This is a genomic window from Bacillus sp. REN3, from assembly GCF_017912555.1.
In the GTDB taxonomy this organism is placed as follows: Bacteria; Bacillota; Bacilli; order Bacillales; family Cytobacillaceae; genus Mesobacillus.
Genome location: NZ_JAERSD010000011.1, coordinates 1 through 115,343, shown reverse-complemented (window position 1 = coordinate 115,343; position 115,343 = coordinate 1). Strand labels below are relative to the sequence as shown.

Genomic DNA, 115,343 nt, shown 5'->3' with positions numbered 1-115,343 from the left:
GCAAACTATTTTTTCTATTATAAGAAAAACCCCCAAAAGGAGGTTTTAAATAGGATCATTCAGGGTATTGCTTAAAAAGTTGTCTTTGCGCCAAGGAATCGAGGACTCCAATAAGAATTGGTCAGATCGCTGATTTCAACGCCTCTGGAAGTGCCTGCGTGAATAAATTTATTATGGCCAAGGTATATACCTGCATGCGATGGACCAGGCTTGTACGTCTCAAAGAATACCAGGTCGCCGACTCGCGGTGAAGAGACGGTTTTTGTTGCTTTCCAGATTGAAGCTACGGTACGTGGAATGGAAATGCCTTTTTTTCCGAATACATAGTTCAAGTACCCGCTGCAGTCAAAGCCGGACGGAGTGCTTCCAGCCCAGACATATGGGGTTCCAATGTATTTCTTTGCTTCTGAAACCAGTGCTCTTGAAGTTGAAGCTGCTGGGGTCTGCGAGCTCGATGTCTTTGTTACAGAGCGTAAAGGCCCGGATATATTCATTGATAAAATTAATTTCTGTCCAGGATAAATAACATCAGATTTCAGTTTATTGATAGATTTTAAGGCGGAAAGCGATAAATTATGGCGAACCGCGATAGTGGAAAGGTTGTCTCCCCTTCTGACAGTATAACTGCCCGAAGATTTCACTGCTGATTTTACGGTTTTAGGTAAGGTTCCAGAAACCTTCAGTTTTTGTCCCGGCCGAATAACATCTGATCGGAGTCCGTTCAATGACTTCAATGAACCGATTGAAGTGCGATATTTTTTTGAAATCTCCCATAAAGTATCTCCGGGTCTAACGGTATAGACAGATTTTGCTATCATCTCAGCCTCTGCCTCAATTTGGTTGTGTGGAGGGGTAATGGATAATGTTTGATTCACGTAAATGACTGAGCTTGAAAGTTTGTTCCAAGATTTCAATTGATTGATAGTAACATTGTAGGTACGAGAAACCTTCCAAAGAGAATCACCAGGTTTCACTGTATGCACATTGCTATGTGCGCTAGCAGTACCATTAAAAGATGTAAACAAAATTCCTGCCGTAGCAGCCACCGTCAAAAGCTGTTTCTTCATGTTGTTAGCAACTCCTTCTATTTCTTTTACAAATTTATACTAGAGTTTCCTAAACTAGATTGGTATTAATAAAACCTGGATTAGAAGGGATATTTTCCCATTACTGAATTCATCCCTCTCTGCATGACACGTACATAGAACCCTTATAATTACAACAACAATGAAGGTTATGACTGTAACAAACGCATTTTTTTGTAATGTTTTTGAAACATAATCTTAATATCAATGTAAAAGCTTTCTTATATGTCATAATGACCAAATGAAAAGATCATCAAGTGAGCAACACCCTAAAATATTCACGAATTCATGACAAATATAATCATCCTTTTTCCATGAAAAAGCCCGCTCATTAAAGCGGGTTTTATGGTTCCTTTTAATTTCCCTATTGTTTTATCTTAGTTTTTTGTTCCCTCAGTCCCGACTAGGGATTCAGTTGTTTGCTTCATGAATTTACTGCCAGCAAAATCGAGATCATTGGTGGCTTGGCCTTTTTCCCCTTGAGTATCCTGGTTTTTACTGTTTATTCCAGGGGAAAGTTCCTTTGCGAATTCAGCCAGGTTCGCAGCAGAAGCCTGTTGGAAGGCAGACTTCATGCCACCAGCTATATTGGTATTTTGAAAAAACCTTCGCATTCCCCCCATCCTGTTCCTCAGAGCGTAAGCCGCAGCTGCGCTGGCAGCTATTCCAAATAATGAATAGGTCATGGAACGATTTTTTCGTCTTTTGTAACCAAACTTTTTCAAAACATTTTGAGGAATATTCGAATTCATGAGCAATTTCATCCAAGCATTTCTCAAATTACCAACACCCCTTCCTTAAGGATTCTCGCAAGAATCCCTTATTGGATATTATCTGAATGGCTCTGCCCGTTTATACCGGAAATTGTATACAGGCAGAAGCCTTTTTATTATGTTTGAGACAACAGTGTCAATTTTTAAGATAGCGCTTAGTTTTTTCAATTGCTAATAGCAGTCTTTCTGCATTCTTGTTGTACATTTCCTTCGCTTCAAGAGACTCTGTTTCCAATGCAAAAAGCTCGAGATCAGCCTGGCATTTTTTCATCATTGCCAGGAGCTGCTGTTTTGGCTGTGGGGTCGGAATAGTGATTTTATCGTCATATGTATCGACAATTAGCTGTCCTGCTGAATCCACCTGCCCCATGAAGACATTTTCAATTGTAACTCCTAACTTTGCGAGTTCATTATCAAGCCAGCCTCGGTTTTTCCCTGCTTCTGACAAAGGGTCGTTCATTATCTTACCGTCCATGATGATTGTTTTAGTCTCTTTTTCGGGAGCAACCTGGATTCCAAGGTCAGAAGGGGTAACTGGCTGCTTGTCCCTTTTCAAAAGAACACTTAAGTCACCCTTTGGTTCAAGCACCGCAAACTCCACATCTGACACTTTGAATACATCTTTTTGCCTTAACAGTGAATTAAGCTCATCGATTGTGTACTTTTCCTTTTTCATATTTTCCTCAAGAATTTTACCATCCTGGATCAATACACTTGCTTTTCCATCGATGAGGTTCCTGAAAGATTTGCTTTTCATTCCAAGTACATCAACCAGGTAAGTAAAACCGCCAAAAATCAAAACCGCTAAAACACCGTGGAATATATTAGCTTCAAGCCCCATGATGACTTCACCCGCAATGCTTCCGACCGTAATACCAGAAACATATTCAAAAAAAGAGAGTTCTGCCAGCTGCTTTTTCCCGCCCAGCTTGGTGATCGCAAATAAGGTGATCACGAATAAGATTGACCGTATGATGATTTGTGTCCATTCAGTCATATGTTTACCTCCAGAACCTAACCTTTGTATTGTGGCTCTTCTGCTTCAAGCTGTTTTTCCCGTTTTTGGATATCTGTCCTAATTTCACTGAGGACAAGCATTGTTTCGTGAAAAGCTCTGCTTGCTTCCGTCACATTGGAATTAAGCGCCAGGATGGATAGTTGGGCTTCTATAGTTTTAAGCGTTGAAACACATTGTTTAACATTTGCTGCCACCGTCATGCAATTCACCCCACTAGCTAAATAAAAAAGGGGGGTTACCCCTCCCCATGCTTCTCATGCTTTATACTGCGGTTCTTCCTGTTCTATTTCCTGTAATCGAGGCTGAATGCTATCGATAATCGCCTGCGTCTGTTGAGCAGCTGCTTGATAGAGCTGTTTAGCCTGCTGGTTTTCAGTTCCTAACGCGAATGTTTCGAAGCTCGCCTGTGCACTTTTCAAACCAGCGAGTGTCTGTTTAATCTGAGTCCCTACGGTCATGGGTATTCCCCCTTTTCATTTGAGTTTGTCATAATTAACTTGAGCTATTTTGAGTAATTTATGCATAAAAAAAACCATCTTGCCTGCATAGCAGCAAATGATGGTTCAATTATCCGTTTCTATTGATATCCTCGCGTGATAAAAGACATATCCGCTTTCCCATGTTGCTCGAACTTCGAGCGCGTATTCCCCCTGTGGAACATTTGTATCCATGAGTTTAAGCTGTTTCTTTTCGAATCCTTTGCATTCAAGCTTGCCAGTGGCCATTTCCCAGAGATAATATTTTACCGACTGCGGCTCTTCATCGAATTTGAAAGAAAGATGGTTTAAATTAGAAACTACGATAGAATTGTATTCCCTGACAATCGCTGCAGGATCAGAGGGGGTGTCAGATATAGCGGCCCTTCCCCACTTCTCGAGTGAATAGGTACCCGGCTTCATCTTCACAGGGTGGTCATCAATAAAGAGCATTAATGACGGGGGTTCAGGTTCAAATTGGCTGTAGGCGGCCAGGCCAGAAATGAGAAGAGTGAAGAAAACAGCGCAAGTACACAAAATTGTTGATTTCTTCAAAACATCATCCCCCTCTTTCCAAAAATCACCTGACTATCCATATATTTAGACGTTACTAAGGGGATGAAAGTTTCATAAAGCATAATATTTTTCTTAATTAAGAACAGAAAGATAGCCTAAACTTCAATGATTGCTGAAGGTCTACATGAATTTAAGGGAACATATATAATCCTATTCAAAAATAATAAACCTTCCGATTGTAGAATATTTGTAACAATACATCCGTTCATCCTGGCATCTGAATTTTATAATATAGGTAAAATAATAAAAAGTATGGTGATGAATGATGCATGGACATGGACAGGAGTCTGGGCAGATGGCAGGACATCCAGGGATGATTGATTTTAACGAAAATCCTTATATCGTAATTTGGGAAGTGACGAGGGCATGCCAGCTCAAATGCGTACACTGCCGCGCCGATGCCCAGAATAAACCGGATCCTCGTGAATTGAGTCCCGAGGAAGGAATCAAGCTGATTGATCAGATTTATGAAATGAACAATCCTATGCTTGTTTTTACAGGTGGAGACTGCATGATGCGGGAAGATTTGTTTGACCTTGCAGAGTATGCGATCAAAAAAGGGATGCGGGTTTCAATGACTCCAAGTGCCACGGATAATGTGACTAAGGAAAAAATGGAGCGCGCAAAAGAAGTAGGCCTCTCCCGATGGGCTTTCAGCCTTGATGGGCCGACACCGGAAATCCATGATTACTTTCGCGGTACTCCTGGATCCTTCGACTTGACGATTGAGAAAGTCAAGTACCTGAACGAATTGAATATGCCCCTTCAGCTAAATACGGTAATTTCTAAGTATAATTATGACCATCTTGAACAAATGGCCGAACTGATGAAAGAACTGAAAGTCGTCATGTGGTACATTTTCCTGCTTGTTCCGACTGGACGCGGACAGTTAGATGCATGCCTGTCACCTGCTGAGCATGAAAAGGTCTTCCGCTGGCTTTATGAACTTAGCAAGACCGCTCCATATGATATAAAAACAACAGCAGCCCAGCATTATCGACGTGTGGTATTCCAGCAAAAAGCACGCGAGCACATCGTAGACAAGAGTGAAATCCGCTATGAAGATACACTAACGAAGGATATGGCATCGGTTATCGATGGATTGAAACGTGCTCCAAAAGGAGTGAATGATGGAAACGGGTTCGTTTTTGTCTCGCATACAGGTGATGTCATGCCATCGGGGTTGCTTCCGCTGGTTGGCGGGAACGTACGTGAAAGACCTTTGGCGGAAATTTATCGGGAGTCCCGAATTTTCAAAGATCTTCGCAGCCCTGACAACTACAAAGGAAAGTGCGGGGTTTGTGAATTCCGGTACGTCTGCGGCGGATCCCGCTCCAGGACATACGCAGTGACAGGCGATTACATGGAGAGTGAGCCATTCTGTGTATACATCCCTGAAGCTATGCGGGTGAAGGAAGAAAGAGTCTGATTATAGCTGTTGTCGTCCCCCTGTACTCTGACAGGGGGATTTTCAAATGGCGATATATTATTCCCGGAACCGATTTACACTAAATAGATGACGATATCCATCACTGCTGAACTAGGTTCACGAAGTTGGCAATACACAGCTTCAACAAATTTGACACTTTGATGACAACCGATTTTGCTGTGACAAAAAGCACCGACTCTATCTGCGATGGCCATTAAAATGAAAGTAACGAAAGGATGGTGTAAACATGACAATTTCGATTGATCAAAAAGCATACAAATGGTTTGAGAATGAATTTGATACACCAAAGCCGTTTTTTATCCGCCTATTCCCTCAATACGCCGGGTTTGGCGATAAGAACAAAGGATACAGTTTAGCTTTTTCACTTGAAACACCGGCCGTTGCAGCTGAACAGCAAGAAATTGACGGAATCACCTTTTATGTTGAATCAAATGATACATGGTTCTTTAATGAAACCGATGTTGAAATCAAATACAATGATACCTCAGAAGAAATTTTCGCATGCTATACAGCCCAGCATTAATAAGCAGATCCTCTGGCTAAATGCAGAGGATCTGTTTTTTTATCCAATTTTGCAGCTTCTCACTGGCATCCCTTAATCTTCACGGTTTGGATAGGAAAACTCATAAGTTAATTGCTTTCCATCCAAGGTTAGCTTTACTATTTGATTTCCATCCTGGGATTCAAACGTGTGGCTCCCAGTTCCCTTATTGATCTCTATTCTGCCAGTTTCTTCTATTTTTTCAATATAGAGGGTAAATGCCTTTTGGCTTGCTTCCTCCCACAGGTATTCAACATTTTCCCCATCTTGTCGTTCCACTTTCAAGCCAACTGGATACGGCAGATCGTCATAGCCATGAGTAACGAAAAGCGGCTCATGATGAATATAAGGTTTCTGTTCCGAATACACCAAGGTTGCCATCATACTGAAAATATCCGAATGATCAAGCTTGGGATAATCAAGGCTAAAATGAAAAGTCTTATTTGCCGCTACAACAAAAAAGTGATATCGGAGAACAACGTCGGCCATTTTTACATGCTCGATGTACATATGGGTTGGATAAGGAAAATGTTGATATTCCTTTTCAAAGCTAATTGGTTTTGAATATACAATCTTTTGTTGTTCATTTTCGGAAACCTCTGTAATCTTCCCCACCTGGACGCTGGCGTCATTATGGTAAATTGCGTACCCATCCTTGATTTTCTTGCTCGTCACACTTCCTGGCTCCCAGGAAAAACTGCCTTTGTGGACGAACCCAGAACCCACAGTAGCGTTAGTCTTGGAACCTGGTTCCAATTCTTTTGGAACAGAATCCGGCAGCTGGGATAGGATACCTCCTGAAATAAGCAAGAATAAACAGGTCAGAACAAGGTTTTTCCAATCGAGCCGTTTCTTTCGAGAAGTTTCTATATTTTGATTCCTTAAGGAAAGCCTGATCTTATGCTTTAATGTATTTTTATCTTCAGCGGAGGTTCGAAATTGTTGCAGGGACTTCCAATCTTCATGAAATGGATTGCTCAATTTGTTCGCCCCCTTCCGATTCTTCCAATTTTTTCAATGCTGCAATACCTCTTGATAATGTCTTTCGAACCTTTGCTTCAGTCCATCCAAGAATCTCACTGATTTCCTTTGTGGAACAATCGTCAATTTTTTTCAAGGTAATGACAAGGCGATAATTTGGCTTCAGCTTCTGGATCGCAACCATCACCCGCTGTACAGTATCTCTATTTTCTACATATTCTTCAAGATCGAGAGCAGATGGGATATCTTTGCCATGTATCAGAGACAACATCCTCCTCCTCTTTCGTCTGCGAATCTCATCAAGGACCAGATGCTTCGCAATACTGAACAGCCATGTTTTTACGGTCGACGTTTCGCGGAACCGCTCGGCAGCCGAATAGGCACGGACAAAGGTATCGTGTACCAAATCCTCACAGCACTGCCGGTCACCCATCATAAAGAAAATGAATCGGTAAATGTCATCATAATACTGTTCATACCAATCCATTACCTGTTGTTCCCTGATATGGTCCAACTGTTTCCACCTCATTCCTGCTTTCTAACTAATAAGTCGTATCAGAGAGCATAGTGTGACACTTTTTTGGAAAATTCCAATAAAATATCTGGTCATTCCCTCTTATCCGGAATTATTTTTGGGCAGGATGCGTGGAATTCTTCACTTATATGGATGATTGGACGATCCCTTCAATATAGGCACAAGACTCATCCTGGTTTCTTTTTTGAGTTGCCGGGCAGGTGCTGCTTTTTAATTGTCATGGGTTCTCTTTCTAATCTCATTGAAGATTTGTTTAGTTATGCCCATCTTAGTCAGCTTAAAACTGACACACTGTGTGCCACAGCATCCTTTTAGGGTGCCCATCCATTCAATAGCAATTTTTATTCCAATAGGCAAAAAGTCTTTAATCAATCGCGAATCCTTTTTCCAAAGTGCACATGCCAATGCATATGTTTATTGGATTGATACTCGCCAATATTGGTAGATACGGTGCATGCCCCATATTTTTCATTCATCTCGGCTGCTGCCTCCTTTATCACTCCGCACAAATCTTTCATGACTTCAAGATCTTCTTCCTTGATGGTAATCAATAAGATATGCTTCTTTGGAATGACGGCAATGTGAACCTCATAGTATGGCCTTGTATGATAAAAAGCAAGGCTATGCTTCGTTTCTAAAACGATTTCAACAGGTGTGCTGCCTGATAAAACCTCTTTACAGTAAAAATCTTCCCAGTCATTTTGCATGAATTCCACTCCCCCCTCAGAAGCTCCTATTTAAAATTAAGGCTCTGTTAAACTTGGGTGTTGATTTCCACTCCAGAGACACGCTTTCCGCGGGGCGTCAGTGGAGCTGGTCCAGCTTCAGCGACTAGCCCGTCCGAGTCGCTTCGATCCTGCCAATGAAGTCAAAGAGCGACTTCACTGACAGGTCCTTCGACGGACAGGACGTCCTAGTGTCGACGTTGCCGCAGGACGCGGCGGTCTTAGTCGGCCAGCGTTTGTCGGGGCTGACCAAAGCGCTTCAGCTTCCCTATCTCCTCGGCGCTAAGGGCGCCTGCGGGGTCTCCACCTTGCCGCTGCATCCCGCAGGACACTGAAAGGCTCCGGCGAATTCGCCCACGCACGAAGGAAATGCATTAGCATTTTCGAGGAGTCAGTCCCTTCCGTTCCAATCAACTCTTTAAAAAACAACATTCAGCTTTAACACAGCCAAAATTAAATATACGTTGGTGACTAAAAACTTGACTAAGTTTTGAAACCTTTTGTTCCCAATGCTCTTACTGGCGAAAAGACATGTATGCGGTCATGGGTTCCAAGACGCTGGATAAGTACCGGATGTGTAGATTCAGAAAAAAGGAATCTGAATAATCCCCATTCAGGCATATGTCTATTGCATGTGATAAGTGTCAAGCCATCCTCAATGGCAATTCATTTTATTCCTTGAAACTGCGAATCTGCAACCCTGCTGACTGCGGCGTTTCCTTCGAATAAGTAATACTGCTTTATCCTCAAATCCATAGCCAACCCTCTCTATTTTCCACCGATTAACTATTCGACAAAATTTCGGAAATTCCTCGCAAAAAAAAACGATCCTCAATCGAGGATCGATTCGGTGTATCATTAAAACATTTCTTTTTTTACGATTGCTTGGATGACATGTCCAATTCCAGTATGGCCGGTTCCTTCTGACCTTTCCTTTTCACCATAGAAGAAATGGATTACTTTATACTCCTGTAACCATTCGAGCACGTTCGCTGGGTTATAAAGCAGATCAGCCGTTTTCGGTCCGCCGGTTTTATAGTTGATTTGTTGCTCAGAATAAACTTCCAGCATGATGGTTCCGCCAGGTTTCACTGTTTTTATCAGCTTATCGATGACTGATTTTTGATGTTCTTTCGCAAAGTGACCGAACACCATAATGCCGCCGTCAAAGGCTTCCTCCGGCACCGGGTCGGTTATTAGGTCTTTTCGTTCCGTTTTAATGGCGACATTGGATTTTGCAGCTAATGTCATTGTTTTCTCTAAACCAACTTCAGAATAATCCCATGCAGTGATATCATGGCCCAGCCTGGCAAGATAGACCGCATTTCTCCCCTCTCCTTCAGCGAATGCTACGATAGTCTGATCATTCTTTAGATAAGTTGCATATTCTTCAATGAATTTGTTCGGTCCTTCGCCATATACATATTCACTTATGCCGAATCTTTCATCCCATTGGTTTTTCATTTTACCACTCCCTGAAGAAAAGTCTTTTTCATTATACCCTATACCCTTTCAAAAGTATGATAAAATAGTCTCGATAATGGGTATCATCTTGAAGAGGAGGTTTTAGAAATATGCGGGAATTAACATCGCTCGATGAAGTGAAAAGTTTTATAAATGATCATGAGCTTAGCTTCATCTATGTTTTGACTGATGGCTGAAGTGTGTGTCATGGTTTGCTTCCTCAGGTTGAGGAGGTCATGAAAGACTATCCGAAGATTGAAATGGCTTTGGTAAATGCAGAAAAAGTCGAGGAGATTGCAGGCTATTTAATGGCTTTTACAGTTCCTGTTCTCGTCCTTTACCTTGATGGAAAAGAATACCTGCGGGAAGCTCGTATAGTACAGGTCGAAAAATTGCGAGCTGATATTGGAAAGATTTACGATGGAGTCTATGGAGACTGATGAACAGTCCGGGGAGCACCCGGACTTTCCATCACCAATTTCGAGCTCCCTTCCCCCCATGGGGTTCCTTAATATGATTGAAAAAGGGATGCATTATCGGTCAAAAACATGTTTACTGCCTACACAGCATAAAAACGCAAAAAATGAACACCTTTAGTTTACATAACAAAATTATGATGAATCGATATAAAAACAGCAGGATTGCTATCCTGCTGCATTCTATTACTTAAGCCATACTCTTTTATTTTCGACCCGCTTTGTATATCCCAGAGTGTCTAGTCGTTCAAGGAAGGGAATCATATACTTCCTTGATAAATCAACGGCTTCTTTTGCCTGCGGAACCTCGAACTCTGAGCCTGTATGTTCTCTCAGCTTATTAACCGCTTCTGTAAAATGCTCCCCATACCAGGCATACTGGTCATCCAGAGAAACAATCCTTTCCTGGTCTTCAAGGAAGCGTTTCAACTCTACTGCCAGAGAATCCGGAATGCCCGCATTCTTAATATAATCGTTCAGGTACGCAACCTTCAGGCCATCGCTCTCAAGTGCCTGAAGCATGTTCTCCGTCCGTCTTTCCCAGTTCTTCGGTACATGCGGCTCAAATTCAGACAGCCTGATAAATTGGCCTTTTCTTCCGAACAAGCCTTTGTTGATTCCATCCTCAATAATATATTCAAGCAAGGATTTAGGCGCGATATTCTGCATCGCTTGGAGCAACTCTGCTTTGTTCATTCCTGGCCGCATTGGATTTGAGTCATGATACTCGCTCAGCCGGTCTATCATCTCTTCACCAAGGTTTTCGATCAGGGAGGCAAGTGTGTACTCCCTGGCTGAATATTTAATGAATTGCCCGTCTTCAAGAGTCTCTTTTAACGTCTCTTCGCCCAGAGCGGTCCTTTTGATCAACTCAGCAATATCCAGGCTTTTTGCTTCGTAGAGAGCAGCCCGGATTCTCTCGCTGGGCGTACCCACCTTCTTTTTCTCCAGTTCTTCAATCGTTTCAAAGCCAAACCTATATTTGTTGCCGCGCGGGTCGATGACCCATCCACCGCCTATCGTCTCCTGGGGGCTTGGCCGGCGGATAATAAAACGGTCTCCCCGCTTCGTGACGATTTTTTCATCGAGCCGCAGTTGGCAAAGTATTTCCCCGTTTTCTTCCTTAAGTTCATTCCGGTCAAAGAACACAATCCTTCCCATCACTTCTGTGGTTCCAATGTGACATTTTATAGGGGTCCTCTGTTTGACTAAGTGCTCCAGATCTTCAACCACTCTTATGGCTACATCAATTGTGTTTGTCACGATAAAATGATCAGATGAGACAAGAACTTCCCCACGCTCAAGATCCTCTCTTGAAACCCCGGAAAGGTTAATAGCGACTCGCTGTCCGGCAAAAGCGGACTTTGCTGGCTTATGATGGACCTGAAGCTGGCGCGCGCGGACATCAAGACCATCAGGAAGCACCTTAAGGAGCTGCCCTTCATCCACAGTCCCTTCGTAAACTGTCCCTCTTACGACCGTTCCCTGGCCTTTAACCGTGAAAACTTGGTCGATCGGCAGGCGGAACGCTCCTTTCGCATCCCGCATTTCCTGCTTCTTAAGCGTATCGATGATCAGACCCTTTAGCTCTTGAATCCCTTTATTCGAAAGGCTGTCCACCATCATGAATGGGGAATTTTCAAATACTGTCCCTTCAAGCTCACTCAAAATATCATCTTTCACCAGCTCGATGAATTCTTCCTCGACTCGGTCAATCTTAGTGATGGCAATGATGCCGGCACGGATGCCGAGGAAACCAAGTATATCCAGATGTTCCCTCGTCTGCGGCATGACGCCTTCATCAGCAGCGACAACCAGGACGACCAGATCGATTCCTGCAACACCAGCGATCATCTGTCGGATGAACCGTTCATGGCCAGGTACATCGACAACCGATATTTGGAGTTCATCATCCTCATATAATGGGGCGAACCCAAGTTCTATTGAAATCTGTCGTTCCTTTTCTTCCTTCAGGCGGTCAGTGTCCACGTTTGTCAGTGCTTTGGTCAGCGACGTTTTCCCGTGGTCAATATGTCCGGCCATCCCGATGGTGAAATACCTTTTGCTCAAATGCTGACACCTTCTTTTTTTATCATCACTCTTACTCTAACTTTTAAGCCAGAATAGTTCAAGAGACGGAAATTAGAACATTTTCGCTCCGATTGCACCGCTGAACTCGCCGTCTGGGAGAAAAACAGGTTCAATTCCTGACATTCCAAGATAGGTTTTAAGACTTTCCTGAAGCGGATTGTTGCCTGCGATGGTGCTCCCAATGAAAACAGCTGAGGATGTTTGCTGCAATGCGGCGGCCTGTACTGTCAACAGCGTTAAGGTTTCCGCAATCAAATTGGATACCGCAGCAATTCGGTCTGCTGCTGTAGCTTCATTAGCAGTTTTCGCAAAATTACTTGCTGTCAATTCCCCTGGAATCGGCGGCTGGTCAGGATGATAGATATCTTTGACCAGCAAATCGACATTTCCCCTAGTCCCTTTTCCGGATAGCTCTACTAGGTCTGTGAATTCTTTGTTTCCGCCAAGCAGCTTGCCCAATCCCATGAATGTTCCTCCTCCAACTCCGCTTCCTAGTATCCGTTCCTGTTTATCACCATCTATCGTAAACCATGATGTACCTGTTCCTACATTGACAAGCAGAAATTTTTTCTGAGGCAAAAGGTTTTTTTGCTCTAAAAGGAAACTGGCCCCTTCACACGAAGCTGTAAATTCATCTGCAATCCTTGCAGCAGGAAAATGGTTTGTCTTAAGGATTCCTGCCTTACCGCCAGTCAGGATAATTTTTCTGTCTGCAGAAAATATCTTCAGCCACTCCATAGCTTCTTCCATCTGAGCAATCGGATATTTTTTGAAATGCAGAACTCTATTTTCTTCAAAGGCCATCTTTATAAGAGATCCGCCTGCATCTATGCCAATCGATCTTGTACCCATCCCTTTCCTCCTCATCATTTTTTATTAGGTTGTTTTCATGAATTTTGTTGGTTTTTACAAAATGGTGGATTTGCATTCCATGTTGCTCGATTGCTACTGGGGGTGAGTGAGCCTCCCTGGCGTAAAAGCGCCAGCAGTGTCCTAATTTTCCCGCTGATCCCGACCGGAGCCACGCAACCTCAGGTTCCAATTAATCTTCTAAAACTATTCGTTTCTCTTAAAGTGATTCAGAAAACAACAAGCCTTTAGAAAACAATCTTTAGTAATACATTTAATGATTCGGCCAAACTTCTTCTAGTGTTTCCCGGAAAAGGGTATCAAGGTTTGGAGTCAAATCAGGCTGTTGATGCCCCCGGGATTTTCCTCCTTCCCGGAGACATCTCATTTCCTTTTCCAGAAATTCATTTATAACATGGATTTGCGGTTCCACATCCAGTTCATCCCCAGCCAGCTTTCTATTTAAAAGTGTGGTTATTTGTTCTTTTAACTGCCCGCGCGGAATCAACTCTTCTAGCAGCACCGGAAATTCCAAAGGAGGGAATTCATTATGCTTTTGAATCCACACCGCAGCCAGAACCGGTCTGAGAACGTAAAAGTATTTTTTTATCTTAACCTCTTCCCCTTGCAAAAACTCCCTGTAATTGCCTGCTGCCATATTCAGATAGTGGTGGATACAGGAGTGAGGCGCAAATGCGTCCCTGCTAAGCTTCTGCATTCTCTCAATAGTTGAAAAGACTTGGTAGTAAACTATTGAAGAACGCATCCATTCCAGCAAGGGAGGATTGGATTTTCTGAACAATCTTAACGTTTTTGTCAGTTCCCACCCCGAAACATCGAGCAGCTCGTCTATAGGGAGCTCGATCACATCCCGTTTTGAGCCAATGCCGATTGGATCGATTGATAAATAGTCCCGTTTTCTATACACATAAATGAACCTGACATCATAGTCACTATCCTTAGAAGGAAATCCCCATGCCCTGCTCCCGGATTCACAAGCATAAAGAATTTTCACACGATATTCTTCTTCGATGTTTTTCAGTGTCTCTATAATTCTTGCATTCATCTGTTTCCTCCTGATCTACTTAAAGTACTAAAAACATTGCTTTCTTTTATTCTATTATGATCCTTCTTTTCCCTCCTTTTTTATTGATTATGTTGAAAATCCAACGGAGATGATTGCCGTTGCCGGATCGCATCAATACTAAGATTCAGATAAGCAAAGCGGGGACGGACGGGGCTATTGTGCCATATTAGTTTTCGAAAAAAGCAAAACGGGCACGATCCGAAGCAGATCGTGCCCAAACAGCCAGTCAGATTCGCAAAACGGGAACAATCTTAGCCAGATCGTTCCCATATAGGCTCTCGAAAAAGAAAAATGGGAACAATCCGACGCAAATCGTCCCCATACGAGTGCGCCAAAAAGCAAAACGGCGCGATCCGAAACACCTTGTGTCCAATTTAACATTTCCATTTTTCACTCTAACTTCACTTGTGATCTAAATGGGTGTTTTGATTCCGAAGAACGGGATCCATCCATATTAAAAGGGCCCAATGAGTTAGAATTCAGGTAAGTTATCGAGGTTGTTTTCCTTGATTCCATCAGGCTCGCTTCGAAGTATATCTCTCCCGTATTTATGGAATACATCTACTTGAGCGAGGTTTCCTGCTTTTGCTTCTGTCAGTGCCTCGATATAATCCAGTTCCCTTCCTGTTTCAGTCCGGAAAGCAATTAAGTCGCCATCATCGTTCTTACGGACGGCGACAATCCTATCCTTCCCGGTATCTTCTGAAGCTGATGGAGTTTGTATAATGCTTTTCTTTTTGTAATCTTCGAAAATTTGGTTATAATCTTTATTTCCCATCTTCTCACCTCCGATTATAGGATTTGTATCCTGCCTGGCATTTATGTGCGTATAAAAAAAGCATATAATAGATGTGTGAGTCTAACGGAGAGGAGTTTTACCATGGGATATCCAAATACAGATGAGACGATAAGATTATTGGAACAGCTCGTCAGCATTCCCAGTCCATCGGGAAATACGAATGAGGTAATTTCGTTCGTTGAAAAATTCCTGGGGGAAATAAAGGTAAATACAAGGAGGAATCGCAAAGGCGGTTTGATTGCAACGCTTCCTGGCAAGGATGATCGAAATCACCGTATGCTGACTGCGCACGTTGATACACTTGGGGCAATCGTGAAAGAAATCAAACCTAGCGGCAGGCTGAAACTCGATTTGATTGGGGGGTTCAAATATAACTCGATTGAAGGCGAATATTGTGAAATCGAGACAAGTTCAGGCAAAAAGGTTACTGGGACAATCCTGATGCATCAAACCTCTGTCCATGTATACAAGGATGCTGGCAAGGCTGAACGGAATCAAGACAACATGGAAGTCCGCCTGGATGAAAAGGTACATAGTGAAGCTGAAGTCCGTGAATTGGGGATTGAAGTTGGGGATTTTGTTTCTTTCGATCCCAGGGTGCAAATCACACCCTCAGGTTATATCAAATCCCGCCATCTCGATGATAAGGCGAGTGTCGCGATCCTGCTCCAGCTTATCAAACAGATCGTACTGGATGAGATTGAACTTCCCTATACAACACACTTTTTAATTTCAAACAACGAAGAAATCGGCTATGGAGGGAACTCGAATATCACGCCTGAAACAGTCGAATACCTCGCTGTTGATATGGGGGCAATGGGTGACGGCCAGTCGACTGATGAGTACACCGTTTCCATTTGTGTAAAGGATGCCAGCGGACCTTATCATTATGAACTTCGAAAGAAGCTTGTCCAGCTTGCGAAAGACAATGGAGTCGATTATAAACTGGATATTTACCCATTTTATGGGTCGGATGCTTCGGCAGCCATCCGCTCTGGGCATGATATCATCCATGGACTTATTGGACCTGGGATTGACTCATCGCATGCATTCGAACGTACACACAAGGAGTCCATCGAAAATACAGCCAAGCTTCTTTATCACTACATAAAGTCCGCGATGATTTTATAGGAATCCTAAAGAAAGTGTTCAATGATTATTGGGAAAATTCATGTATCCAGCAATGAGAATATGTTCAGGAAAAAGGGGACCTTTGCCCAGCTATCACGAAAAAAGGAAAAAAGGGGGATTTTGCATGCAAAATCCCCCTTTCGTTTTTGTTGTAGCCTTTATCCTTTCTGCCTGATTCGTTCGACTACCGTTGCCACTTCGACTGGTTTCACGAACTCCACCGGCGAGAATCCTTTTTCAAAAGTAATCGTATCCGCTTCGATCATCAGGACATATTTATCATTCAGTTTCGCTAGATGGACCGTGTTTCCAAAATCGGCAAGCAGCCCTTTAACCGAAACATGGTCGAGCTTCATTTTCAGTTCTAATTCTGGTGTATGTTCAACGAGCTGAGCGGCTGCTTCAATAATTTGCTCCTGTTCAAAGCGCTCCTGCAGTTCTCGCTTTTCGCTGGCAGCCCAGATTTCCATGGCGTTTTCCAGCTGCTCCCTTTCCTCGCTTTCCGATTCAAACGTTTCTTCCATATGTACTTTTACCATCTCGATAACCTGGTTCTTCACAATTTCCGGCATTGATTGTCCGTACTCGACATATTTAAGGAAATCCTCGAAATAACGAGCGTGTGAAGACTGGTTGATCTTCAATTCATTGGCCTGGATCATTCCTTCTTCCGGCATGTATGGGTATTGGATCGACTTCATATTTTTCGTGGTGATTGCCATCTCAACCTGGCGAATAAGCGTGGATTCATCAGAAATCGAGGCAACCTTAGGCTCGAAATCGCATTTCAAAATAAAGACAAATGAGTCATCAAAATATTTGCTAAGCTTCGCCCTTGCCACAATGAATACACCGCCTCGGACTGCACTCGTATCAACATATGCCCGCGTGAATTTTTCGCTTTCTTCCTGGAAGGCTTCCTTGGATTCAGCGAACCTGACGCGATGAAAAAGATTGTAGTTCGGATTCGAAGTCAAATCATGCCCTTCTTCTACGATGAAATAGCCAATCTTTGTCGGCACATCCTCTGTTTTCGGATGGCGGTCAACTTTGCGTTTGACAATCTTTGTGAATTCTCCATCAAGGAAATCCTTAAGCGAACTATTGTCATAATCTTCTTCATTCAGAGTCTGGTAATGCTTGTATTTCTTATCGGCCTGGTCCCCTTTTCCCTCGACCTGAACGACATAGAACGATAAATATTGCACATCAAAATCCATAATCAATCTCCTTGCATTTGACTATAACATAACAGCATAGACGGACAGTTGATGCTGAAAGGGTCGTCAATTCATTAAATAGAACTCTGTCTTGCTTCCTGTCTGGGTGGCAATGACCTCAAGCCTTGCGTCAATCCTTTCCTTCAATTCAGGAACGTGGGAGATAATACCGACTAGACGGCCGCTGCCCTGGATGTCAATCAGTGCCTCAATTGCCTGATCCAGCGACTCGGGATCAAGCGTGCCAAAGCCTTCATCAATGAACATTGTTTCCAGTGAAACACCGCCTGCATAGTTTTGAACGACATCAGCGAGCCCGAGCGCTAGGGATAGCGCTGCCTTGAAACCTTCACCTCCAGATAGGGTTTTGACATGGCGTTCCTGGCCGGTATATGCGTCAAGGACGAGCAGTTCAAGCCCGCTTTGGACGTTGCCTTTTGAGCGGTCTGTTTTCCGAAGGAGCCTGTATCTTCCGCTTGTCATCTTGGTCAGTCTTACATTTGCTTCAGTTAGGATATCATCAAGGAACGCAGCTAGTACAAAACGTTCGAAGGTGATGCGATAGGTGTTTTGCCCTTTTGAAATTTCGTATAAATGCCCAATTAACTTGTAGCGTTCTTCAAGCACTTTCATTTGCTCATTCAAAGTTTCTACATTTTGCAGGATCGCTTCGTTATCCCGTTTTTTAAAATGGAGATCTTGATAGGCTTCTTCTGCCTTCTTGATCTTTTCACTAAGTACCTCGAACTCCTCCTTCAGGATGCCGATATCAGGTTTCCGCACATCCTTCAGCAATTCTGAGAGTTCCACGAACCTGTCTGTGATGGATCTTATTTCTTCACGGTAACTGCGAATCTCTGCTTCGAGCGTCTGGATTTCCCGTTCTGACTTTTTTGCTTTTGCGTAGAACTGATAATTATCAAATCCTTGTGCAGCCATTTTTGCCCTGAATGATTCCCGCTCAGTCGCGAGCGTATCCTCGGTTTCTTTTAACCGTTTTTCTGCCTCTTCCCCGCGAGCCTTTTCTGAACCAAGTAGTTCCCTTGCTTCCTGGAAATTTTTCCTGGAGTCTTCGAACTGCTGTTCCAAGCGGTCTTTAATTTGAATGGCAGCTTTCAGTTTCGATTGATAAGCCGATATCGACCTCAGTTCTTCAGGAATTCTGTCGGTCATCCCCTCAAGCATGGTTTTCTTTTCTGTATAACGGACCACGGATGATTGATAGCTGTCATCAAGCGTCCTTAGCTGTTGCTGAAGTTTCTCCCTTCCTTCTTCGGCAGTCTTTATTTCAGACTTTATGTGATCGAGAGCGGCCAATTGGCTCGAAAGTGTTTTTTTCTGATCTTTCAAATCGTCCTCTTTGCTTTGGATCAGCAAAACAGTTTCATTAAGCTTGTCCAACTGAAAATCGTTATTGAATTCCAGGATTTCAGCCACAAGTTCTTCCTGCACGCCAGCCAATGACCTGACATTGGCATCCGCTTCAATAAACACTTTTTCCGCCTGAGCTTTTTCCTTTTCCAATTCTGCCGCCTGCTCTCTCGCTGCCTTCAGATCACTTTCATCTGGAATGAAACCATCTTTAGCGATGGCGGGATTGGGATGATGCTCCGAACCGCAGACAGGACAGGCTTCACCGGAAACCAACGATGAAGCAAGGACTGCAGCCTGGGAATGAAGCCAGCTGTGCTCCAGCTCCATGACGGTTGCTTTCGCATCCTCAAGGCGTCCCACGGCATTTTTGAATACCTGCTGGCTGTTTGAAAAGACTTGCCGGGCATTCCGCAGTTTTTGATGGTGCTTCCCCAGTTTATTCAGCTTATCTTTTTCAAAGTTCAGCTTTTCAAGGGCATGCCCGTTTTCAATAAAAGCCAGCTGTGCTTTCTCTCCCTCTTCTCTTTCGGCTTGTAAGGCCTTCAATCGTTTCTCTGCCTTCCTCAACGCTTCTTCCCCATGTTCGCGTTGCCGCCTGATCGAGTCCCGGCTAGCGCCGAGCTCCTGCACCGTTTTGGCAATGATTGAATAAGCATCGACATCTTCTTTCAGATGCTCAAGCTTGCCTAAATGCTCAGCAGCTGCTTTTCGCTCAGCTTCCCGCTCTATCTGTCGCTTGTATTCTTCCTCGCTCCTCTCTAGTTTCTCAGTATACACGCCAATCCGTTCTTTTATTTTTCGGACTTGTACAGACAGACTGTCTACATCTGCTTTAAGCCTGTGGCAGAGCTGTTCCTGTGTTGCAAGCAAAGCCGCTTTCTTGGCAAGCTCAGCTTCGGATTCCTTTTCTTTGAAGGAAAGCTGCTGACCTTCAAGTTTTTCTTTTTTCAGGCGAAGATCCTCAAGAGCTGCAAGCTGTTTCAGTGTTGACTCTGCTTCAAACAGGCGTTGCTGCAATTTGTCCCGTTGGTCCTGGAGTGTATCCCGTTCTTTGTTCAACAATTCCAATCTTCCTGTCATCGCAGCAATTTCCTGTTGTAACAGTGGCAGGAGCAGAAGATCATTCACACTGCCAGCTTCGACATACTCTTTCAGCTCATCGCTTACAACTGCCTTTATGCTGCGAAGGAATGTATCCCGCTTTTCAAGCTGGTCCTCAACCGATTTTTTCAGGACAGTAGCCTCTTCTTTCAATTTCTCCTCAATTCGTTTATAGATTTCCGTGTGGAACAATCTTTGGAGGATTACTTCCTTTTCTTTACTATCAGATGTAAGCAGCTTACGGAATTCCCCTTGCGGAATCATCAGGATCTGACGGAACTGATTGCTGTCAATGATCATGATTTCCTTGATTTTCTCATCTACGTCGCGGACATTCGATGCAAGTAACTGGGCTTGACCATTCCCAACGATCAAATACAATTCGGCCTTTGCGCCGACTAAGGTTGTGCCGCCGCCACGCTCTTTTTTCTTTTCCTGCTGGGGGGACCGTTTAATCCTGTATGTTTTTTGTCTAAGTGAGAATTCCAGGCAGACTTCAGTCATAAGATCCTCACTTGCGAATTGGCTGCGCAAATCAGGGCCATTGCGGTCCTCACCGCTTGCCTTTCCGTAGATGGCATAACTGATGCCATCAAATATCGTCGTCTTTCCAGCACCGGTTTTTCCGGATATCACAAACATCGTCCGATTCCCAAGCTGTGTAAAATCAACCGTTTCCGTACCCGCATAAGGGCCAAAAGCCTGCATGGTCAATTTAAGAGGTTTCATTTCATTCTCTCCTCCTTCATCACCTTGCCGATAATATCAGCCATCACTCCTCGCTTATCGTCTGTGAAATCGGAGGTGGTCATTTCCCGGTAAAATTGTTCGAATAACTCGAGTTCGGTTTTTTTCTCCTCGCGTATTGAGGTAAAATACTGCTTTTGCTTTTGATCGGTCGCTTCAATTTTCCGTTCAAGGTGCAGCACATTAGGAAAGACCTGCCGGAGCTTCCCCATTGGATCAATCAATGCCCCATCATCAAGCAGGGTCACTTTCAAATAGTCATCCGTATTTTCTTTTTCATAAAAAGACGGATCCAACAGTTCTTCTAAATGGCCTGTGATTTCACGCATGTCCTGCTTTGGTGTCAGACTGCGGCAGCGAATGTCAAAATTGCCCTTCTCATCCATTTCAATGATCGAGACACTTTTCCGCTGCTTTGCTTCTGAAAATGAATATTTTAACAGAGAACCAGAATATTTGATCCTGTCATGCTTGATTGCATCGGGGCTGTGAAGGTGGCCAAGTGCCGTTAAGGAAAATGGCGCGAACAGGTCTTGTGTTACACAGCCTGATCCTCCAACAGATAAGGTTCTTTCAGAATCACATGAATCGCCTCCAAGGACAAAAGCATGTCCGACAAATACGTTCGCTTCATTTGGATTCAGATTTTCTTCGATTTTCCCAATGATCGCTTTCATTGCGTCCTGGTGAGAATGAATAGAGGCATCATCCAGCAGATGGCGGACAAGTCCTGGTTCCGCAAAAGGTACCTGATAGAAATTCACTCCATTGATATGTATTGGTTTGAAATCAGCGATAAGCTTGCCAGCAAGGTAGAAATGGTTCTGTCGATACCAGGAACTGCCAAATGATAGCCTTTCGGCACTATCATGGTTACCTGAAATAGCTACAACCGGCGTATTAAGTTCCACATTAATCCTGAATAGAACTTCATCCAGAAGCTCAACTGCTTCTGTTGGAGGAACAGAGCGATCATAAAGGTCGCCCGCGATTACAACAGCATCTGGCTGTTCTTCAGCAACGAGGCCGATGAACTGATTCAGCACCTCCCGCTGATCGTTTGTCATATAGACTCCGTGGACCAGCTTGCCGAGATGCCAGTCCCCTGTATGGATAAATTTCATTTCAATCCCCCTAAAAATCAGGCATTCTTCAAAAATGGCATTTTTTCAATGCTACTATTATAGCAGATGGACTATCTTGTGGGTTTTCCATAAAACAAAAAAGAACGTTTGTTCCAATTTTATCAAAGAACAGGATAAAGGGATATATCAATTTTTGCCTGCCTGGCAAAATGAAAAAGCCGGCCGTTTTATTCCTCTTTTAAAGACCAAGATTGACTTTTTCCCGCGACTCTTTGAAAATGAAGGTAATAAATAGTAGGGAAACAAGGAGAAAATATGGATAACAAAGCGGAGGTTTATATCATTTCCTCGTCGAATTCGCGAGTATGTTTAAAATTCAAGGAAATGAAAGAGCAAACTAAAAAAGCCCAGCCGATGTGGCTGAGCATGTATTTTGGAATTATAGTGTTGTAACGTTGGCAGCTTGTGGTCCACGAGCGCCTTCAACGATTTCGAAGGATACTTCCTGGCCTTCTTCTAGCGTTTTGAAGCCTTCTGACTGGATTGCAGAGTAATGAACGAAAACGTCGTTTCCATCTTCAGTTTCGATGAATCCGAAACCTTTTTCTGCATTGAACCACTTAACCTTACCGTTTTTCATGTAAAAAAATCCTCCTAGATCGGCCGAAAAAGCCATGAAAATTTAGCGAATCACAACGTTTAGTTCTTCATTGCTTGACTCATTTAATTCTAAAGATTAGAACAAGCAAATTGCGTGATGCCTAACACGTGCAATTGGCTGATTTAACTATAGCAATCCATGATATCATTGTCAAGATAAGCCAATTACGAGGCAGCCTTCACAACGTCCATCCGCGGATTACCCTAACCTGAGATCCTTCTTTATGAAATCACGATTCCCGTGATTGGGCAATTGGAAAACGGACATGGAAGGTCGTTCCCTTCCCTACCTGACTTTTAATTTCTACTTTTCCTCTCATAGCCTGAATGATGCTGAATGTCACCATCATGCCAAGTCCGGTGCCTTGCTGGCCCTTGGTCGTGTAATACGGTTCCCCCAGGCGGGCAAGTTGTTCCTCTGTCATCCCGATACCTGTATCACTCACCATGATATGTATTGAATTGTCTCTGGCAAAAGTATTGACTGTAAGCTCGCCCCCATCAGGCATGGCTTCGAATCCATTTTTGACTAAGTTGATGAATCCCTGCTGGAACTTGGAACGGTCTCCGGATATGTAAAGCTTAGGAGTATAAACTCTTTTGATTTGAATACTGTTCAGGTTCGCCAGCGGTTCAAGTATTTTCAAAACATGGTCGAGTTCCTTTTCAATTTCAATCTCTTCCACTTTTTCAAAAGCTGGTCTTGCAAAGGTCAGATAATCATTGATGACCTGTTCGGCACGATCGAGCTCCTCTACTGCAATTTTTATGAACTCTTCCTTTTTTTCCTGATTGTATGATTGGTCCCTTAAAAGTTGAAGGAAACCCCTGACAGTGGTCAGCGGATTTCGGACTTCATGGGATATTGCGGCGCTTAAATGGCTGACCGCCTCGATTTTATCTGCTTTTGCAAGCTTCTGCCGGATGATCAGCGTTTGCCGGATTGTTTCTAATGAATAACTGATAAGACCTGATGTAATACCTGGTATCACAATAAAACTGATCCAGGCTTCTGCATGATAAATCGGTTTATTGATGAATGCGATTGCCTCCATTAAAACAAACGAAGTGATTACAGTGAGAAGAATGGATACGCCAACACGCTGATTCAGGGACAATCGTAAAAACCATCGATGGATCCAAGTCAGAAAAAAAGCCAAAGTGGCAAAGACAATCGAAGAAGCCCAAAACCCATCGTCGACTCCCATCAGGCCGCGCATCAAGATTGCTGCACCTGTAAGCAGGAAGCTATATCCCGTATACAAGCTCCCAAGAATCATTGGAACCTGCCGGAGGTCAAAGCGGATTCCCTCCTGGACCTCAATTGTAAAAATGAAACAAAGGACGATTGAAATAACAAAATATAATAACTGGAACCATCTGCGGTTGAACTCTTTCGATTGCCTTTCAATCACCAATTGAGTGAAAAAAAGCAAAACAATCAAAAGAGATAAATTAAGAAGTAAATGTTTAGTGATTTCCACGGCAACACCACCATTAGTATTCAATAGAAATAGTAATATAATCCAGCTGACATAGCAATGAAAATACCCTGATTGTCCCATGATTTCCTAAGGATGTCTGCTATTATGCCAATTTAAAAGGATGAACATGTGCCCGTTTTTACTAAAGCGAGTGAAAAGCAGGGTCCAGCCTTAAACAGCGGCAGCATGTTCTGATATGAAATTCGAACCAAGCTGAAAAAGGAGTTATTTAACTCCCAGAAATAAGGACATTTGTAAATTCTGAAATAGAAGACTGTATGAGTTTCAGAAGAAAAACAGCAATGATTTCTGTATTATTAGGACTCATTTTAATTTATTTTTTATAAACATTGCTATTTTCATAAACTTTGTTGCTATTTAATAAATGGTTGACTTCCATTCCAAGTTTCTTGCTTTCCGCGGAACATGAGTTGAGCCTCATCGACTAAAAGCGACGGTGGAGCCGCAACTTTCCCTTTGATTCCGCAGGATACTGTATGAGCTTTTGTGAGTTCACCCGCAAACAAAAAAATCCGATACCATTTTCGAAGAGTTTTTCAACTTCCGAAAAATGGATACCAAATATCTTGTAGAAATCAATACTATTACAAAAAGTGAGGAATTCCTTCTCATTCTTTTGTACTTTTCTTGAAAATATGTAAAACTTCGACAATCAGCAAAAGGATGATAAAAGGACAAATGAACGTATAAATAATACCTAGAAGTATGTTCAGCCAGCCTTTTCTGGACCACATACGGCGGGCAAGCAACGTGCGCTTTCCCATCGCCTCTTTTATAGGCCCGATGAAATAGAACAGGACTGCTGATATCAAACCAGTTAGCAAGCTGTAATATTCGGACTCTTCGTTTTTCCGATATCTGGCGGGCTCTTTACTTTTAGGAAAAGGCTGTTTCTTGGCCACTTCTTCTTGTTGAGTTTCAGGCTCCGCTTCTTCAGGTTGTCCATACTCGGTCATCCCATAGATTCCATTGCCATTTGCTTTTGCATACTCCATCGCAGACCCGATCCTGTTCTCATATTTATAGCTTCCGTAATCATAATAGCCTTCCACTAGTCCAGCCTTTGTGATTTCTTCCTGATGAAGCTGGTCTCCTACCCAAACCCAGGCAAGCAGACGGTCATAGCGGTCGAATAGATTCCCGCCATCGGTTTCGAGAGTGATTGGACCTTTTTGTAAAAATGAACAGGTGAATTCAGCGGCTTCCGGTCCAAATGGCTCGATTTCCCTTGTGCTCTCCGGTGTATCAATATATAGAAAGCGAGTTTTATAGTTTTTACCATTGAGATTAAAAACGGCTGTATCACCGTCCGTGCAATCGACTAGATTTGCTGGATAACTTTTCCCAAGTTGCAATTTTTTCGACGAAGGTTTCTTTCCGGAGAAAGTCGTTCGAATAGTTGATTCGCTGGACCTTTCGGATGAAAAAGTATAACCTTCCAGGCCTACCTTTGCTTCAGTCAAACCTGCTGTACAGCGGGAATTGTTGTTATACTGTTTGATCAACTCAATAAGCTGCTGCATATTGGTGGCGCCATTTGTTATTTCTGTCGGTTCATGCAGGAAATACATGCAGTCAGCATTTCTGAAATGGCCGCCCAGTTCATCACGGGCGCCATTATGGGCTGATGTGATGGCTGGAAAAAAGAAAAACACGATGGAAATGATAACGATGATTACTTTAAGATGTTTCAACACTGCTCCCCCCAAACCCGTACATTACTATATCACGAAATTTGGCCAACTGGATTGGAAGTAGCAAAAAAGCAGCCTTCCGACTGCTTTTTCATGCCTTTACTTCGTTAACCTGGCTGCCAAGTATTTCTGATATTTTTTCAAGAACAGAACGGGAGGAAATATCCTGATCAAGCAATGGGAGATAGAATCTCTTTTGTGATTTGAAAGTATGGTCGATATCTGCCAGGTAGATTCGCTCGTTCGCTCTCCTTTTTTCCATGAATCCACCATCGGCTTCATCAGGAATGACCTTGTTGATGATTACCGTGTTGACAAGGATTCCATGCTGATCAAGTGTTTCAATCGCTTTCCTTGTTTCAATGATCGGCAGCCTTTCTGCATTCAGTACGAAAATATACTCTGTTTGATTTTCATCGAGCAAGATATGACGTACCTTTTTAAAACGATTCTTCCTTTCGTTCAGCTTTTCATATAATGGATCTTCCACTGGCTCGCCATCATTCATCCATTGGGCATAATTCTCGTTCACTTTCCTGCGCCGTTCAAGAAGGCCGTCCATCCAAACACCCATCAATTCAGGCAGCGTCAATAGTCTGATTGTGTGGCCAGTTGGGGCGGTATCAAAAACAATCGCATCATAATTTGTTTTTTCTTCAAGAATCAAAGAAGTAATCCTGTCAAACAGGGCTGCTTCCTCTGCTCCAGGAGTGGAAGCAGCCATATCGATCTGCCGATTCACTTCCTCCATCATTGTTGCTTTTACAAGCCCCTTCAGATTCCCTTTAACACTGCTTATATACTTCCTTGATTCCACTTCCGAGTCAATTTCAAGAACATCAAGCCGTTTGGAAACCTCGACTACCTTTCCGCCGCTAAAATCAGCATGAAATATATCCCCTGTATTATGGGCTGGATCAGTGGAAACGAGAAGGACTTTTTTCCCTTGTCCTGATAGCAATAAAGCGATTGCTGCTGATGTCGTGCTCTTTCCGACACCTCCCTTTCCCCCAATAAAATAGATCTTATTTTCCGTTATCTTCATATTGTCACTCCTAACAGCACCGAATCCCATCAAGCGGGGATTTTTCCATGCCTGCACGCAAATGCCAATCATGGAAACGTTCAACAATAGCCGGATAAAGCTCCAATGTATAATAAAAAGCCGGATTCGGAAGACCTAGCAACTCAGAAAAGCAAAGAAGCATGAACAGATCTTCTTCATCACGGAGTTCCCGCGCCAGTTCCATTTTATGAGGCTGTTTAAGGATTTCATCATAGAGGGAAACAACCCGCTTCAATTGATCGATAAAACCCATGGTGACTCCCCCTTCCTAAATGGCAATAGAGACCGGAAGCCCGGTCTCCCATTCATTCTACATGTCTTTTGTCAATTGCGGCGGGTTGTTCCGGGTAAGGGCAGCAACCGCCTCAAGAATGATCCAGAAGACGAAAATCAGGATCATTCCGCCAAGGACAAACAGGAGCATATTGACCTCGCCGCTCCCATATCCTGACCATTGGAAGGCGACCTGCTGAATCAGTGCCCATAACGTCATAAAGAAGACGAACACCATAGGGATGAAGGTAACAAGATAATTCCTGCCCTGTCTTTTCAGCCAGATGGAGATCAGCAGCAAGCTGACGCCCGCCAGAAGCTGATTGCTCGTTCCGAACAGCGGCCAGAGCAAATATCCCCCTGAACCGAAACCATTTGGCCCTTTTGGCAATAGAACAAGTGCGGCACTGGATACAACTGCTACAGTTGTGGCAACGTGCGTCTTTGTCAGTGCCTGGATCTTATACTCGCTTCCGATTTCAGCGATGATATAGCGCATTAACCGGACAGAGGTATCAAGAGAAGTTGCCGCGAAACTGACAACAATGATGGAAACAATTGTCCTTGCGATATCGGCCGGGATGAGGATACCTGTTGCAAGCTGGGCTGCACCGTTGATGAAATTTCCAAGACCGCCAGAACTTGCTGCAGCAAAGCTTCCATAAGCTGCAGAGAAATCCGCTTTCGTTGCAAATACCGTCACGACCGCAATAATGGCGATCAAAGCGAGAACCCCTTCACCAACCGCGCCTAAGTAGCCAACAAATCTTGCATCAGTTTCCTTTTCAAGCTGCTTCGACGATGTTCCAGAAGAAACAAGCCCATGGAACCCTGAAATCGCTCCGCAGGCAACCGTGATAAACAATAGCGGAAACCAGGATACATCCGCCGCAGATCCGTTAATGGCAGGCGCAGTGACCTTTGGCTGAAGGAATATCAAACCCGCATATAAAATGAACAAGCCTACAACAAGCTGATGGGAATTGATATAATCCCGAGGCTGCAGGAGTTTCCAAACGGGAAGCGTGGATGCAATATAGCAATACACCATCAGGACAATAATCCAAACAAAGAATGCCATGGACACACCATTCAGTCCGAACAATACCGTTTGGTCCGGTCCTCCAAAATATTTAACGAGGTCAATTTGAAGCGCAGGAACCCTGCTGGCCAGAACAGCTGCTCCATACATAACAGCAAGCGCGACCAGGGATGGAAGCAGCATTCCCTTTTTTCGCTTATAAACTGCATATCCAATCCAGATTGCGAGCGGGATTTGGATGAATACGGAGAGGACACTAGCAGGAAATTGAACGAAAAGATTGGCAATAACCCATGCAAATACGGCGTTAACCATTAAAACGAGTATTAAAATGATGAATAAGAACATGATTTTTGCCCGTTTTCCAATCAGTTTGCTTGTAATCGTCCCGACAGACTGCCCTTTATTCCGTACGGATAGGACGAGCGTCCCGAAATCATGGACTCCCGCTGCGAACACCGTTCCAAGTATTACCCAAAGGAATGCCGGGAGCCATCCCCAATAGACAGCGATTGCCGGTCCTACAATCGGCGCTGCACCGGCAACTGAAGTGAAATGGTGTCCCCAAAGGATTATCCTTTTTGTTGGAACAAAATCCACCCCATCTGAATACTGATGTGCCGGAGTTACGAAGTTTGGATCAAGCCGATAGATTTTTTCAGCTACCCATTTCGAATAAAAACGATAGCCGATGGCAAAGACAATCATTCCTGTCACAGCTAGCCAAAGCGAATTCATTTTTGTTACCCCCTCTTATAAGTTGGTGCTACTGTTAATACTATAAAGATATTTACAGATTAGTCAATAAATTCTGATTTTAATGATTATTCCTTCATAACCCGATTTGAAATATTTTCTATAATTATCCTACTTAAGGACTTTATTTCTTTTTTTTAAAAAAATCTTATTGAAATCTTCTGAATATTATCGTATAAATATCCTATTCTAGTAAAACAAATTGCTAGAATCAGTCATAAGTTACTATTTTTAGGAGGAGTTTATTTGAAAAAGAATGTAGTCGCATTTGGCTTATCAGCGACCCTTGCGTGCAGTGGTTTGTTTGCTGCGGCCGGTTTTGCTGCCACACCCGCAGATTCTCAATCACAAAAGTTCACCAAGAGCAGCGGAACCCCGCAATTTGCTGCCGGTAAGCTGACAGCCCCTTCGGCAAAGTCAGCAAAGGAAATTGTTCTCGATTATCTTAAAAGTTCCAAACCAAAGTACAAACTTGGTGAAAATGAATCGTTCACAGTCCTTTCAGTGGACCCAGACACACTTGGCGGCGAGGTTGTCCGCCTTCAACAGTTTTATGAAGGCATTCCAGTCTGGGGTTCCACACAAGCAGCGAAGGTTGATGAATCTGGTGTCCTCAAAGTTTTCACCGGTACAGTCACTACGAATCTAAATAGCAAACTATTAAAAAAAGCAGAAAAAAAGAAATCTAAACAACAGGCGATCAACCTGGCGGAAGCTGATCTGGGATTCCAGCCGGTCTACGAAAAAGAGCCTGCAGCTGAGGTAATTGTTTACCCGGCCGCAGACAAAGCTGTTTTTGCTTACCATGTCACTCTTAACTTCCTCAGCCCTGAGCCTGGCAATTATCATTATTTCATCGATGCTGGAACAGGGGAAATCATCAATAAATTCAACGCTATTCATACGGCAGGCAAAACTGGGCCATCCCTGACAGGGACTAATGCTGTAGGCGCCGGAACTGGTGTTCTTGGCGATACGAAAACACTCAATACGCTTCTGTCTAATGGTGCTTATTACTTGCAGGATAACACGAGAGGTTCTGGGGTTTTCACCTATGACGCACAAAATCGCCAGCGTATTCCTGGCACACTTTGGATGGATGCCGATAATCTTTTGAACGCTAAATACGATGGAGCAGCTGTGGATGCACACTATTATGCAGGCTTAACCTATGATTTTTACAAGAATACCTTCAATCGTAATTCTTATGACAATAAAGGTGCTGCGCTGAAATCGACTGTCCATTATGGCAGAAGCTATAACAATGCGTTCTGGAACGGTCAGCAAATGGTGTACGGGGACGGAGATGGCACGACGTTCATTCCGCTATCCGGAGGACTTGATGTCGTTGCCCACGAGTTGACCCATGCTGTGACCGACTTTAGTTCGGATTTGGTATACCAGTATGAATCAGGCGCGTTAAACGAAGCCGTTTCAGATATTTTTGGGACACTTGCTGAATTCCATGATAATAACAATCCCGATTTTGAAATAGGCGAAGACATCTATACACCAAATAAAGCAGGTGATGCCCTTCGTTCAATGAGTGATCCCACAAAATACGGCGATCCAGATCATTACTCTAAACGTTACACTGGCACGTCTGATAATGGCGGGGTCCATACGAACAGCGGAATCATCAACAAAGCAGCCTACCTGCTCAGTGAAGGCGGTACTCACTATGGGGTGGCCGTTTCCGGTATCGGCACTGACAAGATGGGAGCTATCTTCTATCGCGCAAATACCGTTTACTTTACCTCATCCACGAACTTCAGCCAAGCAAGAGCTGGTCTGGTACAAGCTGCCAAAGATTTATATGGATCTTCTTCTGCCGAAGTAACCTCTGTAAATAAGGCGTTTGACGCTGTTGGCATCCAGTGATGATAAAAGAGGAGAGTTTCCATTTGGATACTCTCCTCTGCCTTTATCGCTTTACCGCTTTAAAAAAACAATTGACATTCACCTATATTGCATGTAATATTTAGAGAAATTTAATAATTCTATCATTTCTTATCAAGAGAAGCGGAGGGTTCTGGCCCTTGGATGCTTCAGCAACCGACAGCCCACAAGGTTGAAAAGGTGCTAATTCCAGCAAGTTTCTAAACTTGGCAGATAAGAAGAATGACTCGAGAGTACACCATCAAAGTCTTCTTCTTATAGAAGGCTTTTTTATTTTGTGCTGGATGCTTCGAAGCAGCCAAGCATAATCCCTGGTGGGGAAATCCACAGTCAAAACATGGCCGTAACGTAAAAGAATCAGAAAACGTCAGGAGTGATTTCAGTGGTAAAAACCAACACGAGATTGGCACAGCTTGGGAACAGGAGTGAAACGCTGACAGGAACGGTCAGTCCACCCATTTACATGACAACGGCCTATCGGCATGAAGGGATTGGGCAATCGAGCGGATACGACTATATTCGTACAGGCAACCCTACACGTGAAATCCTGGAACAAGCGATTGCGGATCTCGAGGGGGGCGATCGCGGCTTTGCTTGCAGCTCAGGAATGGCGGCTATCTCGACCATTCTCTCATTATTTGGCAACGGAGATGAATGGATTGTTTCCAAAGATTTATACGGCGGAACATACAGACTTTTGGAACAAAGCTTTAAAAAATGGGGATTGAACTGTATTTATACGGACCTGGCCGACCTTGCGGAAGTCTTATCCGTGATAACACCTAAAACAAAAGCGATTTTCGTAGAGACTCCTACCAATCCGCTAATGGAACAAGCAGATATTGCCGAGATTTCTGAAATCGCCAAAGCAAATGGACTCCTATTGATTGTTGACAACACTTTTTACACCCCGTTGCTGCAAAAGCCTCTTACATTGGGGGCAGACATCGTGGTTCACTCTGGAACGAAATACCTTGGCGGACATAATGACGTCCTAGCAGGATTGATTGCCGTCAAAGGTTCGGAATTAGCCGAAGCCCTCTTCCTTCACCATAATGGCGGAGGAGCCGTGCTCAGCCCGTTCGATTCCTGGCTCCTTCTTCGAGGGATGAAGACATTGTCCTTGAGAATGGAGCGCCATGAACGGAATGCGAAACAATTGGTGGATTATTTAAAAGCCCATGATGCGGTAACGGATGTTCTTTACCCGGGCAGGGGCGGGATGGTTTCCTTCAGGGTCGTCTCCCCTTCAATCGTCAATCCGTTCTTGCAAAGCCTGGATATCATCACATTTGCCGAAAGCCTGGGAGGAGTCGAGAGTTTCATTACATATCCAGCCACGCAGACCCATGCGGATATTCCGAAAGATGCACGTGAAAAAAACGGGGTTTGTGATCGTCTGCTGCGCTTCTCGGTCGGTATTGAAGATGCGGTTGATTTGATTGCCGATTTGGAGAGCGCCTTTCAAAAAGCGCTTCAGGAGGTTGAAGTATGACAGATTCCTATTCTTTCGAAACGCAGCTGCTTCATAACAAGTATAAGATCGATAGAACAACAGGCGGGGTAAGTGTCCCGGTCCATCATGCCTCCACCTTCCATCAATCTTCGGTCGACAACTTTGGGAAATATGATTACAGCCGAAGCTTGAACCCGACACGAGAAGCCTTGGAGGGAATCATCGTGGAACTAGAAGGCGGCTCGAGGGGCTTCGCTTTTTCTTCGGGAATGGCTGCGATCTCGACAGCCTTCCTCCTTCTGTCACAGGGTGATCATGTCGTCGTAACCGAGGATGTGTATGGCGGAACATATAGGATGGTGAACCAGGTCCTCGCCCGCTTCGGAATAGACCACACCTTTGTGGACATGACAGACCTCGAAGCTGTCAAGGCTGCAATCAGGCCGAATACCTCTTTGATTTTTGCCGAAACACCTTCGAACCCGTTGCTGAAAGTGACTGACATCCAGGCCATCAGCAGGCTTGCAAAAGAGAATGGCGCCCTCATGTTCGTCGATAATACATTCATGACACCCTATCTCCAGCGTCCCCTTCATTTGGGAGCGGATTTGGTCCTTCACAGCGCAACAAAGTTTTTATCAGGACATAGCGATACGGTAGCAGGTCTGGCTGTTGTGAAAGATGAATCCCTTGCTGACAAACTTTATTCTTTGCAAAACGCATTCGGCGCAGTCCTCGGCGTCCAGGATGCCTGGCTTGTTATGAGAGGAATCAAGACACTATCTATAAGGATGAGACAATCTCAGGAAAGTGCCAGAAGGATTGCCAGCTTCTTAGCGAACGAACCCGAAATCGAAAAAGTTTACTACCCAGGCCTGGAGGGACATCCCCAGCAGCGATTACAGGCAGAGCAAGCACACGGTCCTGGTGCAATTCTTTCGTTCGAGCTAAAAACGGACGAAATGCTGCGACCTTTCATCCATCATTTGAAACTGCCTGTTTTCGCAGTCAGCCTCGGCGCCGTCGAAAGTATCCTCTCTTATCCGGCAAAAATGTCCCATGCTTCAATGCCGGAATCCGAGAGGACAAGGAGAGGCATAAGCAGTACCCTTCTCCGGCTTTCTGTAGGCCTGGAGGATCCGGGGGATTTGATCCGTGACATCAAGCAGGCCCTTGAAGCCGGCAAACAATTATCACGCAATAAGGAGTGTTTCAAATGAGCTTCCTGGAAAGATTGCAGAATGAGATTTTAATAGCAGATGGTGCAATGGGAACCCTCCTTTACTCGTTCGGAACCGGGACTTGCTTTGAAGAGTTGAATGTATCCCATCCGCAGGAGATTATCGGCATCCACCAAGCCTATGTTGAAGCGGGGGCTGACTTGATCCAGACAAATACGTACGCAGCAAATTATATAAAGCTTCAAAGATACGGCCTGGAAGACCATGTAAAGGAGATTAATAGTACTGCCATCCGTCTGGCGCGCCAGGCTGCTGGTGACAACGCTTATGTATTGGGAACCATTGGAGGTTCCCGTGGATTCAAGCCATCTGCCATCCCTCTTGAGGAAATCAAGCGGAGCTTTCGTGAACAGCTATACTGTCTTCTCCTGGAAGGAATCGATGGGTTGATCCTTGAAACTTTTTACGACTTGGAGGAAATTGAGACACTATTAAAAATCGCCAGGAAGGAAACTGACTTGCCTATCATTGCCCAGATTTCTCTTCAGGAAGTCGGGATCCTGCAGGACGGAACTCCTGTTAAGAAAGCCTTTGAAAGCTTGGATCAATTAGGTGCTGATGTTGTTGGGCTAAACTGCCGTCTTGGTCCGCATCATATGATTGCCAGCCTTGAACAGGCTGAAATCCCAAAGAGTGCTTTCCTTTCCGCGTATCCGAATGCCGGCCTCCCCTCTTATACAGACGGAAGGTTCCATTTCGAAGGATCCCCTGAATATTTCAGGAAATCAGCGGTGAAATTCCGCAGCCAGGGAGTCCGGCTGATCGGCGGATGCTGCGGTACTACACCAGAACACATAAAAGCATTTGCAGACAAGCTAAAGGGTGTTCATCCTTTAGCAGAAAAAAAGGTCCTGCACCAAAAAGAAAAAATGATCATCCAATCGAGAGAGATTAAAAGAACAACAGCGCCCCTTCAGGAAATTGTAAAGAAACGGCCGTCAGTCATTGTTGAACTTGATTCTCCGCGAAAATTGGATACAACCAGATTTTTTTCCGGAGCAAATGCACTGAAGCAAGCCGGGATCGATGCATTGACCTTGGCAGACAATTCCCTTGCCTCTCCGAGAATTTCCAATGCCGCAATCGGCCATCTTGTCAAAGAAAATGTAGGTCTCAGGCCGCTGGTCCACCTGACTTGCCGCGACCGAAACATCATTGGCCTGCAGTCGCATTTAATGGGCCTCCACACGCTTGGCCTGCATGATGTGCTTGCCATCACCGGAGATCCTGCGCGAGTCGGCGACTTCCCGGGAGCTTCGTCCGTCTTTGACGTCTCGTCATTTGAACTGATTGAAATGATCAAGCAATTCAATGAAGGATTATCCTATTCTGGAAAAGACCTTGGCCAGAAAGGCGCTTTTTCAATTGGCGCTGCTTTCAATCCCAATGTCCGTTCGATTGATAAGGCAGTTGCCCGGATGGAGAAGAAAATAAACTGCGGAGCGGACTATTTCATTACCCAGCCGGTTTATTCAGAGAAACTGCTGCTTGAAGTATATGAAGCGACCAAACACCTCGTCACTCCGGTCTATATTGGACTGATGCCGCTGACAAGCAGCAGGAACGCGGAATTCTTGCATAACGAAGTCCCGGGAATCAAAATTTCACAGGATATCCTTGACATAATGGCGAAATTCAATAATGAACCAGTCCAATCCAAGCGCGAAGGGATCGCCATTACGAAAGGTCTGATCGAGGCTGCATCAGAACTTTTTAACGGCATTTACTTGATCACCCCTTTCATGAACTACGAGATGACGGTTGAACTGGCAAGCCATGCCAATGAATACAGCAGCCTTCTCTTAAGGAGGAAACAAAATGTCAACTATGTTAATTGAACAGATGGAAAAAAAGATTCTTATCATGGATGGTGCCATGGGGACCATGCTCCAGCAGGCGAATCTTTCTGCGGAAGATTTTGGCGGCGAAGATTACGAAGGTTGTAACGAGAACCTGAATCTCACCGCTCCGCAGGTAATCGAAAAAATCCACCAGCAGTATTTAATAGCCGGAGCAGATATCATTGAAACGAATACTTTTGGCGCCACGAGCCTTGTACTTGATGAATATCAATTAGGCGGAAAAGCTTATGAAATCAATAAAACCGCTGCCGAAATCGCAAGAAAGGCTGCAAATCAGGCCTCCTCTCCGGCATGGCCGCGTTTTGTTGCCGGTTCGATGGGTCCAACGACGAAGACGCTGAGCGTAACTGGCGGTACAACCTTCGAAGCCATGTCTGCAGCGTATGAAGAACAGGCTTTAGGCCTTCTTGATGGGAATGTCGATTTGCTTTTGCTTGAAACAAGCCAGGATCTCCTCAATGTCAAGACAGCCTACACTGGTATCCAACGAGCCTTCAGGAAAAGCGGAAAAGAAATCCCATTGATGATATCAGCGACAATCGAACCTATGGGCACGACGCTTGCCGGCCAATCCATCGAGGCCTTCTATATATCTGTTAAACATATGAATCCGATAGCGATTGGCCTGAATTGTGCCACTGGACCCGAATTCATGCAGGAGCACTTGCGTTCATTGTCCAATCTTGCTTCTTCGGCTGTGAGCTGTTACCCAAATGCCGGGCTGCCTGATGAGGATGGGCATTACCATGAGACACCAGACACACTTGCACAAAAGCTTGCCGATTTTGCCGGTGAAGGCTGGTTGAACATCGTAGGCGGCTGCTGCGGCACTACACCGGACCACATAAAAGCAATGGCAGAAAGGATGGAGAGCCGACCCCCACGCAAAAAAGTTAAAAATCAATACCATATGGTTTCAGGTATCGAGCCTTTCATATATGATGATCCGACACTTCGGCCAATCATGGTTGGTGAACGGACCAATGTCATCGGCTCCCGTAAATTCAAGCGCTTAATCTCCGAAGGCAAGATTGAGGAAGCAGCGGAAATCGCAAGAGCCCAGGTGAAAAATGGAGCCCACGTAATCGACATCTGCCTGGCGGATCCCGACCGGGATGAACTTGCCGATATGGAGCTTTTCATCAAAGAGGCAGTCAAAAAAGTCAAGGTGCCACTTGTGATCGATTCGACAGATGACAGAGTGATTGAAAAAGCACTCACCTATATACAGGGAAAGGCTATCATTAACTCCGTGAACCTTGAAGACGGCGAAGAGCGTTTCGAATCCGTTGCCCGTCTAATACATCAATACGGAGCTGCTGTCGTTGTCGGCACGATTGATGAAGAAGGAATGGGCGTCACAGCCGACAGGAAACTGGAAATCGCCAAGCACTCATACGATCTATTAGTTAATAAATACAAGGTTCCTCCGCAAGACCTGATCTTTGACCCGCTTGTCTTCCCTGTAGGAACAGGTGATCAGCAATACATCGGTTCGGCAAAAGCCACTGTTGACGGAATCAGGCGTATCAAAGAAGCTTTTCCGGAAACACAGACAATCCTTGGGATCAGTAATGTTTCTTTTGGACTTCCTCCTGTAGGCCGTGAGGTACTTAATTCCGTTTTTCTCTATCATTGCACCCAGGCTGGCCTGGATTATGCAATCGTCAACACGGAGAAGCTTGAGCGGTTTGCCTCGATCAGTGACGAAGAAGTCAAAATGGCCGAAAAGCTGCTTTTCCAAACAAGTGATCAGGCTTTAGCTGGATTTACAGAGTTTTACAGGGACAAGAAGAAAGAAACAAAAAGGATCATTCCTGATATGACGCTGGAGGAACGGTTGGCCTACTACGTGGTGGAGGGTACGAAGGAAGGACTGCTTCCCGACCTTGATGGCGCATTAGCTGCCTACCCTGCCCCGCTGGAAATCATCAACGGTCCATTAATGGATGGCATGAAAGAGGTCGGCAGGTTGTTCAATGACAATCAGCTGATTGTCGCAGAAGTCCTCCAGAGTGCAGAGGTAATGAAAGCAGCGGTTTCCTATTTGGAACCTCATATGGAAAAAAACGATTCAACCTCATCAAAGGGGAAAATCCTGCTCGCTACTGTCAAAGGGGATGTCCATGATATCGGCAAGAACCTGGTAGACATCATCCTAAGCAACAATGGATTTGAAGTGATCGATCTTGGCATTAAAGTGAACCCGACAACACTTGTTGAAGCAGTTAAAAAAGAAGAACCCGATATGGTCGGCCTTTCCGGATTGCTTGTCAAATCGGCGCAGCAAATGGTTCTGACCGCACGCGACCTGAACCAGGCCGGAATCAATATCCCCATATTAGTCGGCGGCGCAGCATTATCAAGGAAATTCACCGATACGAAAATTGCCAGCGAATACGATGGCCTTGTGTTGTATGCAAAAGATGCGATGAATGGACTGTCACTTGCTAACCAATTGCAGGATCCTGATGAAAATGCCAAGCTATTCAGAGAGCAGAAAGCAAAGCAAGAAGCAGTGGCGCAACGGCCAGCTCTGAACAATGAAGGACGGACAGCGACTGCGGTGCTGGAACGGCCCAAAACAGTTGCCGAAGCTCCAGTTTTTATACCTCAGGATACAAAGCGGCATCTATTGAAAACCTACTCGGCCGCGCATATCGAGCCGTATATCAACAGGCAAATGCTTCTTGGGCACCACCTTGGGGTAAAAGGCAAGATCGAAAAACTGCTTGCAGAGGGCAATGAAAAAGCTGTTAAGGTAAATGAAGTCATTCAATCTCTTATTGCTGAGGCAAAAACACACAACTGGCTTCAGCCTGCCGCTGTGTATCAGTTCTTCCCTGCAAAATCAGACGGAAACAAGCTCTATATCTACGATCCCGAGGAACCCAGCAAAGTCATCGAGACATTTGCGTTCCCGCGCCAGGAATCCTCCTCAAGGCTCTGTCTTTCGGATTATGTACGGCCGGTATCAGATCCTGAAGTCGATTATGTTGGAATGTTCGCCGTGACATCCGGCAATGGTATCCGCCAGGCAGCGGAGAAGCTTAAACAGGAAGGCCGGTTTCTTGAAAGCCATGCGTTACAGGCTTTGGCCCTTGAAACCGCTGAAGGCTTTGCGGAACTAATCCATCGCCAGATGCGTGACCGCTGGGGCTTTCCGGACCCGCCGGATATGACGATGAAAGATCGTTTCGCTGCAAAGTACAAGGGACAAAGATATTCCTTTGGCTATCCAGCCTGTCCAAACCTTGAGGATCAGAGGAAACTGTTCAAACTTTTAAGACCTGAGGACATCGGCATCCAGCTGACAGAAGAATGTATGATGGAACCCGAAGCTTCTGTTACAGCAATCGTATTTTCCCATCCTGAAGCCAGATACTTCAATGTATTATAGCTGTATCTTAAGTATTTTAAGGAATCCTTTTAAAAGTATCTGTGGCGTGATTCTACAGGAACTGCCCAACATGCTGAAAACTCCGCTTGGCTTATGAGCGGACGAATAGACTTGAGAAACTTGTGCCAGATAGAAAAAGCGGGAGGCTCTCCCGCTTTTTTACTGTCTTTCCAATTCTTTTTTATATAGGATACCCGATATCAGTTTCAATCCTCCTTGCTAACAAGCAGTTGCTCAAGATTGTCTAAAGCCTCTTCATTCATCCCGTTATGGGCCTTTTCCTGAATTTCCGGCACGTTACGGTAGAATGGATCCTTCTCTTTTTCCATGGATTCCGCAAATGCTTTTCGATTCCGTTCTTCCAAGGCGATCAAGGCATTGTAGTAACACTTATACATATTGTCTTTCAGCTGTGGTAACAGTGCTTTTGCTTCAAATACCCGTTCCTGCCAAATAAAGAGGAGGATTTGATCAACCGTTCTAAGCTGCTTCGAATTAATTTTCCGGATATGACTTTCGGCCGCTGGAAGATCTTCTCTGTATAAATGGTATGTGAACTAATAATGTGGATGTCTCGATTTCTTTAAAAAGTTCAGTATTTTATCCGCCTTTTTCTCAAACAGCACAGGATCCAACGTGAAATACAGTAATCCCGCTAAAAAAGGAATCCAGATCAGTAAAAATATCCACTGTGGCAGATTGAAAATATCTAAAAAAAGATGCTAAGAAAAGCGCGATATAAAGCCGGGCCATATTGTTCCTCCCATAATGACGCTTCCGATTTTTATCAGGATCCAAGCTTTCTTAACTTGTTACAAAAATAGTAAAGGATCAAAACTGACTAAGATGCAAATACTAAAGACACTTTTTTATAGGGGGAAATGTCCTTGAAATTTAAATCAAAGATGGAATTCACAATAAAAGAAGGATTCTTGCCGAATATTTATCATTCTAAAAAACTGAAAATCCTTGAGGTTTCTGAAAGCACTTTAATCATCAAAATGAGCAATGCACAGAACCGTTGTGTTTTCCCTGTTGATAATTTCCGGTTCTGGGTGAAGCGAGGACTGCTTGTTAATGCCAGAGAAGAGAAGCAGCCATCATAAAACAGATCCCTGCCTTAGCATTGGCAGGAATCTGTTTTATCGACCTTTTGGTTTTCTTCGGGGTATAGCTTATACGTTTCCTTAAAGGCAGCCTCTCTTCTCATTTCTTCTTTCCTGATTCCCCATATATATTCCAAGAAAAATTGGTCTAAATCCATTATGAATCGCCTCCTCTTATTCTTAACTTAAGAATAAGGAAGTTGACGAAAGGATACATTCAACAATAGGTTGATTTTCCCTCCATCTTTTGGCCGATTCCTGTTCAGACTCCTTTTTTGATTATCGCCGCATAAGCGCGTGAAGTCCTGACTTCCACTGTAAGCGTCCCTTTTCCGACGATCGCTTTTAATAATAGCGGTACTCCGGTGGTATTCTCAAATCGAAAATCTTTTCCTCCATAGGATACAGTCGCATCCCTTCCCTTAGGCACATAGCCGACAGTCAGTGAGTGGTGGTGTTTCTCGATGTATCCGACACCGAGCGCATCAACAGCATTATAGAGCGTGGAGGAAGTCTGGCAAATGCCCCCGCCGATTCCCATCACCAGTTTTTTGTTCACGATTTCTTCAGCTGGCTGGTAACCATGTGCCGCATCGCTGGGACCGACAGTCGTGTTAAAGGAAAAATAATCCCCTACACCAAGGATGACATTGTTGATTGCTTCTGCCGACAGCTCAATGTTCTTTGTCCTTCCTGCTACAGAAGGATTAAAGTACGTGGTGTACTTGGCCACGACCTGTTCAGCCAAATGGGCTGCATCTTCGGTTTTGTAACCGCTGGCAGTAATATAGAGTGGGAGTTCGACTTCTCCGCCTCTTAACGATGCTTCCAATACTTTCTCAACGAATTCCTTTTCCTCCAGGATTGTCATTGGGGAGCCCTTTATTACCTTTCCATCTGTGCCCAGCTTATCCGGAATCAGCCGGGTATCGAATCCAGGGGTTTCACCATCCCCTCTTGCTAGTTCCCTGGCCAGCCTTTGCAGTTCTTTCCTGTATTTTGCATCGTCTCTTCCGAACCCCATTTCATCAGGGCTCAAGGATTTCACCAGTTCACCTGTCACAGGATGGATGACCGATACCACCACGGGCTTTCTTTCTTCAAGAATTTTTCCCCCTGCATCACTTTTGCCTGGATGATCGACTGCTATCCTATCCGTCTCTTCTACTGCCTCGCTTTCCATCGAACAGCCAGCTAAACCAATCACACAAACTGAAAACAAACACAAAGCAATCAGAGTAAACTTGCTCATAATTCCCCCAACATTTCATTATATTTTTGATAACATTCAGTTTCTATTATATTCGGGAATGTTTTCCAATTTCCTTTTTTAAAGAATTTTTTCCTGAAAAAGAAATATCAGGCCAATCGGGAATCTTTTCTATAAACATTTTGGGTGGAATCTAAATAAATGGGCAAACAAATTTTTTTGTAGCATTTCACCTGATTATTATTCTACTCTGATAGTGAACCTGCCAAAGAACAAAAAAGCTCATACCAATGTCAAAAAATAAAGCCACACTATCAAGTGAGACTTTATTTATCCATCATGCCTTTATTAAACTGTTCGGATTGGCGTCTCGGGATACTCAAAGTTTTCCACTGATTGCTTTTTATCAATTTCCCGATGTAGACGATCTGGCCAGCATGACTCGAATGGTGAACCACTTGGCGCATGATTGCTTCCATGACTTTATGAGGTTCGCTTCGGATATAAACCGTCTTTTCAAGATCGCCTTCATCCAAGTCATCAAGTGTAGCGAAAAGCACTTCCCAGCCGCTGTTCCAACATTTTAGCAATTCATCCTTTGTAGTGTAGGTCCCTTCAAATTCAGCGTCACGATTACGATCAGGCTTTTCGCCATCTGTTGTTAAAAAATCCTTGAACCTGGATTTCAAGTACCCGCTCATATGCCTGACCAGGATTGAAATGCTGTTGGACTCTTCATTCGGTGCATAATTCAGCTCTTCAATGGTTAACTGATCCATCGCCCTCTCCGCAAGGTTTTTTATGTCTCTGAAGTTTCCATCCACTAGCTTTATCCAATCCATTGACGTCCCTCCTCTATACCTTTTTATTCAACATGGTGGCTTGAAATTCCTTCTGATAGATCTGGCACCGCTTCATTGCAATCCATTTCGATTGGCAGGCTTCACAGCGGAACAGGAACGTCCGCATTACATAAAAAAGCGAGGTTAATTAAAACCTCGCTTTTTCTGTATCCTTTTAACTTGCTTTTGCCATTTCAGCCGAAAATCGATTTTTTTGAATATAAACAAGCCTTCCTGACAGGAATATCCCAGCAGCAAGCAATCCAGCTGTCAAGCCGATCCAGTAGCCGGATGCCCCAAGTTTCGTATAATTGGCCAATAAATAGCCAAATGGAAGGCAGATAAGCCAATATGCAATCAGGGTGATGACAAACGAGACATTGACGTCCTTATACCCCCTTAAAGCAGCCAGGGCGGTTGCCTGGATGGCATCAGAAATCATGAAGAAGAGCGCGTAAATTAGGAAGTGCCCAATTAACGAGATAACCGCTGGTTCATTTGAATAAAAGCCTGCTACGTCATTACGGAACAAAATGACAAATACACCGGCAAATACAGCGATGATGACTGAAAGATATATTCCCAGCCAACTATAAGCCTTTGCATCCCCATACCTTCCCGCACCGACTTCGAATCCAACCAATACTGTCTGCGCCATCGATATGCTCATTGGAATCATATACATAAAAGAGACGATATTCAATGCTGATTGATAAGCAGCGATCGTAGTGATATCGAACCTGCTGATCAGGATTGTCACAACAGCGAACATACTAGTTTCGAAAAAAATGGACAATCCCATTGGAACGCCAATTTTAAGGATTTCCTTAACATGCTCCGCTGAAAATCTTTTAAAAGACTCAATATTTACATACTGGGAAAACGGTCGCTGGGTTTTGATGATAAATGCTGTCATCCCAGCAATGAAGAAATAGGTCACGGATGTCGCAAAACCTGCCCCTGCCCCGCCAAGTTCAGGAAAACCGAAATAACCAAAAATCAGGACATAATTCAAAAAGAAATTGATCGGCAGAGAAGATAAAAGGATTACCATGACAATCCTTGTTTTCCCAAGCGCATAAATGAATGAGCGCAGGACATTGAATATAAACAGCGGGATAATCCCAAAGCTCAAACCAACGAGATAGCCATGTGCAGTCATATGAACACTTTCATGCAGATCCATTGCATCAAGGATCGGATCGAGAAGGAAAAAACCAAGGACCAGAACTATTCCAGCAATCATAAAAGCGAGATATATCCCATGGGACAATATCGATGAAACTTCCCCTTCCTTCTTTTCGCCAAAGCGTTGGGCCGCAATTGGCGAAACGGCCAGCAGGATTCCGCTAAGTCCAGTGAAAATGGGGTTCCAGATGGAAGAACCAATAGCCACACCAGCAAGATCCGAGGAATTGTATTTACCAGACATGATAGTATTGAAGAAAACCATTGAGAACATCCCGAGCTGTGTAATCAGGATGGGAATTAACATAATGAAAATCTGTTTAATTTTTTCCTTTATTGAATAAGTTTGATACATGTTCGTACTCCTTGAATATGATAATTATATAATTATAACAAAACTCCAGGGAAATGAACTTCCTTTTCACTTCATCAATCCGCAATAAAACCTTCGAAAATTGGAAATACTCCCCTGCCCATTTCTAGTATTATCCTTGGTAAAATAAAGTTATCAAGGAGTGAACATCATGAGAATCATAAAATACGTAATGTTGCTATCCCTGCTCTTCGGATTAACCATCTCAGCGTGGATTTATTACCCGCAATATAAAATAAATAAAATGAAAGAAGAAAGTGTTTCCGAGACGATAAATAAAAGTAAGCTTTCCTATATTGATTATTTCCGCAAATCCAGCGACAGGACTATCAACCATCTCGCGCTTGGCGACTCAGTGATCCGCGGCTATGGAGCTTCTGAGGAAGAAGGTCTTGTAAGCCGGTTTTCAGTCCAGCTTGAAGGACAAATAGGAAAACAGGTTGACTTCAAAAACGAAGGAATAAATGGAATCACAAGTGCAAAGTTGAATGAACTGATTCAAAGCGGAAATTTTGATTCAGAAATAAAGGAAGCTGATATCATTACCTTGAATATTGGTGGCAACGACGTTCTGAGGATGGTAAAAAAACAGGATATTTACAGTGCTTTTAAAGCGTTCGACAGCCTGCAAAAAACCTTCTCGGAAAACTTATCCGGTATTACAACTAGGATTGCAGAACTGAATCCATCAGCGACCATCCTGTTTCTTGAACTATACAATCCAATGCCTGCTGACCACGAGTTTTATTCACTTGCAGATAAGCTTCTTCCTAAATGGAATTTAAAAATTTACGAAACGGCGAAAAAGACACCTTCAACCATAGTCGTCCAGACAACAAAAGTAATAAATAGTGAAAACCCCGATTTCCTTTCAAACGATGGAGTCCATCCTAACCCTGCAGGTTATTCAGCCATCTCGGAGCAAATGCTCGAGCAATTCAAGAATCAAGCCAAACCAGATGCAGTGCTCGCAAACAGCAAGAATTAAGCTGGGCAAATTGATGTCCAGCTTTTTCTTTTACTCTTCATCCTGGTTACGTTCATTTAAAAGATGTGTTTCTGCACCAGCAAAATTGACCGATTGCAGGCAAGTCTCTTCATCAAGCCCATATAGCCTTGCTTCTTCACTCTTAGCAGTTTGATCTTTTCGATCCTTTGCCACAAATCTTCTCTCCTTTCTTAAAACGTATCGTACCCAATTTCCCATCGAATATATGGCTCATATGACCTTCATAAGGAAAGTGGCTGGAAGGAAAGATTGATTTTGGCAAGAGCGACATAAAGAAGGCAGTTTTACTCAATCCTGGAAAGGAAAATAGCCGGACTCATTGGTTGTAAAACAAGCAGGCAAAATCGGGCGCAATTTGGCGACCCCATATGGGGACGATTGAAGTTAGATCGTTCCATTTTGTTTTTGCGAGTACCCGTTTGGGCACGTTCAGTGCCTATTCGTTCCCTTTTTTGCTTTTCTGAGTAACCCGTTTGGTTCCGAGCAGCTGCTTGGTAACGAGAAGAACTCAATTGTTCCCTTGTTGCTTTTCCGAGCACCCGTTTGGACACGATTCGGTCCGGGATTGTTCCCTTTTCCCTCTCTGATCTGCTTTTCCGTCCCGAAACAATGGCTCATTTCCGTCGTCTGCCCTGCATCCTTTTACCTTATCGAAAGCCTAAAATCGAAAAACATAAAAACCCCTGGTTCATCCAGGGGCTCCATTTTACATCGATGATGTTTGTTTCTCAGATGGCTTTCTAGCAATGGTATCTTCGGCTTGCGTTGCACGTTTAATGAAGAAGGCCATAAAAAGTGCAGCGGAGGCTATGAAAACTGTAACGAGAAACGCATCATTGATTCCCTCAAGCAAGGCCTGCATCGCGATTTGCTCCTTTATTTGCGCAAGGACAGCAGGATCGGCAGCTTTTCCCACGGCATTCTTCATCGCTTCTTCTGCAAGGCGTTCTCCATGCACTTCGGCGCGGTTGGACATGATCGTAACGAGCAAGGCTGTTCCGATCGCTCCTGAGACCTGCTGCATTGTATTGTTCATTGCTGTACCATGTGGATAGTACCTCGTCGGCAGTTGGTTCAATCCATTCGTTGATACTGGCATATTGACCATTGACATCCCGAACATCCGAACAGTATAGAGGATGATCAGTTGTGTATAGGTCGTTTCCATCGATAACTTGCTGAAATAGTAACTGGTCACAACTGTGATAGTCAACCCGGTAATTGCCAGAATCCTTCCACCAAATTTATCAAATAGCCTTCCGGTGATCGGAGACATGAATGCCATCACAATGGCTCCCGGCAGCAGCATCAAACCTGCATCGAGCGGGGAGATGCCCCGTACGGTCTGAACGTAGATTGGCAGAAGAAGCATGCCAGAGAACATGGCCATCGTGACAACCATGGTAATTGCGGAGGAAAGGGCAAACATAGGATATTGGTAGATGCGGAAATTAAGCATCGGATCTTCCTGCTTTACTTGGCGCACAATGAAGATGATGAGCGATAAAGCGCCAAGCGCCAGTGTTGCATATACATGGGGGCTATCCCATCCTTTTGTACCTGCAGAGCTGAAACCATAGAGCAGTCCCCCGAAACCGATGCTCGAAAGGATTACTGACAGAAAATCCAATCGAATGTTGATTTTTTCTTTCTTGTCCTTCAGCATGAAAAAGCCAAGTAAAAGTACGGTAGCAGCAATCGGGGTGATGAAATGGAAAAGCATCCTCCAATCATAATGCTCAATCAGCCAGCCTGATAAAGTCGGGCCAATCGCAGGAGCGAACATCAGCACAAGTCCGAATACTCCCATCGCGGTTCCTCGTTTTTCAATCGGAAAGCTGACAAGCATGACATTCATCAGCAAAGGCATCATAATAGCTGTTCCGGAAGCCTGGATCATCCTGCCGGTAAGCAGGATCGGGAACACCTCTGCTATTCCTGCGAGAACGGTCCCCGCTGTAAACAAGCCCATTGCAGTTAAAAATAGACCTCTTACGGAATACTTCTCAATCAAAAAAGCGCTCATCGGTATCATGACTCCGCTAACAAGCATGAACCCAGTTGTCAGCCATTGAACAGTAGATGGGCCGATGTCCAAGTCTGTCATGATAGACGGCAAAGCGATATTAAGCAATGTATTATTCAAAAATGCGATAAACGCACCGACAATCAGTACTGCTAGAATCCCGTACGGCGGGCGTCCGGATGTAACTGGTTTTTGTTGCATTCAAATCCTCCTATTCAGTTTTTCATTCTTGCATAATCATTAGCATATACCAACGGTTCAAATTTTTCAACATAAAAAAACATTGGAATAAAGCGGTTTGTATATTCCGAAAAGTTAGTGTAGGATATAATTTGTACAGTCGGTCTAATAAGGGTCAGGTGAATAGAATGAACGAAAGAAAGCGCCACGTACTGAATACGGCACATCAGCTTTTTATTGAAAAGGGTTTCCAGTCAACATCCATCCAGGACATACTGGAATACAGCGGTATATCTAAAGGGACCTTCTATAATTATTTCTCTTCAAAAAACGAACTTTTAATCGAAATCTTTAAAACGATCTTCAAAAAAATAGATATAGAACGGAATGAATTGTTAATTGGTGAGGACCCTTCCGATCCAGAAATTTTCACCAGGCAGATCGAGCTACAAATGAAGACCAATCGTGAAAATAAGCTGATTCCTCTTTTTGAGGAAGTATATTTTTCAAACGATGAGGAACTTAAGCATTTCCTTAAAACTGTCCAACTGAAGACCATTCGTTGGATTTACGAAAGGCTGACTGAACTCTCTGATGAAGGAATGAAGCCATACCTTTTGGACGCTGCCATCATGTTCATTGGCATTCTTCAGCAAAACACCCGCTATTATACGATGGCACACGGAGAAAATACTGGTTTGCAGGAGGTTGTCCGCTACAGTGTTTCTAGGATCAAAGCGATCGCAAAGGAAGCTTCACAATCTGGTGAGCAGTTGTTCCAACCCCTGCTGCTCGAAAAGTGGCTTCCAGCCGCAGAATTGGATAACCATGATTTCAGGAAAAGGCTGTGTAAGGAAGTTTCAGCGTTAAAAACATCATCCGATATGGCTTCTCGCGAATTGCTCGATTTCATCCAGGATGAATTGCTCCATTCAACAGCTCCGCGCAAAGCTATCCTTGATAGTATGATCCTCTCTCTTTCTCATTCGGGAAAGACGGATATATCACACCTCGAGGATCTGATTAAGGAGTACTTCGAACAGAGAAACTGAAAAAAAACTCGTCATTTTGGACGAGTTTTTTTATGCCATTACAAGTGCATCTAGTCAGGCTATGTAATTCCATAAGAACTGCATTCAAATACTGAAAAGGTTTCTCCCTCTCGATTTCCAACATAGATTTCATGGACTCAAATTCGTTCCTGATAAGGATGTTTTCAATTTCATTTAAAGAATATAACCGGATTGGAAAATCCATCATTTCTGTTTATATAATTGAACCATTTGGATAGGCAAATTACTTCAATTGGATATGAAGTAACTTTCTCTCACTATCCTCTTCGTAAGTCAGTAGAACCAAAATAACATTCTATCCTACTCTTTATATTCTTTAACATAGGCCTGCAAATAAAAAACCGGCAATATTCATGCCGGCTAATCATTTTGCATTTTTCCTGTCAGTTTCCTTGCGATCGCTTCTGTCAGCTCCTGCCCGGTTTTCGGAAGATTATTCTTCAAGACCCCGTTCATGACCGGTGCCATGGCTCCATGGGCTTCCATTTCCAGAAAACCGGTCATTTTCGTTTCATTTGACGATATTGCTTCCGCAAGGAAATATCCGTTGCCGGTCAGGTTCTCATTGATACCTTTTAAAACGAATGTTACTTTTGTCGGTTCTTTCCATTCTTTAATCGTTACCTGGAGGCTTATTTTCTTTTTCATGAAGCCAATGGTTTCTTTAAAAGTCCAATTAGACATCTTTTCACTTATTTTTTCATGGCTGATATAGCCAGGCAGCAACGGAGCCCAGTGATCCATGTCTTTTACAAATTCCCAAACACTCTCAATCGGAATACCAATGTTTATCTCATGTTGCCCGGATGGCATAGTCATCTCTCCTTTTAATTGGTCCCTTTAAAATATATGCCGGGATTGCCTGAATATATCCTGACACCTTCAAGAAAGGGTGTCATATTTCTATATCCTGCCCTTTTCCCTTCTATGCGGTTTTTAAATTCATTAGGGCTTTTTCCCTAGTCATATCAAGATGATTGGTATAAAAGATTCAAAATTCTAAAAATTCATTCATATCGTTTGCCTTCTTCCTTTCTTATTCCCTACGATATGAATGAAGTCATTTACAAGAGGAGGGAATCAATGAAGAAATTATTAAAAACAGGGTTGTTTGCCCTATTGTCAGTCCTGCTTTTAGCTGGAACGATGCCGCTCGCAGGACAGGCGGAAAAGCCTCAGTTCGATTATGACCAATATACCCAGGTTGACCTTGGGAAGGATGGGATGGTGGCGACCGCTCATCCGCTTGCCTCTGAAATCGGGGCAGAAGTCCTGAGGAAAGGCGGAAATGCCATTGATGCATCAATCGCCATCCAATATGCCTTGAATGTCACAGAACCGATGATGTCCGGAATCGGTGGTGGCGGCTTCATGATGGTATTTGATGGAAAGACGAAGGAAACGACGATTGTGAACAGCCGTGAACGCGCCCCTCAAGGTGCGACGCCAGATATGTTCCTTGATGAGAATGGAAAACCCATTCCATTTGGCGTCCGCTCAACTGGCGGAACTGCCGTCGGAGTACCTGGTACCCTGAAAGGCCTGGAAACTGCTCACGAAAAGTGGGGAACGCGGCCGATGCAGCAGTTGATCAGCCCAGCCGTCAAGCTTGCAGACAAAGGCTTCCCTATTGATTCTGTGCTTGCTGAAGCGATTGCTGACAATCAGGACATACTCGCCCGCACGCCAGCAAAAGATGTTTTCCTACCAAACGGACAACCGTTAAAGGAAGGCGATCTTCTTGTCCAAAAAGATCTGGCAAAAACCTTCAAGCTGATTCGCGCACAGGGTTCGGATGCCTTCTACAATGGAGAAATTGGTGAAGCGCTTGCCCAAGTCGTCCAGGATTTTGGCGGTTCTATTACTCTTGAAGACCTGCGAAATTATGATGTGACAATCGATGAGCCAGTATGGGGAGATTACCAGGGATATAAAATCGCCAGCATGCCTCCTCCAAGCTCAGGCGGTGTCTTCCTTCTGCAAATGCTTAAGATTCTTGATGATTTCAATCTTTCTCAGTATGATGTCAAGTCCGTTGAGAAGTACCATCTGCTTGCGGAAGCGATGCATCTGGCTTATGCGGACAGAGCAGCCTATGCGGGCGATCCCGAGTTCGTCAAAGTTCCGGTTAACGGCCTGCTTCACCCTGATTATATTAAGGAGCGCCAACAGCTCATCAGCCTTGATGCAGCCAACCAGGAGGTTACAGCTGGTGACCCGTGGAAATTTGAGACGGATAAGGCAAATTATACGCCGACGGCACAGCCAAATGATCGTCAGTACGGAGAAACAACTCATTTTACCGTAACTGACAGATGGGGAAATGTCGTTTCCTACACTACGACGATTGAACAGCTTTTCGGTACAGGAATCATGGTCCCTGGATATGGCATTATGCTGAACAACGAACTGACAGACTTTGACGCTGTCCCAGGCGGTGCGAATGAAGTACAACCAAATAAACGCCCGCTCAGCAGCATGACCCCTACCATCGTTTTTGAAGAAGACAAACCTGTCCTGACAGTAGGTTCACCAGGCGGACCAACAATCATCACCTCCGTGCTCCAGACAATCCTCCATGCGATCGAGTACGATATGGAGCTTAAAGCAGCTGTGGAGGAGCCGAGAATCTATACTAATAATCTTAACTCATACCGTTATGAAGATGGCATCAGCACGGAAACCATCTCCAGGCTGAACGGAATGGGCCATAAATTTGGACCACAGACAACGACCATTGGGAACGTCCAAAGCATCTTGATTGACCATGAAAATGGCCAATTCAAAGGTGTTGCCGATTCAAGCAGGAATGGAGCCGCCATCGGAGTCGATTTGAACGGAAAAAGAAAATAATCCAAAAGAAGGCGCATGATTGAGTTCATGCGCCTTGTTATTATCCAATTATAATAGGTTTTTCTTCATCCTATGTACCTAGAATAGCAAAAAGCGGTATCAGCTTAACGAAAAGTAATCTTAAGGTTACAACCTCCATTACCTGCGCTTTGATCCCCTCGTTGTTCATTTTCTTCTACACGAAACGCTGCACAACCGTGCCCTTTCCGTCTTTCACAACCACTTCTGCGAATGCCCCATTTATAAATGTCATTTGCGGAGGCATATGCCCGCAATCAATATCGTATATGACTGGCACCTGAAGTTCTTCGGAAAGGTCACGATAAACATCTTCGATTTCATAATCATCAACTGGATCATTTGCCGCGCTCCGTCCGAACATGATGCCAGAACAGTTCTCAAACCAGCCGGCAAGCTTCATTTGGACCAAAGCCCTCCGTAAACCTGTTGTGTTCAAATGAACATTTTCCAGGAACCAAATAACCGGGTCGCCATGGATAAATCGCTCCCTAAATTGTCGGACATCACCATATGGCGTGCCAACAAGGTGCATCAGTATGTCGATACAGCCACCAAGGAGCCTCCCCCTCAATTCAACTTTGTCAGCGGAGACTGTTTTCCAATATGTTGGTTCTGTCAGGTGAAAAACATATGGGGAAGGTTCATCATGGTTCCACATCCTTTGGAATTTTTCCGATGAATGCTGAAGGACTTCTTCTCCATTATTCGTTGAAAGGACCGTTTTCCACATTGCTGTGGTCGAATCTGAATATTCACCTCTCAGGTCGATCAGGTTCGTTCCATGTGCAGTAGCCATTCCGGTCTGTAAAGTCGTTGCGAATAACAGTGCGCTGACATCCGAATATCCTAAAATCCACTTCTCTGCCATTTTATCAAAATCAAGGTATTCCAGCATTTCGATCAATAGTTCACCACCCCACGGAGGAATGATCATATCGATTCCAACATCCTGCATCATCTTATTCAGTTCTTCCGCCCGGACCTCTGCAGGCGCGGATTTTGCCTTTTTTTGTGTCCAGACCGTTTCCCCGCATATCACTTTAAAGCCCTTTTCCACCATTCGCTCACATGCAGACTTGATGATTGAATGGAGGTATTCAGGTACCCCGGAAGAAGGGGCACTTACGCCTATCGTTCCTTTTTCTTTAAACCGCGGATACTTTATCATCCTTCCTCCTCCTCTTCCGTTTGTTCGGAATCTGTTAAAGAACAGTTTATCATAAAGGCAGAAGAAAAAGTCCATTTAATGGGAAATAAAGCGTTTTTTGTTAGGAGAATCCCCTTTTTGGGTATAGGAGGACAAAACCCAATAGGAGGCTGATTCATCATGGATATTTCGAAGAAGCATATCCTGGGATCCTATAAAAACGAACAGGAAGCCATTGAGGAAATAGAATCGATAAAGGAGGAAATGGCCAGCTCCCCTGTAAGTTCTGTATCCGGCTATAACTTTGAAGTAGTGAAAAAGGAAGTAAAGTATCCAATCAACTCATTTAGTGCTGGCAAAATGGATTTGGGAGAACCCGCTTTCAAGGATTATGCGGACGATCCATCCGAAAATCAGCCTGCAGCGAAAAGTGTTGAACGCCCTCTTCCAGAGAGAGAAATCAATAATCGGGTAAGATAACAAAAATGAGCACGGAAATGGATCCGTGCTCATTTTTTTAAAGGTGTTTGTCTATTTCATCAAGGGCAGCACCAATTGAATCTTCGATCACACAAGAGTCAGGCGAGAAATCGTATGGAGTGCCTCCCCTATTAATGATGACCATTGGAGCGTCAGGATCCTTGTATTGCGGGAAGATTGAAAATGGAGTAACCTTCATGCTGGAACCCAAAATCAGAAGGCAATCCGCTTCATTAACCACATTCAGGATGTGTTCAATGCCGTCTGCAGTAAACCACTCCCCTGCATCCCCAAAAAGTACGACATCTGGTTTGATATAGCGCTCCTTTTCATCCAGCGATGAACAATGGCTGCATACATAAAAATTTGCCATGGTTTTCTTCCTGGCAGCCATCTCTTCAGTGGAATACTTATACCCGCAATTCTGGCACGAAGCGGTCTTCATCGTTCCATGAAACTCGATAACCTTCTTGCTCCCCGCTTTTTGATGAAGGGCGTCGATATTCTGGGTGATGATGTGGTTTAAACGCCCTTCTTTCTCCCACTTCGCTAAAATTTCATGTCCTCTGTTCGGCGTTGCCTTTGGATGATAAAGGTGTTCAATGGCAAATGTATAAAATTCCTTTGGATTACTATAAAAATAATCCAATGACAGGATGGATTCCGGTACCATCTTATACAGTCCGATTCGTGAACGGAAATCCCTGATCCCAGACTCGGTGCTGATTCCGGCACCTGTAAGAGCGACGATGTCTGTTGAGTTTCTGATGATTTCTATGCAGGACTCTAGTTGTTTCACTTGTAACTCCTCTCCCCAAACTCACTTTTCCTTATTTTACCGCAGTCTGTTAACCAGGTAAAAGAATTGGCCCTGCATCAAACATGCCTAAAACGAGGTTTACATTCCTGGCTGATGCTGTTTCAGCTGTTCATCGATTGATTCGTTCCTCTCTCCGCCATCCGCAAGTTCTTCTAAAGACTCTTCTGCCCGAAGCCCCTGTTTGCCTAAAAGCCTGGAACTTGCGATTGTTTCTTCAGAAAGATTATTATTCGCAGCAGCTTGTTCATTCCATTTACCCATAGGTACCTACCTCCTTTCGTTATACTTTTTCAAAAAAACATTTAGTCCATACAGGAATTTGTTTTATTTTTTCAAAAGAGGTGCAAAGTAACCAGTGGATACTACCCTTAAAAAGGAGTCAATTTGCTTATGAATGAAAGATTCCCGCATGATCGAAGTCTTGATAACAGCATTGCTTAGATGCAGGAAGGCTACCTATTCATTGGAAACAGAATGAATCGTTACAAAACCGATTTGTTTGAAGCTCGTCTCCTTGGCCAAAAAGTCATTTGTTTGGCTGGTGAAGAAGGAGCAAGACTATTCTATGATCAGGACTTTTTCCAGCGGAACGGCGCGGCCCCTAAACGGGTGCAGAAAACATTATTCGGGGAAAATGCCGTCCAGACAATGGATGGCGATGCCCATACACATAGAAAACTGCTTTTTATGTCCCTGATGACGCCTCCCCATCAGCAGCGTCTTGCAAAGCTGACAAGAGAACAGTTCCGCGCTTCCATTCCTAGATGGACAAACCAGCAAAAAGTTACCTTGTTCGAAGAAGCTAAGCAAATATTGTGCCGGATTGCCTGCCATTGGTCGGGCGTGCCTCTTAAGGAATCAGAGATAAAGAGACGGGCAGATGATTTCAGTGATATGGTCGACGCTTTTGGCGCAGTGGGCCCAAGGCATTGGAAAGGAAGGAGAGCAAGAATTAGATCAGAGGAATGGATCATCGAGATCATTGAAAATGTCCGAAGCGGCAAACTTACATCAGCACAAGGTTCTGCTATCCATGAGATTGCATTCCATAAAAACCTTGATGGAAGCCAGTTGGATGCACGCATGGCGGCGGTGGAACTGATCAACGTACTTCGTCCCATCGTGGCGATTGCTACTTTCATTACCTTTTCTGCATTAGCCCTGCACGAGCATCCTGAAACAAAAGATAAACTAGAGAAAGAGGACAGCGGCTATCTTGAGATGTTTTCACACGAAGTCCGCCGATACTATCCTTTTGGTCCATTCGTTGGAGCAAGGGCAAAAAAAGATTTCACCTGGAAGGAGGCCGAATTCAAAGAAGGGATGCTCGTCATTCTCGATATGTATGGAACAAACCACGATCCCCGGCTCTGGAACGAACCAAATGATTTCAAGCCAGAAAGATTTAAAGGGTGGGATGGCAACCTTTTCAGCTTCATCCCGCAAGGTGGAGGGGATCCTTCTAAAGGCCACCGCTGCCCGGGAGAAGGTATCACTGTAGAAATCATGAAAGCGAGCATTGACTTCCTCGTCAATGACATTCATTATGAAATTCCGGAACAAGATTTAAGCTTCCCGCTCGACCAAGTGCCATCCCTGCCGGAAAGCGGCTTAATCATGGCGAATATCAGGGAAAAAAAATGATCGTAAAATTTATAAAAAGCGGTGCGTGTAAGCACTGCTTTTATTTGTTTCGGTCATTTCTTAAAGATTGTTGCTTAAAGTTCGGGTTTTGAACAAGGGCTGACAGAGCATCGCACTAGAGTCAGCGAAAAGCCACGCCAGTGATTCACTTTTCATTGAACGGTAGCTTAAAAATCCACATTTTTGATCACTATTACTGCTCTCCGCGCCCCAAAAGGGAGTGCATCCTGCTCTTGCGTTACCTTTTGCCACTCCCCGCGCCCCCAAAGGGAGTGCATCCTGCTCTTGCGTTACCTTTTGCTGCTCTCCGCGCCTCCAAAGGGAGTGCATCCTGCTCTTGCGTTACCTTTTGCCACTCCCCGCGCCTCCAAAGGGAGTGCATCCTGCTCTTGCGTTACCTTTTGCTGCTCTCCGCGCCCCAAAAGGGAGTGCATCCTGCTCTTGCGTTACCTTTTGCTACTCCCCTCGCCCCAAAAGGGAGTGCAACACCCTCTTGCGTTACCTTTTGCTGCTCTCCGCGCCCCCAAAGGGAGTGCATCCTGCTCTTACGTTACCTTTTTATCAACGTGTTTATGTCCCACTCTCCAGCCATAAATTTCCTTTTTATTGAAACATCTCATCCAAACGTTCTTCCCACACTCGGCAAATTTAGTGGCCGTTTTCTTTTTATCTTGACAATCCTTGGGAACAGCCCAACCATGCATTCACTTCTACTCATACTGATTTTTCCTCTGTTTTTCCTGAAGCATTCAAACAGCCTATATTGTTAACCTATAAATAAAAAGGTTGACATAAAATATTCACAAAGTTTATTCTTTTTTTATACCACAAGAAAGGGGATGTTCTAAATGAAATTGAAAACGCTTGATTTAACATTGGCGGCAATGTTCGTTGCTTTAATGGCGATTGGCGCGAACATTACTTCCTTTGCGCCATTTATGGTAGTTGGCGGGGTACCAATTACATTACAAACATTTTTCGCGATTCTAGCAGGTGTCATTCTCGGCAGCCGGCTTGGTGCTATTTCAATGATGGTCTATGCACTTGTCGGTCTGGCGGGAGTTCCGGTCTTTGCTAAGTTCGGGGCTGGCCTGTCGACATTCATAAGCCCAACTTTCGGCTTTATTCTCTCTTTCATATTCACCGCATTCGCAGCAGGTAAGATCATCGAGAAAAATCGCTCCTTTTCAGCTTTTATCACTGCAGCACTCATTGGTTTGGTAATCAATTATGCAATTGGAACAAACTGGATGTACTTCGCCTATAAACTTTGGGCAGCTGCGCCAGAAGGATTCACATACGGAATGGCCTGGCTCTGGATGGTCGCGCCGCTTCCGAAGGACATCATCCTCGCTGTTTTTGCCGGGATCATGGGACATAGGCTTGAAAGGACTGTTTTATCAAAAGGGAGCTTCAAGCATTTAAGAAAAGCAGCATAATTTTTGCAAAAGAGAGGGGGAACTTTCTTGGGAAAATGGAAAGAACTTGCTGGCAGGGTCCTTGATGGAGTTGAGCTCACAGAGTCAGAGGCTATGAGTATCCTTGAGAGTCCTGATGAAGAGTTGCTTGAATTACTTGATGCCGCCTATATGATCCGTCACTTTTACTTCAAAAACAAGATCAAATTGAACATGATCATAAATACTAAATCAGGATTATGTCCGGAAAATTGTGGCTACTGTGCTCAGTCTTCAATATCGGACGCGCCTGTCCAGAAGTATCGCATGGTCGATAAGGATACAATTCTTAAAGGGGCAGAGCAAGCTTTTAAGCTGAACGCAGGAACCTATTGCATTGTAGCTAGCGGCAGAGGACCAAGTGATAAAGAACTCGATACGGTCGCTTCTGCTATCAGGGAAATCAAGCATCGCTATGGTCTAAAGGTCTGTGCCTGCCTCGGTATCCTCAATCCTTCACAGGCTGGCATCTTGAAAGAAGCGGGAGTGGACAGGTACAATCATAACCTTAATACTTCAAAGAACCATCATGAAGAAATCACGACTTCACATACATACCAGGATCGTGTCGATACAGTTGAACTCGTCAAGAAATCCGGTATTTCGCCATGCTCTGGTGTCATTGTTGGCATGAAGGAAACAAAGCAGGATGTAGTCGATATGGCCAGAAGTTTAAAAAATCTTAATGCTGACTCAATACCTGTCAATTTCCTTCATGCTATTGACGGTACCCCGCTTGAAGGCGTGAATGAATTGAATCCACGATACTGCCTGAAGGTCCTGTGTCTAATGCGATTCATCAATCCATCAAAAGAAATCAGGATTTCCGGCGGACGGGAAGTGAACCTCCGAAGTCTTCAGCCTTTAGGACTTTATCCCGCGAATTCCATTTTTGTTGGAGACTACTTAACCACAGCCGGACAGGAAAGCACCGCTGACCATAGAATGCTGGAAGATCTGGGGTTCGAAATCGAATTTGCAAAAGAAGAAGTAAAGGCGTGACTTAAGAAAAGGGCCATCCAATCCGAAGATGGTCCTTTGTCTTTTACCTTTTTTACAGCTTATTTCTATTGGCTTTTTATCATATTACTTTCTGATCGGGATTTTCAATGTGTGACCTGCGTTTTATTCTCCGCTATCCTTACCCTTTTGTTAGATGATCATTACGAACCTATCTATATCATTCCTTTCCTCCCCAGCCTTATTTGGTTTAAACCTTTCCTTCCCTCTTGGAAACTTCTGTATCATTAAAAATTTTTAATGATAAAATATTCAATACTGGCCGGCATCCTTTTTTGATAAGTCTTGCATTGATATGTACCCTCGTTTTTCAGATTTATCATTCATTAAGGAATTGGACTAGGAGCAATAGTCCACTTACAATGGAATATAACAGTTTCCACAGGTTTCTATGGATTTTCGAACCCATAAATCGATCTATCCAGGAAGACTGCAGCTTGTATGTTAACATTCGAGTATCAACTGCTTTCTTCCGTAAAAGAGTTAAAAATGATTACAGAAAGGAAGTGACAGGATGAAGAACCGTGAAAGAAGTTGCGAGCTTGTGATTCTCCAGACGAGTGATATCCATGGAAATCTCATGCCAATCAGTTATGGGAACAATCAAGAAGTAGAATATGGGCTGGCGAAGCTTGCTCTCCCATTAAAAGAGGAAATGAAACAGGCTGATAACAGTTTCTTGATTGATAACGGAGATTTAATCCAGGGCACTCCCCTTACTTATCATCATGCGAGGCATCAGCCAAATGAACAAAACCCTATGGTGAAAATCTTGAATTATCTGAAGTATGATGCAGCAGTTATAGGGAATCATGAATTCAATTACGGACAGGATTTACTGGAGAAGGCAGTCAGCGAATCGAATTTCCCCTGGCTGTCGGCAAACATCCTGGAATCAGGAACAAACCAGCCTGCTTTTGGCCGTCCCTTTATGATTAAAGAATTCGATAATGGCCTTAGGGTAGCTCTGCTCGGCTTGACTACCCACTATATCCCGAACTGGGAAAACCCAAATCATATCAAAGGCCTCGAATTTCCTGATGCCTATTCGACAGCAAAGGAATGGGTCAAATACCTGCAGCAAAATGAGCAATTCGATTTGCTAATCGTTTCCTATCATGGCGGTATAGAATGCGAGCCGGAAACAGGTGAACCGGCAGAAACCTTGACCGGAGAGAACCAGGGTTACAGGATTTGCACTGAGATTGAAGGAATCGACGTTTTGCTTACAGGGCATCAGCACCGGAAGCTCGTATGCGAATTGAACGGTGTAACGGTTGTCCAGCCTGGTTTCAACGCCCAGTCATTCGGAAAGATCCAGGTTTCTTTTGAGTTCTCATATGGAAAGTGGCAGGTGAAAGACAAATCTGCTGCCATTATCGAGGTTAATGAAGCCAAAGCGGAGCAAGCCATTTTGGAGCTGGCCAAATCGTATGAAATCCAGTCCCAAAAGTGGCTTGACCAGCCAATTGGGACAATCGTCGGTGACATGAGCGTCAGGTCTGCATTTGATATTCGCATGGAGGACAACCCGCTGATTGAGTTCATCAATAAGGTTCAAATGGATGCAGCTGGAGCCGATATATCGGCAACGGCTCTCTTCCACAATGAATCCCCCGGCTTCCCTGCCGAGGTAACTATGCGGGATATTGTCTCGAACTATATCTATCCGAACACCCTGAAGGTCATCAGGATTACAGGAGCCGACCTCAAAGCGGCGCTTGAAAAAAGCGCGCTCTACTTTGATGTCAAGGATGGAGAACTGATCGTGAACCCCTCATTCGAAAAACCGAAGCCTCAGCATTACAACTATGATATGTGGGAAGGAATACAATACACCTTAGATATTTCCCGTCCGGCAGGCGAGCGTGTCACCGAGCTGAATTACAAGGATGAACCGGTAAAATCAGATGCCTCCTATGATGTTGTCATGAATAATTACCGGGCAGGTGGAGGCGGCAATTATCCAATGTTCAAGGGTAAGCCTGTCCTTAGGGAAATCCAAAGGGATATGACAGAAATACTGGCTGACTATTTCAAGAAACACGGGATCATCCATGCGACTTGCAATCATAATTGGCGGGTGATTCATTAACTTTCATCATTCCTGCCAAAAAATAATTACAGTTGTGGCAATAGCAAATTCACTCACGCATGGCACAAAATGCCCAGCCATGATCCACAAGAAACTGTTCACACAATTTTCAAGATAGGATATCGACTCGCCGAAAAAATCCGGCGGGTTTTTTTATAAAAATCGTTATGTACACGGTATTTTTTTCTATCGTCCGCCGGGTGTAATCACGTTTGCCAAAAGTACCGCATTCACGCGTTATACGGCTACATTTTCATTCGTAAGTTCGTTTTTCACAGTCCAACGCTTCCCCTATGATTTTATCAACCTACCAGGATTACCCCGTACCTTGAAACTGATCCCTTCACGATATATATGAAGAAATAAGAAACCAGGTCTGCTTATATTTAGAATACTATTGCATTTTTGATCGGTATAATGCTATTCCTTTTCACTTTTATTCTTCATAGCCTCCAAATGTGATAGAATCCGTTCGTTTTGTTCAATCATTCTCTCATTTTGCTGCCGCATTTTTGTAAAATCATAGCTGAACACTATTAAAAGAATGATAATGAAAATGTCCAATATTGCTGCCCCTTCCCCTTCTGGACTAGTATCCATTTTTATTTTACTTTACCATAAACATTCGGGTATTGGAATAAATATCCATATCTTATTCGTTGTATGTCAAATTTCTCTTTAGGTGCGATCCTGAGTGATTATTTTTATGGCTGATTAGAATAAGAAGCTATCGGAAGATGGGTACCGGAGATAATTAAACGACAAACTTTGCTTTCTAAAGTATACTTGGCAATCGTTCAAAAGCAGATTGATAGAGATGAATCTGATGTTCCTCATCGAAACCCTGTTGTTTGGTTAAAATCCCTATTAGAATTGATTGGTCATGCTGACCATTTGGATGCAAATATGAAACTGTTAGCAAGTTCAGCCGAAATAGAATAGCGGTTCAGCGACAAGCTGGTTATAGGAAGAGAGAATATCGAATTTGCAGGAAGTAGAATGGTAATTTCTGCAAAAACAAAGAATGAAAGGAACAATTTCAATTAAATGAAAAAGAAGCTAAAGTTTTGTTATTTTTATTGTATGCCCGTCTTAATAAAGTGATAGAGAGGAATGGTGATAATCAGTTTACGAAACAACCGTTCAATATCTCCATAATCTCTATCTAAAAAACGAAGGGTATTTAAAATGAGAACGTCTTTACCAAAATATTAAAGGAAGCACGGTCTCCCGTGCTTCCCTGTTTATCACTGAATCTGCTCTTCATAATATAGGTGCGGAACTTTTTGCTCCTTATCTCTTTTACCCGCCGGTCCCTGGTTTTCCGGCCTGACAAGGTCATAGACTGCTGTGCCGACAATTTCAGCAACATCCTGGAGCTTCTCCTTGCTGATTTTATCAATCGTGTCTTCCGGCGTGTGGTACCATGGCTCTAATGGACGGTGGATAAAGGATGCAGATTGAAGCCCAGCCTCATAAAATGGAACGTGATCACTGCTGCCGCCTGCCTGGATTGGCGTCGGCTCCCCGTTTAATCTGGCGCTGGACTCTTGAGCATATTCCGCGACAATGTTCCTTGAACCATCAACAGTATTGATGACCAGGTCACCCGCGTCCCGGCTGCCGACCATATCCATGTTAAAATAGCCGACAAAACGATTCTTTTCATCTTCAGACAGCTGGCTTACATAGTGGCGTGAACCGATCAATCCAAGTTCTTCAGCACCGAAGGTAATGAATCGCATCTCCTTATTTGTTGGAAGATCTTTAAACACCCGTGCAAGTTCAAGTGTCATTGCCGTACCGGATGCATCATCGTTTGCCCCTGGAGCTCCCGGAACAGAATCATGATGTGCCCCAAGCGCGATGATTCCGTTTGTTGCTTTGTTTTTATTCGTAGGCGCCTTTGTTGCAATCACATTATGGGAAGTGCGCATCCCAGCTTCCGCGCCCTCGAGATAGATGGAAGCCGTCAATGCTTCCCCATTATTGAGTTTAGCAAGCAATGCTTCTCCTGCCTCTTTTGAAATTGCGACAGCCGGCACGTATGCGTCATTTGGCTCGCCAAAGGTTCCATTCAGGTCGCCAGGGGTGTTATTATAAATAATGACACCTGCTGCCCCATTCGCGGCTGCATTTAATACCTTGTCAGCAAATGAAATGGCTCCCCTCTGGATCAAAGCAATTTTGCCTGATAAGTCCAATCCCTCGAAATCTTCCTCCTGACCTAACCCAGCAAAAACCAGTTCACCAGAAACATTCCCATCCATCCCATAAGTAAAGGATTTGGGAATCAATTCACCTGGATAGCCATCCACTGTTAATTGGACGGTATGCGGAGCAGTATATCCATAAAATGTGAATTCCTGGAGTTCTGTTTTATAGCCATATGATTCAAATTGTTCTTTAACATATTGAATCGCTTTTTGCTCCGCCTCTGTCCCTGCGACACGTGGTGTCCTTGAAAGGTATTCAATATTGTTATAGATGTTTTCAACATTGATGTTATTAAGGACCTTGTTGTCGAATACGTTCAAAGACTGGGCTTGCTGAACGCTTTCCGCCGGCCCTGCATAAATCCCCTGTGCAGCCAATGGACTTGCTGCGATAGTGGCGGCTAGCGCCAGCGTTAAAAATGGTTTCTTTTTCATAAATAGCCTCCTGGAAACAAGTAATAGGTTACCAGATTAGATGTTATAATATTCTAAAAATATTTAAAAGTTTCATTTCTACTATTTTATGTGGGCTTTTAGTCTTATTTTACTATTTTCATTCAAGCTATTCCGCTTCGTGAATGGATGATATACTATAAAAAACACTTTTATGGAGGCAAAATATGCAGTCGAATGTTGCTACAGCTGCGCCAGCTGGAACAAAAGGCATCCTCCTTGTCCTGACAGCAGCGATTTTATGGGGAGTTTCAGGTACGGTAGCCCAATTCCTTTTTCAAAAACAAGGCTTCACGCCAGAATGGCTGGTTGTCATCCGATTGCTGGCATCCGGTTTAATTCTCTTGATTTATGCCAGCGTAGGCACAAAGGAAAAGATATGGATCATCTGGAAGGAATCCGGTGACCGCAAACAGTTGATCCCCTTTGCCCTGTTTGGCATGCTGGCTGTCCAATATACGTACTTTGCGGCAATTGATCATGGCAATGCCGCGACTGCGACCATCTTGCAATACCTTGCTCCAGTCCTGATTACGGTCTATCTCTCCCTACGTTCGAGAGCTCTTCCAACATCAATTGAAGCATTTGCGATTGGCATTGCCCTGCTCGGGACATTCCTGCTCGTTACAGGAGGCAGCCTGAAAACTCTTTCTATCTCGGGAGCAGCTGTATTTTGGGGGATAAGTTCGGCATTTGCCCTAGCTTATTATACACTGCAGCCAGGGAATCTTCTGGCAAAATGGGGTTCGATTTTAACAGTTGGCTGGGGGATGATGATTGGGGGCATCGGTTTCAGCTTTATCCATCCTCCGTGGAACTTCTCGGGAGACTGGTCTTTCACGTCCGTACTGGCTGTTGTATTCGTTGTCGTTTTTGGGACATTGATTGCTTTTTATTGTTATCTTGAAAGCCTGAAATACATATCGCCTTCGGAAACAAGCCTGCTGGCGAGTGCTGAGCCATTGTCTGCGGCCATCCTGGCGGTTCTCTGGCTCAACGTTCCATTCGGAATAGCGGAATGGATTGGTACCATTTGCATAATTGGGACAATTTCCATCTTGTCAGTAAGGAAGCGACCTTGATTAACAATGGCAAGCTCCTTTTTTTCGGATAAATTATATCGTTTGACAACTCCTTTCTCTTGACCAAATAAACAAAAGCACCAGCCATCACGTATGGCTGGTGCTTTACCGTTAGATTCCCTTATAAGCGAGCCTGTAAATTTCGGCAAGCTCAGACACTAGCGGAAGCTTAGGGTTTGCGGTTGTGCACTGATCTTCGAATGCACGTTCCGCAAGCAAGTCGACTTTTGCCTCGAATGATTCTTTGTCAACACCATTGGCTTCGATGCTCATTGGAATATCCATTTCCTTCGCAAGCTTGATGATCGCCTGGACAAGGCTCTCAACTCCCTCTTCTGTGGTACGGGCAGGCAAGCCAAGGATTCTCGCGATTTCCGCATAGCGCTGGTCGGCAACAAAGCTTTCGTATTTAGGAAAAGCAGTGAACTTTGTTGGCTTCAACGCGTTATATCGGATGACGTGCGGCAACAGGATCGTATTGGAACGGCCATGAGCGATATGGAATTCTGCACCAAGCTTATGCGCCAGACTGTGGTTGATCCCAAGGAAGGCATTGGCGAACGCCATTCCGGCTATCGTTGAGGCATTATGGATTTTTTCGCGTGCAACCTCATCATTCCCATTGCGGTATGCCCTTGGAAGGTACTCGAACACCAGCTGGATCGCCTTGATGGCAAGGCCGTCAGTATAATCATTGGCCATGCAGCTTACGTAGGCTTCAATTGCATGCGTCAGTACGTCCATTCCGGTATCCGCTGTAACGTGTTTTGGCACTGTCATGACGAACTGCGGGTCGACGATGGCTACATCAGGAGTCAGTTCATAGTCCGCCAGCGGATATTTGATATTTGCTTTTTTGTCCGTTATGACGGAGAAAGAGGTTACCTCGGACCCAGTACCTGACGTTGTTGGAATCGCAACGAATTGTGCTTTGCGGCCAAGGTGCGGATATTTGACGATCCTCTTCCGGATATCCAGGAATTTTTGCTTCAAACCATGGAAGTCAGCATCGGGATATTCGTAGAAAAGCCACATCCCTTTTGCTGCATCCATCGCTGAGCCGCCTCCAAGCGCGATGATGACATCAGGATGGAAACTATTCATCATTTCCGCCCCTTTCATCACGGTTTCAATGGATGGGTCAGGCTCTACCTCGGAGAAAATTTCACAGTGTACATAATCTGGCCGCTTCCTTAGGTGATAGAGAACCCGGTCAACATATCCGAGCTTTACCATCCCTGGATCTGTGACAATGAAAGCTTTGGAAATATTCGGCATTTTCGCAAGATACTGTGTTGAATTTTTTTCAAAATAGATTTTAGGGGGAACCTTGAACCACTGCATATTCACATTCCTTCTCGCCACCTTTTTAATGTTGATCAAGTTGATTGTACCCACATTCGTTGAAACCGAGTTCCCTCCATACGTTCCGCAGCCTAGCGTCAGCGAAGGCAGATATGCATTGTAAATATCGCCAATAGCACCCTGGGATGATGGGGCATTCACGATGACTCTTCCCGCTTTCATCCTCAGACCGAATGCTTTGATCACATCATCACTTGTCGAATGGATGACGGCAGAGTGGCCAAGTCCGCCGAACTCAAGCATTTCTTCCGCGCGCTTCAATCCTTCTTCGGTTCCATTCACCTTATAGCATGCAAGGACAGGACTTAATTTCTCCCTTGATAGTGGATATTGCGGCCCGACTCCCTTCAACTCAGCAACAAGGATTTTAGTATCTTCGGGTACAGTGACACCCGCCATCTCCGCTATTTTGAAGGCCGGCATTCCGACAATATCTGCGTTCACAGCACAGGAATGTTCATTGATTACAAGTTTTTCTACCTTTTCTCGTTCCACATCATTTAAAAAGTAACAATTGTTATCAATCAATTCTGTTTTAACATCATAATAGATCTCTTTATCAATAATAACGGCTTGTTCAGATGCACAGATCATCCCGTTATCGAATGTTTTCGATAAAATCAGGTCGTTTACCGCTCGTTTGACATTCGCAGTCCGCTCGATGTAACAAGGAACGTTACCCGGACCAACGCCAAGGGCAGGTTTTCCCGAGCTGTATGCTGACTTGACCATGCCAGATCCGCCCGTTGCCAGGATCAGAGATATTTGCGGATGGTTCATCAGTGCCTGTGTTGCTTCCAGGGAAGGCTTTTCGATCCACTGGATGCAATCGGCAGGGGCTCCTGCCTTGATGGCTGCATCGCGAAGGATTCTAGCTGCCTCGCTGCTGCATCTTTGTGCCGAAGGATGGAAAGCGAAAATGATCGGGTTCCGAGTCTTTATGGATATCAACGCTTTGAATATGGTTGTTGATGTAGGGTTGGTAACCGGCGTCACCCCGGCAATGACCCCAACAGGTTCAGCAATCGTTAAGATTCCTTCATGTTCATTCTCCTCGATGATTCCAGCTGTTTTGTCATATTTAATATTATGGTACACATATTCAGTCGCAAACATATTCTTGATGATTTTGTCTTCATATACACCACGTTTCGTTTCTTCAACAGCCATTTTCGCCAGGGGCATATGCTGGTCAAGTCCTGCTAATGCCATTTCTTTTACGATTACATCGATGCTTTCCTGGTCAAGCTCCCGCATCATTGATAGTGCGCTGATTCCCTTCTTGACAATGCCATCCACCATTTCTGCAACTTCATGAGTATCCTTTACGATTTTTTCGCTTGTTCCCATTCTCCTGACCTCCACTGACCCACATGACAGGTCTGATTTTTTTAGTACACACATTTCGAATACAACATGTGAATAATTTCACATAATAAACTAAAAATCATTCGCAGACAGGGTTTCTCGGAATCTTTTCAAAAGAAAGGTCTGTAATGTACTTGGAGCACCTTTTGACAATAATGACGTAGTTCACTGTCCAAATGTAGGCTGGGATGTTTGCATCATCCTTGAACATCATTGCTTCAAACGGATCGCCTGCCATTTCTTCAAAAATTTCCTGGGTGTATGTCTCAGTATCAGTGGAGAAAGGTTTGAATTCGCAGTAAATCATTTCACTCACTCCCTATTCCTTTTTCTAATTAAAGATTATCATATAAAAAGAATAACAGTATGTGAAATGTTGAACATGTTATGAATTATTTTATAAGCAGTTATCCTTCGTTTTATCTATGATATATAAAAAAGATGAAGAAATATATGGAAACGCTTACAATTTTAATGCTATATTAACATAACACCAAAGCCATTGAAACCCATCGTGTCGTTTTAAGTGGGCAGAGCACAAACGCGCTTTTGCCAGAGGGCTGTTTCCTAATAATATAATAGATTCAGAGTGGTAGGTCGTGTCGAAATGATTGAACCCAGTTCAAATTCTATGCTGAATGGCCGGCCCCTAGATTTGGGGGTCCACTGCCACCCTTTTTTGGTTGACTTCGCCTATATACTATTTCAAAAACCCAGTGACAGCATCGATTACTTGCTTTTCCCACCGAAAGGAATTGAAGGTGTGATCCGCACCTTCTATTGGCACAAGGCTTGCCCGTTTGCCATAACATTTTTCGATATATTCCAAAGAGTCGCCATACATGACAGACTGATCCTCCGTACCGTGAATTAATAAAACTTCTCCATTGTAGCCGGATGCGCGCTCCCATACTTTGATCGATTTTAATTCTTCGATAAATTTGCTGCCAACGAGATTACCGCCAATGTCATAGGCTTTTTTCTCTTCTATATACAGTGAATTCTGTCCCAGAAGATCTGCTTTTTTTGCCATATTGCCAGCAGGAGCGAGCAAGACAAGCTTCCTTATGGCATCAGATAGCTCCCCTGCAAGCAAACTCGCGACCAATCCTCCCATGCTAAAGCCAAGTAAATATACCCTAGCAGGATGGATGGAAGGGTGTGAATGAACATACTCAAGGATGGACTTGGCTTCAGATAATTCTTTAAGGATTGTCATATCCTCGAAGTCACCATCACTTTCTCCGCTTCCAAGAAAATCGAAACGAAAACTGGCGATGCCCTTTCTCTCCAGCTCCTGTGAAATTTTTAAAAAGAAGCGATGCGGTTCGAGCTTGCTGCCTGTAAAGCCATGCAGCATGATAACTGCAGGCAGTTTTTTCCCTTCTGGAAGATGCTGCATTCCCCTTAATACTTGCTCATTATGTACAATGGACACGTACTGTTGCATCAAACCTCTCCCCTTCAATTAAATTTGTTTTCTCTTAAAGTACCATAATTGAACTATTCACCATAACTTCCAAAAGACACTTATACACCTTTTGGCTTCCTATCCAATTACTCCTTTTTACTGGAAATAAATCCCTTACGTCCTTATATTAAACCAAACTAAATATCTTAAGATAATGATAGAGCAGCAGCCGCAGCGACATAACTTCCCACTTTTTTAAAAAATGGGGCAGTATCAATACGTCAAGCCCCGCAGTTAAACTTTCACCAAGATGACATTAATTGTTTTCATAAAATGTTCACAATCACTCCCGTAAGTGTCACAATTTCTATGTTAGAATCATTACAAACATAACAAGTGTGATTTTTATCACACCATTCGGCATGAAGTTTGCCCTGTGTTCCCTATATCCTGGGGACCAGAACGGCAATTTTGTGAACGAATGAACAAAATTTTGTGATAAAATGAACACTTTTAAGGGTTGAAAGGAGTTGCAGTGATGAAAAGAGGCAAGCTCATGTTGGTTTCTCTCACCTCGGTCATAGCCGTTTTACTGTTGAGCGGCTGTGAGAACAGTCTGGTCGTCTTCAATCCTGAAGGACCAATCGCGAGGCAAATTCTCGAACTGATCAATTTCTCGATTGTACTCATGCTATTGATAATAGCAGTGGTCTTCGGGCTGTTCGCGTTCATCGTCTGGAAATATCGTGAACGCAAGGACAATCTGGATTATGAGCCTCCTGAAGAGCATGGCAATCCAGTTATTGAGGTTATTTGGACTGTTATCCCTATTATCATAGTGATTGCATTGACAATCCCTACAATTAAGACAATTTATGCAATAGAAGAAGTACCTAAAGGTTATGAGGATAAGGAACCGCTTGTCATCCATGTTACATCAGCTGACTGGAAGTGGATTTTCAGCTATCCGGAACAAGGAATAGAAACGATTAATTATGTGAACATCCCTGAGGACAGGCCGATTGACTTCAGGCTGACTTCTGCAGGAACGATGCAAAGCTTCTGGATTCCTTCACTAGGCGGACAGAAGTATACAATGGCCAAAGCTGAAACTCAGTTATACTTAGTTGCTGACAATCCTGGTTCCTATCTCGGCCGCAATACAAACTTTAACGGCCAGGGATATGCCGGCATGGAGTTTGAAGTCCTTGCGCAGACAGAAGAAGATTTTGATCAATGGGTGAAGGATGTAAAGGAAACAGCACCTAAGATGACCGAAAAAGAGTATGAAAAAATGCTCGAGCCATCACACTTTGGCCGAAAGACATTCTCGAACACACACCTGGAGTGGGTGGACCATTCCGATTCTCATTCAAAAAATTACACAAATCCTGAAATGTACGATCGCGGACATGGATGGCCAGGCAAGATTTTTGAAGACAAGAATAATTACAAGAATAAAGATGGAAGCAATGAAAATACTGGACATGGCGAACAAGACGGCATGAACCAGGAGGAATCGCACGGGGGTGAACATAATGGGCATTAAATGGGATGAATTTTTTGTTACAGGCGATCCATTGATCTTCGCCTCGCAAATCGCCATCGCCCTGACCGGAGTCGGGATTGTGGCTGCCCTTACGTATTTCAAGAAATGGAAATGGCTATGGACCGATTGGCTCACTACTGTAGACCATAAAAAAATCGGGATCATGTATATCCTCATGGGTGTCGTGATGTTTTTCCGCGGCGGCATGGATGGTTTGATGATGAAGGGACAGACTGCCGTTCCCGAAAATGGATTTTTGAATGCACAGCACTATAATGAAGTTTTCACGACACACGGCGTCATAATGATCCTCTTCGTTGCGATGCCACTTTTGATCGGATTGATGAACTTTGTTGTGCCGCTGCAGATTGGCGCCCGTGACGTGGCATTCCCTCAGCTAAACGCATTAAGCTTCTGGCTGACATTTGCTGGCGCCATGCTGTTCAATATTTCCTTTGTCATCGGCGGTTCTCCCGACGCAGGCTGGACCTCCTATTTCCCTCTGGCCGGGAAAGAATTCAGCCCGGGAATCGGCAATAACTTTTACGCAGTCTCCCTGCAGATTGCTGGTGCCGGTACCCTGATGACTGGAATCAACTTCGTCGTAACGATTTTGAAAATGAGGACAAAAGGAATGACCATGCTGAAAATGCCCATGTTCAGCTGGACAACATTCATCACATCCATCATCATTGTTGCAAGCTTTCCGATTTTCACTGTCGCACTTGCGCTGATGACTTTTGACCGCACGTTCGGAACCCATTTCTTCACCGTATCCGGCGGCGGTATGGATATGCTTTGGGCAAACCTGTTCTGGCTCTGGGGACATCCTGAGGTATACATCGTTGTACTTCCGGCATTCGGGATGCTTTCGGATATCATTTCGACATTCGCCAGAAAAACACTTTATGGGTATAAATCAATGGTTGGATCGATCGTTGCCATTTCGGTTCTCAGTATGCTTGTTTGGGTTCACCATTTCTACACAATGGGCAACAGCCCTGCGGCGAACTCATTTTTCTCGATCACTACAATGGCAATCGCGATACCAACGGGCGTGAAGGTTTTCAACTGGCTGTTCACAATGCGGAAAGGACGGATAAAGTTCTCGACTGCCATGCTCTGGTCTCTTGCCTTCGTCCCTAACTTCGTCATTGGCGGTGTTACGGGAGTCATGCTTGCAATGGCAGCGGCAGACTATCAGTACCACAATACATTGTTCCTGGTCGCGCACTTCCATTATACGCTCATTCCAGGTGTTGTTTTCCCAATCTTCGCCGGGCTATACTTCTGGTGGCCAAAAATGTTTGGCTTCATGCTGAACGAAAAAATCGGGAAATGGCATTTCTGGTTGTTTGTGATCGGCTTTAACCTTACGTTCATGCCAATGTTCTTCCTTGGTCTGGACGGAGCGGTACGCCGGGCTTACACCTATTCTGCCGAAACTGGCTTCGGCCCGCTAATGCTGCTTTCTGCCATCGGTTCGGCCATCCTTGCTGCAGGCTTTGCGGCTTTCTTGTATAACATATATTGGAGCGCACGGAATGCTGAGCGCAATATCGGGAACGACCCTTGGAACGCACGTACACTTGAATGGGCAACAGCATCACCTGTCCAGCATTATAATTTTGCTACCCTGCCAGAGGTAAACAAGCTTGATGCATTCTGGCATATGAAAAAGAATGATGAGATCAAGCCATTGAGTGAAGAGGAAATAGAGGAAATCCACCTTCCAAGCAGCACATGGATTCCTATTTATATGGGTCTTGTCTTCGGAATCGCAGGCTTCCTGCTCGTCTTTGAATGGACGGTTGCTGCAGCTGTAGCGGCCATCGGCATTTTCGCCGGTCTCGCCTTCCGGTCATTCGATTATGATGAAGGGTTCCATGTCAAAAAGGATGAAATCCGTGCAATAGAAAGCAAATGGAGAAACAGCAAAGAAGGGGTGAAGAATCATGTCAGCTAAAGCAAACGCAGCCTTGCCGCTTGAATATCGTACGCACCAGGACAGGATGAACATTCTTGGATTCTGGGTTTTCCTCGGCGCTGAAATTGTTCTTTTTGCCACCCTGTTCGGAGTATATGGCGTCCTCGGCAATCGTTATGCAGGGGGACCGACACAGCAAGACTTGTTTGTGGTAAGGGATGTAATGATCATGACTTTCCTTCTGCTGACAAGCAGTTTTACAATGGGCATCTCAATATTCGAAATGCGCCGCAGCAACATAAAGGGTATGCTTATGTGGCTTGCCTTCACACTGCTGCTAGGCGGTGGATTCCTTTTCATGGAAATACGCGAGTTCGCCCATTATGTCCACCAGGGTGCGACTATGCAGACAAGCGCATTTCTTTCAAGCTTCTTTGTCTTACTTGGAACACACGGACTGCACGTTTCTATTGGAACCGGCTGGGCTATCCTGCTCATCATCCAGGTGCTGCAGCGTGGCCTGACGTCAACAACCGCACGGAAGACCTTTATTTTCGGACTATACTGGCACTTCCTGGACGTTGTATGGATCTTCATTTTCACATTCGTATATTTAGCAGGGTTGGTGTCTTAAATGGATAAACACTCAAAAGGTTTCCCAATCAGCCATGTAGTTGGTTTCTTTATGTCATTGGTTTTAACACTCGGAGCGGCTTGGATTGCCCTCCAGTCTTCCTTGTCGGTGAAGGCTGTGATGTGGTTCATCGGGTCCCTGGCAATTGTCCAGGCCGCCATACAGCTCTACATGTTCATGCACATCAACGAAGGCGGCAACAAAGTCGTCAATAATATCAACATCCTGTATTCTGCATTCCTTGCAGTTGTCATTGTCGCAGGGTCGATTTGGGTAATGACATCAGGACATTCTCATTAACAGCGAGAGGCGTTTCCGTTTTATCGGGAGCGCCTTTTGTAATGTCAAAGCAGGTTATTATTAGGATTTCCTCCATTGCTTTTATCCACTGTGTGTCATCTTATTTTTTGGCTGATGACCCTCACGATTCCCCTAAAAATTCTCCAAAGCCATTATCCCTTTTTCCAATATGTTTGCCATCCATTGCTCTTTATAATTGCATCCCTTGGCACTTGTTTGGCAACAAGAGTGAGATTCAACAAATCAATAGACGATGCAAGTGCATTCAGGATGGCCAGCAACTTCAGCTGCACTGTCAGAAGGCCAAGGAAACCAAGAATAAGAGGCGAAACGATTGAAAGGATAAGGTAGGGCGCTGCAGAAATCAGTATGTACCTTGTTCTTGAAATTTCCTCTTCGGTTGCAACAAAAACACCTAAAAAAGTAATGCCTGTAATAGTTTTTTGAGAATTAGGGATGAATATAAGATGCAGGCATTCATGAATAATCACAAGTATCAAAAGGTAAATTAGCGCGGAAACCTCGATCACAATTGTTATTGAACCCTCCCCGAAGCCTTTTTCCGACCATGTAAAGGGCGAAATGAAAGAGATGACTACCGCGGAGAGATACGCTGCGATTACCATGAAAGGAATTGAATAGATGAATGATTTCAAAAAATTCCCTGGCTCCTTCAAAGGAATCCATTCCTGTTCAATCAATTTTTTGTGTACTTCCATATTTCTTTCAGGAAAAGTAGTTTGAAATTTCATCGGACTCTCCTCCTCCTTATCAATTCGCTTGAAAACTTATTATTCCCTCCACCAAAAAACAACTGTTCCTTTTGGGAACAGCTGCAGGTCAAACGAAACTTTTTTTGTGCCCTTTAACCAAACGCAGTTTTGGGATCCTTCCCTCTTTTTTGAAAAGCGCATACATCCCAAAGTTAAAAACAGCAAGAAAAAGTGACAGGATCGCATGCTGGAAACCGTGGGAAAAAATGGCGAGGAATCCGCTTACAATACAATAAAAGCCAACAATCAAATAAAAATACATAAGAAGTTTGCCCACTTCTCATTCCTCCACTTTTTGGTTTACATGTTTTTATATTAACAGAATCCAGTATTAAATGTCACATAATGTTCACAATTAATTCATTATTTTTTCACATAGATGTAAATCGCTTGATTTTTAACAATATGGCTGACAAAATGGCAGTGTAATGATGGATAAAAGTTCATATATGAATTGAACCACTGGGGGAGCCTTTTAAAGGCTGAGATTAAAGTCTTACTTTAAGACCCTTGGAACCTGATCTGGATCATACCAGCGTAGGGAAGTGGCTTTTGGAAACATACTATAGACTGTTGCCAATACAACCACATTCCCATTAGGAATGTGGTTTTTTTATTGGAATAAAATTTCAGGAGGAATTATCATGACATTCACAAACCAGATTCGTGAAGAATCAAAGCCGATTTGGGATGCAAATTTCAATCACCCCTTTGTCAGAGGAATCGCAGATGGGAGTCTGTCATTAGAGTCATTCCGTTATTATGTTTTACAGGACTCCTACTATCTTTCACATTTTGCGAGGGTTCAGGCAATTGCCGCTTCAAAAGCAGATGATTTATTCACAACCTCAAGGCTTGCTGCGCATGCGCAGGGTACATATGAAGCAGAGCTTGGCCTTCATGAGAGTTTTATCAAGCAGCTTAGGGTGACGGATGATGAAATTGCCAGCTTCATGCCTTCCCCGACCGCTTACGCCTATACCTCCCACCTTTACCGGGTAGCTGCTGCAGGAAACCTCGGAGAAATCATTGCAGCACTTTTGCCATGCTACTGGATTTATTATGAAATCGGCAGACTTCTCAAAGGGAAAGCTCCAGAAGAACCAATTTATCAGGAATGGATCAATGCATATGGAGGTGAATGGTTCGCCACGCTTGTGAATGAGCAAATAGTGCGGCTTGACCAGCTTGCCAAGCAATCTACTGCGGAGGAACGTCATAAAATGAAGCAGCATTTCATCATCAGCAGCCAATATGAATTCCTTTTTTGGGACATGGCCTATAACCTTGAAAATTGGCCGATCGAACAGGAAGAACTTTTGGAGACAGGAGCGGAAAGATAATTTATTGCTGACAAGGTTATACTGGGATGGTACAGCAAACAAGGAAAGTTCATGTAAAACAAATAGAGATGAAGCTTGGGAGATTGATTCCCCGCTTCATCCCTTTTACTTGAAAAATTAATCTAGTCGATACTGGATGATTTCCCTATCCAAATCTACACGGAAAACTCAAGCAAAAATTGATTTACTCTCTGTGCTGCTTCTTCCAACCGTTCCGGCGGCTGGACGAGAGCAATCCTGACGTAGCCCTCTCCCTGTTTGCCAAAGGCATCCCCTGGCACAACAACAATTCCTTCTTCATCGATCAATTGAAAGGCAAAATCACGAGATTTCCATCCTGCAGGGATTTTTGCCCAGACAAACATGGTCGCTGGAGAGTTCGCAACAGCCCATCCGCTATTCCTCAATCCTGTCACCAGAGCATTCCTTCTTAATTCGTATTGCCTCACCTGATCCTCCAGAAAGGAGTAATCAGACGTCAAAGCGGCAACAGCAGCCATTTGAATCGGATAGAAGACCCCGTAGTCAATATGCGACTTGAAAGAGGAGAGGAGGTCGATCACTTCGGTGTTTCCAACCATATAGCCTATCCTGCAGCCAGCCATGTTGAAGGTTTTCGAAAGCGAATTGAATTCCACCCCTACTTCCTTCGCGCCAGGCACGGACATGAAGCTGATTTGCGGGTTGCTGTCATAAATCAATTCTGAATATGCAAAGTCATGCACAACTATAATGTTATGTATCTTTGCAAACACAATGACCTCTTCAAAAAAAGCCCTGTCAGCAAGTGCGGTAACAGGGTTGCCAGGATAGCTCAAAATCATCATTTTTGTCCTCTGCAGCACTTCCGAAGGGATATCCTCCAGCTTCGGCAAAAATTTATTTTCAGCAAGCAATGGCATTGGATGGATTTTACCGCCAGCTATCGTCACGCTTGCTTCATATATGGGGTAACCAGGGTCTGGAACCAAAACATAATCGCCTGGATTCACGATTGCGGTCGCCAAGTGGGCAAGTCCATCCTGTGAACCCATCAGCTGCAAAACTTCCCTTTTGCTATCAATCTCTGCATCATAGCGTTCATAGTAGAAATGGGCAACCGCTTCATTGAAAGCTTCGATTCCCCTCAATGTGTAAAAGTAATTCCCTGGGTTTTTCGAATGCTCAACCAATGTATCAATCACAAATTGTGGAGGCGGGAAATCTGGACTGCCGATGCTCAAGTCAATGACATCCTTGCCGTTTGCCAGTGCCGCATGCTTCCTTTCCACTACTTCCTGAAAAATACTGGACGTCATTCGCTTCATTTTCTCTGATCCGTTTATCTTCATGGATTTCCCCTCCGTCGCCTGTTTATTAACGCATTAAAGCGATATTATAATAAAATATAAATTCGATTATACCAGTCTGCAAAAAATCAATCCAGAGTTTTTCCGAATTTTTAGGCATTTGCAAGAAAGAAAGACCTCCTGTATCATCAGGAGGCCTTCTCAATTGATACAAGATTCTATCAGTTTTCTCATGTAATTCTTGAACCTTAGTAATTCCGTTTTTGTAAATCCGATGGCAGGATACGGTATTTCGTATTCAGCAGCTGCTTTTTGTACGGTTAATTGGAATTCGGGAGGGAATCCATATATTTTCCATTTCCCCGCTTCATGCTTGGAGACAATTTTTCCAGTTTCAAGAAAAATATAACACCTTATCATGTTTAAAATACAATAGACTGGTTCCTTCTCGATTCCTGCCTGGCAATCCCTGATATCGCCAAGGATCGAATCAAGATAATCTGGACGGGGAAGCGAAGGAAAGATATCCAAAATTGGCCGGCCGCTAATAACCATTCCTTGCTGACGGATGGTGGTTACATGAGCCGCTAAATCTGGATCTTTCATTTCAGGATGGATAAGGTAGCCTTCTTTCTCAAAAGCTCCCCTCCATGCTTCACTATAATGAAATTCAAAAGTGCTGGGGTGTTTCCAGTATTCAAGCTGCTGAATTCCTAAAATACTTATTTCTACTGGATATGGATCCTTTGAGTGCTTCAGGAAAAAAAGCATCAATCGTTTTTTGTCCATTTTGGATATTGGCCTGATTACGACTGCGACCAGATCAATATCGCTTTTGTCAGGGTGGAAGCCGCCCATTGACAGGGATCCATGCAAATAAATACCTGCCAGATTGCTGCCAAGGATTTTTCTCATCCCGTCATTCAGATGTTGCACAAAGGTTTTCATAGACACAGGGCAAGAATGCCAGCTATAACTCATCATTCATTTTCCCCCAGCAGTTAAGGTCTTTTCTTCACTGATAGCATAATGATTGTGTCTGCTATCAGTATAGTATCTTCATGCTAGCAGAAACTTCGCTGACCTTTGACATCCATAAGCGGAAAGGATTTTAATTCATTATTCGCCATCCTTGTATCTATTTCCTCCCCACCCAAAAAAACAAGCTTCCTCAACGGAAGCCTGTTAAAAGAGTTATTCATTTTTGCTGCCTGGAATATCGCAGTGATCATCCGTACAGACGGCACCTTGGCCTGTATCAATTTGTTGAAGAGGTGCTGCTTTGTTTTCTTCTTCCCATACTTTCTGCAGTGTATCAGCAAATGCGGTTACAGGCTGTGCGCCAGATATCGCATACTTACGGTTAATTACAAAGAACGGGACACCCTGCACTTGCAGCTTGGCAGCCTCTGCCTGGTCTTCCTGGACACTTGCAGCAAAACCATCGGTCTTCAACACCGTTTCTGTTTCTTCCCGATCAAGTCCTGCTTCAACTGCCAGTTCAATCAATGTATCAAGCTTGCCAAGAAACTTCGATTCAGTGAAATAGCCTTTCATTAAACGTTCTGCCATCTCTTTTCCTTTGCCTTTAGTTTCAGCGTACTTCGCCAAACGATGTGCATCAAGTGTATTCGTCTGCTTGACTTGATCGAAGTTATAGGTTAATCCAACCTCTGCAGCCCTGGCAACAAGTTGATTGTTCATCGCTTTCGCCTCGTCAACTGAAATCTCATATTTGTTCGCCAGCGCTTCATGGACGGAAATATTCTCATCGCTTTTTGTATTGGGATCTAGCTGGAACGCTTTATAGCTGACTTGCACCTCATCCTTATGCGGAAAATTTTCTAATGCCTGCTCCAACGTCCTCTTTCCAATATAGCAAAATGGACAAACATAGTCGGACCATACTTCAATCTTCATTGCAAACACCCTTCCCTATCAATAATTTCCAGTTTGGATTTTAAACTGTCTCGTAAACCAGTTTAGCTCCTGCCTCAGCCACACGCTTCAACCCAGCCTGGACGATTTCTTCGGCTTGCGCCGGATTTGCATTGTGGCCTTCAATAATGACTTCGTCAATGATTTCCATGCCAAACATGTTTGCAAAAATGGCACGCATATAGTTAACAGCCATCTCCATCGGCTGCATTTCTGGCGCAGAATAAACCCCTCCGCGTGCATTGAGAAGAATGACCTTTTTGTCAGCAAGCAAGTGGACGAGATTTCCATCTGCTCCATATTTGAACGTAAAGCCAGCCTCACAAATATAGTCTATAAATGTATGCAGCCTTGCTGGCACTGTAAAGTTCCATAATGGAAAGGCGATAACAACGACATCAGCAGCAGCAAATGCCTCTTTTGCTTTTTGCTTGGCAGCAAGCAGGCGCTTTTCCACATCTATCAACTCAGCACCGTTTTGCAATTTGCCGAATGCATCGAACAGTTCCTGGCCAATATATGGCATGTCCTCTGCAAAAACATCATATGTTGTTACAATTGCGTTTTCCGCACCCTTTACAGATTGCATGAAAGCATCATACATTTTAGATGAAATACCATCCGGACGGTTGTTCGCTTTTACTACCAATATATTCATATTTGAATCCTCCATTGATTTTTTATTCAAGTTTGGCATCAACACGTATAAAACACCTTTTGTTTATCCAACACTTGTTGTACTATTAGATTGTAATTATTATAATATAATGACTCAACCGATAATTTCCCGATTTTATCGTTTATACGACATTTCGCGGGAAATGTCGAAAAAGGAGAAATGGAACATGGAAGCAGTAAGAACAGACCCAAGGATCCTGCGCACAAGGAAACTGATCATGAATGCGTTTGTCGAACTGGCAAACAAAAAAGAATTCAAAGATATCACAATAAAAGATATAACCACGAAAGCCACTGTGAACCGGGCAACCTTTTATTATCATTTCATTGATAAATATGACCTGCTGGAAAAAGTGCTGAAGGAAGATTTAATGACGAATGTCATCAGTGAAATAGCAGAACATGAAATCTTGAACAAAGACACACTAGCCAGCGTCTTTTTATCGCTTACAAAGTTCGTGCAGCTTTTATCATCACAGTGCCGCCGCAGTTATGTAGCGTTCGCTTCTACTATCGAGGCCATCATCAAAGACGAGCTGGAAGAGTTTTTCTATCAAAAAATGATGGAACAGAAACCTGAAAGCGAAAGGGAATCAATCAGGGTGGCAGCCGCCATATTAAGCTGGGCCATTTACGGAGCCTTTGCCGATTGGCAAAAAAACAGCGGGGAATCCCCTGAACATTATTTTGAAAAAGCCATCCCAATTCTGACGAAGGGCATGGACATCCTTGCAGCGGATTAAATAAGGGACTCCTCGAATTGGAGTCCCTTTTCCATTATTTCACGATGAGAGAAGTTGACCTTTTTTCTCCTGTACATTCAATTCCGAACGATTTCCATTTTGTTCAACCATGGAAATCGATTGCACCAGGTAAAATGCTCCCTTCTCTATCACTCCAAATTGCAGCCTTGGATGCCTCAGAAGAATTCATCCAAAGAATTTTCGATTGGGATAATACCAAACAACTCAACATTTTGTCCTTGAAAAAAACATGGCCGCGCACATTTTTGGTCCGCAGCCCTGATTGCTTATTTGGAATAGCCTTTTGATCGGCTTGTCTTACGGCTTTCAATGATTTTCTTTACGACGGGATAAACGACTGGTGCCCATTTGATCGCCTTTCGAATCAATTTTCCCATATGATTCCCTCCTGTCCTTCTTAAGGTTCCTTTACCCTGATTTCAAGCTTGACAATCATTCTTATTATTAAAAAAAGCCTCGAAATCGGCTGGCGATTTTGAGGCTACAGTTCTTTTTATTTAACTGGTGCAAGTTCGTCTTCTGTTACCCACTTATGATTTGTGACCTTTTCACTGCCATCTGTTGGAGTGAAATCAACCATATAGACATCCACTTTTTCCGCAGTATCAATCGTTGCCTTCGCACCTTTCATCCCCGGCATGTGGTCCGCATCGATTGTCGCTTCGTTCCCTGGTTTCAAAGGATTCGCTCCTGGATCCTCCAGTTCTTCGTGAATGACCCATTTATGGTTCTCTACCCGTTTTCCACCGTCTGTCGGATCATATGACAGTGCGTAAACAGTCGTTGTATATACCCCCGCTATGGTTGCTTCTGCTCCCTTCATACCTGGCATATGGTCAGCATTGATGATCGCCTGGCTCCCAACTGGATATTTAGGGTTATCTGCTTCCTTCAGGCCATCAGGAACCTCACCTGAACCCGAATGTTCCATTCCTTCATGCCCGCTTTCACTGTTGCCGTTCTCCTCAGTTGTGTCCTTTTGCATCTCTTTCTCTTCCGTTCCCCGCTCATCATCCTGCTGTTTCCCTTGGTCCTCCCCATCTGAACAAGCGGCCAATGTAGCTGCAGTCAAAAGAGAAATCAAGGCAAACAAGAATTTCCTTTTTAAATTCACTTATTTTCCTCCTTTTTATGTTAGTAATACTTTTATAGCAAACAATTGTGCAGAAACAACGCATTTGGTGTGGTGCTTTAGCTTCAATTTCATCGCCCTTCGTCTATTCCTATCTTTAAAAGTGTTTCCCCAATAGCAAAAAAGAAAACAATAGGGAGGAGGAGAATCGAAGATAGAGGGGCATGAATCAAACAATAATGCATTGTGATAATTTCCGGATCTCTTTTCGTTCCTTTTTCGATTTTGGAACACCTGTTTGGGGACGAGGAGGCCTCTTTCTTTCCTTTTAACTACTCACTGCGCCTCCAAAGGGAGTGCAGAGCCCTCTTGCGTTACCTTTTACTACTCAATGCGCCCCCAAAGGGAGTGCATCCCGCGCTTTCGTTACCTTTCACTGCTCACTGCGCCCTCAAAGGGAGTGCAAAGCGCTCTTGCGTTACCTTTCACTGCTCACTGCGCCCTCAAAGGGAGTGCAACACGCTCTTGCGTTACCTTTCACTGCTCACTGCGCCCCCAAAGGGAGTGCAAAGCGCTCTTGCGTTACCTTTCACTGCTCACTGCGCCCCCAAAGGGAATGCAAAGCGCGCTTGCGTTACCTTTCACTGCTCACTGCGGCCCCAAAGGGAGTGCAGAGCCAAGTTTAAGCTTTTAATCCGTTCACCAATCCTTTATTAGCAAGAAAAGGATAACCAATATGTCATTAGTTATCCAATGTCTCTCACCTTGCCGCCGATCTTCAATTTATATAAATAATGTCGCAGATTCTAAAATTAAAGAGGAAGGTATATTTTGTTTTTTCAGGTCTCTTGCTTTACTACATTTAAAAAATAAATGGGGTTACTCCAGCAAATATTCCAGCTAAAATTACAATCATTCCAACTACTTTTCCTATCTTTTTCTCATTAACATCTCTCCCATTCAATTTTCCATTTTTATAGCCAGCAACCAAAAATAATAATTTTCCGTTTAACATTAAAACGCCAACGACAACAAATACAATACATATAATATAGGGTAAGATCATTTGTTTCACCTCACTAAATGTTTAAAGAGCGGGTTATTAAAAGACCTTCATTAATATATGAAGGTCCCCTTAAACTTGATTCGATCTCAAAGTGTTTTTATTGATAGTTTACTACTTTTTCGATCATTGTTTTTGTAAACATTTCTTGGTCAATCGACATGCTTCCTGGTTCAACTATGCTAGATTTAGTCTTTAACACTGTATAGTTGTAAACCCAGTAAGTATTTGCAAGAGCTGCACCGGTAACTACTAACACCAGTACTGCAGTAGCTAATCCTGCAAAAGTTGTTGTTAAGCAGTTTGTAGAGATACTGTCATCAGGATTAACGACACCAGCCCCTAAATTCTCTAAAGCTTGATTTAAAACATCTCCACCAATAACCAATGTATTGTAAACGCCGTAAAGGTCTTTTTCATAAACAGCTTTTTCTAATTTACCAAAGTATCCTTTGTCAACCTTTTTCATTTCCTTAAGGATCAACTTTGCATCCTTTTGAGCTTCAGGTGTGTTGGCTTTTTCTAGCATGTCCTTAGTCCAAACAGTGTCAAACTCCTTGGCAAATTCACCTTGTCCTAAAATCAAGCCAGCAAACAATTGTTCACCATTTGGTTTTTTCCCTTTTAATTTTGCACTTGCTTGATTACCTGTCCCTGCTAGGGTAGTTGCAAGAATCAATACAGCTACTAGAACAGCAATCACTTTTGTACGAATAGGCATAATTTGATTTACCACAACATCTTCTTCTCCTCTCACTTATAAACATTTATGTATTTTCTAGATGCAACAGACTAACATCACAAAACCAACGGATACATCGACCCTTTTCTTGATGTACTTTTTAAACCACCTCCTTTAATTCGGCCTCTTTCCATTCTTTTGGCTTTTTAAAAGAGAAATTAAATTCGTGGTCATAAGGTCTCAAATAAAGAATTAATACTGAAAACATTATGGTAGAAAAACTAATGAGTCCTAAAATCAAACCGAAAATTTCATGCATGAATATTGCAAGGAACAATATATATTTTCGATTCTTTTTTGGAGCAAAAAGTCCAATAACTAATATTGTTTGAACAACTAAAGTGCCCCATGTTGGAAAGATGATCAGCCATGAAGCTAATATAGGTTCGAATATCTTCATTAACCATGGATTTAACCCAAGCATTGGCTCCTGGAGATAATAATATACAGCTGTACCATCTAACCATTCATCCTCTTGTAACTTAGCGGTGGTGGAGTTAAAGTATAAAATTGCAACTTGTATCCTAATGACCGTAAAGGTTACTAACCCTATAACTCTGGAATATAGATTAATAGACTCTTTCTTTGGTGTGATCTTATCCCAATGACTTTTCCTGGGGTCTGTTAATGCTAACGGTAGTAATAATAAAGAGAAGACGGCAGCTACTTGTTCCCCCCCCCCCGTCAATAGTTAATGCGGAAACTTGTAAACTATACAAATCCACCAATGAAAGATTGCTGTAATTCTTGGTCGCCATCCTGATGCAACTACCAGCAATATCACTACGCAAATCCATCTAAGAATATTCAGCCATAAATATGTATTAGGAACTAGACAAAAGATGCTTACGGTATTAGTGCAAGCAGGGTACTCAGTTACTCCTAATGCCGGTTTAAATAAAATTTCAGCCTCATTGATAGCTAGAGTAGCGGCTGTAGCTAGGGCCATTATTGTTCTAGCCAGTCCGTATACGTTTGTCCAGGGGTTATTTTCCAACGCCCAACTTGTAACCTTGTTATTTAATTCTTGGAGCATGACACATTCACCCTTACTATTTTAGATGTAGAATTAATATCATCAGCATAATCTGCCCATGCCCATGGAATAGGTTGAGCTGAGGCAATGCCTAATTCTCCACATAATGTAGGCTTTGGAGTTGTACTTTGTATCGAAACTGTCTTTGTCGAATCAGATAAGCAATCCCTGGGATCCTTAGTGCATTTATCCCAGTCACCTTCTTGTATCTGGGCAGTAAGTAGTCCCATCTCTGTTCCTTGGGCTCGTCCATACCTATAAAGACCAAATACGTTTGAAATTTTATTATTAGGCCAATTTACTGCTGGTTCTTCGTTGCTGATATTGTAGACATTAAACATGTCTCCCCTAGGGTCTTTACTATAGAATCCCCACCCTTGTGGATAGACAGTTCTTATAAGTATTCTTTTTTCTAGATCGAGGGGAATCGCTGATGTAGGAATGGCGGCAATGATGGTGTAAAAAAGTAAAATGCACCATAAAGCGGATACAGTGAGGAAAAATAAACCTAACGACTTATTGGATTTTCGAGGATCAATATCCATAAAGTCCTCTCCTTTTCTTTTTTTTTACAAAAAAATCATAATTTTGTATATATTTTATGTTATATGTAACACTTGAGTAATTACAAGTATTTTCCTGTTGTTTATAGTAAAAAAGTAAAAAAGTACCAATTTTCATTTAAGAGTTGTTTGTATTTTTCATTTAACATATAATGTTAAATAAATTACTCCTATTTATTGGAAGATCATCTCGTCTTTCAAGTCCTTCTCATAGAAATCTGTGCACTGGAGGGAAAAGTATGATAATACAATTGGGTTATGGAGTACTCCTTGGTACTTTTTTCATCTTACTTGGTATCTTTATTTGGAGAAAAGGTAGTGTTTCCTTTTTAGCTGGTTATACGAAAGATAGGATCAACAACGAAAAACTTATGGCCAAACGCATAGGGATTGTTATCATATTATTTGGTTTAGAAACTATTTTGCTGATAGCCATAAATCTTTATTTAGTAGACTTGGATGGTTTAATTTATGGGGTTTTAGCCATATTGCATATCTTGGCTATATTATTTTTGATAATATTAACTCAAATGAATGAAGCATAAATAAAAACCACCTGTAATTAAATAACGGGTGGTTTTCTCTGCGGCAGAAAGCCTTTGTTACTGACCAAAGCTTAAAGGGCTTCTTAAAGTTCGCCTTATGTACTACTTCTACCGGCCCTCTACTTACTTCCGTTTCTTTTTCTTTACCTCTTCGCCTGTGATTTCTTCCGACCGTATCCACATAATATATTTCAAATTTGCATGACGTCAAAATTCATCGAACTACCTTTCCCCTTTGAGTATCTAACAAATGAAGACACACTTAACTTGGTGGAATACTTACTAACATATGTATGTGGTCTTTAAATGTAGTTTCCTCGATGTTTTCAACCCCTTTCCTCTCAACATAGTGTACGTAGGATTTCTCCAATATCTTTTTTGATTGTTCCATAAATTATTTGTCTTCGTGTTTTGGCGCGAAAAGAATGTGATACTTACAATTTCAAGTGGTGTGTGTTAAATTATTAGTGTCTTTGGACATGAAAACTCCTTCCTGTGCATGATATTTTGGTTTGCGAGCCAAAAATATTTTAGCACCTCCAGGAAGTTTTTTTAATGCCACACTTTAAGCTTTTTGAACCACTGCGCCCCCAAAGGGAGTGCAACACGCTCTTGCATTACCTTTCACTGCTCACTGCGGCCCCAAAGGGAGTGCAACACGTTCTTGCGTTACCTTTTACTACGCACTGCGCCTCCAAAGGGAGTGCAACACGCTCTTGCGTTACCTTTTACTACGCACTGCGCCTCCAAAGGGAGTGCAACACGCTCTTGCGTTACCTTTTACTACTCACTGCGCCCCCAAAGGGAGTGCAAAGCGCTCTTGCGTTACCTTTCACTGCTCACTGCGCCCTCAAAGGGAATGCAAAGCGCGCTTGCGTTACCTTTCACTGCTCACTGCGGCCCCAAAGGGAGTGCAACACGTTCTTGCGTTACCTTTTACTACGCACTGCGCCTCCAAAGGGAGTGCAACACGCTCTTGCGTTACCTTTTACTACTCACTGCGCCTCCAAAGGGAGTGCAACACGCGCTTGCGTTACCTTTCACTGCTCACTGCGCCCCCAAAGGGAGTGCATCCCGCGCTTTCGTTACCTTTCACTGCTCACTGCGCCCCCAAAGGGAGTGCAACACGCTCTTGCGTTACCTTTTACTACTCACTGCGCCTCTAAAGGGAGTGCATAGCGCGCTTGCGTTACCTTTCACTGCTCACTGCGCCCCCAAAGGGAGTGCAAAGCGCGCTTGCGTTACCTTTTACTACGCACTGCGCCCCCAAAGGGAGTGCAGAGCCCTCTTGCGTTACCTTTTACTACTCACTGCGCCCTCAAAGGGAGTGCAACACGCTCTTGCGTTACCTTTTACTGCTCACTGCGCCCCCAAAGGGAGTGCAACACGCTCTTGCGTTACCTTTTACTACTCAATGCGCCCCCAAAGGGAGTGCATCCCGCGCTTGCGTTACCTTTCACTGCTCACTGCGCCCTCAAAGGGAGTGCATTGCGCTCTTGCGTTACCTTTTACCTTTCCCGGCCACCCGTTTAGTAACGAGTGAAACAAATAAGCTACAATCCTCTTCTCCTTTTCCCCGGATCACGTTTTTTCCAATTTGATTTTTCCGGAGGCGTCTATTTTTGCTTTTACATTTACCTTTTTAAGCGATTCCTTTCTCAAAGGCATGACGTTTCCGTTATGGGTTATTTTTTTCCATCTTTCAGGGTGTTTCCGGTACAACTTCTCCGTTACTCGATAGATATCTGTGTCCTTTTCCAATGCAGCATGGTAGGTTTCTTCCAGTTCCGCAACAATGGATTCTCTGGCAAGCTTATTGAGTTCAGATTCCGTTACTTCCTGGTAGAGTTCACTGATGATTCCTTTTGCTTCTACTTCCATCGTGAATGTTATGTAACCATCCTCAATCTTCGGCGTGATTTTTGTTTTTGCATTCCTAAAAATGATGGAAGCTGCAACTTTGTTATCTTTCTTTAGAAAAACACTTATTCTTTCCCCTTCATCTACCCAGCGAAGCCCATTTACCTGCTCTCCGATTAATGATCCTTTATATCCATTTTTTCCATACATATTTACCCCGTTGATCCGGTAAGCAGGAGATTCTTTCTTCAACGCCCAATAATCCTTGATTAGTTCAAATCTCGGAATTATAGCTGTATGTGCCGGTTCATTTATTTCAACAAGGAATTCCTGAAACCTTTTTGGCTTGATGAATGAGCTTTGCTCATAGCTGGTCAATGGGTCCGAAAGCCTGGTGAACATTGGGGAAATAATCGCCGGGAATGTCCTCAATAACTCATTTACCGGTGCATTCGTCGATGTGATCCAAATGGTATAGCGTGTTTCCCGATAGCGATTCAGGACATCCAATGTTGATGAAACAATGTTTTTCTGTGCCAATGCATCTTCTGAAAAAACAACGGATGATAAGTGTCCCCAGAAAAGCCTTTGAGGAATATTCTTATAAAAATCAAATACAGCTATATCGACAGTTTCTCCCCTGCCAATCCCTACGGAAGCTGGAGATGTACCTTGGCTTCCCGGCGAGCCGCCCTCACCCTTTAACCCCAATGCTCCGATATTTGTCAGCTGGGCATATACAAGATACTCACCATCTTTGTAATCTATACCAAGAGCATGTATATACAAAATCTTATCAATTTCATTCACATCCCAGCATCCTGTTAACAATAAGGGAAGCAGCATGGCGATTAATAACTTTTTTTTAAACACAGTGATCACTCCTGTTTGGTAGGATCCTTGGGTTCCAAAAACTGCGGCCTTGTTTTGTTCATTTTCCATGGAAGTCTTAAAAAAGTGTTCCAAAGACCTTTAGGATCTTCCAGCAAGAACGGGGCCAGGTATGGGACGCCAAATGCCCGCAGTTGAGCAGTGTAGATGAGTGCTAACGCGATGGAGAGAAAAACTCCCCAAAAACCAAGTGAACCAGCAAGGATTATAACAATAAAACGGTAGACACTGATAACCCCTGTCAGCGACTGGTTGACAAGAGTATAGGTAGCCACCTCTGAAGTAGCGATGACTACAAGCATTGCAGGGTTGGTCAGTCCCGCCCTGATCGCAGCATCGCCGATAATCAATCCGCCGATGACGCTTAATGTCTGTCCAATCGTAACAGGAAGCCTTAACCCGGCTTCTCGGAACAATGAAAACAATAGCATCATAATTATTGCTTCAAATGCTGAAGGAAGCGGGACACCTCTTCTTGACTCCACCAACACCGCCAGCAATGTGAAAGGTATCTGGTCTTGATGGATGGTGATCAAGGCAATCCAAATTCCCGGTAAAAAAGTGGAGACAAAAAGCCCGCCAATCCTCATCAGCCTTTCAAATGAGTTATAAATGAAGTTATATTCACTGTCTTCCGCACTTTTAAATAAAAGTGTCAAGTTACCTGGTCCAATGGCAATAGTCGGGGTACCATCAATCAGGATCAAGAATCTTCCCCTCAACAGGCAGTCAACTGCGAAATCTGGCCGTCCTGTATAATCAAGAATGGGCAATATATCGAGACCATTGTCAGACAGTAGCTCCATTAATTGGTTCGAACTCAAGATCCCGTCGATCTTGATTGCCGATAATCGCGTCTGGATATCGTCTTTCGTTCCTTTGCGGATGAGATCATCCACGTACATGAGAGCGATCTTGGTCTGGGTACGCTCCCCAATAATATAGCTTTTGCATATGAGGCTATTGCTTCTCAGTCTTTTCCTTATTAGCGCTATGTTCACGCCTATCTCTTCAACAAATCCGTCACGTGCACCCTTGATGCTGATTTCGGTATTCGGATCCTGAGGCAGCCTTTTCGGATGGTCCGATATATCCACCGAAAAAAAGATACGGTTGTTGATATGGACAAAAACTTCACCATTGAATACCCTCGGGATCAACTCATCGATTTGTGTCACCGTTTGCGGGGGAATCTCCAATTTTTCCTTGAAGTCATCAAACTTCATCCTTCCGCCACGACGCTGCTCAAGTATGCTTTTCAAAGAAGGAATCAGGATGGTATCATATTTGCGCTTATCATATAGCCCCTGGCAAAACACAAGCTTCAGCGTGTATGTATCCCCTGCTGTCAGCATTTGGTGTGTAACATCATCACAATCACGGAAAAGACCCAGTACTTCGGCAAAATCAATCTCCTGCAATCCGTCTTTTGCACGATTTCCCTCTCTTCCTTTCGTATGTCTCACTGGCTTCTTCCCCCTTTCTTTTTCGTCTTGATTACAACATACAGGCTAAGGAAAACTGTGATAAGAAAAAGGAAAAACGATGAAAATGGCAAGAAGTAGTTTTTCAGGAACGATAGAAAAGCCATATCGCTCATTGGGTTTATCAGAACCGACACGCTCAAGAAGAACGCGATAAAGATTTGAATGATCACCCTTTTTTTACCTTTAAAGTTAAACATTTCAGGAATGAGGTAAATCAGTAACGATATTCTGATGAAGATCCCAACCATCCACTGATAAATCGATATGAAGTCAAGGTGCTCCAAGTATCTTCCCAGATTGAGCATCGCCCATTGTTCATATGCCGGGAATCGCTGCTTTGCAGCTTCCATTGGACCGAATATTGCGATGGAGCCCATCAAGGGGCCGATTGTCAGGATAACGAGGAACATCCCTGTTATAAGAAGGGATTTCAGACTGAACTTTCCGCCTATTTTATGCTGAAAAAGAAGGACGAAAAACAGTTCGAATATTCCTGCTCCAGAATCCATCGTGCCCCTCATAACCCGCTTCCAGCCGTTTTCCAGGAAGGGGCGCAACATGCCATAATCCTTATTTGGAATGTTCCCAAGCGCAACCATGATCCCAAAAATGAGCACCAACGGCAATAGGATACAATTAATAACCGCGACACTCCTTATTCCATTAAGGGCAGGCAGCAGACATATAACCGCTAATGAAGTGCTGATCACTACTGTTGGGGTTCTCGCAAGATAAGTCGTAGTTGCCCATGAGACCGTGTCGATAAACGAAACCGCAGCGGTAGCCAGCAAAAACAAGCAAATAAGGACGGCCAAGATGTAGCTCGAGACCTTACTTCCCTTTTCGCTGATCCATAAGAAAAGGTGCTGCTGACCAGTTTTTTTCTGTATGAAAAACAGAAGCAAAATCCACACCAGCAATAACGGGCCAATCAGAAGGACTGAAATCCACGCATCCCTCCCGGCTTCGTCTAATATCGCAGGAATGACAATAACGTGCGAAACAATCCCCGCAGCTGTAATAATGATGAACAAACCGAGGATCACATTAATTTTTTCATCCTTTTTCTGTTCCATAAAAACCACCTAATTTATGCCTTCGATTCCTTTAGTATTTGGATAGAAATAACTAAATATGCAGGAATTATGACGGAATATGAAGGGTCATTATATGGCCCATCGATTTAAAAAGGCAACAAAAAACCCGTTGATTGATCAACGGGCGGGCGGTTGTCGCTTTGCGGTGCGGCTCATGCAACATCCAAATTCAGATCTGGTCTCTTACAACTAAGCCATCCTTATTCTTCATCCAGAACTGGAACGACTTTCCTCGACTCAATCGGTGACGACATAACAATCAATGTAGTAGAGTCGCCATACTTGCCGCTTGCATTTATAAACCTTTCCAATGAATCCATTGTTTCAGTCAATACTTTAACAAGATAATTGTATTGGCCGCTAATTCTATGCAGCTCAATCACATCTTGCGTTTCCTTGCAAAAGCGGATAAATGACTCGCAATCTTTTGTGTGGAATAGAATGTAAGCCATCGATTGTTTCTTTACTTTTGCCGGACAGACCGAGGCCCGATAGGACTGGATGATCCCTTTTTCTTCCATCCTTCTGACTCTTTCCGTCACCGCTGGCTGGGACAAGGCTACCTCTTTGCCCAGATCAGTCATTGAAATGCGTGCCTGATCCTGAAGAATCATCAAAATTTGTTTGTCAATTGTATCCATCAGCGTTATCCCCTTAAATATAAAATTCATTATTGAAAATAAACATTATTTTAAAGGATATTCTAACATATATCCTTTGTTTTTATATATAAAAATTAAAAACTTTTCTTTATGCTTATTGATAAGGAGAGTGATAGGAATGGACTACCCAAAACTGCTTGAATCAGTCAAGGTTGAAAAATGGAAATTAAGAAATCGGATTGTTATGGCGCCGATGACGCGAGGCTTTGCAGACGACCGCACTGGCACAGTCGGAAAAAATGTCGTGGAGTATTACCGCAGGCGTGCGGAAAAAGGCGCTGGCTTGATCATTACAGAAGGCATCGCAATCAGCCGAAGAGCAAAAGGGACATTTGGCGTTCCAGGATTGTATACTGAAGAACAAGTCAGAAGCTGGGTTCCCGTGACTGAAGCAGTCCACAAGGAAGGCGGAACAATCGTAGCGCAATTATGGCATGTCGGAAGATTGACCCACAGTGAGTTAACTGGCGGACTCCCTCCCCAGGCACCTTCAACTCTAAGAGCAGAAGGCCTTGTCCATCGGCTGCGGAAGCCATATGAAATGCCATGTGAAATGTCAGTGGATGAAATTAAGGATACAATCAAACAGTTCGCTAAGGCAGCGAAAAATGCGATGGCCGCAGGGTTTGACGGCGTAGAAATACATGGCGCGCACGGATATTTAATCGACCAATTCAATTCCGATATTTCCAATCTGCGGACAGACCAATATGGCGGTGGTTTGGCTACAAGGCTGACATTCATGAAAGAAGTGATCCATGCTGTCATGGCGGAAGCAGGAGAAGAAAGAACCGTCATCCGCTTCTCGGCATTGAAGGATGACCATCCGGAATACATGTGGGATCATCCAGACGAAGCAATTCAAACTTTCACCAAAACATTTAAAGAAACAGGAATAAAAATCCTCCATCCTTCTACAAACCATTTTGAAGATGTAATTTCCGGCGGATTGACTTTGCATCAAATGGTCCGCGAGTATTGGAAGGGAACCATCATAGGTGTAGGCGGCCTGACTCCTGCCAGTGCAGAGGAAGCAATAAAAAGACACATTATTGATCTGGCAGCTTTCGGCCGCCCCCTGCTCTCTAACCCGGATTTCAGCGAGCGGATAAAACAAGGAAATGAATTAATCCCTTACAATCCTGAAAAACACTTAGCGATTTTAAAGTAAAGCTATGTTAAAGACAAGTGTTGATTTTTGAAAGCTTATTGGTTGCAGCTGAAGGCACGTAGACTCCTCGAAAATACTAACGCATTTCCTTCATGCGTATGCAAACTCGAGAAAACCCATTCAGTGTCCTGCGGGAGTACGAGGCAGAGGGAGACCCCGGAGGCGCAAAGCGCCGAGGAGAAAGAAAAGCGGAAGCGCTTTGGTCAGCCCTGACAAGCACTGGGCGACTAAAACAGGTGCGTCCTGCGGCAAAGTCGGCATTAGGACTTCTTGTCCATCGAAGTGCCTGGAGTGGAAATCAACAATCTAATTCAACATAGCTTAATGTAAAAAATGTGGACCTATCTTTGTAGGATACGTCCACATTTTTTAGCCTCGAGACATAAAAACCTGGCTGTAGCTATTCCGCTATTAATCTTCTTCCATCTCTACTATTCCAAAGGGTTATGGCCAAAATGCTTCCAAAGCAAAGGATACTTCCTTTTTAATCCTTCCTCATCATCTTCGTCCCAGTCGAACTCGATCTCCTGGTCGATCTGTTCATCTCCGGTTAGTTTAACATAAAGGTCATAATATTCATCAAAGTCCATGCCTGTTTTTTCCTCATACGCCATACTGGCAGCCATCAGCAAGTCCTCGAATTGTGGGGCCTCTTCCGCTTCTTCCAGTATTTTTAAATAGGGAATCATTTTTTCGGGATCTTCGATGCAGGCATAGTATGATTCCTTCCCTAAATACATCAGCCAGGCACGAAAGTAGTCAAAACAATCATCCGAGCATCCGCCCATGACGATATAAGCTGCTGCCCATAAGTCTGATGTGTAGGATTTTCGATAATTTTCATTGAAAAAGTAATCAAACAAAACGATGTCTTTCAAAGGCTTTCTCATCAAATGGCTTACGAGCCACTCAAACTGTTCTTCGAGATCTTCACCTTTTTGCTTGGCTGTTTCGAGAAGCCCCCAAAACAGATCTTCCGTCATCGAACTTTCCTTGATCACCTGGTTTGCAGTTTCAGCAACACGGTACCCTTTTTTCAGCTTTGAGTTGATCAGTTTTGCAGCCTCTTTTTCACAAATCTCCTTCGTCTCAAATCCCTTTGCCTTTATTGCCCCAACTGTCCCAATCTTCCCATATGTAATCGTGTAAGATTTTCCGGCAATGGCAATCTTCCAAAATTTATTTGAAGTACCGTCCTGATAGATTAGTAATGTTTCCATTGATGTCCTCTCCCCTTCAAACTTAAACCTTCCCTAAAGTGCAAATAATCACCTATGAACACGCTACGCCCATCCGTAACTGACGCAGACTGCCTATTCGCCGGTTTCACTTGAAACCTGAATGTCCAAGCTATTCATTCCCCGCATCAGGATCATTTTCCTGTAAAAATAAAAGATTGTCTATTAACTTTTTCTTTTATTTTTTCCAAAATATTCTGTTATATTTATAATATAGAAATCATTTTGGAGGACTTCCATGAGTCGACTAACCGACCACTTAATTATCATTTCCTTTGATTGCCTTTCAGCTTTAGATGTGCCTCAGATGCAGGAACTTCCGAACTTCAAAGCTTTCATTGATAAAAGTTCTTTTTGTACGGATGTGGAGACGATCTATCCTTCCGTCACTTATCCATGCCACACAACAATTGTCACTGGCAACCTCCCAAACAAGCACTGCATCGTCAATAATACATTGATACAGCCTGGCAGGATATCTCCTGATTGGTTTTGGGAACGAAAGCATATTAAAGGAACCACTCTTTATGATGAAGCGAAAGATGCAGGCTTGAAGACCGCAGCGATCCTTTGGCCTGTTACAGCAAAAGCTGAAATTGATTATAACATGCCTGAAATATTCGCCAATCGGCCATGGCATCATCAAGTTCCAGTTTCACTCTTGAATGGGAGCTTCTTTTTTCAAATCAATATGCAGTTAAAGTTTGGACACATACGCAAGGGTACAGAACAGCCGCATCTAGATGATTTTGCTCTTGAAGCCGCTGTCCACACCATTAAGACCAAGAAGCCTGGGTTGATGCTGCTCCATTTAGTCGATCTCGATCATCAACGCCATCTTCATGGTTTTTCATCAGCAGAAGCAAGCGAGGCAATCCGCCGCCATGATGCGAGGCTCGGACGGATCATGGCGGCAATTGAAGAAGCAGGGATTTCAGGACAAAGCACCGTGGCCATCCTTGGCGACCATAGTGCACTTGATGAGTCTAAAGTCATAAAATTGAACGTATTGTTTATAAAACGTGGCCTTATAAAAATGGATAAGTCCGGTAAGATAGTTGGCTGGAAAGCCTTTTGCAAAAGCTGCGACGGTTCCGCATATATTTACGTAAAAGACGCGGCGGATGATAGCGTTAAGAACGAAGTCACCTCCATGCTGGCTGAGCTCCTGCGGGATCCAGAGAGCGGTATTGAACAAGCATTCACCGGACAAGAGGCAAATGCCCTGGGCGCGGACGGCCATGCATTCAGGATGCTTGAAGCCAGGCACGGCTATTACTTCAGTGAAGGTCTATCCGGCGATTACATAGAAGAAATCACAAGTGAAGACGTCATACGGAAAAAATATACTCGGGCCTGTCACGGCTACTCTCCGGAAAAAGAAGATTACAAGACAGTGTTCTTTATTTCCGGAAAAGGAATCCGCCCTGGGATCACCGTGAGGTCGATGCACCTGGTAGACGAGGGTCCGACCTTCGCCCGCCTTCTTGGATTGAATCTTGGCCATACAGACGGACGTGTAATTGATGGGATTCTGGATGAATGAATGTCCAGCAGGCAGCAACAGACCATTTAAGAGACAAAAAAACGATTTGACGAACAAGAATGGGATCGATTCAGCTAAATGAATGATAATTTTTAGGGGGACAATTAGGATGAAAGGATTCACGAAGGAGGAAAGCAGCTGGATTCGTTACGATTGGGCGAGTTCAGCCTACTCGATCATTATTTCTACTGCCGTTTTTCCGCTGTTTTACAAGGCAACAGCAACCAAAGCTGGGGTCAGCCTAGCGAATTCCACCGCTTATCTTGGCTACACGATCGCAATCGCTACATTTATCCTTGCTCTGATCGGCCCGATCCTAGGAACGATTGCGGATTACAAAGGGATGAAAAAACGCTTTTTTACAATCTTTTTTACCATGGGTGTCAGTTTTACCGCTCTACTTGCCTTCGTTCCAAGCGATAACTGGCTTTTGATGCTGATCGTGTATACAGTCGCGGTACTTGGCTCGACCGGCTCAAACGTGTTCTATGATGCATTCATCGTTGACGTCACCACCGATGAGCGGATGGACCGGGTCTCTGCACGCGGTTACGGCATGGGATACATCGGCAGCACGATCCCATTCATCATCAGCATTGCGATCATCATCCTGGCGCAGATGAAAGTACTGCCAATCTCAACGACATTGGCGAGCCAAACTGCTTTCATCATTACCGCCTTATGGTGGGGTCTGTTCTCGATCCCGATGTTCAAACATGTCCGGCAAAAACATTACATCGACCGTGAACCGAGGTTGGTATTGAACAGTTTCAGACGGCTTGGGAAGACTTTGAAGGAAATCCGGAAATACCGTTCCCTCTTCCTTTTCCTGCTGGCCTATTTCTTTTACATCGACGGGGTTGGCACGATTATCACAATGTCGACTGCCTATGGTACCGATTTGGGAATCAGTTCGACCAATCTGTTGATTATCCTTTTTGCGACCCAGGTAGTCGCATGGCCATTCGCAATCTTGTTTGGCAGGCTCTCCGAGAGGTTCACAGGCAAAAGAATGCTTTTTGTGGGGATCAGTATCTACATCATCGTCTGTATATACGCTTACTTTCTGGAAACGACCATCGACTTTTGGATATTAGCCATGCTTGTGGCTACCTCACAAGGGGGCATCCAGGCATTGAGCCGTTCTTATTTCGCTAAGCTTGTTCCTAAAGCGAACGCGAATGAATTCTTTGGATTCTATAACATATTTGGCAAATTCGCTTCCATAATGGGACCGCTCCTTGTAGGGGCGACTGCTCAGCTTACAGGAAAATCAAGCATGGGTGTCTTCAGCCTTATCGTCCTCTTTATCATAGGAATGGCCATCCTTGCTTTTGTTCCAGAGCCGGAGGAAAAAGCTGCACAGGCACCTGAAATTGCATAGGGCTCCCTTTGACTGAAACCACTCACCAATTCAATGTGAGTGGTTTCATTTTTCCCCTCAACTGTTCTCCATCCACTTACGATCCTCAAACAGAACCTTCAACGCCAAATACTTTTTCGACCTGCATGATTGTGGGAATGCGTCCATCACTGAATCCCGTTTGCCGGGTTCCATGAACCATGCGCCTTCCGGATATGGACGATCTGGCCAATATGATAGGCCGCATGGATTGTCAAATAAGTGATATTTTCTGCCCCCTTGATTAGTGTGTCCTCATCACATGTCTCGACTGCGTTTGTCAACTCTGACATGATGGCATCGAATAGGCTGATTGTCTCATTCCAGCTTTGCCTGTCAAGATTTCCAAAAGTCTCATCAATACTTGTTAAACCTTCGGCAACGGGCAGTCCAGTGAAACGGTCCCAATGCCTCTTGTGATAATAATTCAAATGACGGACGATTTCCTGAATTGAATGCCCTTTCCCTTCTGCCTTCATGTAAGCCTGCTCCTCTGTCAAACCCTTCAATGCACTCTGCATCGATACAAACCAGGTATCAGTATTATGGATGGCCTGCAATTGATCCAACAATATCTCCCTCACACTCAACATAAATCCCGCCTTTCATTTCATCAATTCGATATTATTTTCTATGTTACTATTTATTTCTCCTTCGAAAATCATATGATTTATTTTAAAAACTGTCTGAATTTTTAAAAAGCCATCTCCCGTTTGGAAATGGCCATTGTCAAAATGGTATGAGACTGGGTTTAACAAACTTTGACGCTTTTCATTCCTTCTTTTCAGGTTGCACTTGATCTTTGCTTTATCCTCTGGTTTGCATTCTTTCTCTTTTCAATGCAACCATCGACCTAAGTAAAGAAGTGTATGTCAAGAAAGGTATATACCATCTTCAGCACGTTAGCAACTACCATTAACACTTGAAAGATTGGATGAAGAGGTTCCATGGTGTGGCAACTAAGTATTTGGATAACTACCTGTACTGGTTCAACTTCCTTCAACAGAAAAAGAAAATGGAGACCAAGGAGCGAATAAACCTAATGCTTTTAAGTGCGTGTCAACAACCCATTTTGATTACGGTCAATCATTTGCGTAAAGTGTAAAAACAGCCACATCCAAGAGGAAGCGGCTGTACTTTGTTATGCAACTGTGACTCCCGTATTTTTACTTAAATGACTCTGCAATTGCAACCATCATTTGCTTGGTCTCTTTTTCGTCAGTATAGTTTGTCAAGATGTAATGGTAATCGCCATCTGTCCAATGGATTGATGGTCCAGGACCCTCTATAAAGAAACCGTCATTCCCATTAACCATTACATTCTCTTTGCTTTGAAGGTCGTGATATTCAACTGGGGATGGTTGAACAGTCAATGAAAACTGCATCCCTTTCTCCCCTTTAAAAATCACCTCGTTTATATTTGTTTCGTGAGGCGGATTAACTCGTTCGTACTCTATTATGGTTATGGGAAATCTTGTTGGTAACTTTAGAGAAATACCTTCCTTTTTTAATTCTTCTTTAAGTTCGGTATGGTCAAATTTTACCTCTTTTTGACTACAGCCCAAAATTATCAATGGAACTAATAAAAATAACAATATAGACAATACTCTTTTCATCAATCCCCCTCCCTTATACCTACATACGTTTTATTTATCACAATGTTTCAGTTTCATTTAAAATCAGCATTTAATTTTCCATAAAATAGCTAATAACCCCTTTTGTATGCTATCAGCAACAATCCTTAAGAAAACAGCCGATGTCCACTCGATTGTTGGTTTCTTTCATCCTGTCCATCCCATTATGATCCTTATGTAAAAAAGCCGAATCGGTAAAGATTCGGCTAAAAACTTAAATTAAATGACCCGGGTCCTGACGATGCCATCAATCTCATTGATTCTCTCAATCAGACCAGGAACGGTTTCTCCATTTATCTTGTTGTCTATATCGATCATCGTATAAGCAAAATCTCCGCGGCTTCTGTTCAGCATGTCAGCGATGTTCAAATTGTAGCCTGAAATGGCCTGAGTGATCTGGCCAACCATATTTGGGATATTTTCATGAAAAGCCGTTATTCTCCGCTTCCCTGTATAAGGAAGAGAAGCATTTGGGAAGTTGACTGAATTTTGGATGTTCCCTGTTTCCAAAAAGATTTTCAACTGGCGTGATGCCATGAAAGCACAATTTTCCTCTGATTCTTTTGTTGACGCGCCAAGGTGCGGAATTGGAACTGCATTTTTCATCTTAAGGACATTTTCATTCGGAAAGTCCGTGATATACTTGCCAACAAGACCACTCTCAAGTGCTGCTGCCATATCCGTTTCATTGACGAGTTCTCCCCGTGAGAAGTTTAAGATATGAACTCCTTCTTTCATAAGGTTGAATGTTTGCTTGTTGAACATTCCTTTCGTATCATCCGTCAGCGGCACATGCACGGTAATGTAATCAGCTTCAGCGAATAGCTGTTCGATCGTCATGGCACGCTGGACGCTGCGTGAAAGGTTCCAGGCTGTGTCTACGGAAATGAACGGATCGAAACCAATCACATCCATATCAAGGGATAACGCATCATTGGCCACAAGGGCACCGATCGCTCCAAGCCCAATCACGCCCAGGGTTTTGCCCTTGACTTCTTTTCCAACAAATTGTTTTTTTCCTGCCTCTACAAGCTTTGGGATATCTTCCCCCTTGCCAGCCAATGCCTTTGTCCATTGCACTCCGGCAAAAAGGTTGCGTGAAGAAGCCATCAGAGAGGTCAAAACCATTTCCTTTACTGCATTGGCATTAGCACCTGGTGTATTGAAAACAGCTATCCCTTGCTCTGTGCATTTTTTCACAGGGATATTATTCACACCGGCTCCTGCGCGGGCAATAGCTTTCAACCGGTCGCCAAATTCCAGTGAATGCATATTGAAACTGCGGACGATGATGGCATCGGGATTTTCACTTTCATTGTCAATCGCGAAATGTTCTTTATCAAAGACCTTCAGCCCGCTTTCAGCAATCTGGTTCAACGTCTTGATCGTTTTAACTCTGTCCAGGACAAATGTGTTCATTTTTTCTTTCCCCTCCGTTTTTTCATAAAGGTGTCCAGCGAAATAAACAGAAAGAGGCAAGGGATTGGAATCCCTTACCTCTGCCCAGGCGAACGGCTTCGACACTATGTGCTCCCTCACGGTACTCCGTGTTTCGCCAGTCACACATAGCCTTTAGGTTTTTTTAATCTTATCAAATGATTTAGAAAACTTCAACCCTTTAAAGTACGAATTTCAGTAATTTCCACTAAAAAAGGCTTATGGCCATAATAAATCTTTTAACCATTCGTTGTTTAAAGAGGTGTATCGCACCCTATGGTGTTTGCGCCCTTCATCTCCCTGCCAAAACTCAACTTCGTTCGCTTCCAGACGGTACAAAGTCCAGAAAGGGTAAATGAGTCCTGGATCGGAATCCAGTTCCATCAATTGCTTTGATAAGGCTGCATCAATTTCCTCCCGCGTTTCCATTAAATCGCTCTGTCTTCCTGCAAGTGCTGTTGCCCGCGCAACCTTCCCCCGCGCTAAAAAGTCAGAAGCGCTTCTCTCTGCATCCATTTTTCTTACCATCCCCCTGATCCTGACTTGCCTGCCGATTACTGGCCAGTAAAACGTCAATGACGCAGCGGGGTTTTCCTGAATTTGCTTTCCTTTCCGGCTTTGTGAACTTGAAGCGAAATACCAGCCGTGTTCATCTGCATCCTTCAGGATCAGGACCCGGGCATCCGGAACACCATTCTCATCCACTGTCGATAACGTCATCGCATGGGGTTCCTTCACTTTGTAAGCAAGTACAGAGTCGAACCATTCCGCAAATAGCGGATACGGGTGATCCGGCAGATGTTCTAAATCAAATGAGGGGAAAGGTCCCTCCAGAGCTTTTAAATCCCCTAACTTTTCTGTTAAATTGTCCATTTTATCCCCTTGTAATAGATTTTTTGATTGCTTCTACTTGTGATATCCTTCTTTTTTACAGATTGAAGCGCACTATTTCTAATGTTCGCCCGCAGCAAACTAAATTCCTTTTTTAAAAAATCTTTTAGTTCCCTCTTTCCCCCATCTGCTGCCCCCTATCTGAGAGACAGTGGCATTTACTAGGAAATAAATCGAAAATGTTATAAATACAGATGAAATAACATGTTTAGCACCATGAAAAACCGTTCAAATAGCAATCCAAGCGATCTGTTTTGTTGATGTCTTCTTCAACTAAAGCAACTTTATAGCCCGCATTCGTGAGACCACCGTATTAAATTGAGGAAGTTGAATAACAAACATGAAGGTTGCTCAGCATGAGACTGTCTTCATGTTTGTTATTATCTCTATTATTTAAATGCTCTTTTACCAATTAGGATCTCCAAATCAACAGTTATTTGAGCTGAATCCTTATTTAGAAAAGAATTTACTCGTTCCTTTGTTGCTGTCCAGGTTAAAGGAGTCATTTCAACCAAACTTTGAAGTGAAGATTTGTTAAGGTCTATCGTATAACTTAACCTTAAAGAATCTATAAACAGAAAATTTTCAATAAATCTCTCCACAGTTTCTGCATTAGAATAACTCTGTTTTTCTGGTTTATGAAAAAGGCATTCTCTTAACTCCTTTAAATAACCACTTTGAGGTACAATCTTAATTACTAAACCATCTGATTTCAACAATCTATTAAATTCGGCATAATTCGAAGGAGATAGGATATTAAGAATTACATCGAACTGTTCATTCCTAAATGGTGTGTTTACAAGGTCAGCCACAGCCCAAATCTTGTTAGAGCAGTTCTTGGAAGCCATCATGATACCTTCTTTGGAAATGTCTATTCCTGCTCCTGTTACATTTTTAAAAAAGTCAGGACTAACAATATCGCAAATAGTTGAAAGGTGTGAACCCTCGCCACAACCCGCATCCAGTATAAATATTGTTTCTTTTTCCTTTTCAACATGATCATTTATAGCTTTTGCAATTGCGTTGCTTAATGGTTTATAAAAGCCACCTTCAGTAATGAGTTTCCTTCTTGCTTCAAAAAGTTCCTTGGTGTATTTCGTTATCGAGTTAGATGTAAAGTTAATATAACCTTGCTTGGCAAAATCAAACGTATGATGGTTTGAACAGACTAAACTTTTCGATTCTAAAACCTTCATAGAAGATTGACACATTGGGCAAGCAAAAAGGCCTTCATAATTCCTTACATAATTTGCACTTTCAATTCTTTTATTTTTTTTAAACAAAGAAGTCACCTCATTCATTCGTTTTTAGATAAATGAAAAAGGCATAGACAAATAAACCCACATCATATTCTTAAAAAATATGAGTTGGATTCGAAAGTAGTCTATACCTTGTTCTACCTATAACGAATGTATTGAATGATCATCAAGAAAACTCCTTTTTCACCTGATAGGGATTGATACCCACTCCTAAATAATAACGCGCACACTATCATATTGCCAATACTTTTTTATACTCCCCGTTTTGTTTAATGCAGCCCAATGCTAAATAGAATTTAACAAAAAATTACAAATACCTTTTATTATCAAAACGAACAAAACCAATGACACCACATTCAAGGTATTTATTACCACGATGACAACGGCTATAGCCATGAAGTGATTTGGGTTGTGATTTCGTGTTCTGATTTGTGTTTTATCAACTTTATGATCGTTGATATGAAAAGGCTGTTTTCTAAAAAATTGTTGGTTTCTGAATCAATTTCAAGGAAAAAACATTGATCGGAACGGAAGGTGCGAGACTCCGCAGGATCAGCTGGAAAGTTGGGCCCCTACAGGCGCATTTGCGCCGAGGAGGCTCAACTCACTCCGCTCTGAAAGCGAGCAGCATGAAGTGTAAATCAACCATTTATTTAAAAAGCAAAGTTTTCGAAAACAGCCTATGAAAAGAATTGCAGAATCCAGATCAAAGGCGATTTGGTCTGCTAGTCAGCATTATTTCTATGTTTCTACCTAAAAACCGAACTACTCAGTTTACGAGCAACCAGTTTGTAATTAAAATCGTCAATCATTCAGTCAAGAGCGATTGCCAAGAAAGGTTTTGATTGATGAGCAAAAACCCTCGAGATCGTGAAAATGGACATCGTGTCCACAATCCTCGAATAAGACAAGCTGGGTATTGGGTCTGATTGCTGCCATCTTTTTGGCCTGTTGTGTGTCCAAGAAAATACTTTTCATTCCATGAATAAGCAAGATCGGACAGGATGTTGCGAGCCAATCAGCCCACCAATCCCCATTTACTTTCTGCTGGGAGACGGCCATGCCTGCTCGATCGAAGCGTAACCCCCATCCTTGTTCATCTTCGAATGCACTTTCCAGGAAATAATCAACGCTCCTTAGTCCAACATCCAACAGGGATTGTTTCAATTTTCTTAATGACTCGCACCTTGCAGGGAGCTTTTCGATAAAAGAAAGGTCTGCCTGGATTTCTACTCCGACATCTTCGACAATCACAGCATCAACAAGCTCTGGATAACGCGCTGCAAATTGGTAGGCATTCACCCCTCCCAACGAGTGGCCAAGCAGCGTTACGCTTTTCCCGCCGAGTTCATTTTGAATGAAAGAAAAGATGTCCTCCAAGTAGCTATCACGTGAAAAATCTTTATCGTCTGGGTGCTCGCTCCATCCATGCCCGCGCTGATCCAGTGCAACGACCCGCCAATCTCCGAATTTAATTGCGACCTCGGAAAATGTCCGAGCGTTTCCAAAATGGCCATGCAGCATCAGCATGGTTTTTTCATGGTCACCGCCAAAATCAAGATAAGATAAAGTAAGGCCACTGGACAAAAAGAATTTTCGAATGGGACTGTTCATGATTTAATTCTCCTTTATTGTTCTTTTCACCATCATAGCTTACAATAGTGACAAAATATGTCATATTTAACCGGAGGTTGGTATGTCAAAGGCAAAAAGATTGAACGAAATGATCATGATGGTGAATCGGAAACGCAGATTTACTGTTGGTGAGTTAGCGCAGGAATTCGGGGTGTCAAAGAGGACGATTTTGCGCGACCTCCAGGAATTAAGCGAAATGGGAGTCCCGTTATATTCAGAAGTGGGCCCTCAAGGAGGCTACCAGGTATTGAATGAGCGGATTCTTCCAGCTTTTGCGTTCAGCGAGGATGAAGCCATTGCCGTTTTTTTTGCGATTCATGCCTTAAGACATTATATTTCCCTGCCTTTCGATACCGAATACGAATCGATAAAAAAGAAGTTTTACCTGAACTTGTGCGGCAGTTTAAGAGACATGATCGATTTAATGTTGGATAAAATCGATTTCTTGGCAAGCCATCAGCGTAAGGATATTCCGTTTTTAAAACAGCTTCTGCATGCTTCGATTCATCACGAAGTCCTCCTGATCCAATACGACACCAGAGGAAGGCAAAGCGAACGTTCCATCCAGCCAATCGGGATTTATGCCAAAGAAGGAAGCTGGTATTGCCCGGCCTATTGTTTTTCAAGGAAAGATTACCGGGTATTCAGATGCGACCGGATCACAGATGTTGAGATTGATAGCAATACCAATCCGATTGATCTTTCTGAAATAACATTAACGAATCGTTTTTCAGTCGAAAGTCACAAAAAGGGTTCTCTTGAACTGAAGGTGGCTCTTACAGCAGCCGGAGTAGAAAAATATCATGCTGTCCAATGGCCGAATACGTGTCTGCATCAATATCCCGATGGAACAGGTACCGTTAAAGGCCTGATCGCTCAACAGGATCTCAGCTTCTTTGCAGAGTATCTCCTTTCACTTGGTGAGCATGCAAGGATAGAAGAACCAGCAGAACTAAAAGATGCCCTTATGGATAAGCTTCATCTGCTGGTCAAACATCATGGCCTGGAGACGGGGTCAATCTAGAATGCCAGACCAAGCTTCTTTCAACAGCAAGATCCCTGTTTCCATCTCCTCTTCACTGATTCCTCCGAAGCCTAAATAGATATTTGGATATTCAGCAGGTTTTTCTTTTATCCACATTTGCCGGAAATCATAAACTTTGACTTCCCTTTCTTTGGCCAGCTGCAACAATTCCGCAGCGCTCAATTTTGTACGGACTGTTAACTGGATATGAAGTCCGGCGCTATGTCCAGTAATGATACACTTTTCATTAAAGTGAACTTGGATCAATTCAATTAATCTGCGATGCTTTTTCCTGTAGACATTGCGCATCCTGCGAATGTGGCGGTACCAATGCCCCTGTTCGATAAAGCTGCTCATGGCCCATTGATCGACCCTTGATGGGCAAGCCAGTAAATGGCGGATCGTTTCCAGCTTCTCTGCCAACTCCATCGGCAAGACCATATAATTCATCCGGAATGCCGGTGAAAACGCCTTGGAGAACGTTCCAATATAAATGACCCTTCCGTGCTGGTCCAGGCTTTGCAAGGAAGGGATGGGTTTGCCGATGTAACGGAACTCTCCATCATAATCATCCTCCACGATATAGCCCTGTTTGCTGTACGCCCAATTCAGAAGCTGTTCTCTCTCAGCATAAGGCATGACCTTCCCGGTCGGAAACTGGTGTGATGGTGTCACATAGACCATTTGGGCTTTGCTCTCGTCCAATTTCTCAACCGGAAACGGACCATCTTGGATTGGAATCGGTACGACCTCAAAATCATTCAGCCGGAACTGTTCCCGTACCGGCTCGAATCCGGGCTCCTCCATGCCAACCAACTTCACATCGGTTAATAATTTCGAAAGAATACCAATGCTGTAGGAAATCCCCGATCCAATGATGATTTGTCCAGGTGAACAGATCACTCCCCGGGAATTCCTCAGATATGTGGCCAGTTCTGCCCGCAAGGAGGCTTCCCCCTGCATGTCACCGTATTCCCCGATGCTTCTGAAAAAGTCTTCCAGTATATGATTCAAGGTCTTCTTCCAAATTCGAATCGGAAACATTTCCTTATCTACTGCAGAAGGATCAAAATCAATCTTCCAGGTTTTCTTTGCCGTTTGCAATCCGAGGAGCAATGAGCCGGGGCTGTCCCTCCGTGAATTCCTCTGCTTTACCAGCGGAGGACTCTCTTCCGTGTTAACCGCATATAACCCGGAACGATCCTTGCTGATCACATACCCTTCTGCAATTAACATCTGGTAAGCAGTTTCAATTGGTGTTTTGCTTATATTCAACTGTGATTGAAGAGATCGGATTGACGGGAGCCGTGAGCCATCAGAAATATTCCCATTTCTGATTTGAGTCCTGAATTGCTTGTAAATTTGCAAATAAAGCGGGGCATCGTTCTGTTCCTCCGTGGCTAATAAAATTTCAAACACGGACATCACTCCAACCTGTCTTTTATAATTTATAAAAACTGTCCATTTTTAAATGGTCAATTAAATTATATATTTGTAATGTATTTCCAACAACCATTGAAAAAGGGAGATGTGCGCAATGAATAAGCAGTTGAATTTACAGCATAAAATCGGAACAGGGATCACCCCACAGCAATTCATCGGAGGCATGACGAGAAACCAGGAAGAGCTCATACACTGGTACACTGTATTCACGTGGGAAAACAAGGAAGAAAAAAATTTCTTTGACGCTTTTAAAAACAGGAACAGCTTATACAGCCTCATCCTTTGTACGGATTGGTGCCCCGATGTCATATGGAATGTACCGGTTTTATTGCACGCGAATGAAAGAAGCCAGATTCCGACTGAAATATTATTAATGGAAGAACACCTGGAGACCATGGATTTATTTTTGACAGACGGCGGCCGGAACCAGCCAATCGCAGTGTATCTTGATCCAAATGGGAATGTACTTGGCAAATGGGGAGCACGGCCAGCCTATATCCAGAAATTCATGGACGAATTCCGGAAAGAGAACCCGGACCGCAACGCAGCAGGATATCAGGAAAAAGTCTTTCATAAGCGGAGGGAAATTGCCGCCATTTACAAAGCTGGTACAGAATACCAGGATGTCATCATCAAGGAGCTGCATCAATTATTTTCGTCATTCCTTATGAAGGAACCTCTACTGTAAAACCGGGAATTTTCCTGGAGAAGACATTAAAAAGAAAGCAGGTATCTAATGAATCGGATCCTTATTTTAACGCTCGTTTTACTCAGCCTTATATGGGGCGGCTCTTACTATTTCATCAAAATCCTGCTTGAGGATTTTGGGCCTTGGACAATCGCATTTCTCCGCTCTTCACTCGGCTTGTTAACAATCAGTGCTATCATGCTCCTTACCGGGAAAGAATTCGGACTAAAAAAGATTCCCTGGCTGCCAATGACAATCATGGCACTGATCAATACTGCGATTCCCTGGGCCATCATTGGCTTCAGCGAGACAAGGCTGACGAGCAGCTTCGCTTCTGTACTGAATGCGACAACCCCATTATGGGCAATCGTTGTCGGGCTTCTATTCTTCAATAGCAAAACGGATCGGTACAAGCTGCTTGGCATGGGCACAGCAATTTTTGGCCTCGTTATCTTGCTTGGCCTTGAACCCGGATCTGTTGTTTCCGTAGACTTATTGGGATTCTTCGGCATGATCCTGGCTTCACTGTTTTATGCGATTGGTTCCTATCTATCCAAGCGACTATCGGAAAGATTGTCAATGTACCAGGTTACCTTTGGAACTTTACTTTGCTGTATGGCAGGTAGCGGGGGTGCCGCATTGGCAACTGAAAAGATTACCTTAACAGGTTTGTATAATCTCACGACACTTGCAGCTTGGGCAGGACTTGGCATCCTGGGGTCAGGAATTGCCTACATCCTTTTTTACTTCCTCGTTCAAAACGGAGGACCGGAAATCGCGACGATGGTTACCTATCTCATTCCTGTCAGTGGAATCATCTGGGGATCGACGATGCTAAATGAGGAAATCCATTTCAGTCTTATAACTGGGCTAGTCTTCATCCTGGGTGGTATCTATCTTGCCGGTAAAAAAATCCCTGAAAAAACAGCTGAAAACCTGAAAGTATCCTCGTAGGACAGATCTAATGAATACGAAGATCAGTCAGAGTAACTATCCTCATTCCCCTTCTGAGAACCTGTTCCGTATCTAGAAGAGGATCAAATGCGATAGAAGCAGCCGGCCATTTCGGATGGCCGGTTTGTTCCTTGCTTAGCTGCGGAGTATTCCACTTACCTAATCTGCTTTTACAAAGCACTCGTCCATTCTCCTTCTGCCATCAACCGTTTGGGCTCTATCTCGCCATCTTTGTGCTCATCCTGCCTTTGCCAGCAGCTGTTTGGGCACTATCTCGCCATTTTAGTTCCCCTTCCCATCAGCCGTTTGGGCTCTATCTTGACATATTTGTTCCATTCCCAGCAGCCGTTTGTGCTCTATCTTGACACATTTGTTCCATTCCCAGCAGCCGTTTGTGCTCTATCTTGACACATTTGTTCCATTCCCCTTTTTACACATAGGAGCATAGACTGGATACTAGGCATTTGAATAATGCAATGAAGGAGGGATTGATGTGCAGACGAGACAGAACCAGGCAATCAGTTTGCCGTTTCCATCACGTTGGGGAATTGACGCTGACATTGGTGAAAGGCCAATTATCAGAGGGATCCTGAACATCCAGTCCGTTTCGGGCAATTCGGTCACTGGCACTGTCAGTTTTCGCAATACCCACCAGCCGATCATCGGAACCTGGGATGAAAACAGGAAACAACTCACCTTTGAATCACCGTATGCCATTTTTGCCGGCCAGATGGCAATCTATGATGATGCAGCAATCAGAGTCCGTCATTTTGTTCTTTCCGGAAAGTTCACGATGAAGCCATCATCCGAGATGCCCGGGGAATTCGGGAACTGGATTGCAGCCTCGGATTCGCGATTGACCGGACCGCCCATCTACACAGGCGCCATTCCTCCCGTAGGTGTGTATTTGCTTTCGGATTTGCTGTACCGGAGCCAATAATGAAAAAAAGTCTTCAGGCTTTCTGTTCTGAAGGCTTTTTCAATAGCCATCCCAGAATTATTCCGAAAATTCCGTGCCCGGTCATCCAGAGAAAAAAAGCATAGCCACTGAATATCCCAGGAGTACGCTCTGAAAGTAAAGTCGTCGGATAGAGCAGCAGCCCAATGGCTAAACTGATTTTCACAACCCAGCCTGCAGATAAACTATATTTCCTCTGATAAAAATAGAGCACAATGCTTAACAAAACCGAAATCGCCAAATGGAGCGAAAACTCTCCCCATTCAGGCAGTCTGAACCTATTGAGGACCGGTACATAGTCAACGTTTAACAGCAGGGTGTAGACCTTCATCCCGGTAAGGCTCTCAGCCATTTTCAAGAAAAATCCGAGAGCCAACCCTGAAATGATTCCTGCAGCAACCGCTTTCATAAAATTTCGTCGATTCATTCCTGAGCCTCTCTTGATTTAGATTTAATTTTTTTCCAGGATGATCCTTGTCATTTTTAAATCAAACATTCATCGGGGAGAAGAATATGGAATCTAACGGGGGTGATATCGCTTATTGTCTCAGTCCTCACCCTAAACAGCTGCTTGTTGGAATCCATCAAGTTAATCAAAATAAATACCATATTCCATTTCAAGCAAGGCCCCGCTCAGTCCTTCATAAACCAGCTCTTTGCAGGAGATACAGAGACCTGCACAAATCGTTCCCAGCTTAAGAGATTCTTCGGTATCCTTTCCTGTTAAAAAACCATATAAAAAGCCTGAGAAAAAGCTATCACCTGCGCCACTTGCATCCTTGCAATGAAAAGCGTCGATGGCCGGCGTTTCGATCCATCGGCCATCGTTCATCAAAGCAGTTGAACCTGATTCCCCATGGGTACAGACAACTAATCCCTTGCCCATGTTCATCCACTTCTCCATGACAGCCCGGTACTCAGGTATGTGATCGGAATTGAAAAATATGTAATCCGCCAAATAAATGAAATCTTCATGATACGGGTTCCCAGGATCATAATCGTGCAAATCAGTCCATACCGGTTTGCCGTATTTTTTTATAAGCGGAATAAGGTGCTTTGAATAAGGAACGATATTGAGGACAATCAAATCAGCGTCCTTGATCAGCTGCTCAATCCTTTTCAGGTTCAGGTGCAGCTCGGCAGATGACCGGGTCACAAAAAACGAAATCCGCTCCCCACGGTCACTCATAAGATTGATGTGTCTCTCAGTCCCCTTCGGATCATGGTCATAAACAAAATCTACGCCGGCTTCATCCAGCTTCCTCCTGATCTTCGCCCCATACTCATCATTTCCAATGATCGAATGCAAGGTAGTCGGCACCTTCAGTTTGGTCAGATTCAACGCCTTACCCGCACCTGTCGAACCGACCGTTTCATTGAATGGGACAGAATGGATGGTCTGCGGATGAGGCAATGGCAGTTTTTCCACATAAATGATTGAATCATAGGAAGTACCGCCGATGACAAGCACCTTTTTCATATCGCATCTCCTCTTCTTAATTGCAGCTCATTTCGTGTAAAAGCAATCAATTGCACGCAGAATGTTTCTGTCTGCTCTATGTCGAGCATAACAAAGAATATGCAGCATGCATGAAGATAAGATGACAGATTATTTACAAGTTTATGGATTCTCCTTCATCATCTTACTTGAACCCCGGACCATCAAAGTAAAGGTGCCTGTCAAATCATCTTATCCCTGACAAAGCTTTTTTTCATATTGGTTATGTCCGTCATTGCAGCCAACAAGCCGGAAACCATGTTCGCGGTAAAAATGATTCAATTTTTTGTTGTCTGCCACACAATCAAGCTTCAAGTAGCCGGCCTGGCACTTGAAATTCGTTTCGATCCAGGTCAATAAATCCCTTCCCAGTCCATTTTTCATATACGATGGCTTTATTGCTAATCTATGTAGATAGAGAGAACCAAATTCGTCCTGTTCCCCCCAAATATGCTTGTCCCAGTCACTTTTATCCCTGGAAAGCGTAAAGGTCGCAATCATCCCTCCTTCATTTAAAACGATGTAGGTAGCCTGATTTTCGATTGCCCTCTTGATTTCTTCATCTTCCCCCCCGTGCAGAAGGAAACTCCACTGTTTGATCCCTTTCTCCTTCAACCACTGCGCGGTTTCCTTCAAGAAATCAATGATCTTATGGGACTCATCCTGTACAGCAAGCTTGACAGCAAATCTCATTCCACTAAATTCCCCTTGGTCTGGGGTATGTCCATTAACCAGTTATTTTCATCATTTGCTGGCAAAAATTCATTTATTTCATAGGCTTGATAGTATTTTTCCGCGATGAATGGGTCATTGGCAAGCAATTTCCTCACATGGTCCAGGCTTTCACAATTAAAGATCATCATCGCACCATCGTTATTAACATATGGACCGCACATTACCAGATGCCCCATAGAACTCAATTCTTTCAAATAATTCACATGATGCTGGAGCAAGTCAGTTTTCAACTCTCCCTGTCTCTTATCTTTCAAAATGGCTAAGCAATACATGAAAAGCCCTCCTTCACGAATATATGTTCGTGATTAATTATACACGTTTACAGAAATTTTAGTCAATTTAAAGCCGCGTTTTAAATTCAAAAACTCTTTCACGTATGAAATCGATGTAATTGGGGGTGCTTGCAATGGGAGGTTTATTTTCCCTATTTATTTCGCTGGAGCAGCAATCATTCATAAATTTGATAGTTTCCAGAGACCCATTTATAATTATGATTTATAAATCAGTGTTTTTTTATTTCAGAGTCGGCCGGTTTCCGTATCCTTCCCTGTTCTTAAAAAAGTTTATACAAAAATTTCCAATGAAGGTGGACCTCATGAATTTATTAGCATTCCGTTATTTTTTAGAGATTGCCCGAAGCCTGAATTTCAGCAAGGCTTCGAAAAACCTCCATATCTCCCAGCCGGGTCTGAGCCAGCAAATCTCCGGCCTGGAAAACGAACTCGGCTTTAAGCTGTTGAACCGTTCGACACGGAAAGTCACACTTACGGAGGAAGGTGAATACTTATTCCAGCGTCTCTCCCCTTCTTTTGAACATATCGATTCGATCATCAGGGACATTAAACAAAATCAACGGATCCCAAAAGCCGTTATCAAAATTGCCTCAGTTCCGTCTGCCGCAAGCAACTGGGTTCCTGCGCTTTTGAAGGAGCTTCGCAAAACGATTCCCGAACTGGAGTTTTTCCTCCAGGAGGTACCATCAACGCAGGGAATCGAGCTGGTCCAAAATGAAAAATGCCATCTTGCTTTCATACGGACACCCCTGGATACAAGGCAGATAACGGACAGCGGCTTGAAAATGATCGAATTCACACGTTTCCCGCTTGAAGTGATCGTCTCTGAGGGACACGTGGCTGGTTCAGCGCAATCTGTGGATTTATATAATATGAGAAATGAGACATTTATCCATTATGACAAGGAGGCTTCTCCCTCCCTCTATTCCCTTCTTGAACACGCCTGCCGGACGGCAGGGTTTGTGCCGAACAGCATCGGGGGCGGGCCCGAGATATTGACGATTGCCAATCTGGTTTCAAACAATCTTGGCATTACGATTATGCCGCGGGACATGTTCTATCTCATCCAGTCATTTGGCATCAAAGCATTGACAATAAAAGGACAGCAGCTATCAAGCTCCATTTCCGTCATCTGGAAGGAATCTTCCTATATCCCGCTCGTGACAAAACAGTCGGTCGAACTGATCAGGGATATGACGTTGGAAAAGGATTGATAAGCTCAAATTATAAGTATATAAGAATTGTGTATTTCCCCTTCTGAAAGCCGGCTGGTACGATGGAGAATGAAAACAGCCAAATAACAAGGAGTGGTAAGCCAATGCTGGAGACCATCGCAAAAAAAACAACTAATGAAAAGCTGGATTTGTTACTGTTTGGACTCGGTCCGATCGGAATACAAATCCTGAAAAAAAGTGTGTTGAATCATGGAGCGAATATTCTCGGAGCGATAGATATCGATCCTGATAAAGTAGGAAAGGATATTGGGGACTTGATAGGAACTAGGCCTCATGGCATTTCGGTTACTTCCGGTCTGAAAAAAAGAGCGGATGAGCCAAAGAGCCGTAAGGTAGCAATTCATGCGACAGGCTCCAATCTTAAAGCTGTCTGGCCGCAGATCAGGGAGCTGCTTGACCATGGATATTCCGTCGTCTCGACTTGTGAACAGCTTTCGTTCCCATGGCACCGCTACCCTCAACTAGCTAAAGAAATCGACCAGTATGCGCGCAAGAAGAATCTCGCGGTATTGGGAACAGGAGTCAATCCCGGATTCATTATGGACAGCTTGCCTGTTTTTCTTTCTTCCGTCACTAACGAATTTTCGAGCATTAACATTACCAGAAAAGTCGATGTCTCGAAAAGGAGGATTCCTTTGCAAAAGAAAGTCGGCGTCGGCATGACAAAAGATGCATTTAACCAGTTGGCTACCGAAAACAAAATTGGCCATGTCGGGCTTGAAGAATCATTGCGGATGGTCGCCCACGCATTGGGCCTTGAGCTTGGCAGCGTCGATAACATGATTGAACCGGTGCTTGCGGAAAGCAAAATGGATCTCGCCCTTTGCAGCGTTGAAATCGGGGATGTATGCGGACAGCATCAAATATCAAAAGGCTATACAAAAGACGGAAAAGAAGTTGTCCTTGAACTTACAATGGCGGCTGGTATCGTCCAGGAAGACCGGATTGTCTATAAGGGCGAAGAAAAGGTGGAACTGGTCATACCAAATGGCATATTCGGAGACACAGCTACTGCAGCGATTGCCATTAACAGCGCAAAAGCACTAAGCTCCTGCGAACAAACAGGATTGCTGTCAATGGTCGATATCCCAGTGACTAGAAACTCTAGATAACATCAGAAAAAGCAGGTTCACACTGAACCTGCTTTTTAGGTGTCAATTAACAATCAACATCCCTGGTTGCCCATACCGACGTCACCCTGCCGGAGACGAAAGACTATGGGATTAACATATGCATCGCAGTCCCTGAAAACGGTTCTTGCATTAGGTGCCGCTACCGATAAAATCCCTGGACTTCCCTGCTACGTCGTGTGCCAGGACAGGTACACAGGTACCCTGAAACGATGTCACTGTTAGTGGCGACGCTATCATCGTTCATTTTGATAGCCAATTGCCTTCATCCACTTTTTTTGTTTCCTTGAGGCATTGGCATAAATAATGATTGCCAGGCCGGTGATGACGGTGGATGGTCCCCAAAGGACAATATCCTGCAAATAAATGCCAGCATAAAGGCCTGCCATGCCAGCAATCGCTGTAAACCCGGAGTGTTTCTTCCGATTTTCATATAGGGAGAAATGAAACTCCCTTTTCTGCAGCGTTTCTTGCTGTTCAGCTAGCTGTTCCGGCAGATGCAGGAGACCCAACAAGGAATGGACCGTCTGAAAAAAAGGCTGTGCAGAGACCCAGTTCATAATCCATCGCCATTTCGCGCCGTTGCCGCTTTGATTCAGCCAATCCTTGAATACCGGCTTGGCAATCTCCAATATGTCCCGACCAGGATTGACCGTCTGAAGGATGCCTTCCATTGTCCCGACAGAACGCCCGAGAAAGATAAAGCGGGTCGGTACCTGGATGGGAAGGGACTTGATAATCTCGGTGATTTCCTTTTTCACCTCGAACAAATCTTTATTCTTATATTCCTCAAGGTCAAATGTGATTGCTTCCTCAAGCAACGTTTCCACTTTTTTGACATCAGCCCCCGGTAACAGGAATCCCAGTTCTCCCAGGACACCGACTGCCTGTGCGTAATCATTCAGCAACACTGCGTGCACAAGTTTCTGGAATCTGGCTGCGTCATTTTTTGAAATTTCCCCTACCATGCCGAAATCAAGCAGGATGATGGTACCATTCCCATCTATCAGGACATTTCCGGCATGCGGGTCGGCATGGAATACCCCAGGTTCGAGCCACTGGGGCATAAAAAGACGCATAAGCCGCTCTGCCAATTCCCCCCGGTCAATGCCCGACTGATCCAGAAACTCGGTGTTCGTTATCCTTTCCCCTTCAACCCATTCCATCACCAGCACACTAGCCGTAGAAAGCTCCGGATAAACCTTGGGAATCTTGAGCCTGTCAACGGATTCAAACCGTGTACGGAACCGATTGATCGTCTCCAATTCTGCGATAAAATCCAATTCCCGCTCAATCACCAGCTTCAGTTCGTCAAATAATAGCTGAAAGTTGATAAAACCTTTAGGTATCGGCGCTAAGTGCCTGACCAGCCAGAGGACGATGGCCAAGGACCGAAAATCTGTTTTCATGATCGCTTTGATTGTTGGCCGCTTCACCTTGATTGCTACTGTAGTCCCATCTTTCATCTTTGCCCGGTATACTTCGCCAATCGACGCCGAAGCCACTGCTTTTGTTTCAATCGACTCAAGTTTTTCCTGTATGGGCCCCTTCCATTCACGCTCCAGCACTTGCTGGATTTCCGGCCATGGTGAAGGTGGGACATGATCGACAAGATCTTGTATTTGGCCGATGAACCCTTCCGGGAATAGATTCCGGCGTATGCTGAGCATTTGGCCAACTTTTATCAATAAGCCCTCAAGTTCAAACAACAGATTCCGGAATCGGCGCCCAATGGCACTCCATAGTTCTTCCCACTCGTTATCGGATTTTTTGCGCAGGTTATACCAATATATCAGGAAGATAACCGTAATCCCAAAAGAAAGGATTCTCAACATCCTCCACCACTTTTTCTCTTTCAAGCCTGACCCTCCCCTCACCTAATTGCCAATACTGCCTATCTTTCCTTCTATTATATGACAGCAAAGGACAGATATGGAACCGCAGATGCGTTCATGTTGAGCCAATAACTAGCTGAATTATAGATAACGACTCCATGGTAATCACTTTTTTCATCAAGCCGGCCACGGATGACATGGCAACCGTACGGTATTTCTTATCACATTTGTCTGCACGGTCAACTCAGCCACACGACATTTGCAGCCACACTTTTCCAAAATCGTGTCAGCGTGAATAAATTATATTCTATTAAATATCACCTTTCTGAATTCCTCAGGCTGCTCCAAAAAAGGATAATGATTGCTCTCCTCGAAAATGTATAGCTCCGAATCGGGAATCAAATTGTGCATTTCAAGTGAAAATTGGACAGGGCACTGGACGTCATGGAGCCCGCAGAGGATGAGCGTCTTTGCAGTGAGGTTGCCAAGCTGCCGCGTCACATCGAAAATCAACTGCTCCCTAGCAAAGAAATTCAGTCGTCTCACGGACATTGTCTTTACAATCTTTTTTGAAAAATACTCTTCAAACTTTTCCGGCCTGCATAAAGATAGCTGCATCCGTTCCCGCGATAACCGCTTTCGTTCCTTGCCGGTAAGGTCATCCTGTTTCAATCGCTCGATTAATTCCTGCATCTGTTCAAAACTCGGATGTTCTTTGTGATAGATGCAGCTACTGGATGAAGTAGTATATTCCCTGGCAGCAGTCCCGACGAGGATCAACTTTTTCAGCGACGGAGAAAAATGGATGCCATACAGCACGCCAATCATTCCGCCCGTCGAGTGTCCAGCAAATATCCACATTGGAAAGCCCAGCTTATTCCTTATAGCTTCAAGGTCATATATCGCATCCACCAAGCTCAATTCATGTGGTTCACGCTCAGCATCCGTATTTCCTGCCCCCTTTAGATTTACGAGAAATACCTTGTTCCTCTCAGTGAACACATCTGCGAAATAATCCCCACTCTCGTTGTATTCCGAATAATGATGGGTGACACACACTGGATCGCCTTCCCCTTTTACAAAAATCTCGAAGGTTCCCCTTTCGGTCCCTACCATTATCTGTTCCCAGCCTGTCATGGAAATCACCTGCCAAGTTATCTACTTAAACTCATTGTAACAGTCCTGTTCCTTTCATGATGTTATATCGAACAAGAAAATGACCACAGTGCGAATTGTGGCGCATTCTTCAACAGGGGATTGGCGTTATTTATTCTGCAGAGGAAAAAATAGCCCTCAGCCATTTTGCCTAAAGGGTTCCGTCTTTGGAGAGACAAATACAAATAACACTGTAAATAGCAGACCAATTCGCATCTTCAGACCATCTATCTACAATGTTATATTCAAAACGGACAACGACTGTTCAATGGCCTCCTTCTATGTTGACCAACTCATTTACAATGCCCATCTTTACTTTTGACTATTTATTATCATAGCAATCAACTTGTAGATTCCATATACAAACAAAGCTAAAATCCCCAGCATGATTAAAATAACTGGCCAATTAATTTGAACTAACATATAGCAAAAACGCCTCCTATTCCCTCCCTTATTTTCTTAAATATACCAAATATTACACTTGTATTCTATCGAAATTCAAATTTTATTCCTTTATTAAAAGCAAAATAGCCGACAAGAGGGGTTGCATTTAGCATCTCTTACTATCGGATTTGCTAGATTGTGGTGAAATTGGCGCGGTTTTTGCACCGGTTTTCTTCAACTCTGAAAATCACTCTGTTTTATTGTGACGATGTTGTTTCAAGTGGCTTAAAAAGTGGACGGGGATCCATCCCATTAATACAGACGGGGATTACCACATTTACACATACAGCCTATGACTATTGCCGGTTTCTCGTCGGAGCTTCATGCCTCGGTTTCTGAACGGATGATTGGTCAATCTCTTTCATCCCTTTTTTAACGGGCGCTCCCGGCGGTGTCTTCAATCATTCTATCTTTCGATTTTAGATGCAATCTATCGTTGCCGCTCTGTTTGTGGCGCCTGTTCCATTGTTACTTTCACTTGTGCCCCTGATGGGTGACACGCACTGGGTCGCTTTCCCCTTACTTTTACAAAGGCTGTGTTAAAGCTGAATGTTGTTTTTAATGGAACGGGAGGGACTGACTCCTCGAAAATGCTAATGCATTTCCTTCGTGCGTGGGCGAATTCGCCGGAGCCTTTCAGTGTCCTGC

102 protein-coding genes, 2 pseudogenes and 3 riboswitches are annotated in these 115,343 nt (G+C 43.7%); of the genes and pseudogenes, 36 read left to right on the top strand and 68 right to left on the bottom strand.

Annotated features, from left to right (window positions below; all coding sequences use genetic code 11):
- Positions 1 to 71 precede the first annotated feature (71 nt).
- From JJQ88_RS11720 to JJQ88_RS11695, 6 genes are all read right to left on the bottom strand, one after another.
- Positions 72 to 1,067, bottom strand: coding sequence for a C40 family peptidase (locus JJQ88_RS11720; protein ID WP_210366085.1), 996 nt, complete (start codon positions 1,065 to 1,067; stop codon positions 72 to 74).
- 395 nt (positions 1,068 to 1,462) lie between these two features.
- Positions 1,463 to 1,699, bottom strand: a complete 237-nt coding sequence (locus JJQ88_RS11715) for a hypothetical protein (protein ID WP_210366084.1) — start codon at positions 1,697 to 1,699, stop codon at positions 1,463 to 1,465.
- 295 nt (positions 1,700 to 1,994) lie between these two features.
- Positions 1,995 to 2,855: a DUF421 domain-containing protein gene (locus JJQ88_RS11710; RefSeq protein WP_210366083.1), complete on the bottom strand. Its 861-nt coding sequence runs from the start codon at positions 2,853 to 2,855 to the stop codon at positions 1,995 to 1,997.
- A 17-nt stretch (positions 2,856 to 2,872) separates the two neighbouring features.
- Positions 2,873 to 3,076, bottom strand: coding sequence for a DUF1657 domain-containing protein (locus JJQ88_RS11705; protein WP_210366082.1), 204 nt, complete (start codon positions 3,074 to 3,076; stop codon positions 2,873 to 2,875).
- 54 nt (positions 3,077 to 3,130) lie between these two features.
- Positions 3,131 to 3,334, bottom strand: coding sequence for a DUF1657 domain-containing protein (locus tag JJQ88_RS11700; RefSeq protein WP_210366081.1), 204 nt, complete (start codon positions 3,332 to 3,334; stop codon positions 3,131 to 3,133).
- A gap of 105 nt (positions 3,335 to 3,439) precedes the next feature.
- On the bottom strand, positions 3,440 to 3,907 hold the full coding sequence (locus JJQ88_RS11695) for a hypothetical protein (RefSeq protein ID WP_210366080.1): 468 nt from the start codon (positions 3,905 to 3,907) through the stop codon (positions 3,440 to 3,442).
- A 316-nt stretch (positions 3,908 to 4,223) separates the two neighbouring features.
- Between JJQ88_RS11695 and JJQ88_RS11690 the strand changes: the two genes are divergently transcribed.
- Positions 4,224 to 5,357, top strand: coding sequence for a TIGR04053 family radical SAM/SPASM domain-containing protein (locus JJQ88_RS11690; protein WP_481748300.1), 1,134 nt, complete (start codon positions 4,224 to 4,226; stop codon positions 5,355 to 5,357).
- A gap of 247 nt (positions 5,358 to 5,604) precedes the next feature.
- Positions 5,605 to 5,901, top strand: a complete 297-nt coding sequence (locus JJQ88_RS11685; RefSeq protein WP_210366078.1) for a HesB/YadR/YfhF family protein — start codon at positions 5,605 to 5,607, stop codon at positions 5,899 to 5,901.
- Between the two features lie 72 nt (positions 5,902 to 5,973).
- On the opposite strand, the gene JJQ88_RS11680 is transcribed toward JJQ88_RS11685, so the two are convergent.
- The 4 genes from JJQ88_RS11680 to JJQ88_RS11665 form a co-directional block, all read right to left on the bottom strand.
- Positions 5,974 to 6,900, bottom strand: a complete 927-nt coding sequence (locus JJQ88_RS11680; protein WP_210366077.1) for a hypothetical protein — start codon at positions 6,898 to 6,900, stop codon at positions 5,974 to 5,976.
- Positions 6,881 to 7,414 (bottom strand): RNA polymerase sigma factor, encoded by a 534-nt coding sequence (locus JJQ88_RS11675; RefSeq protein WP_210366076.1) that lies wholly within the window; start codon positions 7,412 to 7,414, stop codon positions 6,881 to 6,883. Before JJQ88_RS11675 ends, JJQ88_RS11680 begins: the two co-directional genes overlap by 20 nt.
- Before the next feature lie 389 nt (positions 7,415 to 7,803).
- Positions 7,804 to 8,142 (bottom strand): HIT family protein, encoded by a 339-nt coding sequence (locus JJQ88_RS11670; protein ID WP_210366075.1) that lies wholly within the window; start codon positions 8,140 to 8,142, stop codon positions 7,804 to 7,806.
- An 876-nt stretch (positions 8,143 to 9,018) separates the two neighbouring features.
- On the bottom strand, positions 9,019 to 9,624 hold the full coding sequence (locus JJQ88_RS11665; protein WP_210366074.1) for a class I SAM-dependent methyltransferase: 606 nt from the start codon (positions 9,622 to 9,624) through the stop codon (positions 9,019 to 9,021).
- A gap of 236 nt (positions 9,625 to 9,860) precedes the next feature.
- Here JJQ88_RS11665 and JJQ88_RS11660 point away from each other — a divergent pair, with 236 nt between their 5' ends.
- On the top strand, positions 9,861 to 10,064 hold the full coding sequence (locus JJQ88_RS11660) for a thioredoxin family protein (RefSeq protein ID WP_210366073.1): 204 nt from the start codon (positions 9,861 to 9,863) through the stop codon (positions 10,062 to 10,064).
- A gap of 222 nt (positions 10,065 to 10,286) precedes the next feature.
- On the opposite strand, the gene selB is transcribed toward JJQ88_RS11660, so the two are convergent.
- From selB to JJQ88_RS11640, 4 genes are all read right to left on the bottom strand, one after another.
- The gene (gene selB / locus JJQ88_RS11655; RefSeq protein WP_210366072.1) at positions 10,287 to 12,170 is read right to left on the bottom strand and encodes a selenocysteine-specific translation elongation factor; all 1,884 of its coding nucleotides are present in this window, start codon (positions 12,168 to 12,170) and stop codon (positions 10,287 to 10,289) included.
- A 72-nt stretch (positions 12,171 to 12,242) separates the two neighbouring features.
- Complete coding sequence (coaW, locus tag JJQ88_RS11650) at positions 12,243 to 13,043, bottom strand: type II pantothenate kinase (RefSeq protein WP_210366071.1); 801 nt, start codon at positions 13,041 to 13,043, stop codon at positions 12,243 to 12,245.
- A gap of 271 nt (positions 13,044 to 13,314) precedes the next feature.
- A complete protein-coding gene (locus JJQ88_RS11645) occupies positions 13,315 to 14,106 on the bottom strand; it encodes a nucleotidyltransferase domain-containing protein (protein ID WP_210366070.1) in 792 nt (263 codons plus the stop codon).
- A gap of 493 nt (positions 14,107 to 14,599) precedes the next feature.
- A complete protein-coding gene (locus JJQ88_RS11640; protein ID WP_210366069.1) occupies positions 14,600 to 14,905 on the bottom strand; it encodes a DUF3892 domain-containing protein in 306 nt (101 codons plus the stop codon).
- 102 nt (positions 14,906 to 15,007) lie between these two features.
- Here JJQ88_RS11640 and JJQ88_RS11635 point away from each other — a divergent pair, with 102 nt between their 5' ends.
- Positions 15,008 to 16,057, top strand: a complete 1,050-nt coding sequence (locus JJQ88_RS11635; RefSeq protein WP_210366068.1) for a M42 family metallopeptidase — start codon at positions 15,008 to 15,010, stop codon at positions 16,055 to 16,057.
- 158 nt (positions 16,058 to 16,215) lie between these two features.
- Here the strand turns inward: JJQ88_RS11635 and JJQ88_RS11630 are convergent, their stop codons facing one another.
- The 9 genes from JJQ88_RS11630 to JJQ88_RS11590 all read right to left on the bottom strand — a co-directional run bounded on the left by JJQ88_RS11630 (position 16,216) and on the right by JJQ88_RS11590 (position 28,562).
- The gene (locus JJQ88_RS11630; RefSeq protein WP_210366067.1) at positions 16,216 to 17,277 is read right to left on the bottom strand and encodes a DUF3900 domain-containing protein; all 1,062 of its coding nucleotides are present in this window, start codon (positions 17,275 to 17,277) and stop codon (positions 16,216 to 16,218) included.
- 66 nt (positions 17,278 to 17,343) lie between these two features.
- A complete protein-coding gene (locus JJQ88_RS11625; protein ID WP_210366066.1) occupies positions 17,344 to 20,481 on the bottom strand; it encodes an AAA family ATPase in 3,138 nt (1,045 codons plus the stop codon).
- Positions 20,478 to 21,623, bottom strand: a complete 1,146-nt coding sequence (locus JJQ88_RS11620; protein WP_210366065.1) for an exonuclease SbcCD subunit D — start codon at positions 21,621 to 21,623, stop codon at positions 20,478 to 20,480. Before JJQ88_RS11620 ends, JJQ88_RS11625 begins: the two co-directional genes overlap by 4 nt.
- A 400-nt stretch (positions 21,624 to 22,023) precedes the next feature.
- A complete protein-coding gene (locus JJQ88_RS11615; RefSeq protein WP_210366064.1) occupies positions 22,024 to 22,224 on the bottom strand; it encodes a cold-shock protein in 201 nt (66 codons plus the stop codon).
- Positions 22,225 to 22,474: 250 nt separating this feature from the next.
- Positions 22,475 to 23,728: an ATP-binding protein gene (locus tag JJQ88_RS11610; protein ID WP_210366063.1), complete on the bottom strand. Its 1,254-nt coding sequence runs from the start codon at positions 23,726 to 23,728 to the stop codon at positions 22,475 to 22,477.
- Between the two features lie 629 nt (positions 23,729 to 24,357).
- The gene (locus JJQ88_RS11605; RefSeq protein ID WP_246861101.1) at positions 24,358 to 25,443 is read right to left on the bottom strand and encodes a thermonuclease family protein; all 1,086 of its coding nucleotides are present in this window, start codon (positions 25,441 to 25,443) and stop codon (positions 24,358 to 24,360) included.
- A 91-nt stretch (positions 25,444 to 25,534) separates the two neighbouring features.
- Positions 25,535 to 26,488 carry an ArsA family ATPase gene (locus JJQ88_RS11600; RefSeq protein ID WP_210366062.1) on the bottom strand — a complete coding sequence of 318 codons (954 nt, stop codon included), beginning with the start codon at positions 26,486 to 26,488 and terminating at the stop codon, positions 25,535 to 25,537.
- A gap of 10 nt (positions 26,489 to 26,498) precedes the next feature.
- Positions 26,499 to 26,762: a cory-CC-star protein gene (locus JJQ88_RS11595; protein WP_210366061.1), complete on the bottom strand. Its 264-nt coding sequence runs from the start codon at positions 26,760 to 26,762 to the stop codon at positions 26,499 to 26,501.
- A 57-nt stretch (positions 26,763 to 26,819) separates the two neighbouring features.
- Entirely contained in the window at positions 26,820 to 28,562 is a 1,743-nt protein-coding gene (locus JJQ88_RS11590) for a carbon starvation CstA family protein (protein WP_210366060.1), read from the bottom strand.
- Positions 28,563 to 28,826: 264 nt separating this feature from the next.
- Here JJQ88_RS11590 and JJQ88_RS11585 point away from each other — a divergent pair, with 264 nt between their 5' ends.
- The 5 genes from JJQ88_RS11585 (at position 28,827) to metH (ending at position 38,438) form a co-directional block, all read left to right on the top strand.
- Positions 28,827 to 30,461 carry a M4 family metallopeptidase gene (locus JJQ88_RS11585; RefSeq protein ID WP_210366059.1) on the top strand — a complete coding sequence of 545 codons (1,635 nt, stop codon included), beginning with the start codon at positions 28,827 to 28,829 and terminating at the stop codon, positions 30,459 to 30,461.
- Between the two features lie 126 nt (positions 30,462 to 30,587).
- A riboswitch (SAM riboswitch) is annotated at positions 30,588 to 30,699 on the top strand.
- A gap of 162 nt (positions 30,700 to 30,861) precedes the next feature.
- Entirely contained in the window at positions 30,862 to 31,974 is a 1,113-nt protein-coding gene (locus tag JJQ88_RS11580) for a methionine biosynthesis PLP-dependent protein (protein ID WP_210366058.1), read from the top strand.
- Positions 31,971 to 33,155 (top strand): cystathionine beta-lyase, encoded by a 1,185-nt coding sequence (gene metC, locus JJQ88_RS11575; RefSeq protein ID WP_210366057.1) that lies wholly within the window; start codon positions 31,971 to 31,973, stop codon positions 33,153 to 33,155. The genes JJQ88_RS11580 and metC overlap by 4 nt, the downstream gene beginning before the upstream one ends.
- The gene (locus tag JJQ88_RS11570; RefSeq protein ID WP_210366056.1) at positions 33,152 to 35,014 is read left to right on the top strand and encodes a bifunctional homocysteine S-methyltransferase/methylenetetrahydrofolate reductase; all 1,863 of its coding nucleotides are present in this window, start codon (positions 33,152 to 33,154) and stop codon (positions 35,012 to 35,014) included. The genes metC and JJQ88_RS11570 overlap by 4 nt, the downstream gene beginning before the upstream one ends.
- Positions 34,995 to 38,438 carry a methionine synthase gene (gene metH, locus JJQ88_RS11565; RefSeq protein ID WP_210366055.1) on the top strand — a complete coding sequence of 1,148 codons (3,444 nt, stop codon included), beginning with the start codon at positions 34,995 to 34,997 and terminating at the stop codon, positions 38,436 to 38,438. Before JJQ88_RS11570 ends, metH begins: the two co-directional genes overlap by 20 nt.
- Positions 38,439 to 38,644: 206 nt before the next feature.
- On the opposite strand, the gene JJQ88_RS11560 is transcribed toward metH, so the two are convergent.
- A complete protein-coding gene (locus tag JJQ88_RS11560; RefSeq protein WP_210366054.1) occupies positions 38,645 to 38,836 on the bottom strand; it encodes a hypothetical protein in 192 nt (63 codons plus the stop codon).
- Positions 38,837 to 39,325: 489 nt separating this feature from the next.
- On the opposite strand from JJQ88_RS11560, the gene JJQ88_RS11555 reads away from it, so the two are divergent.
- Positions 39,326 to 39,544: a hypothetical protein gene (locus tag JJQ88_RS11555; RefSeq protein ID WP_210366053.1), complete on the top strand. Its 219-nt coding sequence runs from the start codon at positions 39,326 to 39,328 to the stop codon at positions 39,542 to 39,544.
- Between the two features lie 14 nt (positions 39,545 to 39,558).
- Here JJQ88_RS11555 and JJQ88_RS11550 read toward each other — a convergent pair whose 3' ends face one another.
- The 4 genes from JJQ88_RS11550 to JJQ88_RS11535 all read right to left on the bottom strand — a co-directional run bounded on the left by JJQ88_RS11550 (position 39,559) and on the right by JJQ88_RS11535 (position 43,139).
- On the bottom strand, positions 39,559 to 39,702 hold the full coding sequence (locus JJQ88_RS11550) for a hypothetical protein (protein WP_210366052.1): 144 nt from the start codon (positions 39,700 to 39,702) through the stop codon (positions 39,559 to 39,561).
- A 104-nt stretch (positions 39,703 to 39,806) separates the two neighbouring features.
- Positions 39,807 to 40,796, bottom strand: a complete 990-nt coding sequence (locus JJQ88_RS11545) for a VanW family protein (protein WP_210366051.1) — start codon at positions 40,794 to 40,796, stop codon at positions 39,807 to 39,809.
- A 284-nt stretch (positions 40,797 to 41,080) separates the two neighbouring features.
- The gene (locus JJQ88_RS11540) at positions 41,081 to 41,596 is read right to left on the bottom strand and encodes a DUF1572 family protein (protein ID WP_210366050.1); all 516 of its coding nucleotides are present in this window, start codon (positions 41,594 to 41,596) and stop codon (positions 41,081 to 41,083) included.
- A gap of 175 nt (positions 41,597 to 41,771) precedes the next feature.
- Complete coding sequence (locus JJQ88_RS11535; RefSeq protein WP_210366049.1) at positions 41,772 to 43,139, bottom strand: MATE family efflux transporter; 1,368 nt, start codon at positions 43,137 to 43,139, stop codon at positions 41,772 to 41,774.
- A gap of 169 nt (positions 43,140 to 43,308) precedes the next feature.
- On the opposite strand from JJQ88_RS11535, the gene JJQ88_RS11530 reads away from it, so the two are divergent.
- Entirely contained in the window at positions 43,309 to 44,145 is an 837-nt protein-coding gene (locus JJQ88_RS11530) for a GDSL-type esterase/lipase family protein (RefSeq protein ID WP_210366048.1), read from the top strand.
- Between the two features lie 30 nt (positions 44,146 to 44,175).
- Here JJQ88_RS11530 and JJQ88_RS11525 read toward each other — a convergent pair whose 3' ends face one another.
- Together JJQ88_RS11525 and JJQ88_RS11520 are read right to left on the bottom strand one after the other, a co-directional pair.
- Complete coding sequence (locus JJQ88_RS11525) at positions 44,176 to 44,319, bottom strand: hypothetical protein (RefSeq protein WP_210366047.1); 144 nt, start codon at positions 44,317 to 44,319, stop codon at positions 44,176 to 44,178.
- 553 nt (positions 44,320 to 44,872) lie between these two features.
- Complete coding sequence (locus JJQ88_RS11520; protein ID WP_210366046.1) at positions 44,873 to 46,393, bottom strand: DHA2 family efflux MFS transporter permease subunit; 1,521 nt, start codon at positions 46,391 to 46,393, stop codon at positions 44,873 to 44,875.
- Positions 46,394 to 46,560: 167 nt separating this feature from the next.
- Here JJQ88_RS11520 and JJQ88_RS11515 point away from each other — a divergent pair, with 167 nt between their 5' ends.
- Positions 46,561 to 47,424 carry a TetR/AcrR family transcriptional regulator gene (locus tag JJQ88_RS11515; RefSeq protein WP_210366045.1) on the top strand — a complete coding sequence of 288 codons (864 nt, stop codon included), beginning with the start codon at positions 46,561 to 46,563 and terminating at the stop codon, positions 47,422 to 47,424.
- Between the two features lie 381 nt (positions 47,425 to 47,805).
- Here the strand turns inward: JJQ88_RS11515 and JJQ88_RS11510 are convergent, their stop codons facing one another.
- Entirely contained in the window at positions 47,806 to 48,258 is a 453-nt protein-coding gene (locus JJQ88_RS11510) for an SRPBCC family protein (RefSeq protein ID WP_210366044.1), read from the bottom strand.
- Positions 48,259 to 48,528: 270 nt separating this feature from the next.
- Between JJQ88_RS11510 and ggt the strand changes: the two genes are divergently transcribed.
- Positions 48,529 to 50,298, top strand: a complete 1,770-nt coding sequence (ggt, locus tag JJQ88_RS11505) for a gamma-glutamyltransferase (protein ID WP_210366043.1) — start codon at positions 48,529 to 48,531, stop codon at positions 50,296 to 50,298.
- Positions 50,299 to 50,473: 175 nt separating this feature from the next.
- Here ggt and JJQ88_RS11500 read toward each other — a convergent pair whose 3' ends face one another.
- Entirely contained in the window at positions 50,474 to 51,487 is a 1,014-nt protein-coding gene (locus JJQ88_RS11500; protein ID WP_210366042.1) for a S66 family peptidase, read from the bottom strand.
- A gap of 159 nt (positions 51,488 to 51,646) precedes the next feature.
- Here JJQ88_RS11500 and JJQ88_RS11495 point away from each other — a divergent pair, with 159 nt between their 5' ends.
- Positions 51,647 to 51,946: a hypothetical protein gene (locus JJQ88_RS11495; protein ID WP_210366041.1), complete on the top strand. Its 300-nt coding sequence runs from the start codon at positions 51,647 to 51,649 to the stop codon at positions 51,944 to 51,946.
- 37 nt (positions 51,947 to 51,983) lie between these two features.
- Here the strand turns inward: JJQ88_RS11495 and JJQ88_RS11490 are convergent, their stop codons facing one another.
- Both JJQ88_RS11490 and JJQ88_RS11485 read right to left on the bottom strand, forming a co-directional pair.
- Positions 51,984 to 52,745, bottom strand: a complete 762-nt coding sequence (locus JJQ88_RS11490; RefSeq protein WP_210366040.1) for an SIR2 family NAD-dependent protein deacylase — start codon at positions 52,743 to 52,745, stop codon at positions 51,984 to 51,986.
- 99 nt (positions 52,746 to 52,844) lie between these two features.
- On the bottom strand, positions 52,845 to 53,027 hold the full coding sequence (locus JJQ88_RS11485) for a hypothetical protein (RefSeq protein WP_210366039.1): 183 nt from the start codon (positions 53,025 to 53,027) through the stop codon (positions 52,845 to 52,847).
- Positions 53,028 to 53,207: 180 nt separating this feature from the next.
- Between JJQ88_RS11485 and cypC the strand changes: the two genes are divergently transcribed.
- The 4 genes from cypC (at position 53,208) to JJQ88_RS11465 (ending at position 58,982) form a co-directional block, all read left to right on the top strand.
- Positions 53,208 to 54,410 carry a CYP152 family fatty-acid peroxygenase CypC gene (cypC, locus tag JJQ88_RS11480; RefSeq protein WP_246861100.1) on the top strand — a complete coding sequence of 401 codons (1,203 nt, stop codon included), beginning with the start codon at positions 53,208 to 53,210 and terminating at the stop codon, positions 54,408 to 54,410.
- 848 nt (positions 54,411 to 55,258) lie between these two features.
- A complete protein-coding gene (locus JJQ88_RS11475; RefSeq protein WP_210366038.1) occupies positions 55,259 to 55,849 on the top strand; it encodes a biotin transporter BioY in 591 nt (196 codons plus the stop codon).
- 27 nt (positions 55,850 to 55,876) lie between these two features.
- On the top strand, positions 55,877 to 56,869 hold the full coding sequence (bioB, locus tag JJQ88_RS11470) for a biotin synthase BioB (RefSeq protein WP_210366037.1): 993 nt from the start codon (positions 55,877 to 55,879) through the stop codon (positions 56,867 to 56,869).
- Positions 56,870 to 57,401: 532 nt separating this feature from the next.
- Complete coding sequence (locus JJQ88_RS11465) at positions 57,402 to 58,982, top strand: bifunctional metallophosphatase/5'-nucleotidase (RefSeq protein ID WP_210366036.1); 1,581 nt, start codon at positions 57,402 to 57,404, stop codon at positions 58,980 to 58,982.
- A gap of 420 nt (positions 58,983 to 59,402) precedes the next feature.
- On the opposite strand, the gene JJQ88_RS11460 is transcribed toward JJQ88_RS11465, so the two are convergent.
- Together JJQ88_RS11460 and JJQ88_RS11455 are read right to left on the bottom strand one after the other, a co-directional pair.
- On the bottom strand, positions 59,403 to 59,546 hold the full coding sequence (locus JJQ88_RS11460; protein WP_210366115.1) for a hypothetical protein: 144 nt from the start codon (positions 59,544 to 59,546) through the stop codon (positions 59,403 to 59,405).
- A 683-nt stretch (positions 59,547 to 60,229) separates the two neighbouring features.
- Positions 60,230 to 61,633 (bottom strand): M28 family peptidase, encoded by a 1,404-nt coding sequence (locus JJQ88_RS11455; protein ID WP_210366035.1) that lies wholly within the window; start codon positions 61,631 to 61,633, stop codon positions 60,230 to 60,232.
- A 185-nt stretch (positions 61,634 to 61,818) separates the two neighbouring features.
- Here JJQ88_RS11455 and JJQ88_RS11450 point away from each other — a divergent pair, with 185 nt between their 5' ends.
- Positions 61,819 to 62,733: a DMT family transporter gene (locus JJQ88_RS11450; RefSeq protein ID WP_210366034.1), complete on the top strand. Its 915-nt coding sequence runs from the start codon at positions 61,819 to 61,821 to the stop codon at positions 62,731 to 62,733.
- Positions 62,734 to 62,844: 111 nt separating this feature from the next.
- Here the strand turns inward: JJQ88_RS11450 and adhE are convergent, their stop codons facing one another.
- The 3 genes from adhE to JJQ88_RS11435 form a co-directional block, all read right to left on the bottom strand.
- Positions 62,845 to 65,502, bottom strand: coding sequence for a bifunctional acetaldehyde-CoA/alcohol dehydrogenase (gene adhE / locus JJQ88_RS11445; protein WP_282597688.1), 2,658 nt, complete (start codon positions 65,500 to 65,502; stop codon positions 62,845 to 62,847).
- Between the two features lie 43 nt (positions 65,503 to 65,545).
- Positions 65,546 to 65,773 (bottom strand): hypothetical protein, encoded by a 228-nt coding sequence (locus JJQ88_RS11440; protein ID WP_210366032.1) that lies wholly within the window; start codon positions 65,771 to 65,773, stop codon positions 65,546 to 65,548.
- Between the two features lie 393 nt (positions 65,774 to 66,166).
- The gene (locus JJQ88_RS11435; RefSeq protein ID WP_210366031.1) at positions 66,167 to 66,916 is read right to left on the bottom strand and encodes an alpha/beta hydrolase family protein; all 750 of its coding nucleotides are present in this window, start codon (positions 66,914 to 66,916) and stop codon (positions 66,167 to 66,169) included.
- 499 nt (positions 66,917 to 67,415) lie between these two features.
- On the opposite strand from JJQ88_RS11435, the gene qoxA reads away from it, so the two are divergent.
- The 4 genes from qoxA to qoxD are packed head-to-tail and all read left to right on the top strand — an operon-like array spanning position 67,416 to position 71,287.
- Entirely contained in the window at positions 67,416 to 68,426 is a 1,011-nt protein-coding gene (gene qoxA, locus JJQ88_RS11430) for a cytochrome aa3 quinol oxidase subunit II (RefSeq protein ID WP_210366030.1), read from the top strand.
- The gene (gene qoxB / locus JJQ88_RS11425) at positions 68,416 to 70,392 is read left to right on the top strand and encodes a cytochrome aa3 quinol oxidase subunit I (protein ID WP_210366029.1); all 1,977 of its coding nucleotides are present in this window, start codon (positions 68,416 to 68,418) and stop codon (positions 70,390 to 70,392) included. Before qoxA ends, qoxB begins: the two co-directional genes overlap by 11 nt.
- Entirely contained in the window at positions 70,382 to 70,987 is a 606-nt protein-coding gene (qoxC, locus tag JJQ88_RS11420; RefSeq protein WP_210366028.1) for a cytochrome aa3 quinol oxidase subunit III, read from the top strand. Before qoxB ends, qoxC begins: the two co-directional genes overlap by 11 nt.
- Positions 70,988 to 71,287: a cytochrome aa3 quinol oxidase subunit IV gene (gene qoxD / locus JJQ88_RS11415; protein ID WP_210366027.1), complete on the top strand. Its 300-nt coding sequence runs from the start codon at positions 70,988 to 70,990 to the stop codon at positions 71,285 to 71,287. It begins immediately after the preceding gene.
- A gap of 152 nt (positions 71,288 to 71,439) precedes the next feature.
- Here qoxD and JJQ88_RS11410 read toward each other — a convergent pair whose 3' ends face one another.
- Entirely contained in the window at positions 71,440 to 72,039 is a 600-nt protein-coding gene (locus JJQ88_RS11410) for a DUF3267 domain-containing protein (RefSeq protein WP_210366026.1), read from the bottom strand.
- Positions 72,040 to 72,514: 475 nt separating this feature from the next.
- Positions 72,515 to 72,621, top strand: a riboswitch (TPP riboswitch).
- Positions 72,622 to 72,704: 83 nt separating this feature from the next.
- On the opposite strand from JJQ88_RS11410, the gene tenA reads away from it, so the two are divergent.
- Entirely contained in the window at positions 72,705 to 73,403 is a 699-nt protein-coding gene (gene tenA, locus JJQ88_RS11405) for a thiaminase II (protein WP_210366025.1), read from the top strand.
- 155 nt (positions 73,404 to 73,558) lie between these two features.
- Here tenA and JJQ88_RS11400 read toward each other — a convergent pair whose 3' ends face one another.
- The 4 genes from JJQ88_RS11400 to JJQ88_RS11385 all read right to left on the bottom strand — a co-directional run bounded on the left by JJQ88_RS11400 (position 73,559) and on the right by JJQ88_RS11385 (position 77,288).
- On the bottom strand, positions 73,559 to 74,734 hold the full coding sequence (locus tag JJQ88_RS11400) for an LL-diaminopimelate aminotransferase (protein WP_210366024.1): 1,176 nt from the start codon (positions 74,732 to 74,734) through the stop codon (positions 73,559 to 73,561).
- 159 nt (positions 74,735 to 74,893) lie between these two features.
- The gene (locus JJQ88_RS11395) at positions 74,894 to 75,676 is read right to left on the bottom strand and encodes an aminoglycoside adenylyltransferase domain-containing protein (protein WP_210366023.1); all 783 of its coding nucleotides are present in this window, start codon (positions 75,674 to 75,676) and stop codon (positions 74,894 to 74,896) included.
- Between the two features lie 210 nt (positions 75,677 to 75,886).
- Positions 75,887 to 76,612 carry a DsbA family oxidoreductase gene (locus JJQ88_RS11390; RefSeq protein ID WP_210366022.1) on the bottom strand — a complete coding sequence of 242 codons (726 nt, stop codon included), beginning with the start codon at positions 76,610 to 76,612 and terminating at the stop codon, positions 75,887 to 75,889.
- 40 nt (positions 76,613 to 76,652) lie between these two features.
- Positions 76,653 to 77,288, bottom strand: coding sequence for an FMN-dependent NADH-azoreductase (locus JJQ88_RS11385; protein ID WP_210366021.1), 636 nt, complete (start codon positions 77,286 to 77,288; stop codon positions 76,653 to 76,655).
- A gap of 187 nt (positions 77,289 to 77,475) precedes the next feature.
- On the opposite strand from JJQ88_RS11385, the gene JJQ88_RS11380 reads away from it, so the two are divergent.
- The gene (locus JJQ88_RS11380; RefSeq protein ID WP_210366020.1) at positions 77,476 to 78,051 is read left to right on the top strand and encodes a TetR/AcrR family transcriptional regulator; all 576 of its coding nucleotides are present in this window, start codon (positions 77,476 to 77,478) and stop codon (positions 78,049 to 78,051) included.
- Between the two features lie 514 nt (positions 78,052 to 78,565).
- Here the strand turns inward: JJQ88_RS11380 and JJQ88_RS11375 are convergent.
- From JJQ88_RS11375 to JJQ88_RS11355, 5 genes are all read right to left on the bottom strand, one after another.
- On the bottom strand, positions 78,566 to 79,186 hold the full coding sequence (locus JJQ88_RS11375) for a DUF1541 domain-containing protein (RefSeq protein WP_210366019.1): 621 nt from the start codon (positions 79,184 to 79,186) through the stop codon (positions 78,566 to 78,568).
- An 820-nt stretch (positions 79,187 to 80,006) separates the two neighbouring features.
- Positions 80,007 to 80,210: a DUF3784 domain-containing protein gene (locus JJQ88_RS11370; protein ID WP_210366018.1), complete on the bottom strand. Its 204-nt coding sequence runs from the start codon at positions 80,208 to 80,210 to the stop codon at positions 80,007 to 80,009.
- A gap of 97 nt (positions 80,211 to 80,307) precedes the next feature.
- Complete coding sequence (locus tag JJQ88_RS11365) at positions 80,308 to 80,943, bottom strand: sporulation delaying protein family toxin (protein ID WP_210366017.1); 636 nt, start codon at positions 80,941 to 80,943, stop codon at positions 80,308 to 80,310.
- A gap of 106 nt (positions 80,944 to 81,049) precedes the next feature.
- Entirely contained in the window at positions 81,050 to 81,637 is a 588-nt protein-coding gene (locus JJQ88_RS21870) for a lipase maturation factor family protein (RefSeq protein WP_481748299.1), read from the bottom strand.
- A gap of 332 nt (positions 81,638 to 81,969) precedes the next feature.
- Complete coding sequence (locus JJQ88_RS11355; protein ID WP_210366016.1) at positions 81,970 to 82,530, bottom strand: SdpA family antimicrobial peptide system protein; 561 nt, start codon at positions 82,528 to 82,530, stop codon at positions 81,970 to 81,972.
- A 257-nt stretch (positions 82,531 to 82,787) separates the two neighbouring features.
- Between JJQ88_RS11355 and JJQ88_RS11350 the strand changes: the two genes are divergently transcribed.
- Positions 82,788 to 83,093, top strand: a complete 306-nt coding sequence (locus tag JJQ88_RS11350) for a hypothetical protein (RefSeq protein ID WP_210366015.1) — start codon at positions 82,788 to 82,790, stop codon at positions 83,091 to 83,093.
- Positions 83,094 to 83,279: 186 nt separating this feature from the next.
- On the opposite strand, the pseudogene tnpA reads toward JJQ88_RS11350, so the two are convergent.
- The 5 genes and pseudogenes from tnpA to JJQ88_RS11325 all read right to left on the bottom strand — a co-directional run.
- Positions 83,280 to 83,520 (bottom strand): annotated as a pseudogene (tnpA, locus tag JJQ88_RS11345) (IS200/IS605 family transposase); the annotation flags it as partial.
- 1,154 nt (positions 83,521 to 84,674) lie between these two features.
- Entirely contained in the window at positions 84,675 to 85,826 is a 1,152-nt protein-coding gene (locus JJQ88_RS11340) for a Ger(x)C family spore germination protein (RefSeq protein WP_210366014.1), read from the bottom strand.
- 5 nt (positions 85,827 to 85,831) lie between these two features.
- Entirely contained in the window at positions 85,832 to 87,310 is a 1,479-nt protein-coding gene (locus tag JJQ88_RS11335) for a spore germination protein (protein ID WP_210366013.1), read from the bottom strand.
- Positions 87,307 to 88,407: a GerAB/ArcD/ProY family transporter gene (locus tag JJQ88_RS11330; RefSeq protein ID WP_210366012.1), complete on the bottom strand. Its 1,101-nt coding sequence runs from the start codon at positions 88,405 to 88,407 to the stop codon at positions 87,307 to 87,309. Before JJQ88_RS11330 ends, JJQ88_RS11335 begins: the two co-directional genes overlap by 4 nt.
- Positions 88,408 to 88,628: 221 nt before the next feature.
- Positions 88,629 to 89,069, bottom strand: a complete 441-nt coding sequence (locus JJQ88_RS11325) for an Lrp/AsnC family transcriptional regulator (protein WP_210366011.1) — start codon at positions 89,067 to 89,069, stop codon at positions 88,629 to 88,631.
- A gap of 139 nt (positions 89,070 to 89,208) precedes the next feature.
- Here JJQ88_RS11325 and JJQ88_RS11320 point away from each other — a divergent pair, with 139 nt between their 5' ends.
- Positions 89,209 to 90,261, top strand: a complete 1,053-nt coding sequence (locus JJQ88_RS11320) for an oxidoreductase (RefSeq protein WP_210366010.1) — start codon at positions 89,209 to 89,211, stop codon at positions 90,259 to 90,261.
- Positions 90,262 to 90,692: 431 nt separating this feature from the next.
- Here JJQ88_RS11320 and JJQ88_RS11315 read toward each other — a convergent pair whose 3' ends face one another.
- Complete coding sequence (locus tag JJQ88_RS11315) at positions 90,693 to 91,481, bottom strand: DUF4240 domain-containing protein (RefSeq protein WP_210366009.1); 789 nt, start codon at positions 91,479 to 91,481, stop codon at positions 90,693 to 90,695.
- 256 nt (positions 91,482 to 91,737) lie between these two features.
- Between JJQ88_RS11315 and JJQ88_RS11310 the strand changes: the two genes are divergently transcribed.
- Positions 91,738 to 93,045, top strand: coding sequence for an alkaline phosphatase family protein (locus JJQ88_RS11310; RefSeq protein ID WP_210366008.1), 1,308 nt, complete (start codon positions 91,738 to 91,740; stop codon positions 93,043 to 93,045).
- A 109-nt stretch (positions 93,046 to 93,154) separates the two neighbouring features.
- Positions 93,155 to 94,429, top strand: coding sequence for an MFS transporter (locus JJQ88_RS11305; protein ID WP_210366007.1), 1,275 nt, complete (start codon positions 93,155 to 93,157; stop codon positions 94,427 to 94,429).
- Between the two features lie 146 nt (positions 94,430 to 94,575).
- Here the strand turns inward: JJQ88_RS11305 and JJQ88_RS11300 are convergent, their stop codons facing one another.
- The gene (locus JJQ88_RS11300) at positions 94,576 to 95,016 is read right to left on the bottom strand and encodes a DinB family protein (RefSeq protein WP_210366006.1); all 441 of its coding nucleotides are present in this window, start codon (positions 95,014 to 95,016) and stop codon (positions 94,576 to 94,578) included.
- 278 nt (positions 95,017 to 95,294) lie between these two features.
- Here JJQ88_RS11300 and JJQ88_RS21235 point away from each other — a divergent pair.
- A pseudogene (locus JJQ88_RS21235) lies at positions 95,295 to 95,552 on the top strand (IS1595 family transposase); the annotation flags it as partial.
- 61 nt (positions 95,553 to 95,613) lie between these two features.
- Here the strand turns inward: JJQ88_RS21235 and JJQ88_RS11295 are convergent.
- The 5 genes from JJQ88_RS11295 to JJQ88_RS11275 all read right to left on the bottom strand — a co-directional run bounded on the left by JJQ88_RS11295 (position 95,614) and on the right by JJQ88_RS11275 (position 101,282).
- Positions 95,614 to 96,063 (bottom strand): hypothetical protein, encoded by a 450-nt coding sequence (locus tag JJQ88_RS11295; protein WP_210366005.1) that lies wholly within the window; start codon positions 96,061 to 96,063, stop codon positions 95,614 to 95,616.
- Between the two features lie 237 nt (positions 96,064 to 96,300).
- On the bottom strand, positions 96,301 to 97,500 hold the full coding sequence (locus JJQ88_RS11290) for a phosphoglycerate dehydrogenase (protein WP_210366004.1): 1,200 nt from the start codon (positions 97,498 to 97,500) through the stop codon (positions 96,301 to 96,303).
- Between the two features lie 75 nt (positions 97,501 to 97,575).
- Positions 97,576 to 97,654, bottom strand: a riboswitch (ZMP/ZTP riboswitch).
- Positions 97,655 to 97,737: 83 nt separating this feature from the next.
- Positions 97,738 to 98,391 (bottom strand): pyridoxine/pyridoxamine 5'-phosphate oxidase, encoded by a 654-nt coding sequence (locus JJQ88_RS11285; protein ID WP_210366003.1) that lies wholly within the window; start codon positions 98,389 to 98,391, stop codon positions 97,738 to 97,740.
- A 407-nt stretch (positions 98,392 to 98,798) separates the two neighbouring features.
- Positions 98,799 to 99,692 carry a putative RNA methyltransferase gene (locus JJQ88_RS11280; protein ID WP_246861096.1) on the bottom strand — a complete coding sequence of 298 codons (894 nt, stop codon included), beginning with the start codon at positions 99,690 to 99,692 and terminating at the stop codon, positions 98,799 to 98,801.
- Between the two features lie 792 nt (positions 99,693 to 100,484).
- Positions 100,485 to 101,282, bottom strand: coding sequence for an alpha/beta fold hydrolase (locus JJQ88_RS11275; RefSeq protein ID WP_210366001.1), 798 nt, complete (start codon positions 101,280 to 101,282; stop codon positions 100,485 to 100,487).
- Between the two features lie 82 nt (positions 101,283 to 101,364).
- On the opposite strand from JJQ88_RS11275, the gene JJQ88_RS11270 reads away from it, so the two are divergent.
- Positions 101,365 to 102,327, top strand: a complete 963-nt coding sequence (locus tag JJQ88_RS11270) for a helix-turn-helix transcriptional regulator (RefSeq protein WP_210366000.1) — start codon at positions 101,365 to 101,367, stop codon at positions 102,325 to 102,327.
- Here JJQ88_RS11270 and pdxR read toward each other — a convergent pair.
- On the bottom strand, positions 102,319 to 103,746 hold the full coding sequence (gene pdxR / locus JJQ88_RS11265) for a MocR-like pyridoxine biosynthesis transcription factor PdxR (protein ID WP_210365999.1): 1,428 nt from the start codon (positions 103,744 to 103,746) through the stop codon (positions 102,319 to 102,321). The genes JJQ88_RS11270 and pdxR overlap by 9 nt on opposite strands.
- A 118-nt stretch (positions 103,747 to 103,864) precedes the next feature.
- Between pdxR and JJQ88_RS11260 the strand changes: the two genes are divergently transcribed.
- From JJQ88_RS11260 to JJQ88_RS11250, 3 genes are all read left to right on the top strand, one after another.
- Entirely contained in the window at positions 103,865 to 104,458 is a 594-nt protein-coding gene (locus JJQ88_RS11260) for a thioredoxin family protein (protein WP_210365998.1), read from the top strand.
- A 48-nt stretch (positions 104,459 to 104,506) separates the two neighbouring features.
- Entirely contained in the window at positions 104,507 to 105,412 is a 906-nt protein-coding gene (locus tag JJQ88_RS11255; RefSeq protein ID WP_210365997.1) for a DMT family transporter, read from the top strand.
- A gap of 493 nt (positions 105,413 to 105,905) precedes the next feature.
- A complete protein-coding gene (locus JJQ88_RS11250) occupies positions 105,906 to 106,352 on the top strand; it encodes a hypothetical protein (RefSeq protein ID WP_210365996.1) in 447 nt (148 codons plus the stop codon).
- Positions 106,353 to 106,365: 13 nt separating this feature from the next.
- On the opposite strand, the gene JJQ88_RS11245 is transcribed toward JJQ88_RS11250, so the two are convergent.
- From JJQ88_RS11245 to JJQ88_RS11230, 4 genes are all read right to left on the bottom strand, one after another.
- Positions 106,366 to 106,797: a hypothetical protein gene (locus JJQ88_RS11245; RefSeq protein ID WP_210365995.1), complete on the bottom strand. Its 432-nt coding sequence runs from the start codon at positions 106,795 to 106,797 to the stop codon at positions 106,366 to 106,368.
- Positions 106,798 to 106,959: 162 nt separating this feature from the next.
- On the bottom strand, positions 106,960 to 107,850 hold the full coding sequence (locus tag JJQ88_RS11240; protein WP_210365994.1) for a carbohydrate kinase family protein: 891 nt from the start codon (positions 107,848 to 107,850) through the stop codon (positions 106,960 to 106,962).
- Positions 107,851 to 108,060: 210 nt separating this feature from the next.
- A complete protein-coding gene (locus JJQ88_RS11235; RefSeq protein ID WP_210365993.1) occupies positions 108,061 to 108,561 on the bottom strand; it encodes a GNAT family N-acetyltransferase in 501 nt (166 codons plus the stop codon).
- Entirely contained in the window at positions 108,558 to 108,875 is a 318-nt protein-coding gene (locus JJQ88_RS11230; protein ID WP_210365992.1) for a YciI family protein, read from the bottom strand. The genes JJQ88_RS11235 and JJQ88_RS11230 overlap by 4 nt, the downstream gene beginning before the upstream one ends.
- A 323-nt stretch (positions 108,876 to 109,198) precedes the next feature.
- On the opposite strand from JJQ88_RS11230, the gene JJQ88_RS11225 reads away from it, so the two are divergent.
- Positions 109,199 to 110,110 carry a LysR family transcriptional regulator gene (locus JJQ88_RS11225; RefSeq protein ID WP_210365991.1) on the top strand — a complete coding sequence of 304 codons (912 nt, stop codon included), beginning with the start codon at positions 109,199 to 109,201 and terminating at the stop codon, positions 110,108 to 110,110.
- 104 nt (positions 110,111 to 110,214) lie between these two features.
- Positions 110,215 to 111,243, top strand: coding sequence for an NAD(P)H-dependent amine dehydrogenase family protein (locus JJQ88_RS11220; protein WP_210365990.1), 1,029 nt, complete (start codon positions 110,215 to 110,217; stop codon positions 111,241 to 111,243).
- A gap of 254 nt (positions 111,244 to 111,497) precedes the next feature.
- Here JJQ88_RS11220 and JJQ88_RS11215 read toward each other — a convergent pair whose 3' ends face one another.
- Both JJQ88_RS11215 and JJQ88_RS11210 read right to left on the bottom strand, forming a co-directional pair.
- Positions 111,498 to 113,120 (bottom strand): ABC1 kinase family protein, encoded by a 1,623-nt coding sequence (locus JJQ88_RS11215; RefSeq protein WP_210365989.1) that lies wholly within the window; start codon positions 113,118 to 113,120, stop codon positions 111,498 to 111,500.
- 276 nt (positions 113,121 to 113,396) lie between these two features.
- Entirely contained in the window at positions 113,397 to 114,233 is an 837-nt protein-coding gene (locus JJQ88_RS11210) for an alpha/beta fold hydrolase (RefSeq protein ID WP_210365988.1), read from the bottom strand.
- Positions 114,234 to 115,343: the final 1,110 nt, after the last annotated feature.

What these genes read in the sequence shown, in the direction of transcription:
- coaW (WP_210366071.1), bottom strand. Translation starts at nt 13,043, where the DNA reads ATGGGTACAAGATCGATTGGCATAGATGCAGGCGGATCTCTTATAAAG.
- metH (WP_210366055.1), top strand. Translation starts at nt 34,995, where the DNA reads ATGTCAACTATGTTAATTGAACAGATGGAAAAAAAGATTCTTATCATG.
- JJQ88_RS11665 (WP_210366074.1), bottom strand. Translation starts at nt 9,624, where the DNA reads ATGAAAAACCAATGGGATGAAAGATTCGGCATAAGTGAATATGTATAT.
- JJQ88_RS11385 (WP_210366021.1), bottom strand. Translation starts at nt 77,288, where the DNA reads ATGAATATATTGGTAGTAAAAGCGAACAACCGTCCGGATGGTATTTCA.
- JJQ88_RS11320 (WP_210366010.1), top strand. Translation starts at nt 89,209, where the DNA reads ATGGACTACCCAAAACTGCTTGAATCAGTCAAGGTTGAAAAATGGAAA.
- JJQ88_RS11225 (WP_210365991.1), top strand. Translation starts at nt 109,199, where the DNA reads ATGAATTTATTAGCATTCCGTTATTTTTTAGAGATTGCCCGAAGCCTG.
- JJQ88_RS11550 (WP_210366052.1), bottom strand. Translation starts at nt 39,702, where the DNA reads ATGGATTTAGACCAATTTTTCTTGGAATATATATGGGGAATCAGGAAA.
- qoxB (WP_210366029.1), top strand. Translation starts at nt 68,416, where the DNA reads ATGGGCATTAAATGGGATGAATTTTTTGTTACAGGCGATCCATTGATC.
- JJQ88_RS11380 (WP_210366020.1), top strand. Translation starts at nt 77,476, where the DNA reads ATGGAAGCAGTAAGAACAGACCCAAGGATCCTGCGCACAAGGAAACTG.
- JJQ88_RS11590 (WP_210366060.1), bottom strand. Translation starts at nt 28,562, where the DNA reads ATGAATTCGCTTTGGCTAGCTGTGACAGGAATGATTGTCTTTGCCATC.
- JJQ88_RS11285 (WP_210366003.1), bottom strand. Translation starts at nt 98,391, where the DNA reads ATGGACAATTTAACAGAAAAGTTAGGGGATTTAAAAGCTCTGGAGGGA.
- JJQ88_RS11330 (WP_210366012.1), bottom strand. Translation starts at nt 88,407, where the DNA reads ATGGAACAGAAAAAGGATGAAAAAATTAATGTGATCCTCGGTTTGTTC.
- JJQ88_RS11660 (WP_210366073.1), top strand. Translation starts at nt 9,861, where the DNA reads ATGAAAGACTATCCGAAGATTGAAATGGCTTTGGTAAATGCAGAAAAA.
- JJQ88_RS11600 (WP_210366062.1), bottom strand. Translation starts at nt 26,488, where the DNA reads ATGAAGATAACGGAAAATAAGATCTATTTTATTGGGGGAAAGGGAGGT.
- JJQ88_RS11450 (WP_210366034.1), top strand. Translation starts at nt 61,819, where the DNA reads ATGCAGTCGAATGTTGCTACAGCTGCGCCAGCTGGAACAAAAGGCATC.
- JJQ88_RS11350 (WP_210366015.1), top strand. Translation starts at nt 82,788, where the DNA reads ATGATAATACAATTGGGTTATGGAGTACTCCTTGGTACTTTTTTCATC.
- JJQ88_RS11475 (WP_210366038.1), top strand. Translation starts at nt 55,259, where the DNA reads ATGAAATTGAAAACGCTTGATTTAACATTGGCGGCAATGTTCGTTGCT.
- JJQ88_RS11635 (WP_210366068.1), top strand. Translation starts at nt 15,008, where the DNA reads ATGGGATATCCAAATACAGATGAGACGATAAGATTATTGGAACAGCTC.
- JJQ88_RS11410 (WP_210366026.1), bottom strand. Translation starts at nt 72,039, where the DNA reads ATGAAATTTCAAACTACTTTTCCTGAAAGAAATATGGAAGTACACAAA.
- JJQ88_RS11370 (WP_210366018.1), bottom strand. Translation starts at nt 80,210, where the DNA reads ATGATCTTACCCTATATTATATGTATTGTATTTGTTGTCGTTGGCGTT.
- JJQ88_RS11515 (WP_210366045.1), top strand. Translation starts at nt 46,561, where the DNA reads ATGAACGAAAGAAAGCGCCACGTACTGAATACGGCACATCAGCTTTTT.
- JJQ88_RS11495 (WP_210366041.1), top strand. Translation starts at nt 51,647, where the DNA reads ATGGATATTTCGAAGAAGCATATCCTGGGATCCTATAAAAACGAACAG.
- JJQ88_RS11625 (WP_210366066.1), bottom strand. Translation starts at nt 20,481, where the DNA reads ATGAAACCTCTTAAATTGACCATGCAGGCTTTTGGCCCTTATGCGGGT.
- JJQ88_RS11520 (WP_210366046.1), bottom strand. Translation starts at nt 46,393, where the DNA reads ATGCAACAAAAACCAGTTACATCCGGACGCCCGCCGTACGGGATTCTA.
- JJQ88_RS11245 (WP_210365995.1), bottom strand. Translation starts at nt 106,797, where the DNA reads ATGAATCGACGAAATTTTATGAAAGCGGTTGCTGCAGGAATCATTTCA.
- JJQ88_RS11390 (WP_210366022.1), bottom strand. Translation starts at nt 76,612, where the DNA reads ATGAAGATTGAAGTATGGTCCGACTATGTTTGTCCATTTTGCTATATT.
- JJQ88_RS11640 (WP_210366069.1), bottom strand. Translation starts at nt 14,905, where the DNA reads ATGGGAAATAAAGATTATAACCAAATTTTCGAAGATTACAAAAAGAAA.
- JJQ88_RS11720 (WP_210366085.1), bottom strand. Translation starts at nt 1,067, where the DNA reads ATGAAGAAACAGCTTTTGACGGTGGCTGCTACGGCAGGAATTTTGTTT.
- JJQ88_RS11260 (WP_210365998.1), top strand. Translation starts at nt 103,865, where the DNA reads ATGAATAAGCAGTTGAATTTACAGCATAAAATCGGAACAGGGATCACC.
- JJQ88_RS11510 (WP_210366044.1), bottom strand. Translation starts at nt 48,258, where the DNA reads ATGCCATCCGGGCAACATGAGATAAACATTGGTATTCCGATTGAGAGT.
- JJQ88_RS11500 (WP_210366042.1), bottom strand. Translation starts at nt 51,487, where the DNA reads ATGATAAAGTATCCGCGGTTTAAAGAAAAAGGAACGATAGGCGTAAGT.
- JJQ88_RS11435 (WP_210366031.1), bottom strand. Translation starts at nt 66,916, where the DNA reads ATGCAACAGTACGTGTCCATTGTACATAATGAGCAAGTATTAAGGGGA.
- metC (WP_210366057.1), top strand. Translation starts at nt 31,971, where the DNA reads ATGACAGATTCCTATTCTTTCGAAACGCAGCTGCTTCATAACAAGTAT.
- JJQ88_RS11270 (WP_210366000.1), top strand. Translation starts at nt 101,365, where the DNA reads ATGTCAAAGGCAAAAAGATTGAACGAAATGATCATGATGGTGAATCGG.
- JJQ88_RS11315 (WP_210366009.1), bottom strand. Translation starts at nt 91,481, where the DNA reads ATGGAAACATTACTAATCTATCAGGACGGTACTTCAAATAAATTTTGG.
- JJQ88_RS11595 (WP_210366061.1), bottom strand. Translation starts at nt 26,762, where the DNA reads ATGGGTTTTATCGATCAATTGAAGCGGGTTGTTTCCCTCTATGATGAA.
- JJQ88_RS11710 (WP_210366083.1), bottom strand. Translation starts at nt 2,855, where the DNA reads ATGACTGAATGGACACAAATCATCATACGGTCAATCTTATTCGTGATC.
- JJQ88_RS11670 (WP_210366075.1), bottom strand. Translation starts at nt 8,142, where the DNA reads ATGCAAAATGACTGGGAAGATTTTTACTGTAAAGAGGTTTTATCAGGC.
- JJQ88_RS11230 (WP_210365992.1), bottom strand. Translation starts at nt 108,875, where the DNA reads ATGTATTGCTTAGCCATTTTGAAAGATAAGAGACAGGGAGAGTTGAAA.
- JJQ88_RS11255 (WP_210365997.1), top strand. Translation starts at nt 104,507, where the DNA reads ATGAATCGGATCCTTATTTTAACGCTCGTTTTACTCAGCCTTATATGG.
- JJQ88_RS11305 (WP_210366007.1), top strand. Translation starts at nt 93,155, where the DNA reads ATGAAAGGATTCACGAAGGAGGAAAGCAGCTGGATTCGTTACGATTGG.
- JJQ88_RS11310 (WP_210366008.1), top strand. Translation starts at nt 91,738, where the DNA reads ATGAGTCGACTAACCGACCACTTAATTATCATTTCCTTTGATTGCCTT.
- JJQ88_RS11290 (WP_210366004.1), bottom strand. Translation starts at nt 97,500, where the DNA reads ATGAACACATTTGTCCTGGACAGAGTTAAAACGATCAAGACGTTGAAC.
- JJQ88_RS11540 (WP_210366050.1), bottom strand. Translation starts at nt 41,596, where the DNA reads ATGGATTGGATAAAGCTAGTGGATGGAAACTTCAGAGACATAAAAAAC.
- JJQ88_RS11705 (WP_210366082.1), bottom strand. Translation starts at nt 3,076, where the DNA reads ATGACGGTGGCAGCAAATGTTAAACAATGTGTTTCAACGCTTAAAACT.
- JJQ88_RS11325 (WP_210366011.1), bottom strand. Translation starts at nt 89,069, where the DNA reads ATGGATACAATTGACAAACAAATTTTGATGATTCTTCAGGATCAGGCA.
- JJQ88_RS11400 (WP_210366024.1), bottom strand. Translation starts at nt 74,734, where the DNA reads ATGAAGATAAACGGATCAGAGAAAATGAAGCGAATGACGTCCAGTATT.
- JJQ88_RS11440 (WP_210366032.1), bottom strand. Translation starts at nt 65,773, where the DNA reads ATGATTTACTGCGAATTCAAACCTTTCTCCACTGATACTGAGACATAC.
- JJQ88_RS11560 (WP_210366054.1), bottom strand. Translation starts at nt 38,836, where the DNA reads ATGTATAAGTGTTACTACAATGCCTTGATCGCCTTGGAAGAACGGAAT.
- JJQ88_RS11485 (WP_210366039.1), bottom strand. Translation starts at nt 53,027, where the DNA reads ATGGGTAAATGGAATGAACAAGCTGCTGCGAATAATAATCTTTCTGAA.
- JJQ88_RS11210 (WP_210365988.1), bottom strand. Translation starts at nt 114,233, where the DNA reads ATGACAGGCTGGGAACAGATAATGGTAGGGACCGAAAGGGGAACCTTC.
- JJQ88_RS11240 (WP_210365994.1), bottom strand. Translation starts at nt 107,850, where the DNA reads ATGAAAAAGGTGCTTGTCATCGGCGGTACTTCCTATGATTCAATCATT.
- JJQ88_RS11535 (WP_210366049.1), bottom strand. Translation starts at nt 43,139, where the DNA reads ATGTATCAAACTTATTCAATAAAGGAAAAAATTAAACAGATTTTCATT.
- JJQ88_RS11235 (WP_210365993.1), bottom strand. Translation starts at nt 108,561, where the DNA reads ATGAGATTTGCTGTCAAGCTTGCTGTACAGGATGAGTCCCATAAGATC.
- JJQ88_RS11530 (WP_210366048.1), top strand. Translation starts at nt 43,309, where the DNA reads ATGAGAATCATAAAATACGTAATGTTGCTATCCCTGCTCTTCGGATTA.
- cypC (WP_246861100.1), top strand. Translation starts at nt 53,208, where the DNA reads ATGCAGGAAGGCTACCTATTCATTGGAAACAGAATGAATCGTTACAAA.
- JJQ88_RS11570 (WP_210366056.1), top strand. Translation starts at nt 33,152, where the DNA reads ATGAGCTTCCTGGAAAGATTGCAGAATGAGATTTTAATAGCAGATGGT.
- JJQ88_RS11455 (WP_210366035.1), bottom strand. Translation starts at nt 61,633, where the DNA reads ATGAAAAAGAAACCATTTTTAACGCTGGCGCTAGCCGCCACTATCGCA.
- JJQ88_RS11615 (WP_210366064.1), bottom strand. Translation starts at nt 22,224, where the DNA reads ATGAAAAACGGTAAGGTTAAGTGGTTCAATGCAGAAAAAGGTTTCGGA.
- tenA (WP_210366025.1), top strand. Translation starts at nt 72,705, where the DNA reads ATGACATTCACAAACCAGATTCGTGAAGAATCAAAGCCGATTTGGGAT.
- qoxA (WP_210366030.1), top strand. Translation starts at nt 67,416, where the DNA reads ATGAAAAGAGGCAAGCTCATGTTGGTTTCTCTCACCTCGGTCATAGCC.
- JJQ88_RS11465 (WP_210366036.1), top strand. Translation starts at nt 57,402, where the DNA reads ATGAAGAACCGTGAAAGAAGTTGCGAGCTTGTGATTCTCCAGACGAGT.
- JJQ88_RS11700 (WP_210366081.1), bottom strand. Translation starts at nt 3,334, where the DNA reads ATGACCGTAGGGACTCAGATTAAACAGACACTCGCTGGTTTGAAAAGT.
- adhE (WP_282597688.1), bottom strand. Translation starts at nt 65,502, where the DNA reads ATGTGTGTACTAAAAAAATCAGACCTGTCATGTGGGTCAGTGGAGGTC.
- qoxC (WP_210366028.1), top strand. Translation starts at nt 70,382, where the DNA reads ATGTCAGCTAAAGCAAACGCAGCCTTGCCGCTTGAATATCGTACGCAC.
- JJQ88_RS11355 (WP_210366016.1), bottom strand. Translation starts at nt 82,530, where the DNA reads ATGGATATTGATCCTCGAAAATCCAATAAGTCGTTAGGTTTATTTTTC.
- qoxD (WP_210366027.1), top strand. Translation starts at nt 70,988, where the DNA reads ATGGATAAACACTCAAAAGGTTTCCCAATCAGCCATGTAGTTGGTTTC.
- JJQ88_RS11690 (WP_481748300.1), top strand. Translation starts at nt 4,224, where the DNA reads ATGGCAGGACATCCAGGGATGATTGATTTTAACGAAAATCCTTATATC.
- JJQ88_RS11395 (WP_210366023.1), bottom strand. Translation starts at nt 75,676, where the DNA reads ATGATGAGTTATAGCTGGCATTCTTGCCCTGTGTCTATGAAAACCTTT.
- JJQ88_RS11220 (WP_210365990.1), top strand. Translation starts at nt 110,215, where the DNA reads ATGCTGGAGACCATCGCAAAAAAAACAACTAATGAAAAGCTGGATTTG.
- JJQ88_RS11295 (WP_210366005.1), bottom strand. Translation starts at nt 96,063, where the DNA reads ATGAAAAGAGTATTGTCTATATTGTTATTTTTATTAGTTCCATTGATA.
- ggt (WP_210366043.1), top strand. Translation starts at nt 48,529, where the DNA reads ATGAAGAAATTATTAAAAACAGGGTTGTTTGCCCTATTGTCAGTCCTG.
- JJQ88_RS11685 (WP_210366078.1), top strand. Translation starts at nt 5,605, where the DNA reads ATGACAATTTCGATTGATCAAAAAGCATACAAATGGTTTGAGAATGAA.
- JJQ88_RS11630 (WP_210366067.1), bottom strand. Translation starts at nt 17,277, where the DNA reads ATGGATTTTGATGTGCAATATTTATCGTTCTATGTCGTTCAGGTCGAG.
- JJQ88_RS11645 (WP_210366070.1), bottom strand. Translation starts at nt 14,106, where the DNA reads ATGAATGCAAGAATTATAGAGACACTGAAAAACATCGAAGAAGAATAT.
- JJQ88_RS11620 (WP_210366065.1), bottom strand. Translation starts at nt 21,623, where the DNA reads ATGAAATTTATCCATACAGGGGACTGGCATCTCGGCAAGCTGGTCCAC.
- JJQ88_RS11545 (WP_210366051.1), bottom strand. Translation starts at nt 40,796, where the DNA reads ATGAGCAAGTTTACTCTGATTGCTTTGTGTTTGTTTTCAGTTTGTGTG.
- JJQ88_RS11715 (WP_210366084.1), bottom strand. Translation starts at nt 1,699, where the DNA reads ATGCGAAGGTTTTTTCAAAATACCAATATAGCTGGTGGCATGAAGTCT.
- JJQ88_RS11275 (WP_210366001.1), bottom strand. Translation starts at nt 101,282, where the DNA reads ATGAACAGTCCCATTCGAAAATTCTTTTTGTCCAGTGGCCTTACTTTA.